Raw genomic sequence first — 115,343 nt, forward strand, 5'->3', positions numbered from 1 at the left:
ACCAGCGATAAACAGCTTTTGGCGGCGCGTCATCAGGGTGCTCCTCTAGGGTTGTTTATCCAGCTCTAGGTACCACACCTGGTAACTGGCGGGCAGCCCGGCCGGTTGGCGAAATTTTTCGTAGGCCTGCTGCAGCGCTTGCAAGCGTTTGCGACTAGCCAGCCCCTGAGGGCGGTCGCGATTCACATTGCTGACCCCCAGCTGTTTGAGCTCTCGGGTTAGGGCGGTTACCGTCGGGTAATACAGCACCTCGGTAGCCTGCCGCCACTGCACCCGCAGCCCCGACGCGGCAATGGCCGTATCCAGCGCCTGCTGGGGGATAAAGCGGTTCACGTGGGCATAGCCATCAACGTTTTGCCACGCCTCGCGAAGCTCGAACAATGTCTCCGGGCCAAGGGTCGCGATAAAGGCTTTGCCGCCCGGCGCCAATACCCGATCAATCTCCGAAAACAGCGCCGATACATTTTCGCACCACTGCAAAGACAGGCTGGAAAACAGCAGGTCGACACTGGCATCGGCCAGCGGCAGGTCTTCGGCATCGCCACATACCCATTGCTGGCAGTCGTCAGAGTGATGCTCGCTGGCATAGGCAAGCATCCCCTCAGCCAGGTCGACCCCAACAAGCTGGGCATCGTTAAAACGCTGACGCAACGCCGGCAAGCTGTAGCCAGTGCCGCAGCCCAGATCGACCAGCGTTTGTGGCGCACGCTGGTGGGCAAGCAAGCTAAATAGTTCGTCCGCGACTCGGCGCTGCAAGGTCGCAGCACGGTCGTAACTGTTTGCCGCGCGGGAGAACGATCGCGCGACATCGCGCTTTTCAAAATGGCGCTCAATACTCGGTGGCGTCGCCTCAGCGATACAGTCTTTTTCAAAGCCGATGATGTCGCTAACAAACTGCTCCGGCTGCGACAAAAAAGGAATATGCCCTGCTCCGGCGTAACACAGGCTGCGCGCAGCAGGCACCGTTTTCGCCAGGGCAGCGGGCACCAGCACATCGTCACTGCCGTAGATATTCATCACCGGGCACGACAAGCCCGTGTAGGTCTCGCGCTGATCCAGCTCACGCAGGCAATCCAGCCCCCAGCGCAGCGCCTCCGGCGCCGCGTGGCACGGCGGTAACAGTCGACGCAACGCGCGTGCGCTGACATCGCCCTGCAATTGCAGGGTATTGAAACGCTTACGTGTTTTTTCCGGCTGCTCCAGCAGGCCAGTGTAGAACGCGGCAAAATCTTCGGCAGGCATGGCCAGCGGCCATTGCTCATTGGCAACAAAACGCAAATTGCTGGCAAGGCGAACCAAGCCGCTCACTCGCTCCGGTGCAGCGAGCGCCAGCTCGCCTGCCAGCAGCCCTCCCAGTGACCAGCCCACATATAAGGCGCGGGCGGGCAACTGCGCCAGCAGCGCCTGCACAACAGATTCAACCGACATATCGGCCAGTAGCGGGCTGCGACCACAACCAGGCAGGTCGATAATCGTCACCGAGAAATTCGCTCGCAGTGCCGGCAACAGCGGCCGCCAAATTTCACTGCAGCTACCCCAGCCGTGCAGCAGCACCAGCTCTGCAGAGGCGTCCGAGCTCGACGGCAGGCGCTCCCGGTAGAGTGCACTCACGAATGAAATTCCAGCAATTGCGGCGCCACATCCCAACATGCCGATTCCAGCGTCGTTAACAGCTTTTCAATGTCTTCCCGGCTATGCGCGGCGCTCAAGGTGATGCGCAGCCGCGCTGTACCGAGCGGCACGGTGGGGGGGCGAATCGCGGAAACCAATACGCCTCGGGCTTCCAACTCACGGCTGAGCGCCAGTGCCAAGGCATCGTCATTCACCATCAGCGGCTGAATCGCGGTTTGCGATGCCATTAGCGGCAGCCCCAGGCGCTTCGCTTCCGCCCGAAAAAAGTCGATGTGCTCAGCCAAGCGCTGCCGACGCCAGCCCTCACTTTGCAGGAGATCCAGCGATGCCAGCGTTGCCGCCGCGACTGCGGGGGGCATGGCGGTGGTGTAAATATAGGGGCGCGCAAACTGGATCAGGCTTTCGATCAGTGTGGCGCTTCCGGCAACGAAGGCGCCAAAGCTGCCCAGCGCCTTGCCGAGTGTGGCCATGAGCACCGGCAATTGCTGGGTATCCAGGCCGAGCATTTCAGCCGTTCCTGCACCGCGCTCGCCCAGTACACCAAAGCCGTGAGCGTCGTCGGCCATCAGCCACGCATTGTGCCCGCGAGCCAGGTCGGCCATCTCAGCCAGAGGGGCCAGATCGCCGTCCATGCTGTAAACCGCGTCTACCGCTATCAGGCGCTGACCAGTATGGGGAAGTTTTTTTAGTCGGCGCTCAAGATCCGCCGTATCACTGTGTTGAAAGCGCTGCATTTTTGCGCCGCTCAGCAGCCCACCGTCCAGCAGTGAGGCGTGATTCAACCTATCTTCTAGCAGGTGGTCACCGCGCTGCATCAAGCCAGCAATGAGGCCCAAATTCGCCATGTAGCCAGTGGAAAAAAGCAGCGCGCGCTCCCGGCCGGTAAATTCGGCAAGGCGCTCCTCCAGCTCGTGGTGCAGGCTGGAGTGTCCACAGATCAAGTGCGATGCACCACCGCCCACGCCAAAGTCTTTGGCGGCAGCCTGCATGGCTTCAATGAGCTTGGGATGGCCGGCGTGTCCGAGATAGTCATTACTGCAGAACTGCAGCATAGTGCGGCCGTTGAGCTGGATGCGCGCATCTTGCGCACTCCCCAGCTCTCGGCGGTGTCGATACAAGGACTGCTCGCGACGCTCCGCCAGCCGCTGCTGTAGGTGCAGCTCCATGGTTGGCGTTGTCACCGCGTTTATGCTGTTGCGTCGTAGAAAAATTTGTCGTTGCGCGCTTTTTCCACCTCACCCAGCAGAGCCGCTTCCGTCGCCTCATCGTCGGCCGCAGCGCAGCGCTGCTCGGGTTTGATACCGAGGCGCTCGAACAACTGCAGATCCTTGTTGGCTTCGGGGTTTGGCGTGGTAAGCAGCTTCTCGCCGTAGAAAATGGAGTTGGCACCAGCAAAATACGCCAGGGCATGCATTTGCTCGTTCATCTCTTCACGCCCCGCCGACAGGCGCACGTGGGACTTGGGCATAAGGATACGCGCCACCGCGATGGTGCGAATAAAATCGAAAGGGTCCAGATCAACTTCTTCAGCCAGGGGCGTCCCTTCCACGCGCACCAACATATTAATGGGCACACTCTCTGGGTGCTCCGGCAGGTTAGCCAGCTGGATAAGCAGGCCGGCGCGGTCTTTCACAGACTCGCCCATGCCAACGATTCCTCCGCTGCACACTTTAATGCCCGCGTCGCGCACATTTGCCAGGGTGTTCAGGCGGTCGCCGTAGGTGCGCGTGGTGATAATTTCACCGTAGTACTCCGGCGAGGTATCGAGGTTGTGGTTGTAGTAATCCAGACCCGCCTCAGCCAGTTCCTGGGCCTGCTCACCGCTGAGCATCCCGAGGGTCATGCAGGTTTCCAGCCCCATCTCTTTCACGCCCTTCACCATAGCGGTCACGTAGGGCATGTCCTTTTTCTTAGGTGAGCGCCACGCCGCCCCCATGCAGAACCGGGTCGAACCCTGCGCCTTGGCAGCCCGTGCCTCTTCCAGCACTTTCTCCACTTCCATTAGCTTTTCTTTTTCCAAGCCAGTGTCGTAGCGGTTGCTCTGCGGGCAGTATTTGCAGTCTTCCGGGCAAGCGCCTGTTTTGATCGACAGCAGCGTGCTCACCTGGACGCTATTGGCATCAAAATTCGCGCGATGAACGCTTTGCGCTTGAAACAGCAGGTCGTTAAAGGGTTGTTCAAACAGGGCTTGAACTTCCTCAGGGCTCCAGTCGTGACGAATTGAAGGCGCTTCCATACTGCTCATATCTGACAATCTCTAGGGGCTTATCGAAAGGCTATAATGATACAGGCAGCCCCTTCACTGTCAACCAACGCAGGATGCCATGGTTTACAAGTCGATTCGCGCCTCACTGCAACTCCTCTTGCCACCCCAGTGCCTGCTGTGCCTGGATCACAGCGGCACTTCAAACGAGATCTGCCCTGCCTGTCGCGCTACGCTGCCCTGGCTAGGCCACCATTGCCGACGCTGCGCGCTGCCGCTCGCCACGACGACTGCCGAGCTATGCGGTCGCTGCCTGCAACGCGCGCCGCGCTTTCAGCAATGCCTGTGTGCGCTGAATTACCGCTTTCCGGTCGACAGCCTGCTTGCCGACTTTAAACATCACGCCAAGCCGCCCAGCGGCCGCCTGTTGGCGCAACTTTGGCTAGAGCGCTGCTCGGTCGCTGCAGCCGAGCCGCTACCCGATGCGCTCGTGCCCGTGCCACTGCATTGGCGGCGACGCTGGCAACGCCGCTACAACCAGTCGCTGCTTATCAGCCAATTTTGGGGAAACACGCTGGCGATTCCGGTCGCGGATCTGCTTCGCCGCCAGCATGCAACACCACCACAGCAGGGACTAACGGCGGCAGAGCGCCGCCGCAACATGAAAAATGCCTTCGGCGTCGTTCACCCAGAACGCATTCGCGGCAAGCACCTAGCGCTGGTAGACGATGTACTGACCACAGGCACGACAGCCAATGCGGCGGCCGCTATACTGCTGCGCGCCGGCGCAACGCGAGTAGACGTCTGGTGCCTGGCCCGGACTCCCGCGCCCGGCCAATGACTCGCCAACGGGAATACCATGAAGGCCAACGACAATACCGACCAGCAAAACTTTGCCGCTCTCGACCCCGACCGCGTTATTGACGCCGTCGAGTCGCTGGGGTTTGTCAGCGACCTACGCGTCTTCCCACTAAACAGTTACGAGAACCGAGTTTATCAGTTCGGCATCGAAGACGCCGAGCCTCTCGTGGTTAAGTTTTATCGCCCGCAGCGCTGGAGCAACGCCCAAATCAGCGAGGAACATCACTTCACGCAGCAGCTTTATGATGCAGACATCCCAGTGATCCCGCCCTGGCAAAACGACGATGGGCAGAGTCTGTTCGAACACGAAGGCTATCGCTTCGCGCTTTACCCCCGCCGCGGCGGTCACGCCCCGGCGCTGGATGACATGGAAAACCTGTTTCAGCTGGGGCGCCTGTTTGGCCGCCTTCACCTAGTCGGCGAAACAGAGGACTTCCAGCATCGCCCGACCCTGACCCCGCAGACCTTTGGCGAACGCAGCAGTCACTACCTGCTGGAAAATGACTTTATTCCGGGCAGCCTGCGCCAGGCTTACGAAAGCCTGGCCCGCGACTTATTGGCGTTAATTGAACAGCGTTTTAGCGACTGCCAAGCGCGCAATATTCGCTGCCACGGCGACGGCCACGTTGGCAATATATTGTGGCGCGACGGTGATACCCAGCTGGTCGATTTTGACGACAGTCGTATGGCGCCTGCGATTCAAGATCTGTGGATGTTTCTCTCCGGCAACACAGATGCTCGCCAAAAAGCGCTGATGGAGCTGGTCGAAGGCTACGAGGAATTTCGCAGCTTCGACAGCCGCGAATTAGTGCTGGTGGAGGCCCTGCGCGGGCTGCGCATCATGCACCACGCGGCGTGGCTAGCGCGGCGCTGGAGCGACCCGGCCTTTCCCCGCGCCTTCCCCTGGTTTAATACCGAGCGCTATTGGGGCGAGCACATACTGATGCTGCGCGAGCAGCTGGCACTGGTTCAGGAACCCGCCCTCAGGCTGAGTATGTAAATTTTTTTACCGCGTGATCCGAAGCAGATTAACGTTCGTAAAGATACGGGTTTACACTATCGCGGCAACGTCGCTGGACTGTGCGCTAGGTGCAAGCGCAGCGCGATCAAACACTCTACAATTGCCAAAGCACTCCACCGTTCCACACATAATAAGAGTGCAGGAGAAGTCATGTTTACAATCCGAGTAAATGGTGAAGATCACACCGTTGACGTACCCGCAGACAAACCCCTGCTATGGGTTTTGCGCGAAGATTTAAAGCTCACGGGCAGCAAGTACGGCTGCGGACAAGCCCTGTGTGGCGCCTGTACTGTTCATGTTGACGACCAGCCCACCCGTTCCTGCGTAATGCCAATTAGCGCCGCAGAGGGCCACAACATCACCACCGTGGAAGCGATTGACCAACAACAGATAGGTCGGCTGGTTCAACAGGCCTGGCAAGAACTAAACGTTCCCCAATGCGGGTACTGCCAGTCCGGGCAAGTGATGGCGGCCACCGCCTTACTCACGGAAAACCGCTCGCCCAGCGACCGCGATATCGACGAAGCCATGTCTGGCAACATCTGCCGCTGCGGCACCTATGCCCGCATTCGCAAAGCCATTCACAAGATCGCAGACGAACAACTGTAAGGGGGCGCGCATGAGCACTTCAGGATTTACCCGCAGACAGTTTTTACGCGTCAGCGCTCTCGCAGGTGGCGGCTTACTCGTTGCCTGTGGAGGCGGTGGTGGTGGCGGTGGCGGCTCCAACCCGAATAACCCCCAGCCCCCCGGCAATGGCGGCCCCAGTGATGCAGAGCAGTTTACTGTTAGTGAGTTTATGCGCATTGGCAGCGACGGCCGCATACATATATTGGTGGGCGCCTCAGAAATTGGCCAAGGCGCGCTGACATCGATGCCAATGATCGTCGCCGAGGAACTCGACGCCGACTGGGACCTTGTAACTGCCGAACATTCACCTGTCGCGGCACGCTTCAACAATCCGTACTTTGGCGGCCTGCTGCAATTCACGGTTGCCAGTGCCACCACACGTGGCTATTTCGACAATCAACGCCAAGTGGGTGCAGCGGTCAGGCAAATGCTGGTCAACGCCGCCGCCGAGCGCTGGCAGGTTTCCGCAGACAGCTTGCGCACAGAGCGCGGCGTGGTCTACGACGATCTCAATGGCCGCAGTGCCAGCTACGGCGAACTCGCCGAATCGGCGGCCAACCAACCAGTACCCAGTAACCCGCCGCTAAAAGACCCGGCAAGCTATCGCATTATTGGCCAGTCCAAGCAGCGCAAAGACGCCGCTGAAAAGGTCAACGGCACGCACCTCTACGGTATCGACGTCGACATTCCCGACATGCTTACGGCGGTGATTGCCCGCCCGCCACGCTTTTTTGGTCAGGCGCTGAGTGTCGACAGTAATGCCGCTATGGCGGTGCCCGGTGTGCGCGAAGTGCATACCATTCCCTCCGGCGTGGCCGTGGTCGCCGACGACTACTGGTCTGCGGAGAAAGGCCGCCAAGCCCTTGAAGTCAGCTGGAATGAGCTGTTGGCCGGACGCACAGATTCCAATGACACGCGCGACGAGTACAGCTTTAAGCTCAACTTACCCGGCGTGCCGATTCGTGTTGACGGTTTGGTTCCCGTGGCCCAACTCGCCGCAGCGGAAAATCGCAGCGCCGATTATTTCTTTCCCTTCCAGGCCCACGCGGCAATGGAGCCACTGAATGTTACCGTGGACTACACCGGCAGCAAGGCCGACATCTGGACGGGCAGCCAATCACCAACGCTGGATAAAACCTTTGCGTCGCTGATTCTCGGCTTACTTCCCAACCAGATCACGTTCCATACCATGTCCTCTGGCGGCGGTTTTGGTCGCCGCGGCAACCCGCTGGCTGACTACGTACGCGACGCCTGCCATGTGGCGAAGGCAAGCCAAAAACCCGTGAAGGTGATGTGGACCCGCGAAGACGACATGAAGGGCGGCTACTACCGCCCCGCCGCGGCCGTGCGCGTCGGCGCCTCGATGGACAATCAGGGTAATATCACTGCCTGGACGCACCGCGCGGTCACCCAGGATGTCACGGCATCACTGTATGCCGAGGAACTGCTCGACACCCTCGCGGAGGGTCAGTTGCCGCCGTTTAAGGAGTTAACAGACCTTGAGACCGGCATGCCCTACGACATCGACAATGTGTTGATGGACGCCCACCTGACACTCAAGCCGCAGATGCCGTCACTGTGGATGCGCTCGGTGAACAAATTCACCGACGTATTTGCTCAGGAGACCTTTATTGACGATATTGCCGTCAGCTACAGCCGCGACCCCTATCAATATCGACGCGGCATGCTCGCTAGTAAGCCCCGCCTATTAGCGGTATTGGACGCCGCCGCGCAAGCAGCAAACTGGGGCAGCACAGGTGGCGGTCGCAGCCAGGGGATCGCCGTACTGAACCACTGGATGAGCTACGTCGCTCAAGTTGTGGAACTTAGCGTATCCGACGATAAAGTCATTACCCTTCACCGAATTGTCAGCGCGATAGATGTGGGCACGGCCATCAATCCTGACTTGGTAGTGGCCCAGGTTGAGTCCGCGGTAATCTTTGCGCTGACCAGCGTTTTTTACGGCGAGATCGAATTGCAGGACGGCGTGGTTCAGCAGAGCAATTTCGATGACTACAAAATGCTGCGCATGTTCCAAGTGCCGCAAATTGATACCGTCGTATTGCCGAGCAATGAGTCGCCGGGCGGTGTTGGCGAATTGGGCGTACCGGCCCTCGGTCCGGCGCTGGCAAATGCTATTTTTGCGGCAACCGGCGAGAAAATTCGCGAATTACCCCTTAAAAACCTCGGCTACACCCTAGCCGAACAACACCCCGCATAACAGGAGCCGGAGCATGCTATTACTACGCAACTATTGGCTCGGCTTGAGCGCGGCGCTGGCCCTACTGGTCAGCGGCGGTGCTCTGGCGCAGTCACCGCTATTTACACCGATCTACGAGGTGCTTACCCACCCGCGGTGTTTGAACTGCCATACCTTGACCGACTTCCCGCGCCAAGGCGACGAACGCCGCCGCCACGACCAGCTGGTTATGCGCGGCGAAGATAATCACGGCGCGCCGACACTCCAGTGTTCAGCCTGTCACCAGGAACAAAACGTGGCGGAAGACAAAGTGCCAGGTGCGCCGCACTGGGGCCTGGCGCCACTGAGCATGGGCTGGGAAGGTATGGGGCCGCAAGAACTCTGCACGGTGCTGAAAGACCAGAGCAAAAATGGCGGTAAAGACCTGCAAGCCCTGCTCAAGCACATGGAGGAGGACCCTCTGGTGCTGTGGGGATTTGACCCCGGCGAGGGCCGGACGCTCCCGCCCGTGGACCACACGCGCTTTGTTGAACTATTGGAACAGTGGGTGAACGCAGGCGGCCCCTGTTAAGCCACACACCCTCACAGTGTGACTGCCGGGTTTGTCGCGGCAGTCACACCGTCATTGCTTAAGCCGATAACCGCTGCGAAACATCCAGGTAATCAAGGCCAGACATAACAGCAAAAAGAATACAGTCATCCCCAGGCTGACACCGACGTTCACGTCGGCAACGTCGTAAAAACTCCAGCGAAAACCACTGATCAGGTAGACCACCGGATTGGCCAAGGTAATGGTCTGCCACAGCGGAGGCAACATGCTGATTGAATAAAAGCTGCCGCCCAAAAACGCCAGCGGCGTCACGATCAGCATCGGCACTATCTGCAACTTCTCAAAGCCGTCGGCCCACACGCCAATAATGAAACCGAATAAACTGAAGGTCACCGCGGTCAACACCAGAAAACCCAGCATCCAAAATGGGTGGGCGATACTGTAGTCGACAAAAAGGCGGGCCGTTGCCAACATAATTAAACCGATGATAATCGACTTACTTGCCGCCGCCCCGACATAGCCCAATAGAATCTCTGGCAGGGCGACGGGGGCTGACAACAACTCGTAGATGGTGCCGTTATATTTGGGGAAGAAAATGCCAAACGCGGCATTGGAGATGCTCTCTGTCAGCAGCGCCAACATCACCAACCCAGGAATAATAAACGCGCCGTAGCTGATGCCGTCGATCGCGACCATTTTCGAGCCGATTGCCGAGCCGAATACCACAAAATATAGCGAGGTCGAAATCACCGGCGACGCGATACTTTGCAGCAGCGTCCGCCAGGCTCGGTTCATTTCAAACAAATAGATTGCGCGCACTGCGTGAAAATTCACTGCTCCACCTCCACCGTGGCTGACGGCTGATCACTGTCGGCAACCAGGCTGACAAAAATTTCCTCCAGCGAGCGCTGGGTTGAATGCAGGTCTTTGTAATCGATGCCGTGCATTTCCAAATGACGAAACAACTCGGCGATGCCGGTGTGTTCGCTTTGGCTGTCGTAGTGGTATACCAGCTCGTGGCCATCGTCAGTCAGGCTCAGTGGGTAGCCCCCGAGATCGGCGGGCAACTCGCTAAGCGGTTGCTGCAATTGCAGGCGCAGCTGCTTTTGCCCGAGCTTTTCCATCAAGCGGTTCTTTTCTTCAACCAGCACAATTTCGCCGCGGCGAATAACGCCGATGCGATCGGCCATTTCCTCGGCCTCTTCAATGTAATGCGTGGTTAAAATGATGGTCACACCGCGCTCGCGCAGGCCGTGAACCATCTGCCACATATCGCGCCGCAGTTCGACATCCACCCCCGCTGTGGGCTCGTCGAGAAACAAAATTTCAGGCTCGTGAGACAGGGCCTTCGCAATCATTACTCGCCGCTTCATGCCGCCCGATAGCGCCATAATCCGCTCGTCTTTTTTATCCCACAGCGATAACTGGCGGAGTATTTGCTCGAGGTAAGCATCATTTTTCGGCTTACCGAACAAGCCGCGGCTGAAGGTCACCGTGGCCCATACGCTTTCAAAACCGTCGGTCGACAGCTCTTGAGGAACAAGGCCAATAAGCTGCCTGGCACGCCGATAATCGGAAACAATATTGAAGGCGCCGGCGTGAATCTGCCCAGCCGTGGCATTCACAATACCGCAGATAATACTGATCAAGGTGGTTTTACCGGCCCCGTTAGGGCCGAGTAACGCGAATATCTCGCCGCGCCGAATATCCAAATTGACGCCGCGCAGAGCTTGAAAGCCTGAGTCATAGACTTTGCTGACGTCTTTCACACTAATAACCGAGGACACAAATGCTCCTAATTTACCCGCCATGCGGCGAATCGTGCTCGCCACGAGGCCAAAACGCTCCTTTCACGGTATGCTCGGTACACGACTAGCGCCCAACACATCACAGAGGGCGCGGGTGGTATGCGCAGAAGCAAAGCCGGAAAGATGCGGGGTTATAAAACACTGAGGTTTTCACACGCTGAGCGAAAGTGTCGCCCAGCTTGGCGGCGCGTTCAACCGCTAGTGTTCAGCGGCCGACACTGTCGCCAAAACATGGCGGCGGCTGTGTTACACATTTCTTCTACGGTTGAGCTATCCAGATAGATACCATCGATCAGCAAGCGACTCATACCGTGCAATGTCGACCAGCTTAATTGCGCGTAGCGCAGTGGGTCGAAATTCGCGGCGAAAATACCGCCTGCCTGCAGCTGGCGAAAGTGGTCAACATACTCGCGAAATGCGGTGTAGGCCTCCGCTTTGAGGCTCGCCGTCAACGCCGCCGACTTCCATAGCTTGCCGCCAAACATCAGGTCGTAATACTCGGCGTTACTTACCGCAAAATTGACATAGCGACGTACAAAGGCCTGCAAACTGGCCTCGCTGAAGGTGTCGACATTCCATAGTTCGGCGTCCGAATTGACTTGCCGAAAACGGCGAAAGCCCTCTTCGGCAATACCGCAGAGCAAACTGTGCTTGTCGCTGAAGTGATGATACGGGGCGGTGCGAGAAACCCCCAACTCCTGCGCCAGACGCCGCATCGACAACCCTTCCTCGCCCTCCTCACGCAGTAGACGCGCGGCGACATCCAGTAGCTGCGCTCGCAGATCACCGTGATGGTAGGCGCCGGATGGCTTGTTAGCAGGGGCTTGGGACATGGCGGCAATATATCAGCCACCGCCGATAGCGTCCATCTTGACAGCGTCAACATTTGCCTCTAGCCTTAGAATCTGGACAGCGTCAAGTTACGTCAATGAGAGGACACCACCATGAGCGCCTACCCCATTTTAATGCAGCCCTTGGATCTGGGCTTTACTCAGTTGAAAAACCGAGTCCTGATGGGCTCCATGCACACCGGCCTGGAAGAAGCTGAAAATGGCTTCGAGCGCATGGCGGCGTTCTTTGCTGAGCGCGCTCGCGGCGGTGTCGCGCTGATCGTGACCGGCGGCTTTGGCCCCAACAAGCGCGCCTCGACCCACGAGCACACTAAGATGCTGGAAACCGAAGCGGATTGCGAAGGCCACCGCATTGTGACCGACGCCGTCCACGCGGAAGGCGGTAAGATCTGCATGCAAATCCTGCACACCGGTCGCTACGCGTTTAACGAAAACCCCATCGCGCCATCGGCGATTCGCGCACCGATCAATGTCTTTACCCCCAAAGCGGCGACCGAAGACGATATCGAACAGGAAATCCAAGACTTTGTTCGCACCGCGACCCTCGCTCAAAAGGCCGGCTACGACGGCGTTGAAATCATGGGTTCCGAGGGCTATTTCATAAACCAGTTCCTGGCCACTCGCACTAACCAACGCGACGACCAGTGGGGCGGTAGCTACGAAAACCGTATGCGCCTGGCTGTTGAAGTGGTACGCCGCGTACGCGAAGCCGTTGGCGAAGAATTTATTATTATTTATCGCCTGTCGATGCTGGACCTGGTTGAGGGCGGCAGCAGCTACGAAGAGGCCGTTGAGCTGGGCAAAGCCATTGAAAAGGCAGGTGCAACGCTGATCAATACTGGCATCGGCTGGCACGAAGCGCGCATCCCTACCATTGCCACTAAGGTACCGCGCGCCGCCTTCACCTGGGTAACCAAGCGTTTCCGCGAAGCGCTCAGCATTCCGGTGATCACCTCAAACCGAATTAACACCCCGGAAGTCGCAGAGCGGGTGCTGGCCGAAGGCGATGCCGACATGGTATCGATGGCCCGCCCCTTCCTTGCCGACCCCGAGTTTATCGTCAAGGCAGCCGAGGGTCGCAGTGACGAAATCAACACCTGCATTGGTTGTAACCAGGCTTGCCTCGATCACGTATTTACCGGCCGCATGACCAGCTGTTTGGTTAACCCGCGCGCCTGTCACGAAACCGAGCTGAATATCGCCGCGACAAACTCACCCAAGCGCCTGGCAGTGGTCGGCGCCGGCCCCGCTGGCTTGGCCTTTGCCTGCACCGCCGCCGAGCGCGGCCATAATGTGACGCTGTTCGATGCCGACCCGGTTATCGGCGGTCAGTTCAATATTGCCCGCAAAGTGCCGGGTAAAGAGGAGTTTTCGGAAACCCTGCGCTACTTCGGCCGCCGCCTGGAACTGGCTGGCGTTGAGCTGCAACTCGGCCAACGCGTGGACGCCAATATGCTGAACGACGGCGACTTCGACGAAGTGGTGCTGGCCACCGGTATTGTGCCGCGTACCCCCGCCATTCCCGGCATCGACCACCCCATGGTAATGAGCTACCTGGACGTACTGCGCGACGACAAACCCGTTGGCAAGAACGTCGCCATTATCGGCGCGGGCGGCATCGGTTTTGATGTTGCCGAAGCACTAACCCACAGCAGCGACGCCAGCCAGAACGTCGAAACCTTCATGAAGGAGTGGGGCGTTGATATGACGCTGCAGGCACGCGGTGGTATCGAGGGTGTAGCCGCTCAACCCTCGCCCTCACCCCGCCAGGTTCACCTGCTGCAACGTAAAACCAGCAAAGTGGGCAACGGCCTAGGCAAAACGACCGGCTGGATTCACCGCGCTGGCTTGCAGCATAAAGGCGTAAATATGATCGCTGGCTGTGAGTACCTCGGTATCGATGACGAGGGCCTGCGTATTCGCGTCGGTGACGAGGAGCAAACCTTAGCCGTCGACAACGTGATTGTCTGCGCCGGCCAAGAGCCTCGCCGCGAACTCTGCGACGGCTTGAACAAGCCCGTTCACCTGATCGGGGGCGCCGATGTCGCCACGGAGCTGGATGCCAAACGCGCCATCGACCAGGGCACTCGCCTCGCCGTCAGCCTGTAATCATCGCCTCGCCCCCCTTCCTGCGTATACTGCACAGGAAGGGGGAAAGCACGATGCTCACACAAAACCACACAGCGGGGCGCTATCAGCGCTGCGCTGTCGTGTTACTTATCAGCCTGACACTGGCAATCGTAAACCCCCTGCATGCCGAGACGGCAACGCCGGCTCATCATGGCGAGGGTGAATTCCGCAATCCTCATTGGCCAACGTTCAACAAGAGCCTCTGGGAATTACTTCGACTGCGCTTTTTCTCCGACTTAACCATTGCCGACCAAGCCTCTCAAAGCCACCGCATTCGCGTTGTCAGCGAGGTCGTCGATCTTCATATTTCCCCGTCAGCCCCCCTGCAAGTAACATGGTTAGGGCACTCCAGCTTTTTACTGCAATACCGGGGATTAGCCATTCTGACCGACCCTATTTTTTCTCGGCGCGCGTCGCCGGTGCAATGGCTCGGCCCGGAGCGTTTGGTTGCCCAACCCATTGGCCCATCACAGTTGCCACCGATTGATGTGGTGATTATCTCCCACGATCACTACGACCACTTAGATGAACGCAGCATTCGCGCACTGGGCAATCAGCCGGTTTACCTGGTACCACTCAAACTGGGTCAAACCCTGCGAGACTTCGATATCGCCGCGACAAGAATCGTCGAACGCGACTGGTGGCAAGCATTCAAAATTGGCCCCTTAGTAGTCACCGCCACGCCGGCGCAACATTGGTCAGGCAGAGGCGTTGCAGACCGCTTCAAAACACTGTGGGCCTCCTGGCACCTGCACATTGATGACCGACAACTATGGTTTGGCGGCGACACCGGCTACAACCCAGTACAGTTCAAAGCCATTGGCGAGCGCTTTCCCGGCATCGACTTGGCCCTGATACCCATTGGCGCCTATAAGCCGAGAAGTTTCTTAAAGGAGCAGCATGTAGACCCCGCCGAGGCGGTGCAGATTCATCGAGATATTGGTGCAGCGCAAAGTATCGGCATACACTGGGCAACCTTTCAGTTGTCGTCGGAAGATATCGACGCCCCGCAGCGCGACTTGCGCAGCGCAGTTAAAAACGTCGGCTTGCCAGCCAGCAGCTTCGACACCATGCAAATTGGCGAAACTCGACAGCTTATGCCGTCACAAATTATTCATCCATAATCGGCACACTGACACCTTTTACTCAGGTCATTCTATGTCTCGTTTTCCGACCGTTTTATTATTCGCACTGCCGTTGCTGCTAGCCATAGCCGCCAGTGCAACTGAACGCCACTGGCAGACCCAAGAGTACACGCTGAATCAGCGCCCCTTGTCAGAATTGAGCGGACTTGCGGCGAGCGGCGCCCACCCCGGTTACTATTGGGCGCACAATGACAGCGGTGACCGCCCCACCTTGTATCTGATCAAGCCCGGCGAGGACAACCTTAAATTGGTGAGCGTGCGCGGTGCCAGCGCCGCCGACTGGGAAGACATGGCGAGCTACAGCGAGGGCGGCGCGCACTATCTACTCGTCGGTGATATTGGAGATAACCTGGCGATTCGACCGATGATCGATATTTACCTGTTGATAGAGGGCGGGTCCCCGCAGACACCATCACTAACCCTACTGCGGCGCTATACCCTGGTTTTCGATGGCGGCCCCCGCGATGTAGAGGGGCTTGCCGTGGACCCCGAGCAACGCATGGCCTACCTGCTGAGCAAGAGAGAACGCCACCCGAAACTGTACCGTTTTTCGCTGGACAGCCTGCCCGGCGAACCGCTGCTGCTCAGTGCACTGGGCGAGATCAAAAGCCTGCCCACCCCTGACTCACACTCCCCGCAAAGAAAGGGCGGCATTACCCAGCACTCCCCCACCGGCTTAGACTTCGCCGCCGATGGTAGCGCGGCGGTAATCAGTACCCTCGGAGAGAGTTACTATTTTGCGCGGCAGGAACAGCAAAGCTGGCTAAGTGTGTTGAACACGCCTCCCCAACCACTGGGCGCACCGCCATTGCGGCAAGCGGAATCGATCGCCATCAGCCGCGATGGCAATACAATATTACTGGGTAGCGAAGGCCTTCCAACAAAGCTGCTAAGCTTTGAGCCTACATCGCATTGAGCCCAGCGGGGCTCACACAGTATAAGGACGTCTGCCTATGCACCCCACAATAAAAAGTTGGCACCAACTGCTAAGCCGCCGCGATACAACCGGCTTGGAAAATTTACTCTCCGATGACGCCGTATTTCACTCGCCCATCGTCCACACCCCGCAGCGCGGCAAGGGCGTCACCGCACTGTATTTGTCTGCGGCGTTTCAAGTGTTGGTAAATGACAGTTTTCACTACGTGCGCGAGGTCGAGGGCGCCAATGACGCAGTGCTGGAATTCGCGGTCGTCATCGATGGCGTTCAGGTCAACGGCGTGGATATGATTCGCTGGAATGCAGAGGGGAAAATCACCGACTTTAAAGTGATGCTGCGACCACTCAAAGCGATTAATTTGATACACCAAAAAATGGCAGAGATGCTGGACGCGCTAGCTTCGTAAACTGTGATTAACAGGCGCTGGCGGCAAGGCCCCAGCGCCCAGGCCCATTACGGGATAATGCAGAACATGGTGATGACGACGCCAGCACCGGCAAACCATACCAAGCTGCGTAACGCCCCCCAGTTAAGTAAGTAGCAAGCGGTGTAAAGCACGCGAATCGCCACATAGGCCATGGCCAGTATATTCAGAGTATCCGCAGGCGCATTGGAAAAATGCGCAATGATGACAGCCGCCGCAAACAGCGGAAAACTCTCAAAACTGTTGTTCATTGCCGCAACGGCGCGCGCTGGGCGCCCTTCCAGTTGCGCTAACCACTGGCGTGGGTGATTGTTGTCGTAGGCCTTGCCACCAACCTTACCCCCTTTGGCCAGCAGGCCGGTCAGCGGTGACATCATCCCCGCAATCAATACACACCATAGTGCTATTGTCATTGTTTTCCCCCTTAGCGATTGATTAAGTGATTTATCGTTATTGAGGTGCCCTAATCATTGGGCCCCGGTTTCAGTAAACAGCGCAGCCAATTCAAGGTGCCATTTTTACCGAGCACCATTTTGTCTACACCATCAAAGAATTTTTGCAGCCCCTGCGGATCGGCAAAGTAGTCGGCGCGGGTTTTCATCGGGCGCTCGGGGTCGAGCTGCTTAACCACCTTGGCAGGATTCCCCGCCACCACAACATTGGCGGGTACGTCGCGAGTAACCACCGCCCCGGCGGCAACCACGCTGTTATCACCAATCGTCACGCCCTTTAGAACAGTGCTGTGGTCACCCAGCCACACATTGTTGCCAATATGAACCGGTTTGACTTCCTCACTGCGCGCAGTGCGATCGTAGATGTCGTGCCAATCGCTGTCGGTAATGTAGACGCCATTAGCCATCATCACGCTGTCGCCGATCACGATTTCATCGCTGGCAGAGATCCGCCCGCCGGGGCTGATTAATACATAGTCGCCTATACTGATGCGCCCCTTGTCGGGTTCGCGCCCCCACACGCCGATCTTCACCCGCGCCTCTGGCTCTGCGATCACAGTGGCGCAGCGGCCAATCGAGACGTTGGGCCCAGATATGGAGATATACCAGGGTTTCATAAACGTGGGATAATCACCCATCGCGTCACAGGCGGGCCGCAGAAAATGCAGGGTGTACCAATGCCTGAAACGCAGATAATTTTTCTTCACCCAGTAGGGGCGCCGATCCTGACGCATAGCGAACTCGCACTGTTGTTATTGCCGCACAGTGTCGCAGGGCTTGAAGAGGGTAGCAATTCCAACAAGGTTACCAATTCATGAAAAAAACCAGCGATGGCCGGCAGTCACGGCGCATCGAAAGCAGCCAGATCGCCATTCACGAGCGCTTGGAAGAGGTGGTGCGCAAACACCTTCACCACGCTTTTTTAAAGCCTTATGCCAAGCACAATCAGCAGGCGTTTGACGAAGCCAATACGTGGCTGCAACAACAGCGCAGCCCTCTTATTATCGATTCATTCTGCGGCGTCGGTGAAAGTACCTGGCGACTGGCTGAGCGCCATCCAGATTGCGCCGTTATCGGTATCGATAAATCCGCAGCCCGCCTCGAAAAGCATAGCTCGCACTGCCATCGCGCCCGAGACAACTACCTGTTAGTGCGCGCGGATGTGGATGACTTCTGGCGACTGGCCTGCGATGCCGGTTGGCAGGCCGACGCCCACTATTTGTTATATCCCAATCCCTGGCCCAAGCCCGGACAGCTTAGTTACCGCGTGCATGGCTCGCCCTTATTTCCCAGCCTGCTAACCCTGGGTGGACAAATCGAGCTGCGCAGCAACTGGCCGGTATACGTACAAGAGTTTGCTCACGCCTTGAAAATAGCGGGCAGAACCGCAGAACTCGGTACCTTTGTTGCCGAACACCCGCTCACGCCTTTTGAAAGAAAGTACCAGCTCGCTGGCCAAACGCTGTGGCGATGCACCAGCTCCAATTAAGCGCAAAACGATGCTGAATGCAGACGTAGGCGTTATACTCGGCGAGCAATGAATACAGATGACAACACCATGAGCAGCTCCGCCCCCGTCGACAAGGTTTGGCAAAGTATCCGAGAGGAAACCGCCACAGAAGTTGAACGCGAGCCTGTGCTCGCCAGTTTCCTGCACGCCACCATACTCAATCACGACCGTCTTGAAGATGCCCTGAGCTATCACTTGGCGCATATGCTGGACAGCCCCGCCGCGTCGAGCCTGTTGGTCCGAGAAGTTATCGACCAAGCATTTGCCGCCGAGCCCTGCATTCGCAAGGCATTGCGCGCCGACCTATGCGCCGTGCTGGAGCGCGATTCAGCCTGCAGCTTGTTGTCAGTGCCCTTCCTGTATTTTAAGGGTTATCACGCTCTGCAGTCCTACCGCGTTGCCCATTGGCTGTGGCGCCAGGGGCGCAGCTCATTGGCGCTGTTTTTTCAGAACCGCATAAGCTGTGAGTTCGGTGTCGACATTCACCCTGCCGCAAAGGTCGGACACGGGGTATTGATGGATCACGCCACCGGCATCGTGATCGGCGAGACCGCCGTCGTCGGCAACAATGTTTCGCTGATGCAGTCGGTGACGCTGGGAGGAACGGGTAAGGAACATGGCGACCGCCACCCCAAAGTAGCAGATGGCGTATTGATCAGCGCGGGAGCGAAAATCCTCGGCAACATTCGCATTGGCGAAGGCTCCCATGTAGCGGCCGGCAGCGTGGTACTAAAAGCGGTACCGCCGCACAGCCTCGTCGCCGGAGTTCCCGCTAAGGTGATTGGCAAACCCGATACCGAGGCACCGGCCCTATCCATGAATCACAGCGCCTGCTGCGACGATTAAGGCCTGTACGCGACAACAAATAGCCTGCTGCGACGATTAAGAACCTACACCCGAAAACATTTAGCCTTTTGCGGCACGTGCAGCTCAACCACAATTAGGGCGAATGCCCTGAGCGCGCGCCTGCTGGTACAGCGGCGCCGCTTTTTTCTGTTGGCGTTGCAAGTCGTTAATCCGGGTTTGGTGAGAGGGGTGGGTCGACATAAACTCGGGCGGCTGGCCATTGCCGGCGGCGCTCATGTTTTTCCATAAATCGATACTGGCTGCCGGGTTAAAGCCCGCTCGCGCCATCAGGTCCACTCCCAATACATCGGCTTCAGACTCCTGAGCGCGGCCGTAGGGCAGAACCAAGCCATATTGCGCACCGAGACCCAGCATACCCATTACCGTGGCTTTCTGTGGGCTGTCGCCCAGCAACACCGCCAGCAGCTGAGCACCAGTGCCGGTAACGCTTTGCAACGACATTCTCTCTGCACTGTGGTGAGCCAAGACGTGGGCGACTTCATGTCCGAGCACGGTTGCCAGCTGGTCGGCATTTTTCGCGACACTAAAGATGCCGGTATGCACGCCAATTTTCTTACCGGGCAGCGCAAAGGCATTGGCAGACTTTTCCTCAAACACCACCACTTCCCAACTGCCGCGCCACTGTGCAGGTAAACGCGCCGTGATTGCATCGGCAACACAGGTGACATAGCCGTTGACCTTGCCATCGCGATTGACCGTCATCTTCTGCTTCATTTCATCGAAGGCCGCGACACCCATCTGCGACATTTCGCCGTTAGAAAACAACATCATTTGTCGCCGCCCAGTGGGAGACTCAACGCAGGCAAGCAGGGTAAGTACGGCGGCAGCAAGGGCGACAATCCGTATTGTTTTCATTCCTTCTCTCCAAAAAGCGGCAATCTATGAGTACGTTTGATACGTTGTACATTATGGCACAGGCTCCAGCCTGGCTGGCAATCACCTTAACTGAGGACGCCCCGTGAGCGAAGTGTGTGACTGGTGTGGCAGTGACGAACAATATCGACGCTACCATGACGACGAGTGGGGAAGACCCTGCAGAGACGACCACAAATTATTCGAGTTTTTGATTCTCGAGTCCGCTCAGGCCGGACTCAACTGGCTAACGATACTGCGCAAGCGCGAAGGCTATCGCAGGCTGTTCGCCAATTTCTCCGCGCCGCATGTGGCGGCATTTACGCAGGCCGATATTGAACGCTTAATGGCCGACCCCTCGATTGTTAGAAACCGCATGAAGATAGAAAGCGCGATCAATAACGCCCAGCGCTTTCTTGAAGTACAGCAGGAATATGGCAGTTTCGCCCACTACCTGTGGGGCTTTGTTGAGCACAGACCGATTCAAAATCAATGGCAAAGCCTGGCCGATGTCCCAGCCACTACGCCACTTTCAGATAACATTAGTAAGGACATGAAGAAACGCGGCTTCCGCTTTTTTGGCAGCACCATCTGCTACGCCTATTTACAGGCGATGGGCTTGGTTAATGACCATATAGTCAGCTGCCCAGCTCACCAACAATGTGCCGCCCTGGCCTGATGCTGGCTCGGGCACTAATGGCCTCCAGCGTGGACTAATTACCGTATACTCTATTTAGGCGCGGCACAGCGCGACAAGAGGCCTCCACATGACAACCACACGAATTGCACTCAGCCTGCTCACTGCCTTGCTAGTCAGTGCCTGCAGCAGCACGGATGTACGCACCGACTACAATCCTCGCGCAAACTTCGCTAGCTATCAGCAGTACAGCTGGTCTGAAGACAGCGGTGCCGACAAAAGTGTCTCGCCGTTTATCGCCGAACAAGTGAAAAGCGCGCTGAAAACCCGACTGGATGCCGGCTTGTATAAGCTGCGCCCGGATGGCTCTGACTTCCTGGTACGCTACTACATTGCCCAGGCGGCCAATACCATTGACCGCAGCCCGCGACTGGGGATTGGACTGGGCAGTTTCTCCGGAAATTTCGGCCTCAGCACCTCTGTCGGCGTGCCGCTCGGCAAGGACAAGGTCAATCGCAATGTGCAAATTCTTATCGACTTATTGGACGGGTCCAGCAGAGTATTGAGCTGGCGCGGCTCATTGGTCATTGAGCTGGACGACCAAGACCCCAAGGTTAACCAAGCGCGAATAGACAGTGCCGTCGGTGAAATTTGGTCGCAATTTCCGCCGCGCTAACGCTGCGGCGCTAGCGACTGCGCCAGGGAAACAGGTCTGCCAGCGCCTCTGCTGACATTTCCCGCAGCAGGGCCATGTTGCGCTCGGGAATACCGTGGACATCAGGGTGACTGGCCACCGCCGCCGCTACGCTGTCCTCACGCAAGAGGTGGAGAATTGGCCACGGCGCCCGATTGCTGTAATTTGCCGGATCGCTTGCCTCGCAACCCTCGAAACAGTACTCGGGGTGAAAACTGGCCACTTGAAACTGTCCGCGCCAAGGACTGCTTTCCAGCAAGTCCTCAACAATGCCAACAAACTCCCAGTAATCGTCAAAACTCTCTTGTAATGCTGGTACCACCAGCAGGCTGGTTTCCAGTTTGCCAGGATCGGTGTCGGCCAATTTCATCAGCTCTGCATAACACCGTTCGAGCACAGCCTGCGGATCTTGCTCATCGGCAACAACGATGCGAATGCTTCCCTGCTGCCTGGGCTTCGCCGCAAAGGGGCACAACTGCTGAGCAATCACCACCGAGTCCAGCCAGTCACTCACTTCTGCCACTATTTGCGTCTTAGCCGCCGCGACGTCCGACATGTTCTTTTCTCCAACTATTCCGGTGGCCAGTATACCTTCCCGCCCTGCGTAATATAACTGATCGAAATTTGGCCAACCCGCGCTAGACGGATTCGCCATAAGTAGAGCCAAGCGCGTGCCAAGCGCGTAATGTAGGTACTGCTACACTTACATTGAGCACAACCGAGGTGTCAGCGGTTTAACACATTCGGCGTACTCGCCGCGAATAAGATTGGGAGCAGTCAATGAAAAGATATTTCTTTCTGGCGGACAATCTCGACAAGTTAGCCGCCATTGAACACGACCTGGAAGAGAACGGCCTGTCTCGTCCTCAAATTCATGTACTCAGCCACGATGATAGTGGTGTCGCTCAGCGTAAACTCAACGACGTGGAGGCGGTGCTGCGCAAAGATGTTGTGTTTGCCATGCAACGCGGAGCACTCATCGGCTTAGGTGGCTTCGCCCTTGTGTTAGCAAGCGCTCACTATACTGGGGTAACGCACATTGCCGGCTGGACACCCTTTGTTTTTCTGGCAATCGTGGTTCTGGGTTTTTTCACCTGGGAAGGGGGCTTATTCGGTATTCAGGAGCCTCACCACGACTTCAAGCGCTTTGAACAAGCCCTGAGTAGCGGACGACACCTGCTAATGATCGATGCGGGTAGTCGCGAGCAGAGCGCCCTAAACCGCGTGACCGCGCACTACCCAGAGCTGGAATTCTCCGGTACCGGGGAAGGCGCTCCGGCGTGGTTAATCGGCTTACAGAACCGCTGGCGGCATTTTGTTGAGGTTATGCCCTGAGCACTGAGCCGGCACAAGGCGGCCATAAAAAACCACGCTTGGCGTGGTTTTTTATGCTCTGTTTAGCGGTGGTATTCCGGCGACAGCTCTCTAACGGCGTTGATAAAGGCCCCCGCATGTTCGGGATCCACCTCTGGCGTAATACCGTGGCCCAAGTTGAAAACATGGCCCACACCACTGCCATACTCGGCGAGAATCGTCGCTACTTCTTCACGAATTCGCTTGGGTGAGGCGCGCAGCATAGCGGGGTCCATATTGCCCTGCAGCGCTACTTTGTCGCCAACCCGTTTGCGCGCCACGCCAATATCCGTCGTCCAGTCCAGGCCCAGTGCATTGGCGCCGGTATCGGCCATACTTTCCAGCCACTGGCCACCATTTTTGGTGAACAGAATTGCGGGTACGGCACGGCCGTCGTGCTCTTTGATCAAGCCGTCGACGATCTGCTTCATATAACGCAGGCTAAACTCTTGGTAGGCGCGGTGGCCTAATGCGCCGCCCCAGGTATCAAAGATCTGCACCGCTTGTGCGCCGGCGCGAATCTGGTCATTCAAATAAGCAGTAACGCTCTGCGCCAGCTTGTCCAGCAGGGCGTGCATGGTTTCCGGTTCATCGAACGCCAGCGCCTTGCAACGCCCGTGATCTTTCGAGCCGCCCCCTTCTACCATATAGGTAGCCAGGGTCCACGGGCTGCCAGAAAAGCCGATAAGCGGCACGCGACCATTGAGGGCGCTGCGGATCGCCCGCACGGCGTCACAGACATAGGTCAGGTCGTTTTCACCATCGACAACGGGCAGCGCCTCTACGTCAGCCATGCTGCGCACCGTTTTGCGAAAGCGCGGGCCTTCTCCGGTTTCAAAGTACAGCCCCAGGCCCATGGCATCGGGAATCGTCAATATGTCCGAGAACAGGATGGCGGCATCGAGTGGGTAGCGTTCCAGTGGCTGCAAGGTCACTTCACAGGCCAGTTCTGTGTTTTTGCAAAGCGACAGAAAATCGCCCGCTTTACCGCGTGTCGCCCGATACTCAGGCAAATATCTGCCAGCCTGACGCATCATCCATACCGGCGTGTAATCCACCGGCTGGCGCATTAACGCCCGTAAAAACGTATCGTTTTTCAATTCACTCATGGCACCATCACCTTGCTTCAAACACGACGACGCCGAGCACGGTCGGCACAGCAATGCTGCTACAACCGGGCTCGGCGTCCGTCGTTGGCTATACTTTCAGGTAGTCGAGAATACCTTCTGCAGCTTGACGACCTTCCCAGACTGCAGTTACCACCAAATCGGAACCGCGTACCATATCACCCCCAGCAAACACTTTGGGGTTTGTGGTCTGGAATTTAAACAATTGTTGCTCGGGCGCCTTCACGCCGCCCCAGGACTCCAGCTCGACCTGCTGATCTTTCAACCACTCTGGTGGATTCGGCTGGAAACCAAAGGCAACCAAGACCACATCGGCAGGAATAATTTCTTCACTACCGGGAATCGCTTCCGGGCGGCGGCGGCCATTCTCATCAGGCTCACCCAGTTGAGTGGTTACCACTTTTACGCCTTCAACTTTGCCATTGCCAACAATGGCAACAGGTTGGCGATTGAACAAGAACTCCACGCCCTCTTCACGCGCGTTTTGCACCTCGCGGCGCGAGCCAGGCATATTTTCTTCGTCGCGGCGGTAGGCACAGGTTACGCTTTGCGCACCTTGACGGATCGACGTGCGGTTACAGTCCATCGCGGTATCACCGCCACCGAGTACGACCACGCGCTTACCATTGACGCTAATGAAGTCACCGGCATCCTTTTCCCAACCCATGTTGCGATTGACGTTAGACACCAAGAACGGCAATGCGTCGTAAACGCCTTCCAAGTCTTCGCCCGGGAAACCGCCCTTCATGTACTTGTAGGTACCCATTCCCATGAACACGGCATCGTAATCGGCCAGCAGCTGCTCCATGGTGATGTCGGTGCCGATGTCGGTATTCAGGCGGAACTCCACGCCCATTTCTTCCAGCACGCGACGACGACGCTGCACCACAGATTTTTCAAGCTTGAACTCGGGAATACCAAAGGTCAGCAAGCCACCGATCTCAGGGTAGCGATCAAACACTACGGGCTTCACGCCGGCACGCACCAGAACGTCGGCACAACCAATGCCCGCGGGTCCTGCGCCAATGACGGCAACTTTTTTGTCAGTCCATACACGCTTGGACATATCCGGGCGCCAGCCCAGTTCCAACGCGGTGTCGGTAATGTATTTTTCCGTTGAGCCGATGGTTACTGCACCGAAGCCGTCGTTCAGGGTACAGGCACCCTCGCACAGGCGGTCTTGCGGACACACGCGTCCACACACTTCCGGCAAGCTGTTTGTCTGGTGGCTCAATTCCGCCGCTTCAAACAAATTGCCCTCACTCACCAACTTTAACCAGTTGGGAATAAAGTTATGTACCGGGCACTTCCACTCGCAGTAAGGGTTGCCACAGCTCAGGCAACGGTGCGCCTGATGCTGAACTTCCTCTTCTTTGTAAGGCTCGTAAATTTCTACAAAAGCCTCGCGGCGCTGCACCATATCTTTCTTGCTGGGGTCTTGGCGCCCCACATCAAGAAACTGAAATGTATTCTGCAAACGTTCAGCCATATCTTTTACCTCTTCGCTACGCGGCTATTTATTCCGGACGCCGTCTGGTGGTTTCCAGCAGGCGGCTGAGGCTTGCTGCTTTTGGCTTGATCATCCAGAACTTGCCGATGTAGTCGTCGAAATTATCGAGAATATGCTGGCCCCAGGCACTGCCTGTTTCCTCAACAAACTCTTCGATATTGCCGCGCAAATGAGCGCGGTAAGCTTCCAGTGGCTCAGAGGTGATCCGGCAGATCTCCACCAATTCACTGTTATAGCGATCTACGAAGGTGTTCTCTTCGTCGAGCACATAGGCGAAACCGCCCGTCATACCCGCACCAAAGTTCACCCCGGTGTTGCCTAACACGGTGACGTTACCACCGGTCATGTATTCACAGCAGTGGTCGCCAGCACCCTCAATAACCGCATGAGAACCCGAGTTACGCACCGCGAAACGCTCACCAGCTGTACCTGCCGCAAACAACTTACCGCCGGTCGCGCCGTAAAGGCAGGTGTTGCCGACAATAGACGTTTCCTGGCTGGCAAAGGCACTGCCACGCGGGGGGTATATCACCAGCTTACCGCCCGCCATACCTTTACCAACGTAGTCGTTGGCATCGCCTTCGAGGTACATATGCAGGCCGCCAGCGTTCCAAACACCAAAGCTCTGGCCAGCGGTACCCTCCAAGCGCAATACAATCGGTGCATCTTCCATATCCAGGTTGCCGTGACGCTTGGCAATTTCACCGGATATCCGCGCACCTATGGACCGGTCACAGTTATTGACGTGGAAGCTGTACTCGCCGCCCGATTTTGCTTCGATAGCGGACAATACAGCCGCCACCATCGCTTCGGCTTTTTCGCCTTTATCGAAGGGCTCGTTGAGGGCAACTTGGCAGAACTCCGGCTGACCTTCAGCATCGGCATCTTTGTGAAGAATTGGCGACAGGTCCAACAGTCCCTGCTTTTCCGTCTCGCCATCTTTCTGCACCAGCAAGTCGGTGCGACCGATCAGCTCATCCATGCTGCGCACGCCAATCTGCGCCATCCACTCGCGCGTTTCTTCTGCGACGAACTTGAAGAAGTTCATCACCATTTCAACAGTGCCAATAAAGTGGTCGTCACGCAGGCGCTCGTCCTGAGTCGCAACCCCGGTAGCACAGTTATTTAAGTGACAGATACGGAGGTATTTACAACCCAGAGCCACCATCGGCGTGGTACCAAAGCCGAAACTCTCTGCGCCGAGGATGGCCGCTTTCACCACATCCAGGCCGGTCTTCAGGCCGCCGTCGGTTTGCACCCGCACTTTACCGCGCAGGCCATTGCCACGCAGTGTTTGCTGAGCTTCTGCCAGGCCAAGCTCCCAAGGTGAGCCAGCATAACGGATAGATGTAATCGGGCTCGCCGCCGTACCACCGTCGTAACCGGAAATAGTGATCAGGTCCGCATAGGCCTTCGCCACACCGGCAGCGATGGTACCCACACCGGGCTCAGATACCAGCTTCACCGACACCAACGCCTGCGGATTCACCTGCTTGAGGTCGAAAATCAGCTGAGCCAAGTCCTCGATAGAGTAAATATCGTGGTGAGGCGGTGGTGAAATCAGCGTTACACCCGGTACTGAATGGCGCAAGCGCGCGATCAAGGCATTGACCTTGCCACCCGGCAGCTGACCGCCCTCACCGGGCTTGGCGCCTTGGGCGACTTTAATTTGCAGTACTTCGGCATTCACCAAATAGTGAGGCGTAACACCAAAGCGGCCCGATGCGATCTGCTTAATTTTTGAAACGCGCTCAGTGCCGAAGCGGGCGGGGTCTTCACCACCTTCGCCGGAGTTTGAGCGCGCACCCAGGCGGTTCATCGCCGCCGCTAGTGCTTCATGAGCCTCGGGGCTCAATGCACCCAACGACATACCCGCGGAATCAAAGCGGCTGAGAATTTTCTCTGCGGGCTCAACTTCGTCAAGCGGGATGGGGGCGACGTCATCGCTGAAATCCAACAGGTCGCGCAGGGTAGCAACCGGACGTGTATTCACCAGCTCCGCGTACTTTTTCCAGTCGGCGTAGTTACCACTCTTAACCGCTTCTTGCAGACGCATCACCACGTCTGGGTTGAAGGCGTGGTATTCCTTGCCGTGAACGTACTTGAGCAAGCCGCCCTGATCGATAGGCTTGCGCGGCAGCCAGGCGATGGTCGCCAGGGCTTCCTGATCTTGCTGAAGCTGAGCAAAGTTGACACCGGCGATACGGCTGGCCACGCCTTTGAAGCAACTATTAATCACGTCGTCGTCGAGGCCGACGGCCTCAAAGAGCTGCGCACCACGGTATGAGGAGATCGATGAAATCCCCATTTTCGACATGATCTTCAGCAGGCCTTTGTTAATGCCTTTAACGTAATTTTCGTAGGTTGTTTGCTCGTCACCGAGAATTTCTCCGCTGCTCAGCATGTCGCTCAGTACAGCAAAAGACATATAGGGGTAGACGGCGGTGGCACCAAAACCGAACAGACAGGCCATTTGGTGAGAATCGCGAGCGCTACCACTTTCGATCACCAGGTTGGCATCGCAGCGCAGGCCTTGCTTGATCAAGTGGTGGTGAACCGCACCGGTGGCCAGCAAGCTGTGCACGGTCAACAGGCCGGGCTCCACAGCGCGGTCGCTCAACACAAGAATCACATCACCACCGCGCACGGCGTCTTCTGCCGCCGCCGCCACATCGCGAACGGCTTGCTGCAGGTTCTTCTCTGCAGGGTCGTAGCAAAGGTCGATGGTTACCCGCGGATAACGTGGCGAGTCTACCGCCATCAATCGGTCAAACTTGTCTGGTGACAAAACCGGGCTGCTTAGAATCAAGCGGTCAGCGTGATCGGCCGTTTGCTCGAAAACATTTTGCTCGGCGCCCAGCAACGTCTCCAGACTCATCACGATAGATTCGCGAAGCGGGTCAATGGGCGGATTGGTAACCTGGGCGAATTTTTGCCGGAAGTAGTCGTACAGCGACCGCTCGCTGCGCGAAAGCACTGCCATTGGTGTGTCATCACCCATCGAGCCGACGGCTTCGTTGCCGCTATCGGCAAGAGGTGACAGCACTTGCTCGCGCTCTTCAAAGCTTACCTGGAAATATTTTTGTAGGCTCTCCAAGTGATCCGCTTCGGGCAACGCCGGGCGATTGCCCTGGCCGAGCTGCTCTTGCAGGCGGTTAGCGTTGTCACGCAACCACTGCTTGTAGGGGTGGGCACTTTTCAGCCGCTCATCGACATCTTTCGTGTGCAGGACTTCGCCAGTTTCGGTATCGACAACCAGAATCTGTCCCGGCCCGACGCGCCCCTTGGCAACAACATCATCCGGCTGGTAGCCGTAGGTGCCAATTTCAGAGGCAACGGTGATGAAGCCATTTTTGGTAATTACCCAACGGGACGGACGCAAACCGTTGCGGTCCAACATACATACCGCGTAGCGGCCGTCGGTCATTACCAAACCCGCGGGGCCATCCCACGGCTCCATATGCATGGAGTTATATTCGTAGAATGCCTTCAAGTCGGCATCCATGTGTTCAATATTTTGCCAAGCAGGTGGTACCAACATGCGAACGGCACGGAACAGGTCCATCCCCCCGGCCACCAACAGCTCCAGCATATTATCCAGGCTTGACGAGTCTGAGCCCGTGCGATTAACCAAGGGCGCCAGAGACTCTACATCGGGAATGCGGGGGCTGCTGAAATTCTTGGTGCGCGCATCCGCCCAGTTGCGGTTACCCTCAACGGTATTGATTTCACCATTGTGAGCCAGCATGCGGAACGGCTGAGCCAAGGGCCAGCGCGGCATGGTGTTGGTAGAGAAGCGCTGGTGGAAAACGCAAATCCCTGTTTCCAACTCTGGGTTGGCAAGGTCGAGGTAGAAATGGGGCAAATCCACCGGCATGACCAAGCCTTTGTATGACACGACATCGGCGGAAAGGCTGCAAATGTAAAACTCACTGTCTTCAGCCAGTGCCATTTCGACTTGGCGACGCACAATAAACAGGCGCGTGGTCAGCTCTTGGGCAGTCAGGCCTTCAACATTGATAAACAGCTGCTCAATGCGTGGCAGGCTTGCCAAGGCGATGTCGCCACACACTGACGAATCGACCGGCACAGGGCGCCAGCCCGCTTGTTGCAGGCCGTTTTCGCCAAGGATCTTTTCAAGAGTCGCGCGCGCAGCCGCTGCCTTGCCTTCGTCCTGACTTAAAAAGATTTGGCCGATACCATATAACTCGGTCAGCTCGCCGCCAAAGGCGTCGCGGGCCGCTTGGCGCAGAAAACTGTCCGGCTTCTTCAACAGCAAACCACAGCCATCACCGGTTTTGCCATCTGCCGCGATACCACCGCGGTGAGTCATGCAGGTCAGTGATTCGATGGCAGTCTTCAACAATTCGTGGCTAGCAGTGCCCTGCATGTGGGCAATTAGCCCAAAACCACAGTTGTCGCGCACATCTTCAGGTCTGTACAGGCCTGTACTCATAAAACGACTCTCACAAAATATATAAGAAAAACAAGCAGATAGTCGAAATGACAGCTCGGCGCACGCTTGCGTACCCGAAAAAAGGAGGGACATTCTACACGTATGCAGCAAGCCGGACAAACGCCGGCCCAAAATTGCTCAATTTTCAGCCAAAAATCTTATGACTGAACACCTGCATCGACCAATATCTGCGCGATTTGCTCCGGAGTCGCCGCCTCGGTAACCACCGCTTCACCCAGGCCTTGCAACAGCACTAGGCGCAAGCGTCCATCTATCACCTTCTTGTCGCGGCCCATCAGCTGCAGGAACTGCGCCACATTCATCACTGGCGGGGGCGATATCGGCAGGCCAGCCTTCACCATCAGCGCATTGCCGCGGTGCAATACGTCTGCATCCAACCATCCCAGCGATACTGACAAGGCCATTGCTAGCGACATTCCCGCGGCAACCGCCTCACCGTGCAGCCAACTTCCGTAGCCTTCGGCGGTTTCTATTGCGTGGCCGAAAGTATGCCCGAGATTCAAGATAGCGCGGCGCCCGCCCTCTCTCTCGTCTTCAGCGACCACTTTCGCTTTGTTTTCACAACTGCGAAACACTGCCTCAGCCAAGGCCTCGCCATCGCGAGCCATAAGCGCATCGATATTTTGCTCTAACCACGCAAAGAAAGGCGCATCGCAGATGAGTCCATACTTGATGATCTCAGCGATACCCGCCGCGTATTCGCGCTCGGGCAAGCTGTCCAACAAGCTCAGATCGGCTACCACACACTCAGGCTGGTGAAAGGCACCAATCATGTTTTTACCGAGCGGATGATTAACACCCGTCTTCCCTCCGACAGAGGAGTCAACCATCGCTAGCAGCGTGGTTGGCAGCTGAATAAAAGCGACGCCTCGCTGGTAACTCGCTGCGGCAAACCCGCACATATCTCCTACGACACCGCCACCCAGGGCGATCAACGTAGTGCTGCGGTTGTGGTTATCGGTGAGTAGACGATCAAAAACGGTGGCCATGACACCCAGCGTCTTATTCGCCTCGCCGTCGGGCAGAACCACCGTGGAGAGCTGCTTGCCTTCCAGCTGATTAGTAACCGCATCGAGGTAGAGAGGAGCCACGCGGTCATTGCTAACAACACAAGCCTGCTTGCCACCTATGTAACGCTGCCAGTCCAGGCCTCCGCCGGCCAGTAAATCGCGACCAATGAAAATAGGGTAGCTGCGCTCACCCAGCGACACCTGAAGCTGCTTCATGGAATTGCCCGATATTGTTAGTGAAAATAGGTAGGCGGGAAATTATATCAGCATCACGACGACAGGTCGCCGCTGCGAATTTTTTCAACCAATTCTTGCACTACTGTGCGCGGGCTTCGCTGATCAGTAGTAATACTGTAGTCGGCCAACTGCAAATAGAGGGGCTCTCTTTCGGCCATCAAGCGCCTAAGCGTCTCCTCTGGGTTGCCCTGTTGGAGCAAGGGCCGCTTGCGGTCTTTCGCTGTGCGCCGAATTTGTTCATCAACCGAGGTGCGAAGGTAAACAACCGTGCCCCGTGTCATCATCAATGCGCGATTATCATCGCGCAGCACCGCACCACCGCCAGTAGAAACTACCGCTCCGGGACTTTCACTGAGGTCGCTAAGCATCTGCGCCTCGCGCTCGCGAAAGCCCTCCTCGCCTTCCATGTCGAATATCCAGGGTATGTCTACCCCAGCGCGCTCTTCAATCTCTCGATCGACGTCGTAGAATTCCATGCTCAAGCTGTCAGCCAGCAGCTTACCAATGGTGCTCTTCCCTGCCCCCATTGGCCCGACTAAATATATAACTTCCGTTTTCCGCATTGCTCCATCAATCTATCAAACTGTCCGCGAGTATCCGTGGAGTAATAAAAATAAGTGTTTCCTGCTTCTCGCGAGTCACACTGGTAGATTTAAACAGGCGCCCCAGGAAGGGGATGTCGCCCAGGAAGGGTACCTTCGTTTCGGTTTCAACATCGAGCTGATCGTAGACGCCGCCCAAAACAACGGTTTCCCCATTGCTGACCAAAACGCGCGTCTGCAATTCGGTAGTATCAATCGTCGGCACCTGACCGCCGAGGCCGGTCGCGATCACTAGGTCCCCTACCGTATCCTGATTAATGATCAAATCCATAATAATTCGATCGTCAGGCGTAATAATTGGCGTCACATCCAGCTTCAGTACCGCTTCTTTGAAAGCAATTGTCGTTTCGCCACTGGCCGAACTCTCCGGGTAGGGAATTTCGGTACCCGCTTTAATGATGGCGGGCTCTTTGTCGCCAGTAACGATACGCGGCTGGGAGACAACCTCACCCCGGCCCTTTGACTCCAGTGCAGAAAGCTCCAAATTCAGCAATACATCTGAGCCGATATAACCCAAGGCAAAAGAGCCCGCCGCACCCGGAACCCCCAAGTCAGTCACCAAGCCAGGCACCGCATCGAAGCTGCTTGAGCCACTGACCAAGGCGTCGACAAAGTTATTCCGCGTGGCCTGATCGCTCTCCAAATCACCATTTGCAGAATAAATTTCATTGCCTTTCTGCTTCACATAGGCGCCACCCCAACGCACACCCAGGGCGCGATCGAAGTCCGACGAAGCGCGAACAATACGTGCCTCGATTTGTACTTGGCGCACCGGCACATCAATCAGCGCCACCAAACGGCGAAACTCTTCAAGTCGATCCGCAGTCTCAGTTATCAGCAGCGAATTGGTGCGCTCATCAACGATAACATTCCCGCGTGGCGACAAAATGCTCTTGGCAGAACCTTCGCCGCTACCACCGTCGCCATCACTCTCATTTTTAAATAGTTTGAAGAGCTCTGCAGCATCGGCATAGCGAATACGAATAAATTCACTCTGCAGCGGGGCCAGCTCCTCGACCTGTTTCTGCGCCTCAATTTCCTGACGCTCTCGCTCGGCGATCTCAGCCGCAGGCGCCACCATCAGCACGTTGCCAACTTGGCGCTTGTCCAAACCCTTTGTTTTCAGAACTAATTCCAGAGCCTGATCCCAAGGCACATTCTGCAAACGCAGGGTGATATTTCCTTTTACAGTGTCACTGGCCACCAGGTTGAGCTCAGTGAAGTCGGCTATCAGCTGTAGAACCGAGCGCACCTCAATATCCTGGAAGTTGAGTGATAGTTTTTCACCGACAAAGGCAAACTCTTTGCGACGCTCTTCCACCTCGGCTTTTGTCAGCGGCTTGACGCTAACCACATACTCATTGTCGGTTTGGTAGGCGAGATAGTCATACTCTCCACGCGCATCGAGCGATAATTTCGCGCCCTTCTCCCCCATGCGCGCGTCTATCAACTTAACCGGCGTGGCGAAATCAGCCACATCGAAACGCCGCTGGAGACTCTCTGGGAGTGCTACACCACTAAAATCAATTTTGATTCGCGGACCTTCGACAAAGACATTAATGTCCGCCTTGTCGTCAGCCAGCTTAATGACCAAACGGCCTTCACCGGCATCGCCGCGGCGAAAATCCAGGTCAGTGATGCGATTGCCGCTCGCTTCAGGTGCGGCTTCAGCCATCGACAAAACAGGGTTGTTATACTTTTCTTTGAGATAGGCCTTGCTGCCGCCACCACCTACCGCAACGACCAACTCGTTCCCTTCCACTCGCGTTTCGTAGGGCGCCAGGCTGACGAGATTCAGTACGACGCGGGTGCGATCCCGACCCTCCAGCACAATGGCACTGCTGGCATTGTCATACGCCAGCGGAAATTTTTTCTGGTCGAGCTGGTTCTTTGCACCAATTAAGTCCAATGCAATGCGCGCGGGCTTTTCAATGGTGTAGCCCTTCACTTCCGGTGCGGCGCCATCAAACTGGAAGCGCGCTTCAAAGCGACCGCCTTCCAGGGCATTGAATTCCACATCAGTTAGATTCGATGCCGACACAGCGGCCGACGCGAGCAGGGATATCAGCAGTAAACACTGGCCCATAAGTGCGCGATGACCTCGCGCCATGTACTGCACGGCGAGGTGCTTCTGCGTTCCGGTTTTCATGAATCTCTCCGCCTCTCGAATTCTCACTTGCCGCTACTCAGTTCTAAAGAGCGCGGCCTCTCCACCCAGCCTTCTCCACCGGTGGAAACAATTTCAACAACTGAAATAAAGTTGTCGCCAACTTTCATAATCTTGCCGTGGTTGCGGCCCAAATAATTACTCTCTTTGACTCGGTGCACACCGCCATCCGGGGTTTTCATCAGTGCCCACAACACCTTATTCAAGCGCACGGTGCCGACCATTTTCAGTGAATCAATAGAGAAACTTTCTAAATACTCTCGCTCACGCTCTAGATTGGGCTTCACATTGGAGGACGCTTCCAGTCGCGCAATCTCTTTGACGTCCACGGGTTGCGTGAAGGGGCCACGCAAGCCAGACGCGGTGTAAGTAAAAGCACGATAAGCCTTCAGAGCGGGAATCGGCTCAATAACACCACTCGGCGCTGCACGTTTTTCGGCAACAAAGGCATCTATATCGGCATATTGTCCGCTGTTGCTGCATGCAAAGAGCGTCGTGGACAACACGGGTATGGCGAGCCGTAAATATCTCATTACGATCCCCCGTCAATTTCTTTGTAGCGATAAGTCTTCGCGGTGATCGACATGCTTTGAGAGCCAAGCTGTTTGTTCGTTTTGATTTTATAATCATGGAGCGTCACGATTCGTGGCAAGCTCGCAATACCGCTCACAAAGGCCGCCAAATCGTGGTAAGTGCCCTCCACCTCAATGGCTATGGGCAGCTCAATATAAAACTCTTGCGTACGCTCTGGCTGCAGCTTGATGCTGTCGATTTCCAAGCCGTTATCCACGGCTTTTTCGGTCATATCCTCAAGCAGGCCTGGCACCTCGGTATCGGCCGGCAGCTGCCCCAGCAAAATACCAAATGACTCTTCCATTTCCGCCATTTGTTTTTTGAGCGGTTCAAGCTTCGCCGCTTTAAATGCTTTTTTCTCAAACTCTGTTTTTAGCTTAGCTTCCTTGGCGACGGCATTGTCCAGCTCCACCCGCAAGTCGGCAATCACGTAAAAATAGCCGCCCACCAATACCAGCACAAAAGCCAGTACCCAAAGCGCAGCGCGAACCAGTACCGGCCACGCTCCAACATTGCCCTCGTTAATATCATTGAAATCAAACTGCTTGACCTCGTCGATCCACTCCTGCCACTGCACAGCCATACTTATTTCTCCTCCTCAGGGGAAGGGGCGCTGATACGGAAGGAGAGCTTGAAGTTGCTCGCCTGATCACCGTATTCCTCCGCAGCCTTCACCGCCGTAAGGTTCGGCTCAGAAAACCAGCTGGAAGCATCCAGCTTGCGCATCAGGCTCGACACGCGGTTATTCGACTCAGCAATGCCCTCAACATCAATGCGGCTACCAGAGCGAACGACAGAGGTGAAAAACAAGCCGTCAGGCAAGGTGCGAACCATCTCATCAAACACCCGCACAATCAGCGGACGTGTGCCCTGCAGGTTTTGAATAATATTCATTCGATCAAGCAACTGCTGACGACGCAGCTCCAACTCACGAATTTCGGCCACTTCTTTATTTATGCGCGTAATGTGACTCTGCAAATACTGATTACGGCCTTCCTGGCCGCTAATGGCACTGTTAAAAATGCTCATCGTCAGCATGATCAGCAGTGCGGCAACCGCCATCGAGGCACCCAGAATAATCAAAAACTGCTTCTTGATTAGCTGGCGGCGCTCTTCACGCCAGGGCAAAAGGTTAATATTCGCCATCAGTCGAAACTCCTCAGCGCCAAACCGCAAGCCACCAGCATGGCAGGAGCATCATTACTCAAGCGCATGGCATCGACTCCTGAGGCAATCGCCATATTGGCAAAGGGATTCGCAACCACCGTATTCACACCCAGGCGCTCTTCGACCATTTCAGCCAAGCCCTGCATCGCGGCAACGCCGCCGGCGAGCAAAATAGTATCAACAGCACTGTATTGGCTCGCCGAAAAGAAAAATTGCAAAGACCTCGAAACCTGCTGAATAGCGGCTTCTTTAAATGGCGCCAGCACCTCACTGTCGTAGTCATCAGACAAGCCGCCCTGCTTCTTCGCCAACCCCGCCTCTTCGGCACTCAAGCCGTAGCGACGCTGAATTTCCTCGGTGAGCTGACGCCCCCCGAACAATTGGTCGCGCGTGTATACCGTCTCACCATCGACGATCACGCTTAGCGAGGTCATGCTCGCGCCGATGTCGACAATTGCGACAACGGTATTTTCGTCCACGCCAATCTGCGGAGCCATCAGCTCGAAGCTGCGCTCCACCGCGTAGGCCTCAACATCCATCACCTTCGGCTCTAAACCACCGATCTCCAGCGCTTCAACGCGGCTATCGACGTTGTCCCGACGGCAGGCCACCAGCATCACTTCGACCTGCTCCGGCTCGTCCTCGGCGACATCGACAACTTCGAAGTCCAACGCCACCTCATCGAGCGGATACGGGATGTATTGATCAGCTTCCAGGGAGATCTGCGCCTCCATGGCGTTATCATTCATATCGGCGGGCATTCGCAGCATTTTGGTAATGACCGCAGACCCCGGCACAGCGGCCGCGGCCTTGGTCACCTTGCTCCGCGAACGGTTGTATACGGCCTTAATGATTTCACCGACGGCTTCAACCTCAACCACATTTTTTTCAACCACGGATTGAGGCGGCAGCGACATTACGGCGTAGCTTTCAACGCGAAGTTTTTCCCCGCTGCGACTCAACTCCAGCACTTTTACCGCACTGGAGCTGATATCGACACCGAGCAAGTTGCGAGATTTTTGACCGCCTAACAAGCCATCTAGCACTGTTATTTTCCTATTTACATCGTGGACTTAGGGCGAATTCTTATATGCAAGATTAAATACCAGTGTATACCATTGCGCAAATAGTTATGAAAAAAATACCCGGATAGTGTCACAGATTTGGGTATCCTATTGTCCGCGTTTTAAAAGCCCATTGGCATAACTGGAAAAATATGGCTCGCACTACTTCGCTACTACGTTCTTTTAGCCTTCTAGCACTCATTGGTGCCTGTGGCGCTGTCATGGTGTTCTGCGCCGCCTTCCTGTACATAGCGCCACGGCTACCCGAGGCGGAGAAATTACGCGATGTCGAACTGCAAACACCTCTGCGTATATATAGCAGAGACGGCCAGATTATCGGTGAATTCGGCGAAAAACGCCGTTCACCGGTTAGCATTCAAGAAGTTCCCGACACATTCATCAAGGCCTTTCTGGCCGCCGAGGACGACCGTTTTTACCAACACCGCGGCGTCGACCTCACCAGCTTGCTGCGCGCTGCATCGCAGTTGATCACCAGCGGCAGCATTCAAACTGGCGGCTCGACCATTACCATGCAAGTCGCAAAGAACTACTTTTTGAGCCAAGAGCGCACCTTTACGCGTAAATTCACCGAAATTTTTCTCGCCATCGAAATAGAGCGCAAACTCAGTAAAGGCGACATTCTCGAGCTTTACCTCAACAAAATCTTTCTCGGCAACCATTCCTACGGCATTGAGGCCGCTGCACAAACCTATTACGGTAAGTCCATCAAGGAACTCAGCCTTGCCCAAATGGCAATGATCGCTGGCCTACCCAAAGCGCCATCGGCCTACAACCCCGTTGCCAACCCGGAGCGAGCCCGGATTCGCCGAAACTGGATTCTCGGCCGAATGTTTGCGCTGGGCTATATCAACCAAGCCGACTACCAAGCCGCAAAACAGCAAAACATCACCGCCCGCCGACACGGCACGCAACTCGACGTCAGTGCCGCTTACGCCGCCGAAATGGTCCGCGTCGAAATGCTGAAACGCTATGGCCGCGATGCCTATGAAAACGGCTACAGCGTTATCACCAGCGTCGACAGCACCCTTCAAACTGCCGCAAACCAAGCCGTTATAAACGGCGTAATCGAATACGATCGTCGCCACGGATACCGGGGCCCTGAACAACAGTGGCCACTCCCCGCCGATATCAACGAACAACAGCGCGAGCATTTTAGCGACAAGCTTCGCGACATCGGCGCCATCGGCCCCTGGCACCCGGCCCTTGTTCTCCACATAGAGAGCCAGAGCGCAACGTTCTTACTCGCCACCGGCGAGCAAACCACCCTTAACTGGGAACAGGGTTTTGCCGGCAGCGTTCGTTATATTAATGAAGACCGAAATAGCTACGAAGTGGAATCCGTAGATGAACTTATCGCCCCTGGCGACGTTGTCAGACTACGCATGAGTTCATCACTCCCCAAGCGTTGGATTTTTTCACAGCTACCCGCCATTCAGGGAGCCCTGGTTTCACTGGACGCAGACACCGGCGCCATTCTCAGCTTAGTAGGCGGCTACAGCTATCAGCGAAGCTCATTCAACCGCGCCACTCAGGCTGCCCGGCAACCAGGCTCGGCTTTTAAACCCTTTATCTACACCGCTGCACTGGCCAATGGCTTTACACCAGCGAGCATCATCAATGATGCCCCCATCGTATTCGACGACGCTTCGCTGGGGGGAACGTGGCGCCCGAGCAATTCCAACGGCAAATTTAACGGCCCGATGCGACTGCGCAAAGCCTTGTACCTGTCCAGGAACCTGGTATCGATTCGACTTTTGCGAGAGCTGGGAATCAATACTGCCATCGACTACGTCTCCCGCTTTGGTTTCGACGGCCGCACCCTCCCAAGGGACCTCTCTCTTGCGCTGGGCAGCCACTCGCTAACGCCACTTGACGTGGTTACCGGTTACGCCGCGTTTGCCAACGGCGGCTATAAGGTATCGCCGTGGTTGATAGAGCAAATCATCGACCGCGATGGCAACACCCTTTACCGCGCCGAACCAAAAGTCGCCTGCCGCAACTGCGAAGCCGGCCTGGACAGTCTCGGCGACATCGATAGCATGGAGGCAGATTCTTTGGATGACCTTCATGCAGACAGCGCCGCTGGCCCGCAGGATCTGGCAGAGAGGGTGGTCGACGAGGAAGTTGTCTTCCTTATCGACAGCATTCTCAAGGACGTTATATCGCGCGGTACCGGCCGCAAGGCCCGAGTGCTAAAGCGCGGCGATGCAGCCGGGAAGACGGGAACGACAAACGGGCCAACCGACGCCTGGTTCTCCGGCTACAGCAGCGGCGTGGTGACCTCCACATGGGTGGGCTTCGACCAAAACCAGAAGCTGGGTCGCCGCGAGTACGGCGGTTCTGTTGCCCTACCAATCTGGATCGACTACATGAAAGTCGCATTGCAGGGCCGCGAAGAGCGCTACCTAAAACAACCCGAGGGTATCGTGTCGGTGCGTATTGACCCGGAAACCGGCACCCTGGCCGCGCCGGGGCAGAGCAATGCAATCTTTGAATACTTCCGGGCAGAGAATGCGCCCACTACCATTAACACCAGCGGTGGTGGCAGCAGTCCTTATGGAGAAGACAGCGGCGAGCCGATAGAGCTGTTCTAAAGGCGCCGCAGCAAGGCCGCATTACATTGCCTCGATGGCCTCGGCAAGCGTGCTAACCGCGACGACATCAATTGCGATATCGCCGCGAGGAGCATTCGCCTTGGGCACGATAGCACGGCTAAAGCCGTGCTTTTTAGCTTCTTGCAGGCGCTCCTGCCCACTGGGCACAGGACGAATTTCCCCCGACAAGCCCACCTCACCAAAAACGACCAAGTCTTCAGGCAAGGCGCGATCGCGAAAACTCGATACGATGGCGAACAACAGCGCCAGATCCGCCCCGGTTTCCAGCACCTTGACGCCACCAACCACATTGACGAACACGTCCTGATCGCCGAGCTGCAATCCTCCGTGACGGTGGAGCACCGCCAGTAACATCGCCAAGCGGTTCTGCTCCAGCCCCACCGCAACACGGCGTGGATTGCCGTAATTACTTTCATCGACTAAGGCCTGGATTTCTACCAACAGAGGACGAGTGCCCTCCCACACCACCATCACCACACTGCCTGCCGCCTGAACGTCACCGCGATTCAAAAAAATCGCCGACGGATTCTTAACCTCTTTCAGACCCTGCTCGGTCATGGCAAACACACCCAGCTCATTCACCGCGCCAAAGCGGTTTTTATGGCCGCGCAGGGTGCGATAACGACTATCGCTACCCCCTTCAAACATAATCGAGCAATCAATGATGTGCTCCAGCACCTTCGGCCCCGCCAGCGCGCCGTCCTTGGTCACATGCCCTACCATAATCAACACCGTATTGGTCTGCTTGGCAAAGCGCGTCAACGCCGCGGCACACTCTCGTACCTGAGAAACACTGCCGGGCGCCGAACTTACCTGCTCGCTGTGCAATACCTGAATGGAGTCGACCACCAACACCGACGGCCGATGCTGATTCGCCTGCGCCAAAACCGCCTCCAGGCTGGTCTCGGAGTACAGCTGCAATTCCTCTGCCGACAAACCAAGACGGCGTGCGCGCAAGGCCACTTGCTGCAGTGACTCCTCCCCCGTGACGTACAGACAGCGGCTGCGCGCCGCCAAGCGGCACAGCACCTGCAGCAACAAGGTGCTCTTTCCCGCCCCGGGGTGACCGCCAAGCAGCACCGCCGAGCCCGGCACAAAGCCACCGCCGAGCACCCTGTCCAGCTCTTCAAAACCGCTGGCAATGCGCGGTAAATCCTCTATTTGAACGCTCGACAGACTTTGCAGCTCGCCGACAGCGCCAGCATAGCCTTGGCGCCCAGCAGGAGCCGAGGCGGCACTTGCCGCAGCCAAACGCACCTCGGTAAGCGTATTCCAGGCGCCACAGTCCTGACACTGGCCTTGCCACTTGCGATGGTCGGAACCGCAATCACTACAAACATAGGCTGTTTTGGCCTTCGCCATACTTAGTACTCCGCTGCTGTGCTGACAGAACAGGCGACTAGCCCGTACAATACTCTGCCAAGTGAGGATAATGATTCATGTCGGCGCCACTACTGGAAAGACCCCTACTGGTATCGCCCACTCTGGCAGCAACCATTGGCCTGGAGTGTGCCCTGCTATACCAGTTGCTCGCCGACTGGCAACCCCTGCTGGAAGTCCGTCCACGCCAGGGCCAAGACTGGTTACTTATCGACCGTCAGCGGCTCGAAGAACAACTGCCGTTCTGGCAAAGCGCCGATATTGACCGTCTGCTTCAACAACTCCACGACCAGGGGCTCATTATTATCGGCGGCGCGCTGATCAGCAATGCCCGCAACATTCGTTTTGCCATGCCCGCTCAGCAAACCGGTGCCCCCCAAAACGCCCCAGCTCGCCCGGCATCAACACGGCCCGAACCAACAGTGCGCAGCAGCGCACCCGCCCAAGCCGTTCCCGGGCGCCAGCTTATCAGCGCCGATTGGCGGCCCGACCCCGCTGCCGTTGAATATCTCACCCGCTTTAACCGGGTGAGCAACCAATTTATTGAAGCTTGTATACCCGAGTTCATCGCCCACTACCGCGAAAGCGGCGAAGCAAGAAGCTCTTGGAGCAGCACATTCAGCCAATACGTCAGCCGCCGCTGGAAAAAACAACAATACGCTGAAATCGAGCAAGCCCGGCATCAGGTCATTGACAATCACTGGCGGCCCAGCCGCGATGCCCTGGAGATACTGCTGCGCGACGGCATTAGCGAGCACTTTATCGAAGATGCTATTCCCGAATTCATCCTTTACTGGCGCGAGCGCGGCACGCAAGATAGCAACTGGAACTCACGATTTCTGCAACACATTCGGCTGCAGTGGGCGCGATACACCAATGCGGTCAGTCACGAAAAAGCCCATGTGCCAATCAGCAGCAACTGGCAACCGAGCCCGGAAGTGTTTGAAATTCTGCGTATGGCGCGGATTGACGCCGACTTTGCCCGGGAGCAAATTCCCGAGTTTATCTTGTTTTGGCGTGACAGCGGCCAAACCCAACGCTCCTGGAATACAAAGTTTCTGCAACATGTAAAATACCGCTGGGCCCACAGCCACCAACTGGACAAATACGATGCACGACAGCAAAAAGCTTCTGGATCAAGCCAAGCAGCAACTGGCTTCATCGACAAGCACACCGACCGAAGCTGGGCCGACGGCCTCTAAGCCACTGCCGGATAAGAGCGCTGTTATCGACGCCATCAACCGCATGTTTGCGGAGTTTGAGCTCGTCTATCACAACCAATACAACAAAGCCTTCGCAAACGCCGAAAAGCTCTCTTACGCCAAAAAACTGTGGTTCAGTAACCTTTGCCACATTCCACCAGAGCAAATTACCGCAGCCTGTCACCGCGCCATTCGCGAGTCTGAGTTTTTGCCGACGATCAAAGGCATTCTGAAATACTGCGAGCCCGATGACCAAGCGCTTGGCCTGCCTGACCCCCACAGCGCCTATGTAGAGGCCTGTCGGGCACCGTCACCGAAAAACGAATATCGCTGGTCCCACCCCGCGGTCTATCACGCCGGGCGAAAAAGCGACTGGTATTTCCTGGCAAACAACACCGAGCAGCAGGCATTCCCGGTATACAAGCGCCACTATCAGGCGCTATGCGAGCAAGTACGCAAAGGTCAGGCACTCGAACCCCCTCATCCAGAGGCACTTCCCGCGCCGGAGGCCAAGCCCCTGGACCCGGAAGAACAGCGCCGCCGAATGCGGGAAATGCGCAGCAAACTGAATATCTAAAACGGCCGTGCAGGCCGCCGTTACAGCGGATACAATAACGCCGCACGCGCGCAATCAGCGCCCAAGCCCCTCGGGACAAAGACTATGGCAGACGACAAAACAACCCACTTTGGCTTTAAGACCGTCAATCGCGGTGAAAAAGTAAACATGGTGGCCGGCGTATTTCATTCGGTCGCCGGCAAATATGACTTGATGAACGATCTGATGTCAGGGGGCATTCACCGGCTTTGGAAGCGTTTCACCATCGAACTTTCCGGCGTCCGACGCGGCAATAGCGTGCTCGACATCGCGGGCGGTACCGGCGATTTAGCGGCCAAATTCAGCCGCTTGGTCGGCAGTGAGGGCAAGGTTGTGCTCGCCGACATCAACGATTCTATGCTGCAGGTGGGGCGCGAAAAACTGACCAATCGCGGCATTGTCGGCAATATTGAATACGTGCAGGCCAACGCCGAATGCCTGCCCTTCCCGGACAATAGCTTCGACTGCATTACCATCGCCTTTGGCCTGCGCAACGTCACCGACAAAGACGCCGCGCTGCGCTCTATGTTGCGCGTACTGAAGCCAGGCGGGCGTTTGCTGGTGTTGGAATTCTCCAAGCCAACCAATGAATTAATGAGCAAGGTCTACGACCGCTACTCCTTCGATATTCTGCCTCGCATGGGCAAGCTCATCACCAATGACGAAGACAGCTACCGCTATCTCGCCGAGAGCATTCGCATGCACCCGGACCAGGAAACCCTTAAGGAAATGATGACCGAAGCCGGTTTTGCCGAGGTCCGCTACCACAATATGACGGCCGGCGTGGTTGCCGTTCACCGGGGCGTCAAGCCGTGATCCCCCCCATGATCAGCACTGCAGCCCTCTCAGGGCTGGAGGACGCGGTCAACCGAGCGCTGCAGCTCGACCCGAGTAGCGCCGCCAAACTCGCCGAGCTCGATGGCGAAAGCTTTGCCCTGGAACTGCGCGAGCCCGACTTGAATATCGGGCTCAGCATTAACGGCAAGCGACTAAAACTGGGGCTGCACGCACCACAATCACCAAGCACCGCACTGAGAGGGCACTGGCGAGACTTCGCCGCCGTCGCCTCCGCTGACGATCCGGCGGCAGCGTTGATTAACGGCAATATTCAAGTCAGCGGCGACACCGCGCCCCTGCTGGCATTGCGCAAGCTACTGGCCGAATTGCAACTAGACTGGGAACACCCACTGGCCGAAGCCTTTGGCGACGTTGCCGCACACCAAATTGGCCGGGGCTTGCGCGCCGGGCATCGCTGGCTGAGCGGGACCGGGAAAAACCTGCGCCGCCAGCTTGAAGACTTTTTACTAGAAGAGAGTCGACTCTTGCCCCACCCCCTGCAGGCAGAAGCGATGTTCAAAGATATCGACGACCTGAACGCCCGCAGTGAGCGTCTCGAAGCGAAACTTCGTCGCCTACAGCAGCGCCTGAAAACTCAGTAACAAAGGAATACCGAATGGGCCTGCGCCGGTTGCTTGCCATACTCATTATCGTCTGTCGCTATCGCATCGACTTGCTGCTTCCCCAGGACAAACTGCCACTGCGATTGCGCCTACTTCTGCGCTGCGGCCCCTGGCGCCTGTGCCCTGCACCGGCGTTGAGCCGAGGGCAGCGACTGCGCTTAGCCCTTGAGTCGCTGGGGCCGATTTTTATCAAATTCGGCCAACTGCTCTCTACCCGGCGGGACCTGCTGCCCGACGACATCGCCGAAGAACTCGCATTACTGCAAGACCGCGTACCGCCTTTTCCCAGCGACCAGGCGGTCGCCGTGATTGAAAAAGCGCTGGGCCAAAGCGTCGATGACGTATTTGCCTCTTTCGATCGCAACGCGCTAGCCTCGGCCTCCATTGCCCAGGTGCACTGCGCAACGCTGAAGACCGGCGAGCAGGTCGTCGTTAAAGTCGTTCGCCCCGGCATCGAAACCACGATTGGCAAAGACATCCAGTTAATGCAGAGCATTGCTCGCATTGTCCGCCGCCACCTCCCCGATGGCCGCCGTCTTCGCCCCGAGGAGATCGTTGAAGACTATCGTCACACCATCTACGACGAGCTGGACCTGCAGCGCGAAGGCGCCAATACCTCGCAGCTGCGCCGCAATTTCGCCGCCTCAGATATTCTCTATGTGCCCGAGGTCTACTGGGACTATACCCGCCGCAACGTGCTGGTCATTGAGCGCATTCACGGCATCCCCGTTACCGATGTGGAGACCCTGAACGCACAGGGCACGGATATGAAGAAGCTCGCCGAGCGCGGCGTGGAAATTTTCTTCACCCAGGTTTTTCGCGACAGTTTTTTCCACGCGGACATGCACCCCGGCAATATTTTCGTAGCCGAAGGCCGACCCCAGTCGCCGCAGTACATCGCTATTGATTGCGCAATTATCGGCAGTCTCAGCGACTTTGATCAGTACTACTTAGCGCGCAACCTACTGGCGATCTTCCAGCGCAACTACCGCGAAGTCGCAGAACTCCACGTCGAGTGCGGCTGGGTGCCTCCGCACACTAAAGTTCACGAGTTTGAAGCCGCCATCCGCAGCGTCAGCGAACCGATTTTTGAAAAACCGTTGTCAGAAATTTCCTTCGGCCAGCTGCTGGTATACCTGTTTCAAACTGCCCGCCGCTTCGATATGGAAGTACAACCCTCACTGGTGCTATTGCAAAAGACCTTGCTGAATGTGGAGGGCCTGGGGCGCCAGCTGTATCCGCAACTCGACCTCTGGGCAACCGCCATGCCTTTTTTGGAGCGCTGGATCCGCGACCGCTATTCGCCCCAGAGTATGCTGAAGCGCGTCGGCCATCGGCTGCCCGGCTGGCTGGAGCAACTTCCGCAATTGCCCGAAACCCTGCTTGAGCGCGGCCAGCCGCCGCAGCAGGCACAGAACGACGCACTGCGTCTGCAATTACAACAAGCGGAAAAACACGCAGAGCAACGCGATAGGCGCGCGCGCAATCAGCGACTGGGTATCGTCGCCCTGCTGGCAGCCGCACTGATCGCCGACCCGGAAATCAGCCTTGGCTTGCAGTCACTACCCACCGCGAGCCTCGCCTTGCTCGGCGCCGGTTTATATTTCTTAATTCGCTCGCGCTAATGTAAAGTAGGCGCACGCAGAAAACGAAGGCAGTATGTTTATGCAGCGGCAAGACAGTAAGCAGTGGTTAGACCAGGTCAAATGGAATGACGCTGGCTTGGTCGCTGCCATAGCACAAGACGTGCACAGCGGTCGCGTGCTGATGATGGCGTGGATGAATCGCGAAGCGCTTGAGCTGACCGTGAGCGAGCAACGCGCCGTTTATTGGTCGCGCTCGCGCCAGGCGCTGTGGCGCAAGGGTGAGAGTTCCGGCCATACACAAACGCTTCATGACATCGCGCTAGACTGCGACGGCGATGCAATTCTTATGCAGGTTGAACAACTAGGCGGCATCGCTTGCCATACAGGGCGTCAGAGCTGCTTCTATCGCAGCCTGAAAGAGTCGCAGTGGCAAACCCAGGAAGCGGTACTAAAGAACCCGGAAGAGATCTATGACAAGTAAAGCTAAAGCCGCTGACGCATCAATACTCAACCAATTAGATGCCGTGCTCGCCGAGCGTAAAAATGCTGACGCCGACAGCTCATATGTAGCCAGCCTTTACCACAAGGGGCTCAATAAAATTCTGGAAAAGGTTGGCGAAGAGTCCGTTGAAGCGATCATTGCCGCCAAAGATGCCGAACGCAGCGGCGATCATCAGGAAGTAGTTTATGAGACCGCGGATTTGTGGTTTCACACAATGGTTATGCTTCAGCACTTGGGCATCGACCACAGCGATATTTTACATGAACTGGCGCGGCGCTTTGGGCTTTCCGGCCATGATGAAAAAGCACAGCGCGGCAACAACAAACAATAAGTGAGGTAAGTAGCAATGGGACTTGGTGGTATTAGTATCTGGCAACTGTTGATCATTCTGGCAATTGTGGTGCTGTTATTTGGCACCAAGAAGCTTAAAAATATCGGCAGCGACCTCGGCGGCGCGGTAAAAGGCTTTAAAGACAGCCTCGACGGCGACGATAAAGCCAAAAACATTGAGCAAAAAGAAGCCGACAGTGAGGCGACCAGCGCTCAAGCGGAACAAAGCGAACAAAAAAACGAGTCAAAATAAACCATGTTTGACATCGGCTTTGCCGAACTACTGTTGATCGCTGTACTTGGCCTGTTGGTCTTAGGCCCTGAGCGTCTGCCCACCGCCGTAAGAACCATCAGCTTGTGGCTGGGGCGGCTGCGTAGAAGCTTTACCAGCATCCGCCAGGAGATAGAGCGCGAAGTGGGCGCCGATGAAATTCGTCGGCAGCTCCACAATGAGTCAATCATGGCGTCGCTGGAAGATAGCAAGAAATCACTGCAAGACAGCCTTGAAAGCGCGGCCGACGATATTCGCTCGGTCGAACGCTCGCTAAGCCAAGCCAATGCAAGCGCCGAGTCAGACGGCACAGAGGACGAACAGGCAGTGAACGAAAATGCGATCACTCCAGAGGTGCCACAGACTGCCTCGGATGCTAGCAGTGACACCAGCAATGACACCCCCACTAAAGAAAAAGGCAGCGACCCTGCGCCATGAGTATCGACGCTGACCAAGATCAAGGGCAGCCGCTAATTGCCCACCTCACTGAACTCCGTGACCGGCTATTGCGAATCGTATTGGCAGTACTGATTTGCGCACTGGGGCTAATGCCCTTTTCATCCGAGATCTATGCCTTTGTTTCTCAGCCCTTGCAGCAGTATCTGCCCGAAGGCAGCGGCATGATCGCAACGGAAGTCGCCTCCACCTTTCTAGCCCCGTTTAAACTAGTGCTTGTGTCGGCGGTATGCCTGGCCATCCCGGTGATTCTTCACCAGATATGGGCCTTTATCTCACCCGGCATGTATCGACACGAAAAGCGCATCGCCGCGCCACTATTGTTTTCCAGCGTGCTGCTCTTTTACCTCGGACTGGCCTTTGCCTATGTTGTGGTGTTCCCATTGGTGTTTGGCTTTTTCAGCAGCATCACACCGGAAGGCGTCTCCTACACACCCGACATTTCACGCTTTCTCGACACCGCACTGAAGCTCTTTATGGCCTTCGGCATTGCTTTTGAAATCCCGATTGCTACGGTCTTGTTGATTACCGCCGGCGTCACCAGCGCAGAAAAGCTCGCAGCCAAGCGTGCGTACGTCGTGGTGGCCTGTTTCGTCGTGGGTATGCTGCTGACCCCACCAGATGTTATCTCGCAGATGCTACTGGCACTGCCAATGTGGCTACTGTTTGAAGTGGGAATATTCTTTGGCCGCTTTATTCAGTCGCGGCCAGCGGAAAATGAGGAAGAAGAGCAACGCCCGTCTCTGTAAGCAGTGACGGGGCTTAAGGTCTTACCTAGTAGCCGGGATCTTCGTAATCGCCAAAGGCGAGATTCTCAAAGCGCGTAAATTTACCAATAAAGCTCAGCCTTGCGGTCCCGATGGGGCCGTTACGCTGCTTGCCGATAATAATTTCCGCAACGCCTTTGTCTTGCGTTTCTTCGTTGTAAACCTCATCACGATAGATAAACATGATGACGTCGGCATCCTGCTCGATCGCTCCCGATTCACGCAAATCTGAGTTCACCGGGCGTTTATTAGGTCGTTGCTCCAGCGCGCGGTTTAGCTGTGACAGTGCAACCACTGGGCAATCGAACTCTTTGGCAATCCCTTTGAGCGAGCGCGATATTTCGGAGATTTCCGCGGTTCGCCCCTCGCTCCCCTTGCCGGCCACCTGCATCAGCTGCAGGTAATCGAGCATGATCATGCCGATACTGCCATGCTCCCGGAGCACTTTGCGCGCTCGCGAGCGCACTTCAGTAGGGGTCAATGCGGCGGTATCATCGATAAACAACGGCCGATCTTTCAACTTACTTACCGCGGCGCTCAGCTTCGGCCAATCTTCTTCTTCCAGCTTGCCGCTGCGCACCCGCCCCTGGTCGATTTTGCCCACTGACGACAACATCCGCATCATCAGCTGACTGGCGGGCATTTCCATACTGAACACCAGTACGGGCTGCTCGTATCGCAACAGGACGTTTTCCACCAGGTTCATGGCAAAGGTTGTCTTACCCATCGATGGTCGCGCTGCGACGATGACCAGGTCCGACTTCTGCAAGCCAGAGGTCATCTCATCGAGTTTTTCAAAGCCCGTGCTTAAACCGGTAATTGCATCGTCGTTGTTGAACAGCTCGTCAATTTTATCAACGGCTTCCTTCAACAGCGGATTGATCGGCTCCAGGCCGCCCGCTTTCGGGCGCTCCTCAGCGATCTGCATAATGCGACGTTCGGCTTCGTCCAGCACCTCGTCGCTGCTTCGCCCCTCGGGGTTAAAGCTCGTATCGGCAATGGAGTTGGCCGCAGAGATCAGCGAGCGAAAGATCGAGCGCTCACGCACGGCTTGCGCATAGGCGCGGATATTCGCGACCGACGGCGTCCCGGTGGCAATTTCGGCAAGGTAGGCGGTGCCACCCACCTCTTTGAGCTGCCCGTTGCGCGCCAGGGTTTCTGCCAAGGTGACAACATCAATCGGCTGCTCTTGCTCGACCAGCTGACTCATACAGGCGTAAATCAGACGGTGCTCGGGGCGAAAGAAATCGCCCTCGCCAACCATATCGGCAACCGAGTCCCAAGCTTCACCGGCAATCATTAAGCCGCCCAGCACCGACTGCTCCGCTTCCAGAGAGTGCGGAGGCAATTTCAATTTAGCGAAGTCACCGTCATCAAATTCCGGCGGCGATTCAGATTCTGGATAGGCGTCAGCTTGCACAGCCACACTCACTGCTCAGGTTGGTTGGCCATTGTGGCAAAAAAAAAACGCGCCGACCAGCAAGGCCACGCGCGCTTTTTTCACTGCGCCCCATTAACAGGACACAGCATTGCGGGCAGTGCTCACCGCCCGCTGCTACCATTGATTGGCGAGTTATTACTCAGCAACAACCGTTACGGCAACGTTTTGAATCACATCACTGTGAACCTGGATAGCGATTTCGTAGCTACCAATCTCACGGATGGGACCTTCAGGCATACGCACTTCACTTTTGCTTACTTCAACGCCAGCAGCAGTGATCGCCTCAGCCAAATCGCGTGTACCGATAGAGCCGAACAGTTTGCCGCCTTCACCCGCATTCGCTTCGATGTTAACCGCAACGTCAGCCAGCTTCGCTGCGCGCGCTTCAGCAGTAGCACGCTTTTCAGCAGCAGCAGCTTCCAGCTCAGCGCGACGGGCTTCAAATGTCGCCACGTTGTCTTCGGTGGCAGGAACTGCTTTACCGAAAGGAATAAGGAAATTACGGCCGTAACCGGATTTCACATTTACCTGGTCGCCCAGGTCACCCAGCTTGCCAATTTTCTCAAGCAGAATCACTTGCATGGTTCTAACCCTCTTCTGCGCGTCTGTCTCGAGGCCTATTTGGCCGTCGGCAAACGCCGTCTGATATCAATCCAACTATCTACAATCGCTGCCAAAATTAACACCGCCCACAGCGGCCCTAACAACAACAGCGCGATATAAAACACCACTAGCCATACACGCCCTAAAGCAAGACGACCAACCACCCCGTGTACCAGTGACAGCCCCGCAGCAATCAGCGGCAACAAGCACATAACTCCCCAAAAGCGATACACTTCACCCAGTTGCCCCACTAACAGCATCACTGCTACCAACGCAACGGTAAGTACCGCCGGCAATCGCAAAGACCACATTTCTTCGCGAAACCCACCAGGGTTGTAAAGCATTGCCTGCCACCAGCGCGCCAACATTAATGCCAACACGCTCCACAACACGGTACTGCCGCCAATCACTGCCGCAATATCGCCGGTCAGTATCTGGGGCAACGCATTACTGGACTGCGCTTGCAGCTGGTCCAGCATCGGCTGCACGGTAGCCAAAATTCCTGCCAGGTATTCCTGTGCCCCGTTGTACAAGGCAAAGGCGCTGAGCATGCCGCCCAGCACAGCGCTGGCAAGCGCCAACGGCCAAGAGCGACTGCTACGCAACACTTCGGCGGCCGCCGCTGTGGTTAACAGCATGCACAGCGGGCCGACATCCTGGCCGTAGAAAGCAACGGCTATGGCCGGTAAAAGCGCCCAAAATACAACAAAGGCACCTTCGGTCATCCCCTTTCTCAGGGTAACCAGAGCGGCGGCTGATGCCCCCACCCAGGCAAACATCAAACTGCCTATCCCCAAGCCAGCAACTGCCACGGCCTGGAGGCGCCCTTTCATAATAAATTCTGCAAGGGGGCGCATGACTAACCGCTCAGCTTATTTATGGCTGTCGGTGTAAGGCAGCAGAGCCAGAAAACGCGCGCGTTTAATCGCGGTAGACAGCTGGCGCTGATACTTGGCGTTGGTTCCAGTAATACGGCTGGGAACAATCTTGCCAGTCTCTGAAACATAGGCTTTCAAAGTGTCCAGATCTTTGTAATCGATCTGCTTAACACCTTCCGCGGTGAAGCGGCAAAACTTACGACGACGGAAAAAACGTGCCATCTTTTAAATCCTCACTCTGTCCGCAATTATTCAGCGTTTTGCTCAGCAGCCGGAGCGGCTTCTGATGATTCGCGCTTCTCAGTTGGCTGCTCGCTGTCACGGCGCTCGCTGCGCTGATCACTGCGGCTGCGACGCTCACGGCTTTCTTTTTCCGCTTTCATGATCGGCGACTCTTCGGTAACCGCTTCATCCTGACGAATGATGAGATTACGCAGAACGGCGTCGTTGTAACGGAAGTTAGTAGTCAGCTCGTCGATCGCTTCTGCACTTGCTTCAGCGTTGATCAGCACGTAGTGAGCCTTGTGGATTTTGTTGATCGGGTAAGCCAGTTGACGGCGACCCCAGTCTTCCAAGCGGTGAACTTTACCGCCGTCTTTTTCGATAGCCTGGGTATAACGCTCGACCATACCAGGTACCTGCTCGCTCTGATCCGGGTGGACCAGGAACACGATTTCGTAGTGACGCATTGTATGCTCCTTACGGGTTAAGCCACCCTTTATGGTGTGGCAAGGAGGGCAAACCAGCTGCTTGGAGCGGGCTTACCGTTAAAACAAGAGCGCGAATTCTAGGCAAGCACCCCGCCAGATGCAAGCAATTCGTGCATTTTTTAATCAAAACACGCGCTTTACTGACGCTGCCGAACGGCCTCGAACAAACACACACCGGTTGCGACCGACACGTTGAGACTGCTGACCTCCCCGGCCATAGGCAGGTGAGCAAGATAGTCACACTGCTCGCGGGTCAAGCGACGCATGCCACTACCCTCGGCCCCCATGACCAGTGCCACAGGGCCAGACAGGTCGCAGTCATACAAAGACTGTGTGGCCTCGCCCGCCAAGCCAATAATCCACACCCCCGCCTCCTGGAGTTGACGCAGACTACGGGCTAGATTGGTGACCTGCACAAACGGCACTGCCTCAGCGGCCCCGCAGGCCACTTTGCGCACGGTTGCATTCAAGCTCGCGGAGTTGTCTTTGGGTGCAATCACGACTGTCACACCCGCCGCATCGGCGCTGCGCAAGCAGGCCCCGAGATTATGGGGGTCGGTCACGCCGTCGAGAACCAACACCAATGCGCGCTTGCCCGCTGCAGCAACGAGCTCCGGCAAGCGCTTTTCGTGGGTTTGACTCGGTGCTTTTGCATTCGCGACGACCCCCTGGTGCCGCCCATCCACCAACTCGTCCAAGACTTTTCTAGGACACTCATGCAAAGCGATACTATGTCGCTGTGCGAGTTCAAGGACGGCATGCAGGCGCTTGTCACGACGCCCCTCAAGCACCCATATTTCGCTAACGCTTTCCGGGCGGCGCTGCAATGCCGTGGTAACGGCATGCAAGCCAAAAATTTGTTCTTTCACTCTTTAACCTATTCACAAAAGCGCCCAGCAATTCGCTGTAGGCAGCATCAAACTCTCGCCTAGCGACGGCGCTTTTTATTCGCCGAGCTTTTCTTGGCTGGCCCTTTGGCCGACTCGGCCTTTTTGCCCGCACCACGCTTGGACCTCGACGACTTGGCACCTTTAGACTTAGGCACCTGCCCCTTGGCCAAGGCTTCTCGTACCGAGGGTTTGCGGCGGCGCTTGGCCTCGCCCTCAACCAGACCCAAGTCAACCTTCCGCTCTTCCAAGTCCACGCTCAGCACCTGCACTTTTAGCGAGTCACCGAGCTGGTACACTCGGCGGCTACGCTCACCTACCAAGCGCTGATGGGCCGGGTCGAACTGGTAATAGTCTTGCGGCAAGGCAGAAATATGCACAAGCCCTTCTATATATAAGTCCTGCAATTCGACAAAAAGGCCGAAACCGGTCACGGCGGCAATCATGCCATCGAATTCACTGCCCACATGTTCCTGCAGGAATTCGCATTTCAAAAACGCCATTACATCGCGACTGGCATCATCGGCGCGACGCTCAGCCATCGAGCAGTGCTCACCCAGGCCCAACAGCGCCGCCATATCATAGGGATAAATCTTTTCACGCGGCAGATCCGGTGCGCCTTTTACGGGTCGGAAGCACTTGGGTGCCTTGCCGCCACCATTGCGCAGCAGATAGCGAAGTGCGCGGTGCACCATAAGGTCGGGGTAGCGGCGAATCGGCGAGGTAAAGTGGGTGTAACCGGTATAGTTCAGGCCAAAGTGGCCATCATTATCGGGCTGATACACCGCCTGGCTCAGCGAGCGCAGCATCATTGTTTGAATCATCTGGCCATCGGGCCGGTCTTTCAAACTCGCCAATAATTTTTGATAGTCCGTGGGCGAGGGGTCGTCACCACCCTTTAAGCCTAGCCCGATCTCTGCCAGAAACTCTCGCAGGTTACTCAGCTTTTGCTCAGACGGGCCATTGTGCACACGGAATAGCGCTTCAAGCCCTGATTTTTCCAGCGTCTTTGCCGTCGCCACATTGGCGATCAGCATACACTCCTCAATCATTCTGTGCGCATCGTGGCGATGCACTGGCACGATCGCATCGATGCGCTTTTCATCATCAAAGACAATGCGCGTTTCGACGGTTTCGAAATCAATTGCTCCCCGCTTGGAGCGCGCCTGACGCAGCGCCCTGTACAAATTATGAAGCTCGCTCAACTGAGGAAGGAGGCTGCGGTGCTTACCGGTGTCCTTGGCAGGATCAGCGCCCTCGACACCAAGCATGGCACCCACTTCGTTGTATGTGAGCCGGGCATGGGATCGCATCACCGCCTCATAAAACTGATAGCCGCTGAGCCGCCCCCGCGCGCTGATGGTCATTTCACACACCATGCACAGGCGATCTACATCAGGATTTAGCGAGCACAGGCCATTGGACAGCGCCTCGGGAAGCATCGGCACCACTCGATCGGGAAAATACACCGAGGTCGCGCGACGCTGGGCCTCTTCATCCAACGCGGACCCGAGCTTCACATAGTGGGAAACATCGGCAATGGCCACCCACAGCCGCCAACCACCGAAACGCTTTTTCTCACAGTACACCGCGTCATCAAAGTCGCGCGCGTCTTCACCATCAATGGTGACCAATGGCAGCTTGCGTAAATCCACACGGTGCTTTTTATCCGCGTCTGCAGGCGCATTACCGAACTGCCTGGCCTGCTCCTCTACCGCCTCGGGCCACTCAAAGGGAATTTCATGGCTGCGCAGTGCAAGCTCAGTAGCAACGCCCACTGTCGCCCTGTCACCGAGTACTTCAACTATTTTGCCCCGTGCTTGCTGACGCAGTCCCGGCTGACGAGTGATAGACACCATCACAAAGTCATTTTCGCTGGCACCTGCCGTATCGTCGTCCTCAAGAGCGACCCAGTTTTGGATTCGGCTATTATCAGGAACAACAACCCAACGCCCGCGGTGGTCCACCAACTTACCCACTAATTGCTGGGTATTGCGCTCGAGCACATCAACAATGATGCCTTCCCGGCGCCCACGGTGATCGCTACCCGTAACCTCTACTGCAACCGTGTCGCCATCGAAGACCTGCTGCATCTGTCGGCTGTGCAGGTATACATCCTCTTCATCCTCAACCAACACAAAGCCATAGCCGTCGCGGTGCCCCTGAACGCGCCCTTGTATGGCATCCCCCACAACCGGAGCCATCAGCTTGCCTCGCCGTCCCTCTATGAGCTGGCCGTCACGCAACATCGCTTTGATGCGGCGGCGCAAGCCCTCTTCCTGCTCCTCGCCAGCTATATCAAGGCGTTTGCGCAGCGCCGCTGCGGTCATGCCCTGCTCTGACGACCTCAACTGGTCTAGAATGTATTCGCGACTGGGCACGGGGTTTTCATAGCGCTCGGCTTCGCGGGCGGCATGGGGGTCGTTATGTTGCTTGCGGCCTTTTGGCATGCAGTGGCAGTTCCTCTTAAATAGCTACAAAATTTGCGCCTAGTGTAACGCAAAGCGTTGACAAAAAAGCGCGATATCAGTAAATTGCGCGCCTCGGCAGCAATTGCCTTGGTTTTACCCCTGCCCAGGTGGTGAAATTGGTAGACACGCTAGCTTCAGGTGCTAGTGGCCTCACGGCCGTGGAGGTTCAAGTCCTCTCCTGGGCACCATATTTCAAAAAAGGCCTTCGTTGACTCAGCGAAGGCCTTTTTTTATGCCTCAGCATTTCAAGTACGCCCCCACGTCCGCACACCACCGAAAGAAGCAAACAATAGCTCTCGCCCCCAATAATTATAGAAATATTGCCGATTTTCGCAGCCACCCAGCAACGCATACCCAATTTGGGAGATGAGCTGTACCCAACTCTATGGTCCTCTAACGACTTTAGACATTCGGTACAGAAATCGGAGATACCATGAAATCAGCTCATTGGGGGCCGCTCGCCCTAGCCTTTACACTCACCGCCTGTGGTGGCGGTGGCTCCTCGTCTGGCGGAAGCAATAGTTCCGAGCCGGAGGTCCAGCGAGGTATTTTTACCGACAGCGCCGTTGCCGGTATCCGCTATCAAACCGCTCCCAGCGGCCAGTCAGGCAGCACGACTGAACTGGGTGAGTACGAATTTGTCGAGGGCGATAGCGTCACCTTCAGTATTGGTGGAATCACACTGCCTGAGGTTCCCGCCAGCGGCCGAGTCACCCCAGCCGACATGGACGGCGGCACGCCCAACCAGGTCACCAATATTCTGCGCTTGCTGCAGTCATTGGACGATGACGGCAATGCTGACAATGGCATTACCATTGGCGACGGGATTCACGGACTTCTTGCCGATGCACAGCTCAATCTCGGCTTACCGCAGTCAGAGTTTGAAACGCAATTCGACACCGAAATTGCGACCCCCACTGGCAAAAGCTTAGTCAGCGCGGACAAGGCCGAAGCCCATTTTGGCCGCTCACAACAGGCCGACCTGCGCGGCAGCTGGTTATTTGTCGAGCCGGCGGGCGAGAGCAGTAACGGTAAAGGGCCAAATGGCGAAGAAATCAGCGTACTGACTTTCCTGAGCGGGAATCGCTACATTGTCAGCCACAAATACGGCAACGATGACCAGGGTACCGCCACCGCAGAGTGGGGCTACTACGCGTGGAACCCTGCCGATGGCGTAATCACGTTCAGCGCCCAGGCACAGTCCAACACCGATGGCGGTTTCTGTGAAACGCTGGGCGAAGGCTGCGGCCAGGAAACGGTTCGCTTAGTTAACGATGAGCTACATTTTGGTAGCGAGGCGAATGCCGCCGCAGCGTTTAAAAGCGTCAAAAGTAGCAGTAATGCTTTTGTAGGTAGCTGGTTGATTGAAGATCAGGCAGACGAGTTCCACGTTCTTACGGTACTTGAGGATGGCAGCTACAACGTAGCCCACAGCTATCGCGACGAGGGTGACGCCTCCCTCCCCGCTGACGCACCTACCTCAGAATGGGGAAATTACAGCATTGATGGCAACCTGTTCAGCGTGACTGACATCGTTTCAGAAACCGACGGAGACGGCGGCTTATCCGACGGTGACGATGTATGCACCACCACCAAATGGGGAGATTTCAACTGCGAAAGCGACGCCGAGGAGGCATTCAGCTTCATGCGCGTGGGCCGCTTCACGGTAAAATTGCGAGTAGAAGATGACAACGGCAGCGCCATCTATAGAAAAACCGCTACCGCTGAACGCAGCGCAGAGCGCCTGTTTGTTGAGAACCAGAGCAAAGCCTTTACATACGCCTTTCCAGACGAGGCCGATAAAATTTCGGTTAGGCTCTACGAAAACGGCTCAGGCAGGGTGGATTTTGGCCCCGATGAGTCAAGCACGATCGAACACAGCTGGAAGGTCAATGCGGCGGGCAGTCTCGATTACTATGAAACCATGGACGACGACTCAACAGGCTATTGGCTCTTTGCACCCATCAAAGACAGCCGCGGACGTGACATGGCGCTGATTAGCTTTTCGCATAAGGACGGCACCACCTCCCATGAAAGTGCCTTTTTTATCAGCGAGTTGGTCGGAGAGATCGTTGCAAAATAAGCTCAATCTCCTGCGGGCATAAACTGCCCGCAGACACCCATTTCAACAGGCGCTATCGCAACAGCGCCGCCAAAATACTGCTCACCAACTCTCCCTGCCGGGTGCAGGCCGTCTTCTGAAAAACCTGCTTTAACTGGTAACGCACAGTGCTTATCTTGCGCCCCAAGTGGTCGGCGATAGCCTGCAAATCCATGCCCGCTACCAAGTGCTCGCACACCTGTGACTCCGCCACAGTAAGTTCAAAATAGCCGGCAATTTGCTCGGCATTTGGCAACTGCCGGTGACCGGGCTCATAAATGGTAAGCAGCGCTCCGCCCGCCAATAACTCGCTGCTCTCTATCGGCCGCAAAACAAATATCAGCGGTTGGCGACCCGCACGTTTTAAGAATAACGTCTCGGTGTAATAGCCCTCACGGCCAACACTGGCGCGCACAACCTGTGTCGAGGCGAGAAAAAACGCGGACTGCAGCGCCGTCTCTGAAAAACTCAGGCGCTCATCGCGTATCGCCAGACTGCGCTCGCGATCAAGCAATGCTCGCGCGGCCTTATTGGAGTGCAACACCGTGGAATAGCTGTCCAGCACTAACGTCGCATCGGGCAATACATCGATAACCGCAGCCAGCGATGACGACGCGTCGCTACGCGATGCTAACTGCCGATTGAGGCCCACAGCCTGACGAATATAGGGAGCAAGTCGGTTCAGAGCGCCAATTTCATGCGGCTGAAATGCACCCTGTTCCACAGTTCTTTGAATTGTCAGCAGCACGCATTCATCCGCTGAGCTTTCAACAACCAGCCAAGCGGCATCGAGCATGCCCTGCTCTTCTTCCCAGCGCACAGAGCCCTCATCGGGGTTAGTCTCTTCGACATAGGTAAGCGCGGTCTGAAAAGCGCCTGGCGCCTGACGAATTGCCGTATTGATGACGATATCCACGGCAATCATGTCGCTGCCGATGTACCACTGCAACAACTCCTCAGAAAGACCGTAGTACCAAACATTCTCCACCCGCAGGGGGTTGCGCCGAATCACCAACAGCTCAGCGGCTTCACCACCAATAGACAGCGTCAACGTCTCGAGAAAGTGATGAAAACCCGCCGGATCAATCAGGGCACCGTAAAGGTGCTGAATCAACGCTGGCTCGTTGCTTAATGGTAGTGATTGCATCCCAAGTACTTGCGTAATGCCTGCTATAGCGTCCCGTCATCAGACCTGCCAGCTCATCCATGACGCTTGGGTCGATACCATATTGAACATTTACTGCCCCCACTCATCCACCGTGGGCAACATGCCGCCGGATTATAGGCATGTGCCACTATGCTTGTCGCTGGCTTAGCAAGAAAAATTGAAAGGGGGAGAGAACTTACAATTGAAAAAGTAGGGGTTTCCTGCGACTGCGAGGACACAAAAATAGCGACGAAGCGTCGAGGGAACGGTTCAACGCTCGCTGGTTGCGAGCATTTTGCACAAAAGCGCCCGGCCTCAGCGTGGCACATCCGCACTGTGCGGTCACACCAATGACGGCTACCTGTTCGTGGCCGGCAAAGCCATTATCGGTGGAGACTATAGCGGGAGCTATTGAAGTAAGGCTTCATAAAATCAATAACTCCAACCTCGTGTATTTATTTGGCCCCTTTTTTTGTCATGACTTCATTAATTATGCATTAGTCACTCTATTGACTAAGGTCCGAAATCACTCTGCCAGCTTCCCGCTATCTGCCAGCGCCTCATATTTAACGGACATATAAGCGCAATTAGAAACCATATATCAAATAAATAACATCAAATGGCCTCATTGAGACCAATGACTCATACTTCCCGTAGCAATAGCCAATCGAGCACGAATAGATCCCATAGACAGCCAGTAAAAATACCGACAAAAATGCCACCAGCTTCGGCTTCCTGCCAGGAAAGTAATATTTTGAGTAGAGCGCCATTAAAAATATACCCCCGAGCAATACAACCTCTATATCATTTGATCGAAAAAATAATGGCAAAAGTGATGTCCAAAGCGGTACAGCAAGCTGCTCGCGCTCATTGAGAGCTCTCATTTATTCCCACCCCATAAATAAATAATCCCAGAGGTCTAGATTGACGCCGTCGCTGTTGGGCCTTCTACCCAAAAAACGGAATGAAGGGTGCATAGCCCAATACTTTTATTTCCACACCTGTATATTTTCACCATGCACCTCCCTCGGCTAAAAATTAAAATTCATAATTATCGGTAAGGAATAACGCCACTATCCTAATACACCACAGCCGGATTGGGTTTCGGCGGCTCGCCTAAAGTCTCCCGGTAGGAGGGGCGGACGTTGCCCTCGTCGGTTACGCCAAGTTTCCGCGCCAACTCTGCCCCGATCACGGTGTGGCCACTCAAGGCCTCTGCTTGGTTGCTGGCGGCCAAGGCATAGAGAATGCGACCGGTAAACTCCGGGCTCTCGGCAGTTTTGCTGAAGGCTTCGTATTGCGCTGGATTGACCTTGCTGGCAACAGCGGCGCGCTCAGTTTTGAGCGGCCCCATCCACACCGACAGAGTATTCACTCCCGAACCCCGCAAGTCTACGGCCATATCGTGGGCAAACTTATCCAGCCCGGCTTTCTGCGCGCCATAGGCGGGGCCGTGCATATAACAGGAGGCACCAAATGATGAGCCAAAAGCGATAAGGCCTCGCCCCTGCTCCACCATCATCTGCGCTGCATGCCAGCTGGCAATATAGGCCGAGCGCAATCCTACGTTGAGTATCTCGCAGGCCGAGATGTCTTTTTGCCAAAAGGGTTTCTGCTCAATGAGCTGCGGGTGCATATAGGTCGCGTTATTGACCAGTAGGTCAAGCCGCCCTTGCTCACGGCGAATTTGTTCAAACACCGCGGCCACGCGTTCGTCGTCACTGTGATCGCATAACACGGCAATACCTTTGCCACCCGCAGCCGTTACCGCAGCAGCAGTTTCCGCAACGGTGCCGGGCAATACCGAGCCATCCCAGGCTTTAGCATCGCCGGGCTCAACGGTGCGACCGGTAACATAAACCGTCATACCGTGAGCACCCAGCGCACGAGCGATGCCCGCGCCAGCGCCGCGACTCGCCCCTGTGACCAGCGCTACTTTTATCTCACTCACTTCGGGCCTCCTCATACTCTGTTAGTCGTTTCGCCGAGAAAATTCGGTGCCTTACCCGCCATCCCTGTGCGGTTTTCACCAGCCAGTCATAATAAGAGCCGAAGTGCATACAGTAGCCATCGCGACTTTTATCCTCGCGCGGCACCGGCGCAATAATGCGAAAAAATAGCCGCGCGCCATCACCGTCTTCCCGGGCATGGATGTTACACATCAAGTGGGCGAGTGGATGCCGCCCCTCCTCCGCCATATAACGCTTTATCTCTGCAACACCTCGCAACGTCACCAGGCCGCGCACTTCAAATACTGCGTCCTTGGTGAAGATGGAATCCATTTGCGCCCAATCCCGATCGTCCACTGCGTCGCCGTACCGCCCTGGCAGTTCATGTAGCGCCAGTCGGTCAGCCAGGCTTAGCTCGTGTTTGTCTTTATGCACCGTATTTCCCCACTCCCAGCTTATGCAACAGGCAATATAGCCATGCAGCAAGCGACACACATCGCCCAATAGCATCACAATTGACAACATTTCCATTCAAGACTGGCATCGCCCCTTCTAGAGGGTAAAATTGCGCCACCTGCCCCCAACAGCAGACGACACAAATAACCCACTGGAGCATTTTATGCCGCTAATCACTTTTATCTCTCACAACGGCGAGGCCCGCGAAGTCGAGGCCGAGAGCGGTCACAGCCTGATGCAAGCCGCACTCGACGGCGGTATTGATGACATTCTGGCCGAGTGCGGCGGCTCGTGCAGCTGCGCAACCTGCCACTGTTACATTGACGAACCCTGGCGCAGCAAACTGCCCGCAGCCGATGATATGGAACAAGGCATTCTCGACGGCGTACTCGAGCCCGAAGAGGGCAGCCGCTTAAGCTGCCAAATTGAGGTGCGCGACGACCTAGAAGGAATGGAAGTACGCCTGCCCGCCTCGCAATACTAAGCGCCTTGCTGACTGCCGCGATCGGCGTTACTGTGAAACGTAACAGCCGCCGACGCGGCCTTTAGTGGTATAGGCAAGTCACTGGAATGAAGCACCCGGCAAAAACAATAATACTGAGCGCCACATTGCTCTTGAGCAGCGCCTGCAGCACACAGCCTACGCAACTCGAGCAATTTATTGCTGCCCCGGATAGCGATGCGGTGGCACAGCTGCTGCACCAAGAGGCGCTGTTTAACCGGCAACCTGCGCCCCTCAACACCCCGGACCAACACATTCTCGCGGTGACCGCAGAGATGCGTTACTTCGTCAACGAGCATGTACCGCCGGTACTCACCCCGCGCGCCAGACTGCGCTATTTAGTCGATGCCATGGTGCGGCCCCAGCAATTGGGCATTCGCTACCAACCGGGTATTACCCAAAGTGCCGCGGACACCTTTGACGACCCACAGGGCGACTGCTTGTCGCTGAGTTTATTGTTTATAGCGCTGGCGCGAGAAGCAAAGCTGGATGTCTATTTTAATGAAGTCAGCGTGCCGCCAAGCTGGGAAATGCTGAGTAACAGCAGTTCAGCGATTTATAAACACATCAATGCCGTTGTCGACCTCGGCAATGGCCAGCGCGAAGTTATCGACTTCAGCGTAGATATTTACGACTATCGCTATCCGCAAAAGCGAGTTAGCGACGATATCGCCGCCGCGCAGTATTACAGCAACCTGGGCGTTGGCGCACTGAACAGCAAAAATTACGGCGACGCCTATCTCTACCTGCGCAGGGCGCTGTACCTCGGCCCTGAAGAAGCCTATATCTGGGGCAACCTGGGTGTTCTGTTTCGCAGAGAAGGGCATAACGACGAAGCCGAACTTGCCTTTCTAAAGGCGCTGAGTCTGGACCCGGAGGAGTCCGCATCACTCTCCAACTTAGCCCGCCTGTACCGCAGCAGTGGCCGCAAGGATCGCGCTAAGCAACTTGAGCAAGTCATTGAATCTCGACAGCGCGACAACCCTTTCTGGCACTACAGCCGCTCCCGCGCTGCCTTTGAAAGAGGCGACTATTCCCAAGCGCTGAATTCCATCAAACGCGCCATTCGACTGGACAAAAACGAGTATCGCTTTTACCAGTTTGCGGCCGTTATTTTTCGCAGCCAAGGCAATACCGACAAGTACCACGAATACGGCCTAAAGGCCGCTCACGCCAAACTCAAGCAGGGTAAATAGTCGGGCATCAGCGGGTCGCGTATTAATACCGTATAAAAAATTCCGGGCATAAAAAAGGCGCCACAAGGGCGCCTTAATAAGGTTACTGACTTTATTTAGAATTCATATTCAATGCTAGCACTAAAGGTCGTACCCACTTCCTCGCGGAACGTGGTCTTGCCGTCGCGCTCGATTTCCAGCTCTTCATCCAGAATATTTTTCACCTTCACCTTCACGATAACGGACTGGTTCGGGTAGAACGAATACGTGGCATCCAATGAGTGGAAAGGCTGCTCAAATGCGTCGGGCTCACCATTGCGGCCGGCAAAGTAAAGGCGCTCGCCAAACACATTGTAAGACAGTGTTGCCGCGTGCATTTCGTCTGCCGAGTCAAAACCGAGAATCAAGTTCGCCGCATAGTCTGAGGCACCAACCAGATCGCGCTTAGCATTGGTGGGCGCATCGGCATTGCTGCCGGCAACCAGCTCGGTATCCAGCAGAGTCAAGTTACCCTGAAGGAAGAAGGGGATAAGCGCATCGGAAAAGTCACCGAGGCTCTTCATAAACTCAACTTCTGCACCCAAAATCGTCGCGCTGTCAGCATTGACGATTTCAACAGCGGTGTTGGTGTCCCCTGCCGCAGCTTGGAACAACTCTATCGGGTCACTGATGTCCTTGTAGAACAACGATGCGGTGAAGCTGTCGCTGTTGCTGAAGAACCACTCGGCACGCAGGTCGTAGTTTTTAAACTGCGCCGGGCGAACATCGGGGTTACCAAACACCAGCGCGCCAGTCACTGGGTCCACGTAGCTGGAGTCAGCAATTTCACGCAGATCCGGGCGAACCGTCGTTTCACTGTAGCCAAAGCGCAGCTGGAAGTCCTCGGCCCAGAAGCCGGGCAGCATGTACGTTGCCGCGAGCGAGGCGAAGGTATCGTCGTCGGTAAAGACGGCATTTTCGAGCTCGTCGATGATCGCCTGCTGACCACCGGACTCATTGCTCACGACCGGAATACCGTCAAAGTCGAGCGGGTCCCAGGTCAAACCCACCTGCTGATAGTCTTCATAGCGCAAACCGGCAACAACGCGCCAGGTGTCCTGCCAGGTAACATCGAGCTTACCGTAGTAGGCATCAACGCGGTTGGCGGCAATGTAACTTTCGGAGTTACTGCCAGCCACCTGAATTTGATAGCCATTGCTGGGATCGAGAATATTCGCATCGCTGTAGACGCGATCCAGTGGGCCACTGCGCACCGAGTCTGGAGCGTTTACCGCCCCCAAGCCAAACTGCGTTTGCTGGTACGTACGCGCCTTTTCCCAGTACTCGTTACCGCCGCTCAGCTCAACCTTCCAGTCCATTGTTGAAAACGGCATTTTCACTTCCCAACCGTAGCTCTCAACTTCATCCTGAAGGTCGGTAAATCGGTAGTCGGCAGCCGTCGCGTTTGCGGCAACGGTGGTGCTGCCATTCGGGCCTTCTACATGACGCGCCTGCACCGCAACTTCGTTGGGAATCTCAGTCGTCGATTCACTGTCGGAATAGAACCAGTTGAATTTCAAACCTTCTGCAAAGGCCAATTGATCCCAGCCCAACTGCTCGCGGCTCAACTCACCGAAGGTGTGCTCGCCGCGAATTTGATTCACCACCAGCTCGCGCTGTTCAAAACGAATTCTGAACTGACGGTCCGAGATATCCCCGCCCACAGGCTGATCGTTGTCATAACTATCGGTGACTGAGGTTTTGTCATCGGTGTTGCGAAGATAAAGGCTGGTTGTTTCCAGCGAGTGATCTTCGTTCAAGCGCAAACCAAAATTCAGGTTGGCGGCAATCGATGTGTTCTGCGTTGTCTCGTTTTTGAACTCGGCTTCGTCCTCGTCGGATACTGAGCGCACTTCTGACGACTTATTGCGCCAGCTGCGGTCATAGGACAGCCCGGCCAACACGCCAAACTCAATCTCTTCTGCGTCGCCAAGATAGAAACGGTTACCGGCGTTAACTTCAGCAGAGAAGTTATCGTCGTCATCGGTTTCGTAAATATCGATATTGCGATACAGATTCAACGCCAACTCACGGTTGAGCTGTTCAGCATCAGCCAGTGTGGCATTGGGGTTTGACTGGCGCATATCGGCGAGAATATCGTTGCGATCAAGGCTGCCGCCGTATTGACGCAGTGCTTGCTTGAGCTTGTAAGAAAGCGCTCGCGTACCATCGTCGTTGCCATAAATATCATCACTGCCGCCTTTGTAGGTCAGCAGCCGGCCGTCAGAGGCGCTGTTGTAGTCAGTACCAATCTCAAGGCTAAACACCAGATCGCTGGGAATACCTTTGGTGCGGATGTCCACATTACCACCACCAAAAGCGGCCGGCATATCAGAAGAATGCACCTTCTGAACCGCCAGACTCTCAACGATGGATGTTGGGAAAATATCCAGCGGAATAACACTGCGCGTCAGGTCCGGAGAGGGAACCACTGCACCGTTTAACAAGGTGCTTGAGTAGCGCTCACCCAAACCGCGGACAAAAACAAACTTGTCATCAATTAAGGTAACACCGGGCACGCGGCGCAGCGCGGCAGCAACGGTTGAATCACCGATACGACCAATCGCCTCAGCCCCGAGAAAATCCACCGCGACTTCTTGCTCCAGCCGTTCAATCACCAGGTTTTCGGCGGTGCTCTTCAGGCGACCAACAACAACCACTTCTTCCAAGGGCTTGTTAAAACTGAGGTCGCTGTCGGCCTCTTGCGCCACCGCCGAGACGGCGAGGCTAAGAGCGCTCAGGCTAAATGCCGGCAGCAACCCTTTTTTAATCATCTGCTTTTTCATCAGTAAAGACCTACTCGTATTTGACCTGTCTTCAACAGAAAAGGCGCCGTAAGGCGCCCTCTGTTTTACGGCTCTGGCGTTAGACTCTGCGTTCGCTTATTCGAACCACAGGCCTTGGCCGCGGTTAGCGGGGTCCAAGCCGTAGGCCCAACCCGCAGTCCAGTCATCGTCTTCGGTGACTGCGCCGATGAAGGCACGACCGTCAGCAGGTGTTACTGTTGGGGCAGCACCATTCACTTTCATGTCGGCCAGTGGCAGCGAGTAGAAGCCTTTCAGGATTTCCAGATTGGCATTCGCATCGGCAGTGGGATCTTCACCCGCTTCCAGCGACTGGTAAGTGTCGTTGCTGGCCTGCAAGAACTGCAGCTGAGTGGTGCCGTTGGGCAGATCGTTGCCATCAGTCATGTCCTGACAAGCAATGATGCTGCTCTCAATTTTCAGATCGCCATCTTGAGCCGCTTTCAGGCCTTCGTTATCGATGCGTACACAGTAGTTGTAGTCGTCATCCGCCAGCTTCACATCGCCTTTGTAAGCGGTGGTAATCAAGGCATTTTGGATAGTTGGGAAATGCGCTTCACGAATACGCATGCCCTGACCGGGATCATGAGTACCAGTACCGTTTGGCTGACCACTCACCTCTGTCGCGGATACGATACAAGTCAGGTTCTTGATGGTTGCTTGCGAGTTCAAACCGCGAGCGATGAAGTCATCAATGGTTGCCTGGTCTTTGCTTGAGTAGCTGCCGATACCGTCAGACTCTACACAGCGGTTGCCATCGTTCTCAGACTGAATAACCAGTGCGTAGTCGATCGTGCCGCGGTAGCCTTCATCGATATCGATAGAGTCGTCACGCACGTACATGCCGATGTAGTGACCCACGTTTACCGCACCACCGAAGAACTCGATGCCGTCGTCGTAAGTTGAGTAGGCTTGCAGATAATCAACCGTGGTGCCCGATCCAACAGCGTTGAAAGAAATACCGTTCAGCTCGTTGTCTTCCTCAACTTCGAAACCGGTGTGCTTAACAATGAAGTATTCCAGCGTACCCGAGCTATCTTCGTTGTTGTCACCGCCGTAATGCGTTTGGCCAGCGCCCGCTTTACCTTCTGCAGCAACGTGACAGTCACTGGTCGCCAAGTTGTTGTTCGCAAAAGAGCCGGTGTAAGAACACTTATTGGTGACACCGAAGCCGTTAATGATCAAACCGCCCCACTGCTGTACGTCCTCAGGGTCAACGGAATCTTCCACAGCATCTGACACTGACGTGATAGTGATGGGCGCGTTCATCTCGCCTTCTGCGATGATTTGCGAACCGCGGTTAATTACCATGTAATCGTCGCTAGACTGGAAGGCCAAGGTAGTGCCCGCTTCGATTTGAATGCTTGCACCGTCACCACCTTTGGTGATGCCTGCTGCATTCAAGTCTGCATCGTTATCGTAGTTTTTACCCACTACCAGGCTATCGCGGAAGATGTGCACACCGCCGTTGCTCAGCTTGGCAAATACAACCGGGTTGCCGGCAGGCGTTTCGATCGGGTTGGTCAGGCTAACGAAGTCAGGACCGTAGATGCAGTTCACACCGTCCAGGCTGCCTTGCTGGGTTACGCCGTTATCGCTGTAAGACGCACAGGCATTGGAAGGCGTACCACCACCATTCCCGGTGCTGTTGTCTACAGAGTTGTTTTGGGCGTTGATATTAATATCACCGCCGCCACCACAGCCTACCAGCGCCATCGCTGAGGCCATTGCTGTCATTGCGAAAAGCTTTTTCATGGGAACTTATCTCCGGAACCTTTTAAATAGGGCATAGCTTGTTGTCGTTGAGGCGTATGTTAGGCAGGCAAAGTGACAACTCAGTGAATAAACTATGACGAAAATGTTTCAGCCGGTGTTTTTTGCTTATTTTTTAGACAAAGCCGCCATAAAAAGCTAATTTGTATTTGAATAACAAGGCCTTAGAGAACAACGCAGGGGCTCAGCGAGCCCCTGCCTGGTAAAAAACAGGGAGTAATGCCACCTGTAAGTCATAAAAATGTCATAAAACAGAAATACACTTGTCGCCGGTTTGTAACATAAGTGCCACTTCTTTCATTTTGGGTGCCTAAACAATGAAAACGATCTCTTCTTTAGCATGCAGCGCATCAATTGCCGCCTGCCTTGCAACCAGCCACGCCTTCGCCGATAACCAGCAGGACTCCGCCCTACTGAAGCTTCTACAAGAAAAAAGCATTATCAGTGCCGAGGAAGCGCAATCACTGCAGGCCGAACAAGCGCGACGCGCACAACAGCAAGCGACCGTCAGCATGGGCAGCAAAGGCCTGAAGATTGAAAGTGCGGACAAGCAAGCCAGCATACAAATTGGCGGTCGCCTGCACGCCGACTACGCCACACACGACCACGAAGCGTTCGCCAACCAGGAAGATGCAATTGACGGCACACAAATCCGCCGCGCTCGTCTCTACGCTAAAGGCAAACTGAACGGTCGCTGGAAGTACGTATTGGAAAGTGACTTCGCGGGCAACAAGGTCAGCGTTAAAGACGCCAACCTGAGTTACAAACTGACCTCTGCCCCGATCACACTGACGGTCGGTAACCAAAAGCATGCGGTCAGCATGGAAGTAGAAGAAAGCTCTAACGACATAATGTTCACCGAGCGCTCACTGGTTGCTGCACTCACCACGCCCTACTTTGACCGCGCCATTGGCATCACAGCAGCCAGCGGTGGCAGCAACTGGCACGCTAAAGCCGGTTTGTTCGGCGACGGCATTTCTAATAATGATGCCGATGAAGGCCACGGTTTCGGCGCGCGCGCCAGCTTCGCCCCGGTTCTGAATGACAATACCGTTGTCCACGTGGGTGCATCTTATGGCCTGCGCAAAACCAGCGACGACGGTTTGGCGAATGGCAAGAGCCCCTCGTTCTCATATAAAACCACTAACTTCTCTGACCTTAAGCCCGTTAACGCCAGCGTTGCCGATATGGATAAGGTCGAGGTAGGCGTTTTCGAATTTGCCGCCATGCACGGTGCCTGGTCGGTACAAAGCGAGATTGCAGCGAACAATGTTAGCCGCGACAGTGGCGACGACCTGAGCTTTTCCGCGCACTACGTGCAGCTCGGCTACAGCATCTTTGGCGGACAGCGCCGCTACAAAGCGTCTGAAGGCGAATTTAAGTACTTCAACGTGAACACGCCATTCAATGCCAGCACCGGCGATTGGGGCGCACTGGAAGTCGCCGCCCGCTTTGACCAAATTGACCTGGAAGATGACAATATCAGCGGCGGCAAAGCCAAGCGCTTTACCCTGGGCTTGAACTGGTATCTGAGCCGCAATATGCGCGTGCTGTTTGACTACAGCCGCAGCTACGATCTCGACGGTGGTGCGATCCAAAACGATAAAGGCGAGCTGGCCGACAACATCGACAGCTTTGCCATCCGCACTCAGTGGGCGTTCTAAGTTAACAACCCCGAAAACAAAAAAGGCCATGCAGCAATGCATGGCCTTTTTTTATCGCGCGGTCTTGGCTATGAAGCCGAAGACCACCACCGCTTGCTTAGGCGAAGGGGTGGCGCAGTACGATGGTTTCAACGCGATCTGGGCCGGTGGAAACGATATCGATGGGCACATTCAACAACGCTTCAATGCGCTTGATATAGGCGCGGGCATTGTCGGGTAGCTCATCCAGCGACTTGGCACCCACTGTCGACTCAGACCATCCCGGCAGTTCTTCATACACTGGCGTGATTTGATCGTAGTCTTCACAGTCAAATGGCGCAGAAATCGACTCGCCCGCAGCATTGCGATAATCCACGCATACCTTCACGGTATCCAAGCCATCCAGCACATCCAGCTTAGTCAGGCACAAGCCGGTTACACTGTTGATGCGCACTGATTGACGCAGGGCGACCGCATCAAACCAACCGCAGCGGCGGGCACGACCGGTGGTTGCACCAAATTCATGCCCTTGCTTGGCCAGGTGCTCACCCACGTTGTCGGACAACTCCGTCGGGAACGGACCACTGCCCACACGCGTGGTATAGGCCTTGGTGATACCCAGCACGTAGTCCAAGTACAGCGGACCAAAACCACTACCGGTCGCCGTGCCACCCGCGGTGGTATTGGATGAGGTGACAAAGGGGTAGGTACCGTGATCAATATCCAGCAATGATCCCTGAGCACCTTCGAACAAGATGTTGGCACCCTCTTCGCGGTAGGCGTGCAAGGCACTGGTAACATCGACAACCATCGGGCGAAGCTGCTCAGCCATTTGCAGGGCTTCATCCAAGGTTTTTTGGTAATCAACCGCTTCTGCCTTGTAGTACTGCGTCAGAGTAAAGTTGTGATACTCCATGACTTCTTTCAGCTTTTCGGCAAAGCGCTCGGCATTAAACACATCACCCAGGCGCAAGCCCCGGCGCGCCACTTTATCTTCGTAAGCGGGACCGATACCGCGGCCGGTCGTGCCAATTTTGGCAGCGCCACGTGCTATCTCACGGGCCTTATCCAAGGCGATGTGGTAGGGAAGAATCAACGGACAAGCAGGACTCAAGCGCAGGCGCTCGCGCACGGGTACGCCGCGCTCTTCGAGCTCGGCCATTTCTTTGAGCAGGGCTTCTGGCGACAGCACCACACCGTTGCCAATCAGGCAGGTGACGCCTTCGCGCAAGATACCTGATGGAATCAAGTGAAGAACGGTTTTCTCACCGTCAATAACCAGAGTATGGCCGGCGTTATGGCCACCCTGAAACCGGGCGACCGCATTGGCCTGATCCGTCAGCAGATCGACGATCTTGCCTTTGCCTTCATCACCCCACTGGGTGCCCAATACCACTACATTCTTACTCATATCCGCATCTCTGGATAACAGGTTGTGACTTAACCCAGTGGCTGTACTTGCCACTGGCCGTTCTGTTCAATTAATTGGCGATCACACGCTTCGCTGGGCTGCTGCCCCGGCAAGCCCGCGACGACCTTTTCGCCCGCGTCTCGCAGCTGCTGTATTGCTTGCCACTGCTCAGCCGAGTCGCTGTGCGCCGCGAAAATCCCCTTCACTTCAGCTGGTGCCGCAACCAGTGACAGCAAGGCTTTTAGATCAAGACTAAAACCGATAGCCGAGCGTGCGCGACCAAATACCTTGCCAATATCGTCATAGCGACCGCCGGAGGCCAGCGCCTGTCCGTGCTCACTCACCAGCGCCGAAAACACCAAGCCGGTGTGATAGTGGAAACCGCGGAGTTCGGCCAAGTCAAAGTAGAATTTGAGGGACGGCATGCGCTCAGTGAGGCGCTGCTGCAACGACTGCAAAGCGTGGATGGCATCAACCGCTGCCGGAATATCGGCGAATAGTTCAAGGCCGCGTTGCAACACATCGTCGCCACCGTGCAGGGCATTGAGGCCACTCAGCTGCCTGGCCGTTTCGCCATCAACCGCCAGTTCGTCTATAAAGGCCCCTAATTCGGCAACGGCCTTGCGCTGCAATATGTCGAAATAGCGCTGCTCTTGCTCGTCGCTGAGGCCCGCGGCATCGACCACCGCCTGATAGACCGCCACGTGACCGATATCTAAGGTCAATTCACTGAGGCCGGCAACACGCAGCGTTTCCAGCATCAGACAAATAATTTCCAGGTCACTGGCCTGGCTATTGTCGCCGTATAACTCGGCACCGAGCTGAATCGGCGAGCGCGAGGCGAGTGGCTTTTTGGGACGGGTATGCAGCACGCTGCCGGCATAGCAAAGGCGCACCGGGCCTTCACGCTTTAAGCTGTGGGCATCAATACGCGCCGCCTGGGGGGTAATATCTGCGCGCAGCCCCATCAGCCGACCGGTCAGCTGATCGGTGACCCGGAAGGTCATCAGGTCAATGTCGCTGCCCAAACCAACCAGCAAGGATTCCGTGTATTCCAGCATGGGCGGCACGATCAATTCGTAACCCCAACGCTGATAGAGGTCTAGCAGTTTACGGCGCAGGCTCTCTACCTGCTGAGCCTGTTCAGGCAGCAGTTCTTCCACTCCGTCTGGGAGCAGCCAACGATCAACCAGGGTCATAAATCCACAATCTCTTGAAGTCAGCGCAAGACGCTCAGCATTAGCAGGCCACTCACCATACTCAGCAGACCCACCCACCTAACAGAACGACTATCTAAATCAGCCATCCGATAGGCCAGCATGCGCCAGCGGTCAGGACTCAGAAAGGGCAAAATACCTTCAATGATCAGCACTAAGCTGAGGGCCACTGCCAATTCCTGCCACATTGATCCCACCCGCTAAAAACAAAAAATCCGCGCCAGGAGACGTGCTGCTTGCATGTCCCCTGCCCGGATTCGCGGATGATACCACAATCACCGCCGATGGCGGCATTGGCAGGACGCTTTCGACGCGCCGCTGCCAATTAGTCACATTACTTTACGCTGCCCTTTTTCAAATAACGGAAGAACTCGCTGTCGCTGTCCAGCACCAGCAGATCGCCATCACCAGAGAAGGACTCCTTGTACGCCGTGAGGCTGCGGACGAAGGCGTAGAACTCAGGATCAGCATTATACGCTGACGAGTAGATCTTTGCGGCTTGCGCATCACCCTCACCGCGAATCACTTCAGCATCGCGGTAGGCGTTGGCAGCAATGATCGTGCGCTGGCGGTCCGCCGTTGCGCGAATTTTCTCGGCCAACTCACGACCGGTAGAGCGGTGCTCACGCGCCTCGCGCTCACGCTCAGACTTCATCCGGTCAAACACTGACTGACTCACCTGTGAAGGCAGGTCGATACGCTTCACCCGGACATCAACCAGCTCGATACCAAATTCAGCCATGGTGATCTTGTTCAGCTCACTGGTCAGATCCGTCATCAGTAGATCGCGCTCACCGGACACCACCTCGTGGAAGGTGCGCTCACCGAATTTGTTCCGCAGGCCGGTATTAATGCGCTGAGCTAACAAGCCCTCCGCACGAATTTCCTCGCCGTTGGTCGCGGTGTAAAACGTTTCAGTGTCCGCAACACGCCACTTGGCATAAAAATCGACATCCAACGGTTTTTTCTCGTTGGTGAGGAAGCGCTGTGTCGGCGCATCCAGGGTTAAGATCCGACGCTCGAATTTGCGCACTACATGCACAAATGGCGTTTTCACTCCCAGCCCGACGGCAACATCTGGGTCGACGATTTCACCAAACTTGAGCATTACTGCCCGCTCGGTTTCTTTAACGATAAATAGCGAGTTGTAGCCGACAACCAGTACTGCCAGCGCCAATAGTAATACCGTAAATTGACGATTAGACATGATTAACGACCCTCCCGGCGACTGAACTGACTGTCACGGCGCAACTGCTCGACAACCTTGTCAGTAAGCTGGCGAATATCCACCTCTTGGTCACGCGTGGGGCGTGATGTTGAGCGCTGATTAACAATCTTGTCCAACGGCAAATACATCATGTTATTGCCACCTTCGACATCGACCATCACCTTGCTTGAGTCAGCATACAACTCTTGCAATGCGTCGATGTAGAGGCGCTCACGAGTGACTCTCGGCGACTTTTTGTACTCGGCAACCAGCTCGCTAAAGCGCTGGGCCTCACCTTCCGCCTTGGCAATAACTTGTTCTTTATATGCCTGAGCTTCTTCGAGTTGGCGCTGAGCAGCACCACGAGCCTCAGGAATAATTCCGTTGGCGTAAGCTTCTGCCTCGTTTTTCAAACGCTCACGGTCTTCCTTCGCCCGGGTCACATCATCAAATGCATCCTGCACCTGCGATGGTGGCTGCGCATCTTCAATATTGACCTTCGCGACTTGGATGCCACTTTGATAGGCAACCAAATAATCTTGCAAGCGTGCCTGAGTATCTACCGCCACTTGCTCACGGCCTTCGGTGATCACCTGATCCATCTTCGAGCTACCCACCACGTGGCGGAGGGCACTTTCCAGCGCGTGCTCCAAGCTCAATTCTGGGCGTTTCACTTTCAGCAAAAAGTTAGCAGGGTCAGATACGGTGTACTGCACAGAAACAGAGATATCGACGATGTTTTCATCCTCGGTCAGCATTTGACCGCGACTCGCGGCTGCCCGAACCTTGGTGACGTTAATAATGTTCACGTCGTCGATGATCGGTGGCGCCCAGCGCAAACCCGGCATTACCGTTTGCTGGTAAACCCCTAACCGTAATACCACGGCACGCTCTTGCTGGTCTACCTGATAAAAGCCGAACAAGCCCCAGACTGCTACCGCCAATAATGCCAGCGCGCCAATGCTGCCCATCCCCAGCTTTACACCGCCGCCATTTCCGCCTTGGCCACCGCTGCCGCCACCGAAGAGGCTGTTGAGTCGCTCTTGCAACTTTTTCAGCGCCTCATCTAAGTCCGGCGGCCCTTGATTTTTGCCACCCCAAGGGTCGTTATCGCGACCACCACCCGGTTCATTCCAGGCCATAGTTATCTCCTGTCGGTATGTCATTGCCCGCTTTCCGAAGAAAGCCAATGGCAGATTAAGACGCCAAGCTGTTGATTAGAGGGGCAGTCTAGCAGATTTACCCTGCCCTGCTAACGCCGTGTAGGCGACATTTCGTCACTGCTGTGCTGGATGTTAAGCGATGCCTCGCTTAGCGACTCAGCGGCCAAAAAACGCTGCCAATCGACCGACGGTAAGCGCAATTTCAAGTGAAAGCGCCCAGCTTCATCGAGCTGCTCAGACTGAATCGCATTGAGTTGATAGAGCCTGGCGCGCAAACGGCCGTCGCTGGCATTAAGCACAAGCTCTGGCTCCACGATATCGCCACTGAGGATTTCTGCTAGTGCGTCACCCAATAGCCCCAGCCCCTGCTGGCGCTGTGCCGACAACCACACCCGTATCACTTCACCGTGCTCGTTTCTTTCGATACGCGGCGTTGTACCCAGTAGATCGGTTTTGTTATAGACCTCCAGCACAGGAATGCTGTCGGCACCAATCTCTTCCAATACATTCTTTACTTGTCGGACATTGTCACTACGCTCCGGATCTGCACAATCGACCACATGAACCAACAAATCCGCGAGCGTCGCCTCTTCCAGCGTTGCGCGAAAAGCCTCCACCAGCTTATGTGGCAAGTGACGGATGAAGCCTACCGTATCCGCCAACACCACCGGCCCGACATCGTCGACTTGAATGCGACGCAGCGTAGGGTCCAGGGTGGCAAACAATTGGTCAGCGGCGTAGACCTTCGACTCAGTGAGCACATTGAACAAAGTGGACTTGCCAGCATTGGTATAGCCAACGAGGGACACCGCAGGGATATCGGCGCGCTGCCGCGCCCGGCGCGCTTGGTCTCGCTGACGCCGAACCTTCGATAAGCGCGATTGAATACTTTTGATACGTGCACGCAGTAAGCGTCGGTCGGTTTCGAGCTGGGTTTCACCCGGGCCGCGCAGACCGATACCGCCCTTCTGCCGCTCAAGGTGAGTCCAACCACGAATCAGGCGAGTAGACATGTGCTCGAGCTGAGCGAGTTCGACCTGGAGTTTACCCTCGTGGGTACGGGCTCGCTGAGCGAAAATATCCAGAATTAGACCGGTGCGGTCGAGAACGCGACACTGGAGTTCACCCTCGATATTGCGTTCTTGACTGGGGGACAGCGCGTGGTTAAACAGCACTAGTTCGCCGTCGTGATCTTGCAGGGCTTGGCGAATTTCCGCGAGCTTTCCCGAACCCACGAAAGATCGGGGGTCGGGGTGCTGACGCTGCCCAGTAATGAACGCAACGGGGTCCCCGCCCGCCGAGGTAACGAGCTGAACAAATTCGTCGGCGTCTTCGCGCTCATCCTCACTATTAAGGTTCAGGTGAACAAGTATTGCCCGCTCACCTGAATTGGGACGTTCAAAAAGCAAGAATGAACCTCAATAATACCGCGCGAATTATTCGCTTTCTTGCTCGTCGTCTTCTGGCGGGTGAGCCATCGGCAGGCGAACAACGCGAGAGGGCACGACTGTGGAAATCGCGTGCTTGTAGACCATCTGGCTTACGGTATTCTTCAGCAAGACAACAAACTGATCAAAGGACTCAATCTGCCCCTGCAGCTTAATACCATTTACCAGGTAAATGGATACAGGGATCCGTTCCTTGCGAAGAATATTCAGGTAAGGGTCTTGTAAGCTATGCCCTTTTGACATGGTAAGCCTCCTTGTCGCCCAACGTGGGCCAATAAAATCGAGAGAAGATGCAAGTTGTTGACTACTTAGGATAGAACAAGTTCGCGCATCAAAGTAATTAGTTGGCAGTATACCGCAAGTCAATCGCTTAAAGCATTGCCGAGCGCGCTTATAACCGTTTTTAATTGCTGGCCTCTGCTCGCATTTGTGTCGAGCCAACACAGCTCCGGCCACGCCCGCAGCCAGGTCATTTGACGTTTCGCCAACTGACGGGTCGCGATTAGCGCCTTTTCAAAGGCCGTATCAAGGTCAAAATCACCGCGTAAATACTGCCATACCTGCCGATAGCCCACCGCGCGCATAGCAGGCAAATCCTCTGTCAGGTCGCCGCGCGCCATTAAGGCCCGTACCTCATCGACAAAACCGTGCTCGAACATGTGCTGCAACCGCAGTTCTATACGGCGGTGCAGCTCGAGTCGATCGGATGGCGCGATGGCAAATTGATGACAATGCCAGGGCAGGGCGACCGCCTGTTGGCGTGCGCGCCACTCGGTCATCGTGACCCCGCTGACGCGATACACCTCCAGAGCCCGGCTAAGGCGCTGACTGTGATTGGGATGAATAAGGGCAGCGCTTTCTGGGTCGATTCTCGCTAGCTCGGCGTGCACGGCCGGCCACCCTCCCTCCTCGGCCATCAGCGCTATCTCGGCGCGCACCGCGGCGTCTGCCGCGGGCATATCGGCGAGCCCTTCGAGCAAGGCCTTGAAGTACAACATGGTCCCCCCCACCAACAGGGGGATGCGCCCGCTATCCTGTATTCGCTGCATTTCGCGCAATGCATCGCGCCGAAACTCCGCCGCTGAATAGGCGTGACTGGGCTCGCAGATATCAATGAGGGCATGGGGGTATCTGGACAACTCATCGGCACTAGGCTTAGCGCTGCCAATGTCCAAGCCGCGATAAACCAATGCCGAGTCCACACTGATTAACTCGCAGGGCAACTCGTCGCACAGCGCCATTGCCAGGTCGGTTTTACCGGAGGCGGTCGGCCCCATCAAACACAAGGCCGGCGGTAAATGATCAACGGCCACGCAGAAACCACTTGTCGAGTTCAGCCAAGCCTACCTGCACCCAAGTGGGACGCCCATGATTGCACTGCCCACTGCGCTCGGTGGCTTCCATATCGCGAAGCAGGGCGTTCATTTCCGGAATGGTTAGGCGGCGATTCGCGCGCACAGAGCCGTGACAGGCCATGGTTGAAAGGATCTCATTGATATGGGCGGCAATGCGGTCAGAGCTGCCATACTCCAACAGGTCGGCAATCACATCCCTCACCAGCTGCTCCACCTGACTGTTTGCCAGCATTACCGGCAACTCCCTGACCACCAGAGACTCTGCCGACGCCCGCTCCACCGACAAGCCAAGTTCGGAAAAAACTGCCGCGTGCTGTTCCGCGCAGTCGGCCTCGCGCTCACTGACCGCCAAGCTCTGCGGCACCAACAGCGGCTGACTGCGCAGGCCCTCCCCTTCTCGGGCTGCTTTCATGCGCTCGTAGGTAATGCGCTCATGCGCCGCATGCATGTCCACCAATACCATGCCCTCGGCGTTTTCGGCCAGGATATACACCCCCTTTAGCTGAGCCAAAGCGTAGCCCAGAGGCGGAATTTCAGCATCCTGGCTCTCTGCCATGGGTTCTTGTAAGCGCTGGTAGGCCGGCACCTGATCTGCAACCCTGCCCGGCGCAAAGGCATTTTGGCTTTGATAACCTCCACTGTGCATTGGCGGGTTCGGCGCTGTTGAAGGCGCACTGCCCTCCGCATCGCGCAAAGGCATCGCCGACTGCTGCTGGGGCATATCCCGCAGGGGTTCGGCAGTATTGGCCGGCAGCGCGGCATTTTGCGCCACGGTATCCGGGCGCACATCGGCGAGGGTTTTATGTAAGGTTCGAAAAATGAAGTCGTGAACACTGCGCCCGTCGCGAAAGCGCACCTCGTGCTTAGTGGGGTGTACGTTGACATCGACCAACGCGGGATCGAGCTCGAGGTAGAGCACAAAAGCAGGGTGGCGACCGTGAAACAACACGTCGCGATAGGCCTGACGCACCGCGTGGGCGACCAGACGATCGCGAATATAGCGACCGTTTACGTAAAAGTGTTGCAAGTCCGCCTGACTGCGCGAAAACCCCGGCAAGGCCACCCAGCCCCACAGGCGCAAGCCGATCGCAGAGCGGTCGATGAACAGCGCATTCTCCATAAACGCTGGGCCACAGACTGCCGCCAAACGGCGCTCTTGTTCGAGCTGGCTGGCGGCCGGCTTTAAACTGTGAACGGCCCTGCCGTTGTGGCGCAGCGAAAAGCCCACGTCAAAGCGCCCCAGCGCCTGCCGCTTCATCACCTCATCCAGGTGTCCGAATTCCGTCTTTTCGGTGCGCAGGAATTTGCGCCGCGCGGGCGTATTGAAAAATAAATCGCGCACTTCAACGGTGGTGCCGCGCGGGTGGGCCACCGGCTCGAGCACCGCGCTCATATCACGCCCTTCCGATCGCGCCGCCCAGGCGCTCTCGGCGTCCTCTGTGGCACTGCTAAGGCATAGCCGCGACACCGAGCTGATACTCGCCAAAGCCTCGCCGCGAAACCCCAGGCTCGCCACAGACTCAAGGTCGCTTAATTCCGCTATTTTACTGGTGGCGTGGCGACTGAGCGCCAACGGCAGATCGTCTTTCGCGATACCGCTACCGTCATCGCGAACACGAATAAGCTTAACGCCGCCATCTTCAACCTCAAGGTCGATACGGCGCGCACCAGCATCGAGGCTGTTTTCCACCAATTCTTTTACAACGGAGGCTGGGCGTTCTACCACCTCGCCGGCGGCAATTTGGTTTGCCAGGCGAGGGTCGAGCAATCTGATATGGGTCATTTTGTCGCTGGTATTTGGATTTTTTGACCGACGCGAATACTGCTGCCGGATAAACCGTTGTGACGCTGGAGGTCAGCAACGCTAATGTTGTGACGCGCGCCAATTGCCGACAGTGTGTCGCCGCTGGCAATCACGTATTCTCTCGCCCCTTTAGGCTTGGCGGCATCGCCACGCTTCACCGCAGCAAAGTAGGTATCGGGCGGCGGGCTCTCGCGAAAATAACGGTCGATGCCTTCGAATATCGCTTGCGCCATTTGATTCTGGTAGCGACTGGTCTTGAGCTTGCGCGCCTCACCGGGGTTGGAAATAAACCCGGTTTCAACGAGCAAGGACGGAATATCAGGGGACTTCAGCACGGCGAAACCCGCCTGCTCAACGCGCTTGCTATGCAGCCGGGAAATTTTACCCATTTCGCCCAAGAGTTGCGCGCCAACACTCAGGCTCGCATCGAGGGTGGCGGTCATCGACAGATCGGTGAGCACGCCGGCCAGCACATGGTCTTTGTCAGACAAACTGACTCCGCCCACCAAGTCAGCCTGGTTCTCACGCTTGGCGAGGATTCGCGCCGATGCACTGGTAGCCCCGCGCTTGGATAGGGCATACACCGAACTGCCGTTGGCGCTGGAATGGGTAAACGCGTCGGCGTGAATCGACACAAAGAAATCCGCCTGCGCCTTGCGCGCAAGCTGACGCCGCTTCGCCAGGCCCACATAGTAGTCGCCGTCACGAATCATCACCACGCGATAACCGCGCTTGCTTTTAAACTTGGCTTCAAGCTTCTTGGCGATGCGGAAAACCACATCCTTTTCCTGCAGCCTGCCCGGCCCAATGGCGCCCGGATCTTCGCCGCCGTGCCCGGCATCAATGGCAATGACCACATCGCGTTGGGAGCTTTGCTCAACGCTTTTGACTACCTTAGGCTCAGTGCCGCGCTGCTGATCGAGAAAATCGACAACCAAGCGGTCACTTTGACCCGCGCTGGCGGGCAGCAAAAAACTGCGGACCTGCACACTTTTACTCAGGTCAAACACCACCCGCAGCTTGCCATCTGGCTTCTCCGCGTGACGCAAGCGCACGATGGGGCTGTTTTCGAATTCGGGAATAGCGCCGTCCACACTGAACTGCGCCTTAGAAAGATCGACAACCAGTCGGTCGGGCTTATCGAGGGAAATGACTTCATGGCTAACGGGGGCAGACAGATCGAAAACCACTCGACTATGATCCGGCGCCCGCCAAAAGCGAACGTCGCGCACCTCTGCTGCACTGCTCAGCGTGGTGACCAGCATAGTCCAGAACAGAACAACAATATGGATGGGTTTCATAGCGCTTTTATCTGCGTAACGATACGACGACCACGCTCACTGAGAGCTTGCACAACAAGGCGGCGACCGACTCCCTGCTGCTCGATGTTAACCTGTATATCCGGGCTTGGCAAAACACCGGCACCGCGCTCTGGCCATTCAATTAACGCGATGCTGTCGTCGGAAAAATAGTCTCGAAGTCCCATATACTCCAGCTCTTCTGGGTCACCTAAACGGTATAGATCAAAGTGATAAACCGTGACAGTGGCAAGCTCGTAGGGCTCAACCAGCGTATAGGTGGGGCTCTTCACGGCCCCGGTGTGCCCATAGACATGCAGGACACCCCGGCAAAAGGTGGTTTTACCCGCGCCTAGATCACCATCGAGATAAACGACCGTTGCCATTTCCAGGCAGCGACCCAATCGTTTGCCCGCGGCAACGGTTTCAGCTTCGTTTGCCAGCTGAATTTCAATGTCCATTCATCACTCCGCGCAATTGCCCCACCAAGTCCATCGCCAGCAAGCCTCGCTCACCGTGTTGTGCCGCTCGATCGGCAGCGCGGCAATGCAACGCCGCCGCAAGCCGGCAAGCAGTAACGGCATCGAGGTGCTGGGCGAGCAGGGCCGCGATCATACCGCTCAATACATCCCCCATTCCACCGCTGGCCATTCCGGGGTTTCCCCCTTCATTCACCCAGCAGGTCGCGCCCTCACTAATGACCGTGCCCGCCCCCTTCAACAACACGACCGCCCGGTAGCGCTGGGCCAGGGCTTTGCAGCTGCCAAACCGGTCTGCCTGTACCTCAGCAACAGAACATTTCAGCAGCCGCGCCGCCTCCCCTGGGTGAGGTGTCATGACGCGAATTCTATCTGGCTGCTGAGCGCATTGCTCGTCAAAGCTGGCGGAGTTGGCAGCGAGGATATTGAGCGCATCGGCATCAAGCAATAACGGGGACTGCGCTTGCAGACAATCGTCGAGCAATGCCTTACCCCACACCTGCTGCCCAAGACCCGGCCCAACAGCGAGCACCGAGGCTCGCTCTAATGCCCCCGCCCACGCCTGTGCGTCTGCTCCCGGGTAGACCATTACCTCTGGGCGCTGCGACAACAGCGGCGCCACATGCTCTGGTCGCGTTACACAAGAGACCAGCCCCGCGCCGCAGCGCGCCGCCGCGGAGGCGGCCAATACCACAGCCCCAGCTGTGCCGTAGTCGCCACCCGCAACTAAGACATGGCCATACATTCCCTTGTGCGCCGCGACAGGGCGCCGCCCCCACTGGCGCAACTCGGCATCAACATCTGTGCGCCACGCCGACGGCTCTGTGTGCTCGAATATACGCGGCTCAATGCCGAGTCCATCGAGACGCAACTCGCCGCAATGCTGACTGGCCAGCCCGGTAAACAAGCCCTGCTTCCAGGCGATAAAACTCAGCGTTAGCGACGCCCTAATCGCTAAACCTTCGTGCATCCCGGTATCGCAATTCATGCCCGAGGGCGCGTCTATTGCCAGCACGGGGCAGTCAGCGGCATTAATCACCTCGATTGCGCGCTTGTACAGCCCCCGCAGCGGCCCTGAAAATCCAGTACCGAGCAAGGCGTCCACAACCACCGCACCGGACGCAGGCGACTGCCCGTCCCACAGCTGTACACTCACCCCGGAGTCGCAGGCCAACTCCCTGGCAATATTGGCGTCTCCCCGCGAGGTTTCGCTAAAGGCCCAACAGCGCACCGCCATCCCCGACTGGGCCGCCAATGCGGCCACAATATAGCCATCGCCACCGTTATTACCGCCACCACAAAAAATATCAATAGGACTATGCTGAGGCCAGCGCTGCTGCAAACAGGCGAACGCTGCCGCCCCGGCTCGGTGCATCAATTCAAAGCCCGGCGTACCTGCCGCGATCGCTTTTCGATCAAACTCCTGCACCTGCTCCGCTGTGTACAGGGCCAAAGACCCAGCCGCCGCACGCATTGATCGATCCATTTCCCGCTCCCAGGCGTGTAGAATATCCTTCCATGATAGCGCGCATCCATTTTGCAGGCAGCCTATGAGCAAAGTACTCAGCCCAGAGGCCCTGGCCGACCTCGCCACACAGCTAAAACAGTGGGGGAAGGAGCTGGGGTTTGCCCACATCGGCATTGGCCCGGCGGAGCCCTCACACCACGCTGAGCGGCTGACGCAGTGGCTAGCGAAGGGCTTTCACGGTGAGATGCACTACATGGCAGAGCGGGAATCCCTGCGCCGCAATCCTGAATCCCTGCTGCCCGGCACACTGCGCGTTATCAGTGCGCGCATGGATTACCGACCGGAGGCCAGCGATGCACTGCAAATACTCAAGCAAGCCGACAAGGCCTATATTTCTCGCTACGCGCTGGGCCGCGACTATCACAAGCTGATCCGCAAACGACTGGCACAGCTCGCTGATCGCTTAGGAGGGCAGCAACAGCGGGCCTTCGTCGATAGTGCGCCGGTGTTGGAACGCGGCTTCGCTGAGCAGGCCGGCCTGGGGTGGATCGGCAAGAACACAATGCTTATTAATCCACGGGCAGGTTCGTGGTTCTTTCTGGGGGAAATCTACACAGATCTCGCCCTTCCCATTGACCCGCCGCAGGAAACCGGTCACTGCGGCAGCTGCCGAGCCTGCTTGGACGACTGCCCAACACAGGCCATCGTCGCCCCTTATCAAGTCGATGCTAGGCGCTGTATTTCCTACCTCACCATCGAGTTAAAGGGTGCCATTCCAGAGGATTTGCGACCCGCGATGGGCAACCGCGTCTTCGGCTGCGACGACTGCCAATTGGTGTGCCCGTGGAATAAATTTTCCCAGCCAACCAGCGAGCCGGACTTCGCCCCTCGCCATCAATTAGATGACCGCGAGTTGCTCGACCTGTTTCTTTGGACCGAAGAGGAGTTTCTGAATCGCACAGCGGGCTCTCCGATACGGCGCATCGGTTACCAACGCTGGCTGCGCAACCTCGCCGTCGGCCTTGGCAACGCGCCGTTCAACCCCGACATTGTGGACGGCCTAAAAAAACAGCGGCCACAGGCAGAACCCATGGCCGCTGAACATATCGACTGGGCCCTGGCGCGGCAACGTCGCACCGACACCCTGGCCCACTCACACTGAGTTTATAGCGGGCGCGAGAAACTAAAGATCAGCGCTTCCCGACCTTCCGCCTCGTCACTGTACTCAACGCTGGCCGCAACACGGGAGCTACCCAGTGCCGCGCTGATACCAACACTCGCCTCGACGTAATCTTCACCATCTTCACGATACGACGGCATTTGATAATCACCGAAACCGAGGTTGCGATTGCGCCCGGTTACCGTCTCGTCATGATCTTCCATTTCCGTCGCGGCAAACACTTCGGCAAAGCCGCGCACACCGTCGCCCAGCGCCACCCCTGCCAACAGCCCGGCTCGGAATACCTGGCTGTCGCGGCGCTGCTCACCCCACTCGGTATTGGCCACCGCCGCCCCCGATTCACGATAGCTATCAACTTCGGCCTTCATCCAGCGCCAGCCGATAGCGGGCCGCAGGGAGATGCTACTGTCGCTGAGAACTTCGTAGCTAAGCAGGCCATCGAGGTGCCAGCCAAAACCGTTTGTACCGCCTTTGGCCGTTAAGGTCTGCGGCCCCAGTTTGACGTCCCGGTCGAGGCTGTCGTAATCCACCACGCTCAAGCCCGCGGCACCTTGCAACAACCAACCGCCATCGCGATAGCTCAATAGGCCGCTAAGCCCAACACTAGTCGCCGAGAAATCCGTTCGCGAGGATTCTGACTCGTGATCGCCAAAACTGAGCACCACCGCAGAATCCAGCTGCTCACTCAAGGGACTGCTAAAACCAATGTTCAAGCTGCGACTGTCATTTTCAGCAACGCGCTCTGCATCCAAGCCGACACCGCTGATCGTCCACCGCGATTCGCCCGGAGAGGCCTGCTGCTGTCGCCGCAATTCCGTTGTTGCACCGCGCTGACTGCGCATAATATCCAAGCCGAGTTCCGGAATTAGGCCAACATCTTGCGGGCCATTCACTACGCTAATGAGGTAGTCACCCGTAATTGCCCCCATCTGCGCCGTGGGGTGTACACCGTCATTGAAGATCAGTACATCCGGGTTGGGGTTGCTGCCATCAATACCGAATATCGGGTGCTCAACACAGTCATTGCCTGAATCGTCAAAACACATATAGCGCTGATCGAAACCAGCCAGCGACCCAAACGCGGGGTTGGTGCCGCTGACAAAGCCAAAGGCCTCGGCATTATCGGAAACGTAGCTGATCAGTCCCGCTAGATCGACGGGAACGAGGTTCGCGCTACCAAAAGCAGAAAATGCCTCCAGCGCGCTGTTATAGCCGGCAGCACCTGCCGAGGCGGCCGCCGCACTGCCCGGTGCACCAAGGTCTTGAGCTTGCAATGCCGCCGTCTGGCCGAGGTCTGGCAAGTTAGCAAACAGGATATAGTTCGCCCCTGCGTCGCTCAGCGCTTGTGCAGCCGCGAGCAAGGTGCGCGCAGAGTTAATAATAGATGCCTGATCAGTGGCCGTGCCGTTTAAAAAGTCGTTACCACCGCCATCAATCACCACCAGTGCATCGGGGTCGATACGCGGGGTCTCGTTGAGAAAAGCCTGACGTGCAACCGCGCCGCCGGCTGGCAGCGCCAGCCCCGTGCCGTTAATCGAGTTGAGTATATCTGCGGTTTCATAGCCGCCAACCGCCCAATTTGTGCCACCTGCAGCGGCCGGCGCACTCAACAGCGTTAAGGCTTCGCCGAGATATTGCGGCGCAATACGCGCATAGTCTCCGACGGTGAAGTCGCCATTGCCGTCGCCCACCCGGTTGGTAAATCGCAACCCGAGATTGCCGCTATCCAGCAGGCTATCGCCGAAGATGTATAAATTGCTGTAGCTGACTTCAGCATGCACCGGCAACGCCAGCGCAGCCGCTATGCTTAAAGGAAGGAGTTTTTTCATTGTGGTCCCCACGTATTATTGTTTTCACCAACACTGCTGCGCCCGACAATTCGCTGCACTAATAGCAACATAGCAGAGCTTTTCAACGATGCTTGGTTCTGTTGCCAGTCAACGCGACCGGCATACATTATTTAATACGTGGTTTTACTTAAACGGACTCGAAAAGCTTCGAAATAGTGTTGAGAAGCTGGGATATTCCAGCAATTACTGAAGATGAAGAAAATGCTCCCGGTAGTATTTCAGCTCGGCAATTGAGTCGCGAATATCATCCAGCGCCAAGTGGCTGGCTTTTTTGCTGAGGCCACTCATCAGCTCGGGACGCCAGCGCCGCGCCAACTCTTTGAGCGTGCTGACATCGAGGTTGCGGTAGTGGAAATACGCCTCCAGTTTAGGCATTTCACGCGCCAGGAAGCGCCGGTCCTGGCAGATGCTGTTGCCGCACATCGGCGAGGCGCCCTTGTCGACATGCTTATCGAGGAACTCCAGCGTCAGCCGCTCGGCCTCCGCCACCGTCATGCAGGTTTCCTTCACGCGCTTAACAAGCCCTGACTGCCCGTGCTGAGTCGTGTTCCACTCATCCATAGCCGCCAGCACGTCATCGCTTTGGTGGATCGCCAATACCGGCCCTTCGGCCAGCGTATTCAGCTCCGGGTCGGTCACAATGGTGGCAATCTCAATGATGTGATCGTTCTGAGTATCCAGACCGGTCATTTCCAGATCAATCCAGATTAAATTCATCGCCTTGGACATTGCTTCACCTCCACAGAACAGAAATCCCTCATACAGGGCAGTATCTGCTGGATTGTAACAGCTCATACGTTAATATGAGCGCTGTTCACGCAGGGTAAGGCATGAGTAAACGCCGAATAAGCCGCCAGCAAAGATGGCGCATAGAAAAAATTCAATCTGAACGCAGCGAACGCGCACGCCGCAAAGCCGCCGATACCGAGGCAGCGTTGAGCGAGGGTGAGCTCGGTGACGAACAAACCGGCATTGTTGTCAGTCACTTCGGCCAGCAACTGGATGTTGAAGGACAAACTGGCGAACAGCAGCGCTGTCATGTCCGCAGTAACATCGACAGCTTGGTCACTGGTGACCAGGTCATCTGGCGGCCGGGCAAGCCCACTGGCGTGGTGGTTGCTCGCGAACCTCGCCGGTCACTGCTGTCCCGCCCCGACAACTTCAATCGTTTAAAGCCTGTTGCGGCCAACATCGACCGTATTGTTATCGTGATTGCACCCGAGCCGCTGGCCCACGCCAATCTGATCGACCGCTACCTTGTCGCGGCGGAACACAGTGACATTACACCGGTACTGCTGCTTAACAAGTCAGATCTCATCGACCCGGAGGGCAACGTCAACTTGCTCAACATGGTGCAGCGCTATCGCGACATTGGCTACGACGTGCTCACCGCCTCCTGCGCCAGTGAAGGCGGCCTCAGCGACTTAAAGGCTCTGCTGGACGGGCATATCAGTGCTTTTGTCGGTCAGTCTGGTGTCGGCAAATCCTCGCTCGTCAACGCCTTATTACCCGGCACTGACAGCCGAGTCGGCGCACTTTCAGAAGCCACGGCCAAGGGTCGCCATACCACAACCACAGCGCGGCTTTACCACTTTCCCGGCGGCGGCAGCTTGATCGATTCACCGGGGATTCGTGAGTTTGCACTGTGGAACCTTGAACCGGAGCAGGTTCTACAAGGGTTTAAAGAATTCCGGCCGTTTATCGGCTTGTGCCGTTTCCGCGACTGCCAGCACCAACAGGAACCGGGCTGCGCGCTTCGCGAGGCTGTTGAGAGCGGTGACATCACCGCACAGCGCTTCGCCAGCTACCAACAAATTATTGCCAGCATAAGCGGCGATTAATGGCGGTGGCGCGCTCAGAAACTGCTGCGACAGAGGCGTCGCAGCACCGCCGCGCTAGCTGTTACAATCCGCCGAAACAGGAGGGAACGCTATGAGTGACTTACCACTACTTATTGAGACCGATGCGCTTGTATCCGCGCTTGACCAGCCAGATTTGCTGATTGTCGATACCAGTAGCCGCGACAACTACCTCCGCCACCATATCCCCGGCGCCGTGCATATTGCCCCCTCGGAACTACAGCGCGGCGAAAAACCAGCAGTCGGCAAAATTCCTCGCGAAGCGGACCTACAGGCGCTGTTCTCGCGCATCGGGCTGCGCCCGGAACACCACGTTGTTGCCTACGACGACGAAGGCGGCGGCTGGGCTGGACGCCTGATCTGGACCCTGGATGCCATTGGGCATCACAACTACTCCTACCTCAATGGCGGTTTGCACGCCTGGCTAGCCGGTGGCCACCCAACCGAAAACGGCGAACACGACGTGCCCAGCAGCGACATCAGCATCCATATTGACAGCACGCCAATCGCTGAGATCGAAGGCTTTATCCATCTTCTTGGCAATAGCCAGCTCGCCATATGGGACGCTCGCAGCGCCGAGGAGTATCGCGGTGAAAAAGTACTGGCTGCGCGGGGCGGCCACATTCCCGGCGCCGTCAACCTGGACTGGCTGGCGCTCATGGACAAAGACAACGACTTCCGCCTGAAAGACCTTGGCGAACTGGAAGCCCAGCTGCAGGCACTGGGCATTACCCGTGACCGCACCGTTATCACCCACTGCCAAACCCATCACCGCTCGGGCCTGAGCTATCTATTGATGAAGATACTTGGCTACCCCCATATCAAAGCCTATGACGGCTCGTGGGGAGAGTGGGGTAATCGCGACGACACGCCAATCAACACCGGCGACGCTCCCTAGAACATTCTTTTACACACTGCCAATGTAGAGGCGACATCGTGAACACTGTTTTTATTATTCTGCAACACCTGCTTCCCCAGCATTTATTGTCGCGCCTTGTCGGGCGGCTGGCGGAGTGTCGCAGCCCATGGCTAAAAAACATCTTGATCAGCCAATTCATCCGACAGTACAAGGTCAACATGGAGGAAACCGCGGCGGACAGCCCGCAGGACTACGCCAACTTCAATGAATTTTTTACCCGCGCGCTGCGCGATGGCGCGCGCCCGATCGACGACAAAGCGGAAAACCTATGCTGCCCAGCGGACGGTGCCATCAGCCAATTAGGTCGCATTCACGATGGCCGTATTTTTCAGGCTAAGGGCCAAGACTACAGCCTGAACACCTTGCTCGGTGGCGACGAGGCGCTCAGCGAAACCTTTCGCGATGGCAGCTTTGCAACCATTTATCTGTCCCCCCGCGACTACCACCGTGTTCACATGCCGATCACCGGCACCCTGCGCAGCATGACTTACATCCCCGGCAAGCTGTTTTCGGTAAACACCACTACCGCTGAAAACGTGCGCAGCCTATTTGCCCGCAACGAGCGGGCGGTGTGTATTTTTGATACCGAGGCCGGGCCTATGGCAATGATTTTGGTGGGCGCCATGATTGTCGCGGGCATTGAGACGGTATGGGCGGGCCAGGTTGCACCACCTCCACGGGAGATTACCACCCGCCATTACCAGGAAACTGAAGCGGCACCAGTACTGCAAAAAGGCGAAGAAATGGGGCGCTTTAAACTGGGGTCAACGGTGATTTTGCTATTCGGCAAAGACCAAGTGGATTGGCTGGAGCAATATGAAGCCTTAACCCCCACGCGACTTGGCGAGGCGCTAGCGCGTCGACGCTAGAAAACCCGCCCTCAACCAACGAGTCTGCCATCGGCTTTCGAGCCCGTGTAGAGCCCGCTGGATCACACCCGATCCAGCGGAAAAGCCACAACCTCGTCAATGCGCGAGCTGCTTGTCGCCAGCATTAATAAGCGGTCCACCCCCACGGCAACACCACAACAGTCGGGCAAACCGGCCTGCATCGCCGACAGCAGGTTGCGGTCGATCGGCGGCAATGTTTGACCGCTTGCCTTACGCTGCTGGTGATCGCGACGTATTCGCTGCAGCAACTCACCGGCATCGCGCAACTCGTCGTAACCATTCGCCAACTCTAAGCCGCCACAGAACGCCTCAAAACGCCGCGCTACCGACTGTCCCTGAGCATCGATGGCGATCTTGGCAAGGGCGGCTTGCGACTCGGGAAAATCAACCACAAAAGTTATAGCCTCATCGTCAAAGCTCGGCTCAACAACGGCCGACATGATCAACTGCAGCCAAGTATCACGCTCATCGCTCTCGAAGTTGATATCCATATGCTGTGACGCACAGTCTCGCAACGCATCGAGGCTGGCGGTATGCGGGTCGAGGCCTACCGCAGCTAAAAACGCCGACCGGTAAGTCATGTGCTTCACTGCTTTATCGCCAACGGCCAAGCGAATAACCGCAGCGACCTCATCCATCAATGATTCGAGCGGTACACCTGGCTCATACCACTCGAGCATGGTGAACTCAGGATTGTGACGAGCGCCGTGCTCGCTGCAACGAAACGCCTTACAGATTTGAAAAATCGCACCGCTGCCAGCAGCGAGCAGGCGCTTCATGGCATATTCGGGGGAAGTCTGTAAGTAGAAAGGATGGTCGCCCGACAGCGGATTTGCCGTGGCAATGGCGTCAATATGGGGGTCGGTTACCGGCGAAGATGCCAGCAGTGGCGTTTCAACTTCCATCACCCCGCGCTCGGCAAAGCGGGTGCGTAGCGCAGCGTATAGTGCGGCCCTGCTGCGCAGGGCCGCCATCGACGCACTGGGGCGCCAGTCTCTCAATTAGCTTTTCACCCGGCTGACGTATTCACCGCTGCGGGTATCAACGCGAATCACTTCACCCTGGCTGATGAACAGCGGAACCTTTACCACAGCTCCGGTGCTCAGGTGGGCAGGCTTGGTACCACCCTGCGCGGTATCGCCTTTCAGGCCGGGGTCGGTTTCGACAATTTCCAACTCGACGAAGTTTGGCGGAGTCACCGACAGGGGCGCACCGTTGTACAGGGTCACGGTGCAAACATCTTGCTCTTTCAACCATTGAGCGGCATCGCCAACAGCCTTTTCATCGGCTTGAACCTGCTCGAAATTGGTTGGGTCCATAAAGTGGAAAAACTCGCCATCGCTGTAGAGGTATTCCATTTCATGATCCATCACATCGGCGCCCTCAAGGGACTCACCCGATTTAAACGTACGCTCCCACACCCGTCCGGTGTTAAGGTTGCGCAGCTTCACGCGATTGAACGCCTGCCCCTTTCCGGGTTTTACAAATTCATTGTCTAGAATTGAACAGGGCTCACCGTCGAGCATCACTTTCAATCCAGAGCGAAATTCATTGGTAGAATAGCTGGCCATGATTATCCTCAGCGACTGGGCTTTAGCGTATTTTAAAAGGGCGACATGATACCTCTTAACGCGCCACATTGGCAGACTACAGATTGGCAACAGCAATACCGCGACATGATCCGCAGCCCGGAACAGCTCTGGCAGCGGCTAGCACTCGATCCCAGTGACCGCCCAGATATTCAGACTGCGCTTGCCGACTTTCCACTGCGCGTTACCGAGGCCTTTGTCGCGAAAATGCAGCCAGGCGACTGGGACGACCCTCTGCTGCTGCAAATACTGCCACAAGCACAAGAGCTGAATGAACAGCCCGGCTACAGCAATGACCCCTTGCAGGAAGCGGCCAGCAACCCATTACCCGGACTTATCCACAAATACCGCGGCCGTGTCCTGATGGTGACCACCCCCGCCTGCGCCGTTCACTGTCGCTACTGCTTTCGCCGTGCCTTCCCCTACAACGACAATCGCGCAAGCCAGGACGACTGGCGTGCGACGCTGGACTATATCAGCGCTCACCCAGAGATAAATGAAGTTATTCTAAGCGGCGGCGACCCCCTGTCGGCGCCGGATGACTACCTTCACCAGCTTGTTGATCGCCTGGCCGCCCTGCCACAAATCGATACCCTGCGGCTGCACACACGCCTGCCACTGGTTTTGCCGGCGAGAATAACCGGCGGGCTGATTGATGCCCTGACGCGACCGCAACTACACACCGTTATCGTTGTGCATGCCAATCACCCCAACGAGGTGGACAGCGACACCGTCACCGCGCTGCTAGAATTAAAGCGGGCCGGATTCACTCTTCTCAACCAGAGCGTGCTGCTTAAAGGAGTGAACGACTGCTCAAAAACACTGACGAGCCTGAGCAAACAATTGTTCGACTGCGGGGTTCTCCCCTACTATCTGCATGTGTTGGACAAGGTTAACGGTGCTGGTCACTTTCACGTTGACGATGCCAAAGCGCGACAAATTATGCAGCAGTTGCTGGCCTCGCTGCCCGGCTACTTAGTACCGCGACTGGTTCGCGAGGAGCCCGGTCAGCGCAGCAAGACACCACTTGCGCTACGCTAATTAAACGCGTAAAAACATATACTTATTTTCCATCGCAGAAGTGATGTATCGCGATTGATAACGGAATGCCATGAACAGCACACCAAGCCTGCTGGTACCGCTGCCGGAAATTAACCGGCACCAACACAGCCTCTTCAGCCTGACGGCATCAGCAGCCGGAAAGTGGCTAGAGACCCTGCCGCGCGCCAACCTTGGCGAAACCACTCGCCGTTTGTATCAAGCGCTGAGTGAGCTCAGCCATGTTCGCTGCAAGGGTCGCGACCGCTTTGAAGTGCTGGAAAAAATTCGCCCCCATGTGCATTACATTACCCGCGGCCTCTCGCAACACTACTTAAATAAACCCATTGTTCTGCCCGAGAAGTCTGAAAAAATCGTTCAGTTGGCAGACACCCTAAACACCTTGCTGGCACTCGGCTACTGCCAGGCCTATGTAAATTTGGAGCTTGAATCCAGGCTGCTCAAGCCTAAAGAGACGCTGGCAACCTGCTTGCATCGCGCGTTAACCGAGTACAGCTGCGTTTTGGTTCGCAGCTACCAGCTATACCGCACACCACCACGACGGTTTTGGCAAAACCTCCACCACATCTACCACAGCGCACAACTGCAAAAGCTCACTAAACATCGCATTGATGACCGCAGCCAAGGCGGCGGCACCGTCGATCAGGCCTATTTACGACCACTTATTTTGGCCTGCAGCCGCTGCTCGCAGCTTTCCCAGCGCTATATCGAACAAGTCTTTTTGGGTTTGCGATACTGGAGCAGCGAGATTGAACTGCGCAGTAAACGCCTTGAAAGCTGTGTTTTTTTACTCGACCCCGAGCAAGACGCTCCCCCGGTCTATCGCGAGCTGGCCGACAAAGCTCCCAGCCCCGGTTGGCTTGGCATCGACACCTCCGCCCTGCAAGGCGGCAGCGCCAAGTTGCTTAGCAAAATCCCTAGCAGCAAACTCAGCGTCGAATTTAAGCTACCTGAACACGTACTCAGCCAGTTGAGTATGGCCTGGAGCGCGGCGACCCTGCGAGCCGCAGAGCGCATTCCCTGCGACGAGACGGCACTCATTACCGTGGGCATGAACCCGACCCACTACTTCGCGGCAAATCAGTCAGATTTTGAGCTGTTCGAACTTGAAGGCAGTGACGCCAGTTCGAAAGCAGACCCCTATAACAACAAACCCCAAAGCTCAGACCGGTGGGCGGGCAGCGGCGGCCGCGACACGCGCGACTACGATAACAATGATCATTGGCACGATGGGCGCAGCGAGCGGGCCGAGATCGAAGACATTTCCTACACCTTGCCACAGACCCAGAATGGCCCCGGTAAGAGCGACAGCCACTACCACTACCAGCGCGCTCGCCTAATGGACAGCAGCACCTCCGGATACCGTATTGAGTGGCCGGATACTATTGAGAGCCGGATTCGCACTGGGGAAGTTATCGGCGTAAAAACTGACGACTATGAAAACTGGCGAATAGCCGTTGTTCGCTGGCTTAGGAGTGACGAGAGCCATCAAATGGGCGTCGAAGTGATTGCGAGCGCGGCAACGGCCTACAGCGCCAGAGCGATGCAATCCGGCCTGGCCTCAGGAGACTTCCAGCGAGCACTACTCATTCCCGGCCGGGACAGCGCTCCCCTGGTGATGTTAACCAACATCACTGGCTTTGCAACGGGGCAGACGGTAGAACTGATTCGCCCCGGCCACGTTATGCGTATAAAACTCGATGAGATCGTCGACAGTTCAACGGCATACAAGCTGTTCGCGTACACAGATACCATCCGGCAACAAACCAGCAGTGTCGATCGTATTGTGGCAAAACGCGGTGACGACGATGACAATGAAGGCGACTTCAACAAGCTCTGGGATATTTTGTAAGCGCCGTACCCGGCGACGTCAATGTTGAGAAATTATGGCCCGCACCTCCGCGATAAAACTGCTGCTTATCGGCTTCAATGACGACAATGCTGAAGACATCATCAGCACATTTCGCCGCGCCGGCAAGGTCGCCCATAGCAAGCTGCTTAACGATGGCAAAGAGCTGCAGGAGCAACTGAGCGGCAGCCGCTGGGACTTAGCATTCTTCGATGCAGTACACTCCAAATTATCGATCGCGCAGTGCGGCCAGATACTCAGGCACGCCAACGTCGACTTGCCATTTATCTACCTCAGTGACGACGAAAACATCCCATTGCCCGACACCTCCGTCAGTTTGGTGCTGAGCAACCAAAACCGCGCGCGCCTGCTGTTTTTTGCACAGCGAGAACTTGAGGCGCTGGCAATCCGCAGGGAGCTCGATGCCACCAAAGCGGCATTACTTGAAGAGCAACAACGCAATGCACTGCTGCTGGACTCGCACCAAGATGCGGTTTGCTATATCACTGATGGCATGATTATTTATGCCAATGCGCTGTTCTGTCAGCAAGTCGGCCATGAGGATCTGGACGGCTTTCCTATCGTCGATTTGATTTGCAACAAAGATCAAGATCGCTTTAAAAATGCCCTGAAAAAGCAGCCGGGCAACAGTGACAGCAGCACATTGGAAATTAGTTTCTTAAGTAGCGACGAACAAGAACTAAAAAGCTCAGTCACTTGCAATAACGCTAGCTACGACGGCGAGGCCTGCGTACAACTAACCCTGCACGAAGCCGGCAGCGGCGCTGCCACTGGTCACCTCGACGCAACAACCGGGCTGGCAAATCGCAAGCACTTCGTACAACTGCTACAAGACTTTGTCGACGCGCAGCGAAACAGCAATAGCTCACTCATCGTGCTGCAACTCGACAACTTCGACAAGTTCCGGCGCGACTTAAACCTGCACAATACCGAAACGCTAATTCAGGTCTTGAGCGAGCGTCTTCAAGCATTAATTCCGGCACAATACTACGGCCGCATCGCCGACGACCTGTTCGCGGTGATCGCCCACCATGTTCCCAGTCAACGCGCCTTAGAAACCAGCCAAGAAGCACTGAAGTCGATCGAGTCTGAGATTATTGAGGTAAAAAAACAGTCGCTGCAATGTCACTTTAGCGCAGCGATTATGCCCATTAATCACCTCACCACGCCTCACGCTGCGACCCTGCTTGATCAGTGTTTTGAGACGGTGCAAAACATCGCTGCCGATGGTGGTAACGCTGCCGAAATTTATCACCGCGATCGCCAGCAGCTGCAGCGCAGTGATGAGATAAGCACACTTATTGAAGAAGCCTTTGCCGACCAGCGCCTGCAAATCCTGTTTCAACCCATTATTAATCTCAGCGATGCCGAGGGGGATTACTACGAAGCCTCGCTGGATATTAGAGATTGGCAAGAAGGAGAAGTGACCGCGGGGGAAATGCTGCGCGTTGTCGAGAAAGAGCCAAACAACAATAAGCTCGATCGATGGATTGTGGTTGAAACAACCAAGGTCTTGGCGAAAAAGCGCGCCGCTGGCGAGGATACAAAATTAACCATCAACCTCAGCGGCAATGTCTTCCACGACAGCGAGTTTTGCTCATGGCTGAGCGTCGCCATGAAAGCCGCCGGCCTTCCCGGTAGTGCGCTGATATTGCAGTTTAGCGAAGAGAGCATTGCCAGCTCGCTGAAGCCTGCTCTCGATTGCTGTCGCCAGCTGGAATCGCTGGGGGTTGGGCTAGCTGTGCGCAACTTCGGCCGCAGCCAAGACGGCAATAAATTCCTGGAACACATTAAACCCGCGCTGATTAAACCGGGCGTGCGTAAAACCGACAGTCTGAGCGCCGATGAAATCAGAGAGATCATCCAAGGTGGTCGCCAACTGAATAGCCGTGTTCTGATCCCCAACGTCAGCAGTGCCGCCAGCTTGGCCGTGCTGTGGCAACTCGGCCCTGACTTTATTCAGGGCAGTTATGTGCAAGATCCATCCACGGAAATGTCTTACGAATTTGCTGCCTTCGGTTGAGCGGAAGGGCTGCTTAGGCGGTCACTGATTCCCAGCAGGTACAAAATGCTGTCTAAACCGAGGGTAGAAATCGACTGTTTAGCGTTCTCACGCACAATCGGCTTGGCGCGGAATGCGATCCCTAGGCCCGCGATACTCAGCATGGGCAGGTCATTGGCGCCATCACCCACCGCAATCACCTGCTCCATGTCGATACCCTCTCGCTGGGCAATTTCACGCAGCAGTTCGGCCTTGCGTTGACCATCAACCACTACCCCGCTGACCTCGCCCGTTACACGGCCTTCTTCAATTGCCAGTTCATTGGCATAGACATAGTCAATGCCAAGACGCTTTTGCAGGTAGTGACCGAAGTAGGTAAAACCACCGGACAAAATCGCGGTTTTATAGCCCAGTTTCTTCAAGGTGGATACCAGGCGTTCGGCGCCCTCGGTGATCGGTAAACTCTCGGCAATCCCCTCCAATACCGACTCATCCAAGCCTTTCAAAAGCGCGACCCGGGCAGCAAAGCTTTCTTTAAAGTCGATCTCTCCGCGCATCGCGCGCTCGGTGATCTCTGCCACTTTTTCGCCAACGCCGGCTGCGCTGGCCAGCTCATCAATCACCTCGGCTTCGATCAGCGTCGAATCCATATCAAAGGCGACCAGGCGACGCGTGCGGCGGAACATGCTGTCTTCTTGGTAGGCGATATCAATATCCATCTCGCTGGCGAGCGTAAGTAGCTCGCCGCGAAAATCCGATGCATCCGCCAAATTGCCTCGCACAGAGAGCTCCACCGACGCCTTCGACTGCTCGTCCACCCCCTCCAGCGGCACCCGCCCAGACAAGCGATCAATGCGGTCGATATTCAAACCATAGCGTGAAACGATCTCGGTGACGTGGGCGATATGCTGGGCGCTGATTTTACGCGCCAACAAAGTCACAATGTGGCGCTGCTTGCCCTGCCCGGCTACCCACTGCTGATAACTGTCGGCACTCACCGGCAAGAATCGCACTTGCAACCCCATTTCGTGGCAGCGGAATAATACATCTTTGAGAATACTCGCCGCTTCCGTTCCCGAGGGCAGGGACACCAGCAGGCCCAGTGACAGCGTGTCGTGGATCACTGCCTGACCGATATCCAACACCGCCACATCGTGGTCAGCCAGAATACCAGTAATGGAACTGGTTACGCCGGGACGGTCGTCGCCGGCAATATTGATCATGATAATTTCGTTCACACTGCCCCCTTGGTTTGGCGCTATTGTAGCGGGAGTGCCCCGCCTGCCCAAGCACTGCTGGCAGCGGAGGCGACTTTCTGCCATCGCTTTTGTACAAGATCTGCGGAAAATGCACTTTACCCGCTAACAGCCTTGTTATACTCCTGCCAGGCAACCACTCTCTCAGCGGATAGACAAACATGCTAAAACAGCTTCTGCGCCTACCCCTAGCGTCGAAATGTGGCCTTATCGCCGCGCTGATATGCGGCATTGCTGGCCTTACCTTGCTAATTACCAGCATGACCGCCAGCAAGCAGATCCTGCTGGAGACCACCCGCTTGATTGGCCAGCAGTGGACCAACCAACTTGCCTCCCAGAGCCAGCAAGCCCTGTTGCGCAATGACCGTGTCAGCCTGCAGGCCATTTTGCAGGACTATATCGAGAGCCCGCTCATCGTGTACGGCAGCATTCAAAATGCGCGCGGCGAAGCCGTAGCAGAAGCGGGAACCTGGCGAGACGACCACCTGAACTACCAGTCAGCCGTCGCTGCAGACGGGCGTCTCGGGCAAGTGAAGCTGTCGTTAAGCAGCGAGCTAATTGGCAATGAAATACGCGATCTGGGTAAAACGCTGTTATTGCTCACCGCCATTCTCTGCTGCTTAAGCTATGCACTGATCGCCGTACCCATGCTCGGCATCGAGCGCCACCTGGATCGAGCGCGCGCGCGTCTTGCGCAACCGATCAAAGACGATGAGAGCCTCTATCCCGGCCGAGATGCACTCGGCGAGCTGTTAAATGAAATACATAATCCCCAGATTCGGCTGATGCAGGCCGGTGAAAAACGCTATCGCGACTACTACATACTGCATTGCCATTGGCAGGCCTACGACGACCTGAAAGAAAAAATGACCGCGGAACGCTTTGAGCAGCAGCTGCAGACGGCGTTCGCCCGCAGCGAGGCCATTGCTCGCCTCTACCACGGCGAACTCATACTGACTCGGCACAACGCCGTCACACTGCGTTTATTCCAACTGGACGGCTGCGACGCGCCGCTATTTCGCGCACTTTGCGCCGCAGAGCTACTCCACAAGCTCGACCGCAGTTTAAAAATCCGCCCGGGTATCGCCCGCGTCTGCAGTGAGGGCAGTGACTGGCACTGCCAAGCTGATGAATGCGCGGCCATTGATCGGCTACATACCACCACCGCCGAAGGCGAAGGGATCTGGCTGGACAACAACTGCTGCAACCACGAGCGCCTCGATGCCTGGGCAAGCTGTCGAGGCAACCGCGTGGGAAGCCTCAAGTCGCCCTACAATGAGTTACTGGAGCGCCAGCACAGTCAGTTGAAACCGCTCGATCTGGAGCAACTGCAGCGTCGCCCCAATGGCGGCGCTACTGCTCCGCACTAATCAACTCAACGCCATCAACTTTCTGGAAGCCACGCGGCAATTTATGGCCGCGGCGACCGCGCTCACCCAAATAGTGCTCCAGCTCGGAGAGTTTTAAAGACAGGTGGCGCTTACCAGAGAGCACCTTAATGCTGTCGCGACTGCCCATTACCACCGTTGCCACCACATACTCTTCTCGGCTGGCGACGCGAGCACCGGGAATACCGATCAGCTTGTTACCTTTGCCACGCGCCATAATCGGCAAATCTGTGACGGGGAAAACCAACATACGGCCCTCGCTGCTGATCACCACGACAAAATGCTCTTCAAGCCCGGCAACCGCAACCGGCGACATCACCTGACCACCTTTAGGCAGAGTCAGGGTCGCTTTACCGGCTTTGTTTTTACTGTGTAAATCACCCAGCTTGGCAACAAAGCCATAACCCGCATCGGAGGCCAGCAGGTAATAGCTGTCGTCGCCGCCCATCATCATTCCGCAGAAGCTCACTCCCGACGGCGGGTTAATGCGCCCAGTCAGAGGCTCCCCCTGCCCGCGAGCCGATGGCAATGTGTGAGCGGCGACGCTGTAACTGCGCCCCGTGCTGTCCAGAATCAATACAGACTGGTTACTGCGCCCCCTTGCCGCCAAATTGAAACGGTCGCCCGACTTGTAGCTGAGAGCAACAGGGTCAATATCGTGGCCCTTGGCCGCGCGAATCCAACCCATTTCCGACAAAACAATAGTTACTGGATCAGCGGAGACGATATCCTCTTCCGCAAAGGCCTTCGCCTCGTTACGCGCCACCAGCGGTGAGCGGCGCTCGTCACCATATTCCTCTGCAGCGGCCAATAGCTCTTTGCGCACCAGCGTTTTCATTCGACGGGTGGAGCCAAGCGTCTGCTCTAGCTGGTCTCGCTCGGCCGACAGCTCTTCCTGCTCGCCGCGAATTTTCATCTCCTCAAGCTTGGCCAAATGACGCAGTTTCAACTCAAGGATGGCTTCGGCTTGCGTGTCGCTCAAACCGAAACGCTCCATGAGCACAGGCTTCGGCTTATCCTCTTCACGGATAATGGCAATGACTTCATCGATATTGAGAAACGCTACCAATAAACCATCGAGAATATGCAAGCGTTTCAGGACTTTATCGAGGCGGAACTCCAAGCGCCGGCGAGTGGTGTTGGTACGAAACTCCAGCCACTCTCCGAGAATACGATCCAGGCTCTTTACCTGTGGCCGGCCATCAATACCGATCATATTCATGTTGACCCGATAACTGCGCTCCAAGTCCGTGGTGGCGAACAAATGGTTCATTAGCGCTTCGGTATTCACTCGATTAGAGCGAGGCACAATCACCAGGCGAGTCGGGTTTTCATGATCGGACTCATCGCGTAAGTCGACCACCATTGGCAATTTCTTCGCCTGCATTTGTTGGGCGATTTGCTCCAACACCTTGGAGCCTGAGGTCTGATGGGGCAACGCGGTAATAACAATGTCGTCGTGCTCCTCCTGCCACACCGCCCGCATTCTCAACGAGCCGCGCCCGGTCTCATAGATTTTTCGAATTTCGTCAGCGGGGGTAATCAGCTCGGCATCGGTAGGAAAGTCCGGGCCCTTCACGTGCTCACAGAGTTCGGCAACGCTGGCTTTGGGCGCATCGAGTAGATGAATGCAGGCACTTACCACTTCCCGCAGATTATGGGGGGGGATATCGGTGGCCATACCCACCGCGATACCTGTGGTACCGTTCAGCAAAATATTGGGCACCCGCGCGGGCAGCATGGCGGGCTCATCGAGCGCGCCGTCAAAATTCGGCACCCAATCTACCGTGCCCTGCCCCAACTCGCTCAGCATGACTTCGGCGTAGCGCGTCAACTTGGATTCGGTATAGCGCATCGCCGCAAACGATTTAGGGTCATCGGGAGAACCCCAGTTCCCCTGACCATCAATCAACGGATAACGGTAGGAGAAGTCCTGAGACATCAGCACCATGGCCTCATAGACCGCGCTATCGCCGTGGGGGTGGAATTTACCGATAACATCGCCAACGGTGCGCGCCGACTTCTTGTATTTTGCGCTGGCCTTTAACCCCAGCTCACTCATCGCATAGACAATTCGGCGCTGAACAGGCTTTAAGCCATCGGCAATATTCGGCAGCGCACGATCAAGAATAACGTACATGGAGTAATCCAAATACGCCTTCTCGGTATAAGATTTTAATGGGATCTGCTCAACGCCATCAGCGCCGATCACGATATTGTCAGACATAGGTTTAGCCAGTTCCTCAAATGTTCAGCATTCCCGCAGAATGCCCCATACGTGTAATTACGAAGCGCTTACACTGCGGTGCCGTCATATACTTTTGCCATGTCACAAGAGGATTGCGAAATGGCAATGTCAAAAGTAGTCACGCTGTCAGAGTATCGAGAAAACACTCAGCAGATGCAGATCGACGACATTAGCGCACAGGCGTTCTTGTTTCTACAGGAACAAGCCTCAGAGAACAACGTTCCCATGCGAAAACTCCTCATGGAGCACCTGTTAGGGATCGCATGCGTGGTGAAAGCGGTGGAAGGCCATGACGAGGCTCAAAACTGGTTGGCACTGATCAGCGCAGAGTTAGACGAAGAGCTCGCACACTAAACTAAGCCCACGCGCTTAGTCGGCGCGGGTTTTCGTCAACCCACAGCGCTCACACTTATAAACACTCACCAGCCGCCCCTGCTTTACATCAAACTGCGTACGCTTTTCCACCTTCCATTTATGGTGGCCTTCCCGGCACAGGCTGCTTTGTTTGCGCGGCTTGCGTGGCGCAAATTTAACGACCTCCCCCATATTTTCGAACTCCTTTCTTGTTTTTCTACCCTAAGCCCTCATCAGCACTTATTATACGCGGCAAATGCTCTAGTGAGCCGTGGCAGTGATGATTGCAGGGGGATGTATGGAAATCGATACTAATTGTGTGGTGGCCTTCCACTATGAGCTGCGCGACAGCAGCGGCAGCGTATTGGAAAGTAACTTTGGCGAGACGCCCACCCTCTATTTACACGGTGCTAACAATATTATTCCCGGCCTGGAAAAAGCCTTCAGCAAACGCCAAGCCGGTGAAGACTTTGAAGTCACCCTCCCTCCCGAGCAAGCCTACGGCGTAGTGCAAGAGGGAAAACAGCAACGCATTCCCGCCAAGTACTTGAAGCACGAGGGTAAATTACGTGTGGGCCAAGTCGTGCGCTTCAATACCGACCAGGGCAGCCGTAGCGCTACAGTAGTGAAGGTGGGCAAATTCTCTGTCGATGTGGACACCAACCACCCACTGGCAGGTAAAACCCTTACCTTTACTATTCATATCGACTCAGTGCGCGCCGCCACCGCGGAGGAGCGTGAGCACGGCCACGCTCATGGCGAGGGCGGTCACCAACACTGACGCCGTTGGTTCACGTAGCTTAGCGCCCTAAGCTCTCATCAATAAAATCCAGTAGGCGCTGCCGCATGGCGGCACGGCGGAAACTTTCAATATGACCGCCGTCGTACAGGTAAAGTGACTTTGGCGGTTTGACGTGTTCATGCAACTGCTGCGCATGGTGCAGGGCGATCACTGGGTCGCGTCGGCCGTGAATAATGAGCACTGGCGCTGGCGGCAGCAATGGCAGCGCATCGATGGGGTCAAAGCCCGACGGCATGGCCCAGCCAGCTGGCCACTGCAACAACCAGGTGAGGGGACTCTTAGCAGCCTGCTCTCTCGCCACAGCAGAGTAGCGAGTAAAACCGGCATCGAGCACCAGCCCGGCAATATGTCCCGTAAGCGCCTCGGCCTCTCGCGCAGTCGCAGCAGCCATCAGGCTTGCCCCTAAGCTCTGTCCCAATCCAAACAAGGGCCAATCCCCCTGCTCAGCCAATAACCACTGCCAGCTCGCGCGTACATCTTCAACCGCCGCCGCGACACTGGGCACCCCTTCGGATTTACCGAAGCCGCGATAGTCAATTAACAGAACATTGACGCCCTCTTTCGGCAACCAATACACACTCGCCAAGTGGGTACTGATATTCTCGGCATTGCCGTGACTGAATAACAGCGTTGCGCGGGGCTGCTCAGCGGGCAGCCACCAGCCGTGGAGCGCTGTATTTCCGACAGGGATTCGCACATCCTGATACGCAAGGCCGACATCTTCCGGCGTGCGCAACAACTGCTGCTGCGGAAAAAATAACAGCGCCTCGCAGCCACTTAATAAAACAACGGCGACACACAACGCCGCCGCACGGCCTAAAAATGCTGGCGCCATGATAACGCTACTCCGTGAGAATGCCCCCAGGGCTGATCTCGATAGTCGATACTCAGACGCAGACTGCTATTGGCAGACCATACATAATTCCCGCTGAGCTTAAGGGTCTTCCTTTCTCCGGCGCCGGAAAAGTCCTGCCACTGGCCTGCCAGCTCTGCGGAATACTTCGTCCCTTGCCAAAGCTGGCCAATATTAACGCCCGGCGCCAACCGCCAGTCCTCGCGAAAATCCGCGTTATACTCAAAACGCAATGCCGGCATCAGGTAGGCCACCCCCTTCATCACTGGCCAGGTGCCACCGCCACTGGCATTAATTTGCGCTACAAGCGGCTGATTAGGGGCATCATCCAAACGCTCCAATCCCAGCTGGACCTGCCAGCTGATCGGTGAAAAGAACTCTCCCCGAGGAGACAAGGAACGGATGTCGACAAGGTCGAAGCGCTGCAGGCGCACGCCTTCCTGATCCTGCCACCGCAACGCCAAGTTACCCATTACCAAGCTGGCTCCCTCGGGATAACCTGCCATACCATCCAGGGCATCGTGGTAACTAATCCGCCAGTCCAGATCGACATACTCCAGCGCCTCGTTCCCTGCAGGCGCCTGCTCGGAAAACTCTCGATAACCCACGCCCAGGCCGAACATTGACGTTCTGTGCCCACGCTCCGGTCGCGGCGGCGTGCTGACTACCGGCGCGCTAAAGCCCCCTGGCTTACGTGCACCACGGAGTAAGCGAAGACTCCGCGCCGCCATTTCACTGGTTCGCGGTGCCGTATTCAGCCGATAGCGCAAGTATCGATAAGCCGCCAGGTAGGTTGCTCGCTGAGCGTCGGCATCAAGGCCGGTATCCGCTAAGTCTTCCTTTCCACCATCGGCCAATTGGCGAACCCAGACCCTTTGCTCGGCACTGAGAGCAGCCGTTAAGGTATCTAACTCCAACCGCTTTGATGGCCGGTAATCAATCTGACCGACTAATCCAGCGTCAACCACTTCGCGCACCGTGTCCACTGGCATTGCGGCATATTCGAAGGGGCTCGTTAGATCCAGACCGGGGCGCGCAACTTCCAATAGCTCCAACAAGCGGTAGGAACAGTTTTCGTCAAAGAAAAAATAGTCGAAGTTAACATTGCGCAACTCCCACACATGACTGAGCAAACGCTCTATTTCTTCATCCGCTAATGTCAGCCGATACTCCCACATATCGCGATTTTCCAGGCGGGTATACTCCTGAATTTTTTGATAGTAAGGCTGCATACTGAACAGCCCTGGGTAGCCACCGAATAAGCCCCGGTAGGCGTAGAGCAAATCGTTCTCACCTGGCGGGATATTCGCGCCGAAATTTAGCGCATACGATAGGAAGTCGCTGTCGCCGCGCTCGCCGGCAGGATCCAATCGCAAAAAGGTATGCCCATACATCGACGAGGGACTATTCAAATAACTTGAGGCGAGCACTAAAACAACCGCATCCACATTAAGCTTGTCACGCCATTGCCGATATTCTTCGCAGTGCTGAGCCGCCGGTGCCAACAGCTTTTTCTCGACCAGCCATTGCTCTCGCGCTGGATAGCGGCATCGCAACGACGGCTCCGCTGAAAACGCCGCAAGCGTTTCTGTTAGTTCTGCGAGTGGACTACTCCGGCCAGTCTCAGCCAGAAAAAAGCGCGGGTCGTCGACATAGCTCGGGCCTGTCGATGACTTTGGGAAGTGCAGCAACGCGCGCCACTGTGGCTCCGCGGCATACGCCTGCAGTGACTCCATCGTGGTCGCAAACAATGCTGAGCTGGCGCACATACCCAACAATATAGTCAGAGCTAGTTTTAGCTTCGCTCTCATATTTTATTTCTTCCATAAACACAAAACGGCCCCTCGGGGCCGTTAAGGTAACGCTAATGCCAAGCAATTAGGAAACGTATTTCGCCAGCTGCTTATCCTGCTTCATCAATTCCACAATAGAATTCATCACAGATTCTGCATTCACGTCAGCTGAGGGGAACAGGCTGTCGAAATTATTATGCAGTGTGGTTTTAAATACTGCGCGGTCTTCCTCAGCAATGCCAAAAGACACAGCAACAGCCGTCAGGGCCTCGCCTTCACCACGAGCGACGTCTTCAGAAAACTCGTCCATGATCTGACCGACGTTCACCATCGACTTACCACCATATGTCAGCGTGCCGTCGGCTGAACAACCGTTGGTGCCAGAGGTCATACCGAACGTCGCATTACCGGAGGTACCATTAGTCCATGAAGCCAGGAAGTGAGATGCCAGTCCAGACTGGCCTGAGAATAGCATGTTCCCCCAACCGCAATTTGGGCCACCCGGCGCGACAGCGAAACTTGCACTAGATGCCGCCAAAAAAGCCGTTGCCATCATTACTTTTTTCATAGATTTTCCTCTTGTTGTTGTTTGTATTCCATCAAACTGCACGTCGAGATTATCACAGCCTTCAAGCTTGTCTAGCGGCAATCTCCGCTATGTCACACTATATAAAAATGACTTTATCTCACGCATAAAAAAACCCCACCGGGGTGGGGTTTCGTTCACAGCGAGAGCGCTTATTCCGCTTCGGGAGCGGCGGCCTCTTCTGCTTCAACTTCTTTCATAGAAAGTTTAATGCGACCACGCTGGTCGACATCCAGGACTTTAACTTTAACTTCCTGACCTTCCTTCAAGTAGTCGCTGACATTCTCAACACGCTCTTCCGAGATTTGCGAGATATGCACCAGACCATCCTTGCCAGGCAGGATATTAACAAAGGCACCAAAGTCGACGATACGCGCGACAGTACCAACGTAGGTTTCACCCACTTCAGCTTCTGCAGTAATAGCAAGAATGCGCTCTACTGCTGCGTCACGAGAGCCAGCATCAGACCCGTAAACACGCACGGTGCCATCATCTTCGATGTCGATTTGCGCTTCAGTCTCTTCGCAAATACCGCGAATAGTTGCGCCGCCTTTACCGATGATGTCGCGAATCTTGTCAGAGTCGACTTTCATCACGTGCATGCTGGGGGCATTGTCCGACACGCCGTCGCGAGATACCGACAGCACCTGATTCATCTGACCCAGGATGTGCAAGCGCGCTTGTTGAGCTTGTTCCAGCGCCACTTCCATGATCTTTTGCGTGATACCTTCGATCTTGATGTCCATCTGCAATGCAGTAACACCGTCGGCTGTACCGGCAACTTTAAAGTCCATATCACCGAGGTGATCCTCATCACCCAGGATATCGGTCAGTACCGCGAAGCGCTCACCCTCTTTAACCAGACCCATGGCAATACCAGCAACGGGTGCTTTCAGCGGCACACCGGCATCCATCAGCGACAGGCTGCCAACGCACACTGAGGCCATCGAGCTAGAACCATTGGATTCAGTAATTTCAGACACCACGCGAATGGTGTAAGGGAATTCTTCAGCCGTAGGCAGTACCGCAGCCAAACCACGACGGGCCAAGCGGCCGTGACCGATTTCGCGGCGGCCTGTGCCACCCATGCGACCACACTCGCCCACCGAGTAAGGAGGGAAGTTGTAGTGCAGCATAAAGTTGTCTTTACGCTCGCCTTCCAAGGCATCGATGAGCTGTGCGTCACGAGTGGTACCCAGCGTCGCAACACCAATGGCCTGAGTTTCACCACGAGTGAAAAGTGCAGAACCGTGGGCCTTGTTCAGCATGCCCACTTCAACGTTAATGGGTCGCACAGTGCGGCCATCGCGACCATCAATGCGTGGCTCACCATTGAGGATACGCTGACGAACAATTTGCTTTTCCAGCTTACCGAATACTGCTTTCACGTCTTCGGCATCAAACTCGGCGTCATCACCAGAAGCCAGTTGCTCAACCGCTTGGTCGCGCAGCTCGCCCACTTTGGCGTAGCGCTCCATTTTGTCGGTAATGCGGTAGGCCTCACCCAAACCACCTTTAAAGCCATCGGCAACAGCGGCCATCAGCGCCGTGTTCTCAGGCTCTGGCTGCCAGTCCCAAGTGGGCTTGCCGGCTTCAGCGGCCAGCTCTTTAATCACTTTAACGGCGGCTTGCATTTCCTGGTGGGCGTACAACACCGCACCCAGCATTTGATCTTCGCTCAGCTCTTGCGCCTCTGATTCAACCATCAGAACAGCGTCTTCAGTGCCCGCAACAACCATGTCCAGCAGGCTTGTGCTCAGCTGGCTGTAGCTAGGGTTGAGGATATAGCCATCTTCTGCGGTGAAGCCCACGCGAGCGGCGCCGATAGGACCAGCAAAAGGAACACCCGATACTGCCAGCGCCGCCGACGTACCGATCAGTGCCGCAATATCCGGATCAACGTCTTTTTCAGACGACATGACGGTACAAACAACCTGCACCTCATTTTTAAACCCATTGGGGAATAACGGACGAATCGGACGGTCGATCAAACGCGACGTCAGCGTTTCTTTCTCAGAGGGACGACCTTCGCGCTTGAAGAAACCACCGGGGATTTTACCGACGGAGTAAGCACGCTCTTGGTAATGCACAGACAACGGGAAAAAGTCCTGACCGGGCTTGGCAGTTTTTGCTGCAACGACGGTACACAGAACTTGAGTTTGCTCGATTGTTACGAGCACCGCACCACTTGCCTGACGGGCAACGCGGCCGGTTTCCAATGTAACGGTTTGACCGCCCCACTGGAACGTTTTAGAAACGGGATTCACGAATTATTTCCTCCCTAAACAGGGGTTACAAAAAGTATGAGGGGGCCTGCGGCCCCCTCACTTATTCTTCTTTTAGCGACGCAGACCCAAACTTTTAATCAGTTTGCTGTAACGCTCTTGGTCTTTGCGTTTCAGGTAGTCCAGCAATTTACGACGCTGGTTTACCATGCGGATCAAACCACGGCGAGAGTGGTGATCCTTTTTGTGGCCTTCAAAGTGACCCTGCAACTTGTTGATGTTTACCGTCAACAATGCAACTTGAACTTCTGGCGAACCAGTGTCGCCTTCGGCAGTTTGGTACTGTTTTACAACTTCAGCTTTTTCTGCGGCAGATAGTGCCATAATAATTTCCTCTTACTGATATGCGTGAATAAGCAAGCCTGACCGTGCATATCTACAGACAGGTTTGGAAACCCCTTCGGGCATCATCAAACTTTACAACTGGCGTCACGTCATGCATCGCGAAAACCAGCGGCGTATTATCACATATTTGCCAGCAAACGACGAGGCGTAATCCGTCCGTCGGCCAACAATTCACCCAAGCCCATAAAAACCGGGCCAGATGGCGTTGTTTCGTACAAGCGAAACAACTCCCCTGAAGGCAACTGCGGCACAAATACCGCCTGACCGTTGCGCAAAAAGCCAGCGGCGACTTCACCGAGTCGCGCTGCCGGGATATGGCTCAAGGCGGTATCCAAGGGCAGCAACAAGGCGTCAAGCTCGTCAAATGCCTCTCGGTCACGCAGCGGCTGTAGCGCTTCGAAATCCAAGGCCTGGGACTCATCGAAGGGCCCCGCCTGCACACGCCGGAGGGCAGAGACATAGCCGCCTACCGCCAGCGCCGCGCCGATGTCTTCGGCGAGTGAGCGAATATAGGTGCCCTTGCTACAGTGAACCAGCAGATCGACTTCAGCACGCGCGCCGGGCCGAAACCCTTCGAGCTCAAGGCAGCTGATGGTAACGGGGCGCGCCTCACGCTCAACTTCAACGCCTTTACGCGCCAGCTCATAGAGCGGCTTACCGTCTTTTTTAAGGGCGGAATGCATTGGCGGCACTTGCAGAATCTCTCCACGAAAGTCCGGCAGTACTGCCTCGACGTCAGCCTCAGAAAGACGGCTAGCATCGAGAATGGCCACGACCTTACCCTCGGCATCGCCAGTGCTGCGCTGCTCGCCGAGCACAACCGTAGTGCGATAAACCTTGTCAGCATCGAGGAGGTATTGAGAAAACTTCGTCGCTTCACCAAAGCAAATCGGTAAAACGCCGCTGGCTAGCGGATCAAGCGCCCCGGTATGACCGGCTTTTGCTGCTTTGTAGATCGCCCGAGCCACAATCATGGCAGAGTTAGAGCTGCGCTCCAGCGGCTTATCTAATACAAGGATGCCGCTAACTTCGCGGCCTTTTCGACGACGCCCCAAGCTCAGGCCTCGTCGTCGTTGTCGGCCTGGCGGCTGCGGTCAGAATCGACGGCCTGCTGAATAAGCGAACTCAAACGCTGGCCTCGATCAATAGAAGAGTCGTAGAAGAACCGCAGTTGCGGCGTTGTACGGGCATTATTTACCTTGGCAACATGGCTGCGCAAAAAACCGGCGGCCTTGTTGAGCGCTGCCAATGACTCAGCGGCTTCCTCGGCATTGTCTTTACCCATGACCGTCACGAAAATTTTCGCATGACTCAAATCACGGCTCACTTCAGCGTCCGTGACACTCACCATGCCAATGCGCGGATCGCGAAGCTCAAGCTGGATCAAGCTACCCAGCTCTCGCTTCAAAAAGTCGGCGATGCGGGCGGTACGACTAAATTCCTTCATTATCGTGCCTCCCGCTCGTTCAATGCCTTACAGTGACCGGGCAATTTCTTTCACCTCGAACACTTCGATCTTGTCGCCAGGACGAACGTCTTTGTAGTTCTTAACGCCGATACCGCACTCAAGACCATTCTTCACTTCATTCGCATCGTCTTTAAAGCGGCGCAGGGATTCAAGCTCACCCTCGTATATCACCACATCGTCGCGCAGAACGCGGATCGGCTTGCTGCGATAAACGGTTCCCTCAACGACCATACAACCGGCGATGTCACCAAACTTCGGCGAACGGAATACGTCACGCACTTCAGCAATACCCACAATTTCTTCACGCATTTCTGGGCTGAGCATACCGCTCAATGCCGACTTCACATCGTCGATCAAATCATAGATGACGCTGTAGTAGCGCAGATCGATGCCTTCGCTTTCCGCCAACTTCCGCGCACTGCCGTCAGCACGTACGTTAAAGCCGAACATCACCGACTCGGAGGTCATCGCCAGGTTGACGTCAGACTCAGTAATACCGCCTACACCACCGGTCACAATATTGACGTTTACTTCGTCATTACCAAGGTCCAGCAATGATGCCTGGATAGCCTCGAGCGAACCGCGCACATCGGCTTTTAGCACAACGTTCAGGGTCTTGCGATCACCGGCTTCCATGCTTTCAAACATGCGATCCAGCTTGGCAGCCTGCTGACGCTTGATACGCTGCTCGCGCTCGCGCACCTGACGGAAGTCAGCCACTTCACGCGCCCGGCGATCGTTTTCAACCACCACAAAGCCATCGCCCGCTTCAGGCGTGCCATCCAAGCCGAGAATCTCGACGGGGATCGATGGCCCGGCTTGTTTAACCGGCTTACCGTTCTCGTCCAGCATCGCCCGCACACGGCCATAGCACTGACCAGCCAGAACGATGTCGCCTTGTTTGAGCTGACCTTGCTGCACCAGCACTGAAGCCACGGCACCGCGCCCTTTATCGAGACGCGACTCAATAACCATACCCTGAGCAGGAATATCGTCAGCGGCCTTAAGCTCAAGCAGTTCAGCCTGCAGCAGCACGGCATCCAGTAAGGCATCAATGCCCTCACCGCTGTGTGCAGACACATAGCAGAACTGTGTATCGCCGCCCCACTCTTCAGAGATAACCTCTTTCTGAGAGAGCTCGGTTTTCACCCGCTCGGGGTCGGCGCCCTCTTTGTCCATTTTGTTAACCGCAACGACCAGCGGCACTTCGGCTGCACGAGCGTGGGCAATTGCCTCTTCGGTTTGCGGCATAACACCATCGTCAGCCGCAACAACCAAGATAACAATGTCGGTACTTTTCGCACCGCGGGCACGCATTGCAGTAAAGGCCGCGTGTCCTGGAGTATCCAAGAAGGTGATCATGCCGTGACCGGTTTCAACATGGTAGGCACCAATGTGCTGGGTAATGCCACCCGCTTCGCCGCTGGCTACTTTTGCCTTGCGAATATAGTCCAGCAGAGACGTTTTACCGTGGTCAACGTGACCCATTACGGTCACTACCGGCGCGCGCGTCTTCAGGGTGCCCTCACCCGTCTGAGCAACCAGGGTTTCTTCCAGCGCTTCTTCTACCGCGTCATCAGAAACGATCTTGGGCTTGTGACCCATTTCTTCAACAACCAGCTGCGCCGTTTCTTGATCCAGAGGCTGATTAATGGTCACCATCATGCCCATTTTCATCAGCTCTTTAATCACTTCGGCCGCTTTAACCTTCATCTGTCCAGCGAGTTCGCTGGCCGTGCTGGTTTCACCGATAGATACCTCGTAGGTGATCTTCTCAGTGGGCGCCTGGAAAGCGTGGCGCTGCTGATCTTCTGGCAGCTTGAGCGTTTTCTTCTTGCGGCGACCGGCTCCGCGATCATTATCAAAATCGTCGCGACGCCCTTTGCCTTTTTTACCTTTTTTGCCCTTGCCGCGATCGTCATTATCGCTGCTTGGCGCGGCCCGCAAATGACGGGGACCGGCTGATTTCTTCTGCTCAGTTTCAACGCGCTCTTTGCGCTTGCGCTCACGCTCTTCTTCTTCGCGTTTTTTCTCCGCCAAGACGGCAGCACGACGCTCTTTCTCGCGCTCTTCCTCTTCTTTACGGCGCAGGATTGCACGCTGACGCAAAATTTCTGGATCGATATCCCGAGGGTCTTCAACAACCTCTTCGACATATTCATCCTGAACAGGGGCCGCTGCGACCTCGGGCTTCACTTCCGGTTCGGCTTCAACTTCCGCCGCCGGTTCTTCTACCTCCGGCTCTGGCTCAGGCTCAGCTTCCGGTTCGGGTTCAGGTTCAGGCTCTGCCACTGGCGTAGGCTCTGCCGCCTCGACAACCTCAGTTTCTTGAGGCACTGCGGTTTCAGGCACCTCAGCTGCAGGCGCCTCTTCTTTGACTTCCGGCTCAGCAGCAACCTCAACAGGCGCTTCATTGGCAGCCGCTTCCGCTTGCTCAGCTTCAGCAGCCAAACGCGCGGTTTCCTCAGCCTCTGCGGCCAGCTCAGCAGGGTCGCGTTTTACATACGTCCGCTTTTTGCGCACTTCAATGTTGACGGTTTTCTTGCCCGCACCCGAACCTGTTTTTAGCGTACTGATAGTCTTACGCTTCAAGGTAATTTTACGCGGCCCCTCGGTGGATTCACCGTGGCTGCGCTTTAGAAAGGTCAGCAGAGTTTGCTTGTCTTCGTCGGACACCTTTTGTTCCGCCGAACTGTGCGACAAACCGGCTTCTTTCATCTGCCTAAGTAGACGCTCTACTGGTGCGCCAACAACTTCGGCAAGCTGGCTCACGGTAACTTCAGCCATTCATTATCTCCCTAAACTGTACGACTCGCTTAGCTTGCTGATTCGTCTTCGTCGGCAAACCAGGGGGCACGGGCAGTCATAATCAGCTCAGCAGCCCGCTCTTCAGTCATATCTTCAATATCGAGAAGATCTTCAACAGCTTGTTCAGCCAGATCTTCCATCGTCACAATGCCACGGCTGGCGAGGATGAAGGCCAAGTGTTTCTCCATGCCATCCATCGTCAACAGGTCTTCAGCCGGCTCAGCAGCATCGAGTTGTTCTTCACTTGCAATTGCCTGAGTCAGCAGCGCGTCTTTGGCTCGCGCGCGCAATTCCTGAGCAATTTCTTCGTCAAAACCTTCGATCGCCATCATCTCTTCAAGCGGAACGTAGGCCACCTCTTCAAGGGTGGTAAAGCCTTCTTCCACAAGAACCTCGGCAACATCTTCGCCAACGTCCAAGCTCTCCATGAAAGATTCGATAACCTGGCCGGATTCCTGCTCGTGCTTCTCAGCCATCTCATCAACGCTCATTACGTTGATCGTCCAACCCGTCAGTTCACTAGCCAATCGAACATTCTGTCCGGCGCGGCCAATCGCCTGTGCCAGATTATCCTCGGCTACACCCACATCCATGGTATTGGTATCTTCATCGACGACGATCGACTCAACTTCAGCCGGTGCCATCGCGTTGATTACCAGCTGAGCCGGGTTGTCGTCCCACAGGATAATATCAACACGCTCATTGCCGAGCTCACCCGACACGGCTTGTACACGCGAACCGCGCATACCAACACATGCACCAACAGGGTCGATGCGACCGTCGTTGGTCTTAACGGCGATCTTCGCGCGAGAACCGGGGTCACGCGCAGCAGAACGAATTTCGATCACATCTTCAGAAACTTCGGGCACTTCAATTTTAAAGAGCTCGATCAGCATTTCGGGGCACGCACGACTCAGGAACAGCTGCGGGCCACGCGCTTCAGGGCGAACATCTTGCAGAATGGCGCGTACGCGGTCATTGATGCGGAAAACTTCCCGACCCACCAATTCCTCTCGCGGCAGAAGCGCTTCGGCATTGTTACCCAGATCAACAATGATGCTGTCACGGGTGACTTTTTTAACGGTTCCGTTAATCAGCTCGCCAACACGACCTGCATACTCTTCAACGACTTGCGCGCGTTCGGCCTCGCGTACTTTTTGTACGATAACCTGTTTGGCCGTCTGCGCCGCAATACGGCCAAAGCCGACATTCTCAATTTGCTCTTCGTAAACGTCACCCGCCTTAAGGCTCGGGTCACATTCATGAGCCTCTTCGAGTGTAAACTGCGTGCCGAGCAATGCCATTTCATCATCAGGCATAACTTCCCAGCGACGGAAGGTCTCGTAATCACCAGTCACCCGATCGATTACAACACGGATATCCGAGTCTTCTTCATAGCGCTTCTTCGTCGCAGTGGCCAAAGCCTGTTCCATCGCCTCAAAGATGATGTCCTTAGACACCCCCTTCTCGTTGGATACTGCTTCAACTACCAGCAATATTTCTTTACTCATCGTCCGCCTCTATTCCGTAGCCGGCTGTTATGGTTAATTGCCCGTCAGAAACTCGGGACAATCTGTGCTCTATCAATTTGCTCGAACGGCAACACGTACTCGTGGCCATCGAGCTGAATAACGACTTCATCGCCCTCAATCGCGACTAAGCGACCTTGGAATTTGCGCCGCCCTTCAAAGGCGATGCGCAAGCGAATATTAATATCACTGCCAATATACTCAGCGTACTGCTCCAAGCGATACAAGGGGCGATCCATACCCGGCGAAGACACTTCAAGCGTGTACTCACCAGTAATCGGATCCTCGACATCCAAAACACCGCTCACCTGATGACTAACTTTGGCGCAATCATCAACAGAAATACCGGCCTCTGCATCAATATAAATGCGAAGCATGCTGCGCTTTGCGTGGGACTGGTATTCGACTCCCCATAACTCAAAGCCCAAGGCTTCAATACCCGGTCTTAGCAATTCTTCTAGCTTGTCGCGCTGTGCTGACAAATTAATTACCCACCAATAAAAAATGGGCCCTAGGCCCACCATCGAAATTTCCTGTCGATCATCGCAAACTACACCGCGACGATACGAAAAAGCCCCTGCGTAAGGGGCTTTTAAAAACTTCTATAAAAGCAGATGAGTCGCCCTACGCACCCGATGACGGAAACTCTCGCCATCACCAGAACTGACCTGCTCCAAGGAGGCGAAATTATAGACAGTCGCCCGAACCAGGTCAAGATAAACACAGGCAAATACCCACATACGGGCGCACAGCCATGGCAACAAAGGGGCACAAAAAAAGGGAGCTGCCTTGCAACTCCCTTTTCGGTATTTGGTGCCGAAGGCGGGACTTGAACCCGCACGAGCTATGCTCACTACCCCCTCAAGATAGCGTGTCTACCAATTCCACCACTTCGGCTTTATTACTACTTACTGCCCCTGGGGCATGTCGCTGTCGCTCATCGTCGGCATGTCCGACGCAGCCGCCTCGGGGAGGTCACCCTCAGGCACAGGAGCGACTTCGCGGCTTTCCTCCAGAACAGGCACATCGATGATATCTTCATCAACGACACTGCGCTGCTTGGCTACATAAGCCAACGACAAACTGGTTACAAAGAACAGTGTTGCCAGGATCGCTGTCGCGCGGGTCAGCACATTACCACTACCATCGCTGCCAAACAACGTCTGCGATGCACCCGCACCAAAAGACGCTCCCATATCGGCGCCTTTACCCTGCTGAACAAGGATCAAACCGATAATGGCCAGCGCAGCCAAAACATGTACAACTAATATAATTTGTTCCATTTACTCCGCCGCCCGACATATTGCGGAAAATTCCTGCGCACTCAACGATGCGCCACCGACCAAGCCACCATCGATATCAGCCTGGCTAAATAACTCAGCAGCATTTGCCGCTTTTACACTGCCGCCGTAAAGAATCCTCATCTCATTTGAGAGATTGACATCTTTTTCGGCAAACACGCTGCGAATAAACGCGTGTACTTGTTGCGCCTGCTCCGGGGTGGCGGTCTTACCTGTACCAATTGCCCACACCGGCTCGTAAGCCACTATCAAGGAAACCAAGTCTGCCACTGACAGCTGATCCCACAGCGCATTAAGCTGACGCGCAACCACTTCAAGGGTTTGCCCGGCTTCGCGCTCAGACTCCGACTCCCCCACACACAGCACTGGCGTTAAGCCTACATCGAGAGCGCGCTTAACCTTTGTGACGACAAGCGCGTCACTTTCACCATAAAGCGCCCTGCGCTCAGAGTGCCCGGCAATCACATAACGACAACCGACATCGGCCAACATAGCTGCCGACACCTCCCCCGTGTATGCACCTTCACCGGCGTATTCACAGACATTTTGAGCACCAATGGCGACCGGACTTCCCTCGAGCACCTTAATCGCGTCATTGATATAAACCGAGCTTGGGAAAACGGCGATATCAACGCTTGGCTCAGAGGGCAATTCAGCTTTTAGGGCAGTCAGCAACTCACCGATAGCCGCACGATTTCCGTGCATTTTCCAATTACCTGCTACCAGTTTGCTCCGCATAGCACTTCCCTTAGCGCAAAATGGGCGCCAATCTTACATAAACTTATACACACATACAACATCAGCTTGCCAAGCTTTCGACGCGCTGCGCCAACTGTTCACAGAGCCGCTGCACCTGCTGTTCGTCATGCCCTTCCACCATGACGCGAATCAACGGCTCGGTACCCGAGGCACGCAGCAATACCCGCCCTCGATCACCCAGCTCCGCTTCCACATCGGCAACAGCCGCCTGCAGCGCGGCGTCACCCAGGTCGAAGGCGCCTGCTGTACGAACGTTTATCATCACTTGCGGCAACATCTGCAGCGGCGCGCGCAAGCTGGATAGCGAAGCGGACTGCGTCTGCATGGCTTTAAGCACTTGCAGCGCAGCCACTACGCCGTCGCCAGTGGTACTGACATCCGAGCAAATGATATGCCCCGAATTTTCACCACCCAGCGAGAAGCCTCGCTCATTCATCAAGGCCTTCACGTAGCGATCGCCGACTTTGGCGCGCGCAAAGGGAATACCAAGCTCGCCAAGCGCGAGCTCCAATCCCAAGTTGGACATAAGCGTACCCGCCACACCATCGCAGTGACCCGCGCGGCGGTGTTGATCAGCGGCAATGATGTACAGCAATTCATCGCCATCGACCAGTTCGCCATTGCTGTCGACAAACAATACACGATCACCATCGCCATCAAAGGCAATACCCAAGTCGGCTTTCTCTGCCACCACGCGCTCACACAGTGCCTTAGGGTCGGTCGAGCCATAACCGGCGTTGATATTTACGCCATCCGGCTCCGCACCAATAACAACGAGCTCGGCCCCCAGCTCGGCAAACACCGCTGGCGCCACATGGTAGGTCGCGCCGTGGGCGCAATCCAACACCAGTTTAAGGCCACTCAGGGAAAGGTCGGAACCGACTGTCGATTTGCAGTATTCAATATAGCGGCCCGCTGCATCATCGATGCGCTTGACCTTGCCCAGCCCCGAGGAGTCGACGGTGGTCATCGGCAGGTCCATCGCCGCTTCGATTGCACTCTCAAGCGCATCAGGCAACTTACTGCCCTCAGCCGAAAAGAACTT

General features: G+C 55.9%; 105 protein-coding genes and 2 tRNA genes (2 of these 107 cut by a window edge). 40 read left to right on the plus strand and 67 right to left on the minus strand.

What is annotated here, in order from left to right:
• The 4 genes in view from bioD to bioB are tightly spaced (at most 12 nt apart) and all read right to left on the minus strand, a layout consistent with a single transcriptional unit that may run on beyond the window.
• On the minus strand, positions 1–33 hold the 5' portion of the coding sequence (gene bioD, locus H573_RS0109490; protein ID WP_027874058.1) for a dethiobiotin synthase. Its footprint begins 663 nt before the window's first position; 33 of the gene's 696 nt are visible here — the first part of the coding sequence; it begins with the start codon at positions 31–33; its stop codon lies beyond the left edge, outside the window.
• Positions 34–45: 12 nt separating this feature from the next.
• Positions 46–1,611: a malonyl-ACP O-methyltransferase BioC gene (gene bioC, locus H573_RS19320; RefSeq protein ID WP_161624252.1), complete on the minus strand. Its 1,566-nt coding sequence runs from the start codon at positions 1,609–1,611 to the stop codon at positions 46–48.
• Positions 1,608–2,813 (minus strand): 8-amino-7-oxononanoate synthase, encoded by a 1,206-nt coding sequence (gene bioF, locus H573_RS17725; protein WP_422730525.1) that lies wholly within the window; start codon positions 2,811–2,813, stop codon positions 1,608–1,610. The genes bioC and bioF overlap by 4 nt, the downstream gene beginning before the upstream one ends.
• A 5-nt stretch (positions 2,814–2,818) precedes the next feature.
• The gene (gene bioB / locus H573_RS0109505) at positions 2,819–3,868 is read right to left on the minus strand and encodes a biotin synthase BioB (protein WP_422730527.1); all 1,050 of its coding nucleotides are present in this window, start codon (positions 3,866–3,868) and stop codon (positions 2,819–2,821) included.
• A gap of 88 nt (positions 3,869–3,956) precedes the next feature.
• On the opposite strand from bioB, the gene H573_RS0109510 reads away from it, so the two are divergent.
• The 5 genes from H573_RS0109510 to H573_RS0109530 all read left to right on the plus strand — a co-directional run bounded on the left by H573_RS0109510 (position 3,957) and on the right by H573_RS0109530 (position 9,118).
• The gene (locus tag H573_RS0109510) at positions 3,957–4,676 is read left to right on the plus strand and encodes a ComF family protein (RefSeq protein ID WP_051171173.1); all 720 of its coding nucleotides are present in this window, start codon (positions 3,957–3,959) and stop codon (positions 4,674–4,676) included.
• A gap of 18 nt (positions 4,677–4,694) precedes the next feature.
• Positions 4,695–5,696 (plus strand): serine/threonine protein kinase, encoded by a 1,002-nt coding sequence (locus H573_RS17730; protein WP_036256357.1) that lies wholly within the window; start codon positions 4,695–4,697, stop codon positions 5,694–5,696.
• Positions 5,697–5,867: 171 nt separating this feature from the next.
• Positions 5,868–6,326: a (2Fe-2S)-binding protein gene (locus tag H573_RS0109520; protein WP_027874062.1), complete on the plus strand. Its 459-nt coding sequence runs from the start codon at positions 5,868–5,870 to the stop codon at positions 6,324–6,326.
• A 10-nt stretch (positions 6,327–6,336) separates the two neighbouring features.
• Complete coding sequence (locus H573_RS0109525) at positions 6,337–8,568, plus strand: xanthine dehydrogenase family protein molybdopterin-binding subunit (RefSeq protein ID WP_027874063.1); 2,232 nt, start codon at positions 6,337–6,339, stop codon at positions 8,566–8,568.
• A 13-nt stretch (positions 8,569–8,581) separates the two neighbouring features.
• Positions 8,582–9,118 (plus strand): hypothetical protein, encoded by a 537-nt coding sequence (locus tag H573_RS0109530; protein ID WP_027874064.1) that lies wholly within the window; start codon positions 8,582–8,584, stop codon positions 9,116–9,118.
• 51 nt (positions 9,119–9,169) lie between these two features.
• On the opposite strand, the gene H573_RS0109535 is transcribed toward H573_RS0109530, so the two are convergent.
• From H573_RS0109535 to H573_RS0109545, 3 genes are all read right to left on the minus strand, one after another.
• The gene (locus H573_RS0109535; protein ID WP_027874065.1) at positions 9,170–9,931 is read right to left on the minus strand and encodes an ABC transporter permease; all 762 of its coding nucleotides are present in this window, start codon (positions 9,929–9,931) and stop codon (positions 9,170–9,172) included.
• Positions 9,928–10,884, minus strand: coding sequence for an ABC transporter ATP-binding protein (locus H573_RS0109540; protein WP_027874066.1), 957 nt, complete (start codon positions 10,882–10,884; stop codon positions 9,928–9,930). Before H573_RS0109540 ends, H573_RS0109535 begins: the two co-directional genes overlap by 4 nt.
• Positions 10,885–11,096: 212 nt before the next feature.
• On the minus strand, positions 11,097–11,738 hold the full coding sequence (locus H573_RS0109545; RefSeq protein ID WP_027874067.1) for a TetR/AcrR family transcriptional regulator: 642 nt from the start codon (positions 11,736–11,738) through the stop codon (positions 11,097–11,099).
• A gap of 111 nt (positions 11,739–11,849) precedes the next feature.
• Between H573_RS0109545 and H573_RS0109550 the strand changes: the two genes are divergently transcribed.
• From H573_RS0109550 to H573_RS0109565, 4 genes are read left to right on the plus strand one after another with little or no spacing between them, the layout of a single operon-like run.
• On the plus strand, positions 11,850–13,865 hold the full coding sequence (locus tag H573_RS0109550; RefSeq protein ID WP_027874068.1) for an NADPH-dependent 2,4-dienoyl-CoA reductase: 2,016 nt from the start codon (positions 11,850–11,852) through the stop codon (positions 13,863–13,865).
• A 53-nt stretch (positions 13,866–13,918) separates the two neighbouring features.
• Positions 13,919–15,010 carry an MBL fold metallo-hydrolase gene (locus H573_RS17735; RefSeq protein ID WP_051171175.1) on the plus strand — a complete coding sequence of 364 codons (1,092 nt, stop codon included), beginning with the start codon at positions 13,919–13,921 and terminating at the stop codon, positions 15,008–15,010.
• A gap of 34 nt (positions 15,011–15,044) precedes the next feature.
• Positions 15,045–15,947 (plus strand): hypothetical protein, encoded by a 903-nt coding sequence (locus H573_RS0109560; RefSeq protein WP_027874069.1) that lies wholly within the window; start codon positions 15,045–15,047, stop codon positions 15,945–15,947.
• Between the two features lie 37 nt (positions 15,948–15,984).
• Complete coding sequence (locus H573_RS0109565; RefSeq protein WP_036256358.1) at positions 15,985–16,374, plus strand: nuclear transport factor 2 family protein; 390 nt, start codon at positions 15,985–15,987, stop codon at positions 16,372–16,374.
• 47 nt (positions 16,375–16,421) lie between these two features.
• On the opposite strand, the gene H573_RS0109570 is transcribed toward H573_RS0109565, so the two are convergent.
• Both H573_RS0109570 and H573_RS0109575 read right to left on the minus strand, forming a co-directional pair.
• Positions 16,422–16,805, minus strand: coding sequence for an MAPEG family protein (locus H573_RS0109570; RefSeq protein WP_027874071.1), 384 nt, complete (start codon positions 16,803–16,805; stop codon positions 16,422–16,424).
• Positions 16,806–16,855: 50 nt separating this feature from the next.
• On the minus strand, positions 16,856–17,578 hold the full coding sequence (locus H573_RS0109575) for an acyltransferase (protein ID WP_027874072.1): 723 nt from the start codon (positions 17,576–17,578) through the stop codon (positions 16,856–16,858).
• Positions 17,579–17,658: 80 nt separating this feature from the next.
• On the opposite strand from H573_RS0109575, the gene trmB reads away from it, so the two are divergent.
• Complete coding sequence (trmB, locus tag H573_RS0109580; protein WP_027874073.1) at positions 17,659–18,333, plus strand: tRNA (guanine(46)-N(7))-methyltransferase TrmB; 675 nt, start codon at positions 17,659–17,661, stop codon at positions 18,331–18,333.
• Positions 18,334–18,381: 48 nt separating this feature from the next.
• Positions 18,382–19,200 carry a serine O-acetyltransferase gene (cysE, locus tag H573_RS0109585; RefSeq protein WP_234701855.1) on the plus strand — a complete coding sequence of 273 codons (819 nt, stop codon included), beginning with the start codon at positions 18,382–18,384 and terminating at the stop codon, positions 19,198–19,200.
• 84 nt (positions 19,201–19,284) lie between these two features.
• On the opposite strand, the gene H573_RS0109590 is transcribed toward cysE, so the two are convergent.
• Entirely contained in the window at positions 19,285–20,076 is a 792-nt protein-coding gene (locus tag H573_RS0109590) for a M48 family metallopeptidase (RefSeq protein WP_027874075.1), read from the minus strand.
• Positions 20,077–20,179: 103 nt separating this feature from the next.
• Here H573_RS0109590 and H573_RS0109595 point away from each other — a divergent pair, with 103 nt between their 5' ends.
• Positions 20,180–20,752: a DNA-3-methyladenine glycosylase I gene (locus H573_RS0109595; RefSeq protein WP_027874076.1), complete on the plus strand. Its 573-nt coding sequence runs from the start codon at positions 20,180–20,182 to the stop codon at positions 20,750–20,752.
• An 88-nt stretch (positions 20,753–20,840) separates the two neighbouring features.
• Positions 20,841–21,386, plus strand: coding sequence for a DUF4136 domain-containing protein (locus tag H573_RS0109600; RefSeq protein ID WP_027874077.1), 546 nt, complete (start codon positions 20,841–20,843; stop codon positions 21,384–21,386).
• A 10-nt stretch (positions 21,387–21,396) separates the two neighbouring features.
• Here the strand turns inward: H573_RS0109600 and H573_RS0109605 are convergent, their stop codons facing one another.
• Positions 21,397–21,960, minus strand: coding sequence for a DUF1415 domain-containing protein (locus H573_RS0109605; protein WP_027874078.1), 564 nt, complete (start codon positions 21,958–21,960; stop codon positions 21,397–21,399).
• Positions 21,961–22,184: 224 nt separating this feature from the next.
• Between H573_RS0109605 and H573_RS0109610 the strand changes: the two genes are divergently transcribed.
• Positions 22,185–22,739, plus strand: coding sequence for a hypothetical protein (locus tag H573_RS0109610; RefSeq protein WP_027874079.1), 555 nt, complete (start codon positions 22,185–22,187; stop codon positions 22,737–22,739).
• A gap of 62 nt (positions 22,740–22,801) precedes the next feature.
• Here the strand turns inward: H573_RS0109610 and hemE are convergent, their stop codons facing one another.
• From hemE to H573_RS0109660, 10 genes are all read right to left on the minus strand, one after another.
• Entirely contained in the window at positions 22,802–23,866 is a 1,065-nt protein-coding gene (hemE, locus tag H573_RS0109615; protein WP_027874080.1) for a uroporphyrinogen decarboxylase, read from the minus strand.
• An 88-nt stretch (positions 23,867–23,954) separates the two neighbouring features.
• On the minus strand, positions 23,955–25,373 hold the full coding sequence (locus H573_RS0109620; RefSeq protein WP_027874081.1) for an FAD-dependent oxidoreductase: 1,419 nt from the start codon (positions 25,371–25,373) through the stop codon (positions 23,955–23,957).
• 28 nt (positions 25,374–25,401) lie between these two features.
• Positions 25,402–29,850, minus strand: a complete 4,449-nt coding sequence (gene gltB, locus H573_RS0109625) for a glutamate synthase large subunit (protein ID WP_027874082.1) — start codon at positions 29,848–29,850, stop codon at positions 25,402–25,404.
• Between the two features lie 158 nt (positions 29,851–30,008).
• Positions 30,009–31,097, minus strand: a complete 1,089-nt coding sequence (aroB, locus tag H573_RS0109630) for a 3-dehydroquinate synthase (protein ID WP_027874083.1) — start codon at positions 31,095–31,097, stop codon at positions 30,009–30,011.
• A gap of 53 nt (positions 31,098–31,150) precedes the next feature.
• Complete coding sequence (aroK, locus tag H573_RS0109635; RefSeq protein WP_027874084.1) at positions 31,151–31,681, minus strand: shikimate kinase AroK; 531 nt, start codon at positions 31,679–31,681, stop codon at positions 31,151–31,153.
• Between the two features lie 7 nt (positions 31,682–31,688).
• Entirely contained in the window at positions 31,689–33,806 is a 2,118-nt protein-coding gene (locus tag H573_RS0109640; RefSeq protein WP_027874085.1) for a type IV pilus secretin PilQ, read from the minus strand.
• Between the two features lie 86 nt (positions 33,807–33,892).
• Positions 33,893–34,420 (minus strand): pilus assembly protein PilP, encoded by a 528-nt coding sequence (locus H573_RS0109645; RefSeq protein WP_036256362.1) that lies wholly within the window; start codon positions 34,418–34,420, stop codon positions 33,893–33,895.
• Positions 34,420–35,043, minus strand: a complete 624-nt coding sequence (locus tag H573_RS0109650) for a type IV pilus inner membrane component PilO (protein WP_036256364.1) — start codon at positions 35,041–35,043, stop codon at positions 34,420–34,422. Before H573_RS0109650 ends, H573_RS0109645 begins: the two co-directional genes overlap by 1 nt.
• Before the next feature lie 2 nt (positions 35,044–35,045).
• The gene (locus tag H573_RS0109655) at positions 35,046–35,606 is read right to left on the minus strand and encodes a PilN domain-containing protein (protein WP_027874088.1); all 561 of its coding nucleotides are present in this window, start codon (positions 35,604–35,606) and stop codon (positions 35,046–35,048) included.
• Entirely contained in the window at positions 35,606–36,673 is a 1,068-nt protein-coding gene (locus tag H573_RS0109660; RefSeq protein ID WP_027874089.1) for a pilus assembly protein PilM, read from the minus strand. The genes H573_RS0109655 and H573_RS0109660 overlap by 1 nt, the downstream gene beginning before the upstream one ends.
• Before the next feature lie 170 nt (positions 36,674–36,843).
• Between H573_RS0109660 and H573_RS0109665 the strand changes: the two genes are divergently transcribed.
• Positions 36,844–39,306 (plus strand): penicillin-binding protein 1A, encoded by a 2,463-nt coding sequence (locus H573_RS0109665; protein WP_027874090.1) that lies wholly within the window; start codon positions 36,844–36,846, stop codon positions 39,304–39,306.
• A gap of 21 nt (positions 39,307–39,327) precedes the next feature.
• Here the strand turns inward: H573_RS0109665 and radA are convergent, their stop codons facing one another.
• A complete protein-coding gene (gene radA / locus H573_RS0109670; protein WP_027874091.1) occupies positions 39,328–40,689 on the minus strand; it encodes a DNA repair protein RadA in 1,362 nt (453 codons plus the stop codon).
• 77 nt (positions 40,690–40,766) lie between these two features.
• Between radA and H573_RS0109675 the strand changes: the two genes are divergently transcribed.
• The 10 genes from H573_RS0109675 to tatC all read left to right on the plus strand — a co-directional run bounded on the left by H573_RS0109675 (position 40,767) and on the right by tatC (position 47,858).
• On the plus strand, positions 40,767–41,909 hold the full coding sequence (locus tag H573_RS0109675) for a DnaT-like ssDNA-binding domain-containing protein (RefSeq protein WP_027874092.1): 1,143 nt from the start codon (positions 40,767–40,769) through the stop codon (positions 41,907–41,909).
• On the plus strand, positions 41,818–42,486 hold the full coding sequence (locus H573_RS0109680) for a replication protein P (protein WP_234701857.1): 669 nt from the start codon (positions 41,818–41,820) through the stop codon (positions 42,484–42,486). Before H573_RS0109675 ends, H573_RS0109680 begins: the two co-directional genes overlap by 92 nt.
• Positions 42,487–42,570: 84 nt before the next feature.
• Positions 42,571–43,320 (plus strand): bifunctional demethylmenaquinone methyltransferase/2-methoxy-6-polyprenyl-1,4-benzoquinol methylase UbiE, encoded by a 750-nt coding sequence (gene ubiE, locus H573_RS0109685; protein WP_027874094.1) that lies wholly within the window; start codon positions 42,571–42,573, stop codon positions 43,318–43,320.
• A gap of 8 nt (positions 43,321–43,328) precedes the next feature.
• Complete coding sequence (locus H573_RS0109690) at positions 43,329–43,943, plus strand: ubiquinone biosynthesis accessory factor UbiJ (protein WP_036256368.1); 615 nt, start codon at positions 43,329–43,331, stop codon at positions 43,941–43,943.
• 14 nt (positions 43,944–43,957) lie between these two features.
• Positions 43,958–45,589 carry a ubiquinone biosynthesis regulatory protein kinase UbiB gene (gene ubiB, locus H573_RS0109695; protein WP_027874096.1) on the plus strand — a complete coding sequence of 544 codons (1,632 nt, stop codon included), beginning with the start codon at positions 43,958–43,960 and terminating at the stop codon, positions 45,587–45,589.
• A gap of 40 nt (positions 45,590–45,629) precedes the next feature.
• Positions 45,630–46,031 carry a phosphoribosyl-AMP cyclohydrolase gene (gene hisI / locus H573_RS0109700; RefSeq protein ID WP_027874097.1) on the plus strand — a complete coding sequence of 134 codons (402 nt, stop codon included), beginning with the start codon at positions 45,630–45,632 and terminating at the stop codon, positions 46,029–46,031.
• Positions 46,021–46,383 (plus strand): phosphoribosyl-ATP diphosphatase, encoded by a 363-nt coding sequence (locus H573_RS0109705; RefSeq protein WP_051171177.1) that lies wholly within the window; start codon positions 46,021–46,023, stop codon positions 46,381–46,383. Before hisI ends, H573_RS0109705 begins: the two co-directional genes overlap by 11 nt.
• Before the next feature lie 15 nt (positions 46,384–46,398).
• Positions 46,399–46,635, plus strand: a complete 237-nt coding sequence (gene tatA, locus H573_RS0109710; RefSeq protein ID WP_027874099.1) for a Sec-independent protein translocase subunit TatA — start codon at positions 46,399–46,401, stop codon at positions 46,633–46,635.
• A 3-nt stretch (positions 46,636–46,638) separates the two neighbouring features.
• A complete protein-coding gene (tatB, locus tag H573_RS19325; RefSeq protein ID WP_027874100.1) occupies positions 46,639–47,091 on the plus strand; it encodes a Sec-independent protein translocase protein TatB in 453 nt (150 codons plus the stop codon).
• Positions 47,088–47,858, plus strand: a complete 771-nt coding sequence (gene tatC / locus H573_RS0109720) for a twin-arginine translocase subunit TatC (protein WP_027874101.1) — start codon at positions 47,088–47,090, stop codon at positions 47,856–47,858. The genes tatB and tatC overlap by 4 nt, the downstream gene beginning before the upstream one ends.
• 25 nt (positions 47,859–47,883) lie before the next feature.
• On the opposite strand, the gene dnaB is transcribed toward tatC, so the two are convergent.
• The 7 genes from dnaB to rnr all read right to left on the minus strand — a co-directional run bounded on the left by dnaB (position 47,884) and on the right by rnr (position 54,845).
• Positions 47,884–49,302, minus strand: a complete 1,419-nt coding sequence (gene dnaB, locus H573_RS0109725) for a replicative DNA helicase (protein WP_234701858.1) — start codon at positions 49,300–49,302, stop codon at positions 47,884–47,886.
• A 150-nt stretch (positions 49,303–49,452) separates the two neighbouring features.
• Complete coding sequence (gene rplI, locus H573_RS0109730; RefSeq protein ID WP_027874103.1) at positions 49,453–49,899, minus strand: 50S ribosomal protein L9; 447 nt, start codon at positions 49,897–49,899, stop codon at positions 49,453–49,455.
• A gap of 35 nt (positions 49,900–49,934) precedes the next feature.
• On the minus strand, positions 49,935–50,753 hold the full coding sequence (locus H573_RS0109735) for a hypothetical protein (RefSeq protein WP_154653870.1): 819 nt from the start codon (positions 50,751–50,753) through the stop codon (positions 49,935–49,937).
• A 39-nt stretch (positions 50,754–50,792) separates the two neighbouring features.
• Positions 50,793–51,020 carry a 30S ribosomal protein S18 gene (gene rpsR, locus H573_RS0109740; protein WP_027874105.1) on the minus strand — a complete coding sequence of 76 codons (228 nt, stop codon included), beginning with the start codon at positions 51,018–51,020 and terminating at the stop codon, positions 50,793–50,795.
• Between the two features lie 26 nt (positions 51,021–51,046).
• On the minus strand, positions 51,047–51,487 hold the full coding sequence (rpsF, locus tag H573_RS0109745; RefSeq protein WP_027874106.1) for a 30S ribosomal protein S6: 441 nt from the start codon (positions 51,485–51,487) through the stop codon (positions 51,047–51,049).
• A 158-nt stretch (positions 51,488–51,645) separates the two neighbouring features.
• Positions 51,646–52,377 carry a 23S rRNA (guanosine(2251)-2'-O)-methyltransferase RlmB gene (gene rlmB, locus H573_RS0109750; RefSeq protein ID WP_027874107.1) on the minus strand — a complete coding sequence of 244 codons (732 nt, stop codon included), beginning with the start codon at positions 52,375–52,377 and terminating at the stop codon, positions 51,646–51,648.
• A 59-nt stretch (positions 52,378–52,436) separates the two neighbouring features.
• The gene (gene rnr, locus H573_RS0109755; RefSeq protein WP_027874108.1) at positions 52,437–54,845 is read right to left on the minus strand and encodes a ribonuclease R; all 2,409 of its coding nucleotides are present in this window, start codon (positions 54,843–54,845) and stop codon (positions 52,437–52,439) included.
• Positions 54,846–54,967: 122 nt separating this feature from the next.
• Here rnr and H573_RS0109760 point away from each other — a divergent pair.
• Together H573_RS0109760 and H573_RS0109765 are read left to right on the plus strand one after the other, a co-directional pair.
• A tRNA-Leu gene (locus H573_RS0109760) sits at positions 54,968–55,054 on the plus strand.
• Between the two features lie 245 nt (positions 55,055–55,299).
• Entirely contained in the window at positions 55,300–56,949 is a 1,650-nt protein-coding gene (locus H573_RS0109765) for a hypothetical protein (protein WP_027874109.1), read from the plus strand.
• 52 nt (positions 56,950–57,001) lie between these two features.
• On the opposite strand, the gene H573_RS0109770 is transcribed toward H573_RS0109765, so the two are convergent.
• From H573_RS0109770 to H573_RS19020, 3 genes are all read right to left on the minus strand, one after another.
• Positions 57,002–58,114, minus strand: a complete 1,113-nt coding sequence (locus H573_RS0109770; protein WP_051171178.1) for a helix-turn-helix transcriptional regulator — start codon at positions 58,112–58,114, stop codon at positions 57,002–57,004.
• A gap of 1,078 nt (positions 58,115–59,192) precedes the next feature.
• Complete coding sequence (locus H573_RS0109775) at positions 59,193–60,065, minus strand: SDR family NAD(P)-dependent oxidoreductase (protein WP_027874111.1); 873 nt, start codon at positions 60,063–60,065, stop codon at positions 59,193–59,195.
• Complete coding sequence (locus H573_RS19020; protein WP_051171179.1) at positions 60,058–60,594, minus strand: nuclear transport factor 2 family protein; 537 nt, start codon at positions 60,592–60,594, stop codon at positions 60,058–60,060. The genes H573_RS0109775 and H573_RS19020 overlap by 8 nt, the downstream gene beginning before the upstream one ends.
• An 88-nt stretch (positions 60,595–60,682) precedes the next feature.
• On the opposite strand from H573_RS19020, the gene H573_RS0109785 reads away from it, so the two are divergent.
• Together H573_RS0109785 and H573_RS0109790 are read left to right on the plus strand one after the other, a co-directional pair.
• Positions 60,683–61,003, plus strand: coding sequence for a 2Fe-2S iron-sulfur cluster-binding protein (locus H573_RS0109785; protein ID WP_027874112.1), 321 nt, complete (start codon positions 60,683–60,685; stop codon positions 61,001–61,003).
• Between the two features lie 86 nt (positions 61,004–61,089).
• Positions 61,090–62,217, plus strand: a complete 1,128-nt coding sequence (locus tag H573_RS0109790; protein WP_027874113.1) for a tetratricopeptide repeat protein — start codon at positions 61,090–61,092, stop codon at positions 62,215–62,217.
• A 95-nt stretch (positions 62,218–62,312) separates the two neighbouring features.
• On the opposite strand, the gene H573_RS0109795 is transcribed toward H573_RS0109790, so the two are convergent.
• Positions 62,313–65,021, minus strand: a complete 2,709-nt coding sequence (locus H573_RS0109795) for a TonB-dependent receptor domain-containing protein (RefSeq protein WP_051171180.1) — start codon at positions 65,019–65,021, stop codon at positions 62,313–62,315.
• 96 nt (positions 65,022–65,117) lie between these two features.
• On the minus strand, positions 65,118–66,794 hold the full coding sequence (locus H573_RS0109800) for a hypothetical protein (RefSeq protein ID WP_027874115.1): 1,677 nt from the start codon (positions 66,792–66,794) through the stop codon (positions 65,118–65,120).
• A gap of 335 nt (positions 66,795–67,129) precedes the next feature.
• Here H573_RS0109800 and H573_RS0109805 point away from each other — a divergent pair, with 335 nt between their 5' ends.
• On the plus strand, positions 67,130–68,476 hold the full coding sequence (locus H573_RS0109805) for an OprO/OprP family phosphate-selective porin (protein WP_027874116.1): 1,347 nt from the start codon (positions 67,130–67,132) through the stop codon (positions 68,474–68,476).
• Positions 68,477–68,573: 97 nt separating this feature from the next.
• Here the strand turns inward: H573_RS0109805 and H573_RS0109810 are convergent, their stop codons facing one another.
• The 12 genes from H573_RS0109810 to H573_RS0109865 form a co-directional block, all read right to left on the minus strand.
• Entirely contained in the window at positions 68,574–69,866 is a 1,293-nt protein-coding gene (locus H573_RS0109810) for an adenylosuccinate synthase (protein ID WP_027874117.1), read from the minus strand.
• Positions 69,867–69,895: 29 nt separating this feature from the next.
• The gene (locus tag H573_RS0109815) at positions 69,896–71,065 is read right to left on the minus strand and encodes an ATP phosphoribosyltransferase regulatory subunit (RefSeq protein ID WP_027874118.1); all 1,170 of its coding nucleotides are present in this window, start codon (positions 71,063–71,065) and stop codon (positions 69,896–69,898) included.
• A 20-nt stretch (positions 71,066–71,085) separates the two neighbouring features.
• Positions 71,086–71,253: a DUF2065 domain-containing protein gene (locus tag H573_RS0109820; RefSeq protein WP_307682185.1), complete on the minus strand. Its 168-nt coding sequence runs from the start codon at positions 71,251–71,253 to the stop codon at positions 71,086–71,088.
• A gap of 164 nt (positions 71,254–71,417) precedes the next feature.
• A complete protein-coding gene (gene hflC, locus H573_RS0109825; RefSeq protein WP_027874120.1) occupies positions 71,418–72,290 on the minus strand; it encodes a protease modulator HflC in 873 nt (290 codons plus the stop codon).
• 2 nt (positions 72,291–72,292) lie between these two features.
• Complete coding sequence (gene hflK, locus H573_RS0109830) at positions 72,293–73,432, minus strand: FtsH protease activity modulator HflK (RefSeq protein WP_027874121.1); 1,140 nt, start codon at positions 73,430–73,432, stop codon at positions 72,293–72,295.
• A gap of 110 nt (positions 73,433–73,542) precedes the next feature.
• Complete coding sequence (gene hflX, locus H573_RS17745; RefSeq protein WP_051171181.1) at positions 73,543–74,862, minus strand: ribosome rescue GTPase HflX; 1,320 nt, start codon at positions 74,860–74,862, stop codon at positions 73,543–73,545.
• A gap of 27 nt (positions 74,863–74,889) precedes the next feature.
• On the minus strand, positions 74,890–75,144 hold the full coding sequence (hfq, locus tag H573_RS0109840; RefSeq protein WP_027874122.1) for an RNA chaperone Hfq: 255 nt from the start codon (positions 75,142–75,144) through the stop codon (positions 74,890–74,892).
• Positions 75,145–75,263: 119 nt separating this feature from the next.
• Positions 75,264–76,178 carry a tRNA (adenosine(37)-N6)-dimethylallyltransferase MiaA gene (gene miaA, locus H573_RS0109845; protein ID WP_036256467.1) on the minus strand — a complete coding sequence of 305 codons (915 nt, stop codon included), beginning with the start codon at positions 76,176–76,178 and terminating at the stop codon, positions 75,264–75,266.
• Between the two features lie 25 nt (positions 76,179–76,203).
• Entirely contained in the window at positions 76,204–78,039 is a 1,836-nt protein-coding gene (gene mutL, locus H573_RS0109850) for a DNA mismatch repair endonuclease MutL (protein WP_027874124.1), read from the minus strand.
• Positions 78,036–79,361 carry an N-acetylmuramoyl-L-alanine amidase gene (locus H573_RS19845; RefSeq protein WP_036256374.1) on the minus strand — a complete coding sequence of 442 codons (1,326 nt, stop codon included), beginning with the start codon at positions 79,359–79,361 and terminating at the stop codon, positions 78,036–78,038. The genes mutL and H573_RS19845 overlap by 4 nt, the downstream gene beginning before the upstream one ends.
• Positions 79,358–79,819 carry a tRNA (adenosine(37)-N6)-threonylcarbamoyltransferase complex ATPase subunit type 1 TsaE gene (tsaE, locus tag H573_RS0109860; RefSeq protein ID WP_027874126.1) on the minus strand — a complete coding sequence of 154 codons (462 nt, stop codon included), beginning with the start codon at positions 79,817–79,819 and terminating at the stop codon, positions 79,358–79,360. The genes H573_RS19845 and tsaE overlap by 4 nt, the downstream gene beginning before the upstream one ends.
• Complete coding sequence (locus tag H573_RS0109865) at positions 79,809–81,323, minus strand: bifunctional ADP-dependent NAD(P)H-hydrate dehydratase/NAD(P)H-hydrate epimerase (RefSeq protein ID WP_051171182.1); 1,515 nt, start codon at positions 81,321–81,323, stop codon at positions 79,809–79,811. The genes tsaE and H573_RS0109865 overlap by 11 nt, the downstream gene beginning before the upstream one ends.
• 64 nt (positions 81,324–81,387) lie before the next feature.
• Between H573_RS0109865 and queG the strand changes: the two genes are divergently transcribed.
• A complete protein-coding gene (queG, locus tag H573_RS17750) occupies positions 81,388–82,467 on the plus strand; it encodes a tRNA epoxyqueuosine(34) reductase QueG (protein WP_036256376.1) in 1,080 nt (359 codons plus the stop codon).
• 2 nt (positions 82,468–82,469) lie between these two features.
• Here the strand turns inward: queG and H573_RS0109875 are convergent, their stop codons facing one another.
• Both H573_RS0109875 and orn read right to left on the minus strand, forming a co-directional pair.
• Positions 82,470–84,314, minus strand: coding sequence for an autotransporter domain-containing protein (locus tag H573_RS0109875; protein ID WP_027874128.1), 1,845 nt, complete (start codon positions 84,312–84,314; stop codon positions 82,470–82,472).
• 204 nt (positions 84,315–84,518) lie between these two features.
• Positions 84,519–85,064: an oligoribonuclease gene (gene orn / locus H573_RS0109880; protein WP_027874129.1), complete on the minus strand. Its 546-nt coding sequence runs from the start codon at positions 85,062–85,064 to the stop codon at positions 84,519–84,521.
• 101 nt (positions 85,065–85,165) lie between these two features.
• On the opposite strand from orn, the gene rsgA reads away from it, so the two are divergent.
• The 3 genes from rsgA to asd all read left to right on the plus strand — a co-directional run bounded on the left by rsgA (position 85,166) and on the right by asd (position 87,982).
• Complete coding sequence (rsgA, locus tag H573_RS0109885) at positions 85,166–86,176, plus strand: small ribosomal subunit biogenesis GTPase RsgA (protein ID WP_027874130.1); 1,011 nt, start codon at positions 85,166–85,168, stop codon at positions 86,174–86,176.
• Positions 86,177–86,267: 91 nt separating this feature from the next.
• Positions 86,268–87,092: a sulfurtransferase gene (locus H573_RS0109890; protein ID WP_027874131.1), complete on the plus strand. Its 825-nt coding sequence runs from the start codon at positions 86,268–86,270 to the stop codon at positions 87,090–87,092.
• A gap of 38 nt (positions 87,093–87,130) precedes the next feature.
• Complete coding sequence (asd, locus tag H573_RS0109895) at positions 87,131–87,982, plus strand: archaetidylserine decarboxylase (RefSeq protein WP_205618926.1); 852 nt, start codon at positions 87,131–87,133, stop codon at positions 87,980–87,982.
• A gap of 62 nt (positions 87,983–88,044) precedes the next feature.
• Here the strand turns inward: asd and epmA are convergent, their stop codons facing one another.
• On the minus strand, positions 88,045–89,004 hold the full coding sequence (epmA, locus tag H573_RS0109900; protein ID WP_027874133.1) for an EF-P lysine aminoacylase EpmA: 960 nt from the start codon (positions 89,002–89,004) through the stop codon (positions 88,045–88,047).
• Positions 89,005–89,574 carry an elongation factor P gene (gene efp, locus H573_RS0109905; RefSeq protein WP_027874134.1) on the minus strand — a complete coding sequence of 190 codons (570 nt, stop codon included), beginning with the start codon at positions 89,572–89,574 and terminating at the stop codon, positions 89,005–89,007. It lies immediately after the preceding gene.
• Between the two features lie 45 nt (positions 89,575–89,619).
• Between efp and epmB the strand changes: the two genes are divergently transcribed.
• The 3 genes from epmB to H573_RS0109920 all read left to right on the plus strand — a co-directional run bounded on the left by epmB (position 89,620) and on the right by H573_RS0109920 (position 94,544).
• On the plus strand, positions 89,620–90,633 hold the full coding sequence (gene epmB / locus H573_RS0109910) for an EF-P beta-lysylation protein EpmB (protein WP_027874135.1): 1,014 nt from the start codon (positions 89,620–89,622) through the stop codon (positions 90,631–90,633).
• A 70-nt stretch (positions 90,634–90,703) separates the two neighbouring features.
• Positions 90,704–92,503, plus strand: a complete 1,800-nt coding sequence (locus H573_RS0109915; protein ID WP_027874136.1) for a hypothetical protein — start codon at positions 90,704–90,706, stop codon at positions 92,501–92,503.
• A 34-nt stretch (positions 92,504–92,537) separates the two neighbouring features.
• Positions 92,538–94,544, plus strand: a complete 2,007-nt coding sequence (locus H573_RS0109920) for a sensor domain-containing phosphodiesterase (protein WP_027874137.1) — start codon at positions 92,538–92,540, stop codon at positions 94,542–94,544.
• Here the strand turns inward: H573_RS0109920 and serB are convergent.
• On the minus strand, positions 94,520–95,761 hold the full coding sequence (gene serB / locus H573_RS0109925) for a phosphoserine phosphatase SerB (protein WP_027874138.1): 1,242 nt from the start codon (positions 95,759–95,761) through the stop codon (positions 94,520–94,522). The two genes, H573_RS0109920 and serB, sit on opposite strands and share 25 nt — an antisense overlap.
• A gap of 179 nt (positions 95,762–95,940) precedes the next feature.
• Between serB and H573_RS0109930 the strand changes: the two genes are divergently transcribed.
• Positions 95,941–97,149: a hypothetical protein gene (locus H573_RS0109930; RefSeq protein WP_027874139.1), complete on the plus strand. Its 1,209-nt coding sequence runs from the start codon at positions 95,941–95,943 to the stop codon at positions 97,147–97,149.
• On the opposite strand, the gene parC is transcribed toward H573_RS0109930, so the two are convergent.
• A complete protein-coding gene (parC, locus tag H573_RS0109935) occupies positions 97,133–99,394 on the minus strand; it encodes a DNA topoisomerase IV subunit A (protein ID WP_027874140.1) in 2,262 nt (753 codons plus the stop codon). The genes H573_RS0109930 and parC overlap by 17 nt on opposite strands.
• A gap of 120 nt (positions 99,395–99,514) precedes the next feature.
• On the opposite strand from parC, the gene H573_RS0109940 reads away from it, so the two are divergent.
• Positions 99,515–99,769 (plus strand): hypothetical protein, encoded by a 255-nt coding sequence (locus H573_RS0109940; RefSeq protein ID WP_027874141.1) that lies wholly within the window; start codon positions 99,515–99,517, stop codon positions 99,767–99,769.
• A 15-nt stretch (positions 99,770–99,784) separates the two neighbouring features.
• Here the strand turns inward: H573_RS0109940 and H573_RS19615 are convergent, their stop codons facing one another.
• Positions 99,785–99,961, minus strand: coding sequence for a hypothetical protein (locus tag H573_RS19615; RefSeq protein ID WP_027874142.1), 177 nt, complete (start codon positions 99,959–99,961; stop codon positions 99,785–99,787).
• 106 nt (positions 99,962–100,067) lie between these two features.
• On the opposite strand from H573_RS19615, the gene H573_RS0109950 reads away from it, so the two are divergent.
• Positions 100,068–100,550, plus strand: coding sequence for an FKBP-type peptidyl-prolyl cis-trans isomerase (locus H573_RS0109950; protein ID WP_027874143.1), 483 nt, complete (start codon positions 100,068–100,070; stop codon positions 100,548–100,550).
• Positions 100,551–100,569: 19 nt separating this feature from the next.
• Here H573_RS0109950 and H573_RS17755 read toward each other — a convergent pair whose 3' ends face one another.
• The 14 genes from H573_RS17755 to glmM all read right to left on the minus strand — a co-directional run.
• Positions 100,570–101,406, minus strand: coding sequence for an alpha/beta hydrolase (locus H573_RS17755; protein ID WP_051171184.1), 837 nt, complete (start codon positions 101,404–101,406; stop codon positions 100,570–100,572).
• Positions 101,388–103,235, minus strand: coding sequence for an Lnb N-terminal periplasmic domain-containing protein (locus H573_RS17760; RefSeq protein WP_084498012.1), 1,848 nt, complete (start codon positions 103,233–103,235; stop codon positions 101,388–101,390). The genes H573_RS17755 and H573_RS17760 overlap by 19 nt, the downstream gene beginning before the upstream one ends.
• Positions 103,236–103,302: 67 nt before the next feature.
• Positions 103,303–103,785: a DUF3015 domain-containing protein gene (locus H573_RS0109965; protein ID WP_027874144.1), complete on the minus strand. Its 483-nt coding sequence runs from the start codon at positions 103,783–103,785 to the stop codon at positions 103,303–103,305.
• A 170-nt stretch (positions 103,786–103,955) separates the two neighbouring features.
• The gene (gene pnp / locus H573_RS0109970) at positions 103,956–106,070 is read right to left on the minus strand and encodes a polyribonucleotide nucleotidyltransferase (protein ID WP_027874145.1); all 2,115 of its coding nucleotides are present in this window, start codon (positions 106,068–106,070) and stop codon (positions 103,956–103,958) included.
• Positions 106,071–106,142: 72 nt separating this feature from the next.
• Complete coding sequence (rpsO, locus tag H573_RS0109975; protein WP_027874146.1) at positions 106,143–106,412, minus strand: 30S ribosomal protein S15; 270 nt, start codon at positions 106,410–106,412, stop codon at positions 106,143–106,145.
• A 140-nt stretch (positions 106,413–106,552) separates the two neighbouring features.
• The gene (truB, locus tag H573_RS0109980) at positions 106,553–107,488 is read right to left on the minus strand and encodes a tRNA pseudouridine(55) synthase TruB (RefSeq protein WP_027874147.1); all 936 of its coding nucleotides are present in this window, start codon (positions 107,486–107,488) and stop codon (positions 106,553–106,555) included.
• Positions 107,489–107,490: 2 nt separating this feature from the next.
• Entirely contained in the window at positions 107,491–107,880 is a 390-nt protein-coding gene (gene rbfA / locus H573_RS0109985; protein WP_036256379.1) for a 30S ribosome-binding factor RbfA, read from the minus strand.
• Positions 107,881–107,907: 27 nt separating this feature from the next.
• On the minus strand, positions 107,908–110,688 hold the full coding sequence (gene infB, locus H573_RS0109990) for a translation initiation factor IF-2 (RefSeq protein ID WP_027874149.1): 2,781 nt from the start codon (positions 110,686–110,688) through the stop codon (positions 107,908–107,910).
• 29 nt (positions 110,689–110,717) lie between these two features.
• A complete protein-coding gene (nusA, locus tag H573_RS0109995) occupies positions 110,718–112,220 on the minus strand; it encodes a transcription termination factor NusA (protein ID WP_027874150.1) in 1,503 nt (500 codons plus the stop codon).
• Between the two features lie 44 nt (positions 112,221–112,264).
• Positions 112,265–112,720 (minus strand): ribosome maturation factor RimP, encoded by a 456-nt coding sequence (gene rimP, locus H573_RS0110000; RefSeq protein WP_027874151.1) that lies wholly within the window; start codon positions 112,718–112,720, stop codon positions 112,265–112,267.
• Between the two features lie 329 nt (positions 112,721–113,049).
• Positions 113,050–113,135 (minus strand) — tRNA-Leu (locus H573_RS0110005).
• An 11-nt stretch (positions 113,136–113,146) separates the two neighbouring features.
• Positions 113,147–113,521 carry a preprotein translocase subunit SecG gene (gene secG, locus H573_RS0110010; RefSeq protein WP_027874152.1) on the minus strand — a complete coding sequence of 125 codons (375 nt, stop codon included), beginning with the start codon at positions 113,519–113,521 and terminating at the stop codon, positions 113,147–113,149.
• Positions 113,522–114,277: a triose-phosphate isomerase gene (gene tpiA, locus H573_RS0110015; RefSeq protein WP_027874153.1), complete on the minus strand. Its 756-nt coding sequence runs from the start codon at positions 114,275–114,277 to the stop codon at positions 113,522–113,524.
• Between the two features lie 61 nt (positions 114,278–114,338).
• Positions 114,339–115,343: the 3' portion of a phosphoglucosamine mutase gene (glmM, locus tag H573_RS0110020; RefSeq protein ID WP_027874154.1), read on the minus strand. Its footprint extends 330 nt past the window's final position; the window shows 1,005 of its 1,335 coding nt (coding positions 331–1,335); its start codon lies off the right edge, out of view; its stop codon occupies positions 114,339–114,341.

The sequence above is a fragment of the Neomelitea salexigens DSM 19753 genome (assembly GCF_000422345.1).
Taxonomy (GTDB): domain Bacteria; phylum Pseudomonadota; class Gammaproteobacteria; order Pseudomonadales; family Spongiibacteraceae; genus Spongiibacter; species Spongiibacter marinus_A.

What these genes read in the sequence shown, in the direction of transcription:
- bioB (WP_422730527.1), bottom strand. Translation starts at nt 3,868, where the DNA reads ATGGAAGCGCCTTCAATTCGTCACGACTGGAGCCCTGAGGAAGTTCAA.
- H573_RS0109510 (WP_051171173.1), top strand. Translation starts at nt 3,957, where the DNA reads ATGGTTTACAAGTCGATTCGCGCCTCACTGCAACTCCTCTTGCCACCC.
- H573_RS17730 (WP_036256357.1), top strand. Translation starts at nt 4,695, where the DNA reads ATGAAGGCCAACGACAATACCGACCAGCAAAACTTTGCCGCTCTCGAC.
- H573_RS0109520 (WP_027874062.1), top strand. Translation starts at nt 5,868, where the DNA reads ATGTTTACAATCCGAGTAAATGGTGAAGATCACACCGTTGACGTACCC.
- H573_RS0109525 (WP_027874063.1), top strand. Translation starts at nt 6,337, where the DNA reads ATGAGCACTTCAGGATTTACCCGCAGACAGTTTTTACGCGTCAGCGCT.
- H573_RS0109530 (WP_027874064.1), top strand. Translation starts at nt 8,582, where the DNA reads ATGCTATTACTACGCAACTATTGGCTCGGCTTGAGCGCGGCGCTGGCC.
- H573_RS0109545 (WP_027874067.1), bottom strand. Translation starts at nt 11,738, where the DNA reads ATGTCCCAAGCCCCTGCTAACAAGCCATCCGGCGCCTACCATCACGGT.
- H573_RS0109550 (WP_027874068.1), top strand. Translation starts at nt 11,850, where the DNA reads ATGAGCGCCTACCCCATTTTAATGCAGCCCTTGGATCTGGGCTTTACT.
- H573_RS17735 (WP_051171175.1), top strand. Translation starts at nt 13,919, where the DNA reads ATGCTCACACAAAACCACACAGCGGGGCGCTATCAGCGCTGCGCTGTC.
- H573_RS0109560 (WP_027874069.1), top strand. Translation starts at nt 15,045, where the DNA reads ATGTCTCGTTTTCCGACCGTTTTATTATTCGCACTGCCGTTGCTGCTA.
- H573_RS0109565 (WP_036256358.1), top strand. Translation starts at nt 15,985, where the DNA reads ATGCACCCCACAATAAAAAGTTGGCACCAACTGCTAAGCCGCCGCGAT.
- H573_RS0109570 (WP_027874071.1), bottom strand. Translation starts at nt 16,805, where the DNA reads ATGACAATAGCACTATGGTGTGTATTGATTGCGGGGATGATGTCACCG.
- H573_RS0109575 (WP_027874072.1), bottom strand. Translation starts at nt 17,578, where the DNA reads ATGCGTCAGGATCGGCGCCCCTACTGGGTGAAGAAAAATTATCTGCGT.
- trmB (WP_027874073.1), top strand. Translation starts at nt 17,659, where the DNA reads ATGAAAAAAACCAGCGATGGCCGGCAGTCACGGCGCATCGAAAGCAGC.
- cysE (WP_234701855.1), top strand. Translation starts at nt 18,382, where the DNA reads ATGAATACAGATGACAACACCATGAGCAGCTCCGCCCCCGTCGACAAG.
- H573_RS0109590 (WP_027874075.1), bottom strand. Translation starts at nt 20,076, where the DNA reads ATGAAAACAATACGGATTGTCGCCCTTGCTGCCGCCGTACTTACCCTG.
- H573_RS0109600 (WP_027874077.1), top strand. Translation starts at nt 20,841, where the DNA reads ATGACAACCACACGAATTGCACTCAGCCTGCTCACTGCCTTGCTAGTC.
- H573_RS0109605 (WP_027874078.1), bottom strand. Translation starts at nt 21,960, where the DNA reads ATGTCGGACGTCGCGGCGGCTAAGACGCAAATAGTGGCAGAAGTGAGT.
- H573_RS0109610 (WP_027874079.1), top strand. Translation starts at nt 22,185, where the DNA reads ATGAAAAGATATTTCTTTCTGGCGGACAATCTCGACAAGTTAGCCGCC.
- hemE (WP_027874080.1), bottom strand. Translation starts at nt 23,866, where the DNA reads ATGAGTGAATTGAAAAACGATACGTTTTTACGGGCGTTAATGCGCCAG.
- H573_RS0109620 (WP_027874081.1), bottom strand. Translation starts at nt 25,373, where the DNA reads ATGGCTGAACGTTTGCAGAATACATTTCAGTTTCTTGATGTGGGGCGC.
- gltB (WP_027874082.1), bottom strand. Translation starts at nt 29,850, where the DNA reads ATGAGTACAGGCCTGTACAGACCTGAAGATGTGCGCGACAACTGTGGT.
- aroB (WP_027874083.1), bottom strand. Translation starts at nt 31,097, where the DNA reads ATGAAGCAGCTTCAGGTGTCGCTGGGTGAGCGCAGCTACCCTATTTTC.
- aroK (WP_027874084.1), bottom strand. Translation starts at nt 31,681, where the DNA reads ATGCGGAAAACGGAAGTTATATATTTAGTCGGGCCAATGGGGGCAGGG.
- H573_RS0109640 (WP_027874085.1), bottom strand. Translation starts at nt 33,806, where the DNA reads ATGGGCCAGTGTTTACTGCTGATATCCCTGCTCGCGTCGGCCGCTGTG.
- H573_RS0109645 (WP_036256362.1), bottom strand. Translation starts at nt 34,420, where the DNA reads ATGAGATATTTACGGCTCGCCATACCCGTGTTGTCCACGACGCTCTTT.
- H573_RS0109650 (WP_036256364.1), bottom strand. Translation starts at nt 35,043, where the DNA reads ATGGCTGTGCAGTGGCAGGAGTGGATCGACGAGGTCAAGCAGTTTGAT.
- H573_RS0109655 (WP_027874088.1), bottom strand. Translation starts at nt 35,606, where the DNA reads ATGGCGAATATTAACCTTTTGCCCTGGCGTGAAGAGCGCCGCCAGCTA.
- H573_RS0109665 (WP_027874090.1), top strand. Translation starts at nt 36,844, where the DNA reads ATGGCTCGCACTACTTCGCTACTACGTTCTTTTAGCCTTCTAGCACTC.
- radA (WP_027874091.1), bottom strand. Translation starts at nt 40,689, where the DNA reads ATGGCGAAGGCCAAAACAGCCTATGTTTGTAGTGATTGCGGTTCCGAC.
- H573_RS0109675 (WP_027874092.1), top strand. Translation starts at nt 40,767, where the DNA reads ATGTCGGCGCCACTACTGGAAAGACCCCTACTGGTATCGCCCACTCTG.
- H573_RS0109680 (WP_234701857.1), top strand. Translation starts at nt 41,818, where the DNA reads ATGCACGACAGCAAAAAGCTTCTGGATCAAGCCAAGCAGCAACTGGCT.
- ubiE (WP_027874094.1), top strand. Translation starts at nt 42,571, where the DNA reads ATGGCAGACGACAAAACAACCCACTTTGGCTTTAAGACCGTCAATCGC.
- H573_RS0109690 (WP_036256368.1), top strand. Translation starts at nt 43,329, where the DNA reads ATGATCAGCACTGCAGCCCTCTCAGGGCTGGAGGACGCGGTCAACCGA.
- ubiB (WP_027874096.1), top strand. Translation starts at nt 43,958, where the DNA reads ATGGGCCTGCGCCGGTTGCTTGCCATACTCATTATCGTCTGTCGCTAT.
- hisI (WP_027874097.1), top strand. Translation starts at nt 45,630, where the DNA reads ATGCAGCGGCAAGACAGTAAGCAGTGGTTAGACCAGGTCAAATGGAAT.
- H573_RS0109705 (WP_051171177.1), top strand. Translation starts at nt 46,021, where the DNA reads ATGACAAGTAAAGCTAAAGCCGCTGACGCATCAATACTCAACCAATTA.
- tatA (WP_027874099.1), top strand. Translation starts at nt 46,399, where the DNA reads ATGGGACTTGGTGGTATTAGTATCTGGCAACTGTTGATCATTCTGGCA.
- tatB (WP_027874100.1), top strand. Translation starts at nt 46,639, where the DNA reads ATGTTTGACATCGGCTTTGCCGAACTACTGTTGATCGCTGTACTTGGC.
- tatC (WP_027874101.1), top strand. Translation starts at nt 47,088, where the DNA reads ATGAGTATCGACGCTGACCAAGATCAAGGGCAGCCGCTAATTGCCCAC.
- rplI (WP_027874103.1), bottom strand. Translation starts at nt 49,899, where the DNA reads ATGCAAGTGATTCTGCTTGAGAAAATTGGCAAGCTGGGTGACCTGGGC.
- H573_RS0109735 (WP_154653870.1), bottom strand. Translation starts at nt 50,753, where the DNA reads ATGAAAGGGCGCCTCCAGGCCGTGGCAGTTGCTGGCTTGGGGATAGGC.
- rpsR (WP_027874105.1), bottom strand. Translation starts at nt 51,020, where the DNA reads ATGGCACGTTTTTTCCGTCGTCGTAAGTTTTGCCGCTTCACCGCGGAA.
- rpsF (WP_027874106.1), bottom strand. Translation starts at nt 51,487, where the DNA reads ATGCGTCACTACGAAATCGTGTTCCTGGTCCACCCGGATCAGAGCGAG.
- rnr (WP_027874108.1), bottom strand. Translation starts at nt 54,845, where the DNA reads ATGCCAAAAGGCCGCAAGCAACATAACGACCCCCATGCCGCCCGCGAA.
- H573_RS0109765 (WP_027874109.1), top strand. Translation starts at nt 55,300, where the DNA reads ATGAAATCAGCTCATTGGGGGCCGCTCGCCCTAGCCTTTACACTCACC.
- H573_RS0109770 (WP_051171178.1), bottom strand. Translation starts at nt 58,114, where the DNA reads ATGCAATCACTACCATTAAGCAACGAGCCAGCGTTGATTCAGCACCTT.
- H573_RS19020 (WP_051171179.1), bottom strand. Translation starts at nt 60,594, where the DNA reads ATGGAAATGTTGTCAATTGTGATGCTATTGGGCGATGTGTGTCGCTTG.
- H573_RS0109785 (WP_027874112.1), top strand. Translation starts at nt 60,683, where the DNA reads ATGCCGCTAATCACTTTTATCTCTCACAACGGCGAGGCCCGCGAAGTC.
- H573_RS0109790 (WP_027874113.1), top strand. Translation starts at nt 61,090, where the DNA reads ATGAAGCACCCGGCAAAAACAATAATACTGAGCGCCACATTGCTCTTG.
- H573_RS0109795 (WP_051171180.1), bottom strand. Translation starts at nt 65,021, where the DNA reads ATGAAAAAGCAGATGATTAAAAAAGGGTTGCTGCCGGCATTTAGCCTG.
- H573_RS0109800 (WP_027874115.1), bottom strand. Translation starts at nt 66,794, where the DNA reads ATGAAAAAGCTTTTCGCAATGACAGCAATGGCCTCAGCGATGGCGCTG.
- H573_RS0109805 (WP_027874116.1), top strand. Translation starts at nt 67,130, where the DNA reads ATGAAAACGATCTCTTCTTTAGCATGCAGCGCATCAATTGCCGCCTGC.
- H573_RS0109810 (WP_027874117.1), bottom strand. Translation starts at nt 69,866, where the DNA reads ATGAGTAAGAATGTAGTGGTATTGGGCACCCAGTGGGGTGATGAAGGC.
- H573_RS0109815 (WP_027874118.1), bottom strand. Translation starts at nt 71,065, where the DNA reads ATGACCCTGGTTGATCGTTGGCTGCTCCCAGACGGAGTGGAAGAACTG.
- hflC (WP_027874120.1), bottom strand. Translation starts at nt 72,290, where the DNA reads ATGTCTAATCGTCAATTTACGGTATTACTATTGGCGCTGGCAGTACTG.
- hflK (WP_027874121.1), bottom strand. Translation starts at nt 73,432, where the DNA reads ATGGCCTGGAATGAACCGGGTGGTGGTCGCGATAACGACCCTTGGGGT.
- hfq (WP_027874122.1), bottom strand. Translation starts at nt 75,144, where the DNA reads ATGTCAAAAGGGCATAGCTTACAAGACCCTTACCTGAATATTCTTCGC.
- miaA (WP_036256467.1), bottom strand. Translation starts at nt 76,178, where the DNA reads ATGGGGCCGACCGCCTCCGGTAAAACCGACCTGGCAATGGCGCTGTGC.
- mutL (WP_027874124.1), bottom strand. Translation starts at nt 78,039, where the DNA reads ATGACCCATATCAGATTGCTCGACCCTCGCCTGGCAAACCAAATTGCC.
- H573_RS19845 (WP_036256374.1), bottom strand. Translation starts at nt 79,361, where the DNA reads ATGAAACCCATCCATATTGTTGTTCTGTTCTGGACTATGCTGGTCACC.
- tsaE (WP_027874126.1), bottom strand. Translation starts at nt 79,819, where the DNA reads ATGGACATTGAAATTCAGCTGGCAAACGAAGCTGAAACCGTTGCCGCG.
- H573_RS0109865 (WP_051171182.1), bottom strand. Translation starts at nt 81,323, where the DNA reads ATGGATCGATCAATGCGTGCGGCGGCTGGGTCTTTGGCCCTGTACACA.
- queG (WP_036256376.1), top strand. Translation starts at nt 81,388, where the DNA reads ATGAGCAAAGTACTCAGCCCAGAGGCCCTGGCCGACCTCGCCACACAG.
- H573_RS0109875 (WP_027874128.1), bottom strand. Translation starts at nt 84,314, where the DNA reads ATGAAAAAACTCCTTCCTTTAAGCATAGCGGCTGCGCTGGCGTTGCCG.
- orn (WP_027874129.1), bottom strand. Translation starts at nt 85,064, where the DNA reads ATGTCCAAGGCGATGAATTTAATCTGGATTGATCTGGAAATGACCGGT.
- rsgA (WP_027874130.1), top strand. Translation starts at nt 85,166, where the DNA reads ATGAGTAAACGCCGAATAAGCCGCCAGCAAAGATGGCGCATAGAAAAA.
- H573_RS0109890 (WP_027874131.1), top strand. Translation starts at nt 86,268, where the DNA reads ATGAGTGACTTACCACTACTTATTGAGACCGATGCGCTTGTATCCGCG.
- efp (WP_027874134.1), bottom strand. Translation starts at nt 89,574, where the DNA reads ATGGCCAGCTATTCTACCAATGAATTTCGCTCTGGATTGAAAGTGATG.
- epmB (WP_027874135.1), top strand. Translation starts at nt 89,620, where the DNA reads ATGATACCTCTTAACGCGCCACATTGGCAGACTACAGATTGGCAACAG.
- H573_RS0109915 (WP_027874136.1), top strand. Translation starts at nt 90,704, where the DNA reads ATGAACAGCACACCAAGCCTGCTGGTACCGCTGCCGGAAATTAACCGG.
- H573_RS0109920 (WP_027874137.1), top strand. Translation starts at nt 92,538, where the DNA reads ATGGCCCGCACCTCCGCGATAAAACTGCTGCTTATCGGCTTCAATGAC.
- H573_RS0109930 (WP_027874139.1), top strand. Translation starts at nt 95,941, where the DNA reads ATGCTAAAACAGCTTCTGCGCCTACCCCTAGCGTCGAAATGTGGCCTT.
- parC (WP_027874140.1), bottom strand. Translation starts at nt 99,394, where the DNA reads ATGTCTGACAATATCGTGATCGGCGCTGATGGCGTTGAGCAGATCCCA.
- H573_RS0109940 (WP_027874141.1), top strand. Translation starts at nt 99,515, where the DNA reads ATGGCAATGTCAAAAGTAGTCACGCTGTCAGAGTATCGAGAAAACACT.
- H573_RS19615 (WP_027874142.1), bottom strand. Translation starts at nt 99,961, where the DNA reads ATGGGGGAGGTCGTTAAATTTGCGCCACGCAAGCCGCGCAAACAAAGC.
- H573_RS0109950 (WP_027874143.1), top strand. Translation starts at nt 100,068, where the DNA reads ATGGAAATCGATACTAATTGTGTGGTGGCCTTCCACTATGAGCTGCGC.
- H573_RS17755 (WP_051171184.1), bottom strand. Translation starts at nt 101,406, where the DNA reads ATGGCGCCAGCATTTTTAGGCCGTGCGGCGGCGTTGTGTGTCGCCGTT.
- H573_RS17760 (WP_084498012.1), bottom strand. Translation starts at nt 103,235, where the DNA reads ATGAGAGCGAAGCTAAAACTAGCTCTGACTATATTGTTGGGTATGTGC.
- H573_RS0109965 (WP_027874144.1), bottom strand. Translation starts at nt 103,785, where the DNA reads ATGAAAAAAGTAATGATGGCAACGGCTTTTTTGGCGGCATCTAGTGCA.
- rpsO (WP_027874146.1), bottom strand. Translation starts at nt 106,412, where the DNA reads ATGGCACTATCTGCCGCAGAAAAAGCTGAAGTTGTAAAACAGTACCAA.
- rbfA (WP_036256379.1), bottom strand. Translation starts at nt 107,880, where the DNA reads ATGAAGGAATTTAGTCGTACCGCCCGCATCGCCGACTTTTTGAAGCGA.
- infB (WP_027874149.1), bottom strand. Translation starts at nt 110,688, where the DNA reads ATGGCTGAAGTTACCGTGAGCCAGCTTGCCGAAGTTGTTGGCGCACCA.
- nusA (WP_027874150.1), bottom strand. Translation starts at nt 112,220, where the DNA reads ATGAGTAAAGAAATATTGCTGGTAGTTGAAGCAGTATCCAACGAGAAG.
- secG (WP_027874152.1), bottom strand. Translation starts at nt 113,521, where the DNA reads ATGGAACAAATTATATTAGTTGTACATGTTTTGGCTGCGCTGGCCATT.
- tpiA (WP_027874153.1), bottom strand. Translation starts at nt 114,277, where the DNA reads ATGCGGAGCAAACTGGTAGCAGGTAATTGGAAAATGCACGGAAATCGT.